We start from the raw sequence: 103,262 nt of genomic DNA on the forward strand, positions 1-103,262 counted from the left end.
TCAAGCGATCTATTGCCCGGCAACTATTCAGGAAATTACAAACGCTTATGGCTTGACTCGAAGCATAGAAGGGTCAGTAGGCGAGTGCACAGAATGTCCGAAGTCGTCTGCGCAACTCTCGCGAGCTCCAATTTACCGCGGTGAATTGTCCCGTCAATTCTGAAGAACGCTGCCCATAGATAGGGCTCAGTATTCCCCAACCCGTCCCTTGCTCGTAACCATGAAGGGCTTGAAGCGCGACCTCCAAATTCAGTATGCGATGTATTGCCATAGTCCTTCTTGCCGACGGGCAGCTTGGTGGGCCTGTAGCCGGCCTTCACGGATCAGGAGAATCGCAACTCCGTTCACTTGAGTATTCCACGCCGTTGATGGTGGCCGCCGTGCCCTACTGTGTTCGGGCCCTGGCCGTTTTTGCGGCCTTGGTTGTCGAGGTCTCTTCGGATAGGGAGCGTCTGGATGTCTCCGGAATCAGGTACGTTGCGATGAGTGCTCCTGCGGCAATGACGGTCAGGTACAGGGCGGGGGCTAGTTTGTTGCCGGTGGTGGCGATCAGGAACGTCGCTATGAACGGCGCCGTGCCGCCGAACACGGCGTAACTGACGTTGTAGGTGATCGCGGAGGCGGTGTAGCGCACTGCCGTCGGGAAGACTTCGGAGAGCAGGACGGCGGTGACGACGTTCGCTGCCACTGCACCTGTGGCTAGCAGGATCTGGCCGAGGAGGGCGTTACCCAGTCCGCCCTGACTGGCCAGCAGGTAGGCGGGCACCGCGAGGCCGCCCAGCAGGATGGACGATGCTGTCATCATGGCCTTGCGGCCCACCTTGTCGCACACCCGGCCCAGCACTGGGGACAGGACAGCAGCAAAGGCCAGTGCGGCCACATTTGTCATGAGGACTTGGTCAGCTGGCAGCAGGACCACCTCGCGCAGGAACGTGGTCATATACGTGGAAAACGTGTAGAAGGACAGGGCAGTGAGGCTGATGTAGCCGCCCAGTGTCAGCATGGGACGCCACTGCTGGCTCAGGGTGGTTCCGAGTCGGGCGTGGTTGGTCTTGGAGTCGGCCGCGATTTCGGTAAACAGCGGGCTTTCCTGGAGTCGGCGCCGGATGTAGAAGGCCACCAGGCCCATGGGTGCTGCCACCAGGAAGGGGATTCGCCAGCCCCATCCGTTCATGGCCTCGGTGGAGAGGTTTGCGGTGAGCAGGTAGCACAGCAGGGCGGCCACGGCGAAGGAGCCAAATGTTGCGGCGGGCATCCAACTGCTGTACCGGGAGCGTTGTTTGGGTGGTGCGTGTTCGATCACATAGGTGACGGCACCGGCATATTCCCCACCGGCGGAAAATCCCTGAAGGCTTCGGGCCAGCGTCAGCAGCACGGCGGCCCACACGCCAATCGTTGCATAGCCCGGGAGAATGCCCATGGCCACGGTGGCGCCGGACATGAGCAGAACCGTCAGGGCCAGCACGCGTTTACGACCGATCCGGTCACCGAGCATCCCGAAGAATGCCCCTCCCACCGGGCGCAGGGCAAAGGCGACGGCGAATACCGCGAAGGTTTGCAACAGCCCGACAATGTGGTTATCGCCAGGGAAAAACACCTTGGCGATGATGGGCGCGAGGAAACCGTAGATGGCAAAGTCAAACCATTCCACGACCGTGCCGGCCGCTGCCGCGATGGTGACCTTGCGAAGAGTGGCGGGACTGGACGGGACAGGCGATGAGGGCGTCTCAGATTGCATTGTTTCTCCCGAAGTGGGGTGCCGTGAGCGGCACGTACGTTGTGTGGCAACGGTCTCTTCCCGGGAAAATACATGTCGGCCGGGTAAGGAAGTGGGGGCTGGTGCCGGTGGTGGTGCCAGCAGCAGCATTACGTGGTGTGGGTGAGTGCAGGTTCTACGGGGTAGTGGTCTCGTCGAACTTGGGTAGGTGGTTCAGGTACTCGGTGACGTTGGAGTGTAGTTCAACGTCACCGAACTTGGAGTCGATGTCGAAGAGGTTCCAGGCGACGGTGCCCGTCTCCGACGGCCTCGCGGGGCTTGAAGTCCAGTTCGTCATTCAGCTCGACGTTGAGGTCCTGGCTCATGTCATAACTCCTTGGAAGTGCCGTGGGCCACAGGAGATGCCTGTAAGAGTGGACGCTCGACTGTGATGCAGATCTACTTGTTGTCGCTAGGAATAGAATATAGTTGCTCTTTCAGCAACAAACAAGGCATTTCGTTTAAAAGTATTTCCCACACCCCGCGACTAGTCATGATGCACCTTGTGCGACTCCGTGGGCGTCCCCGACAACGGCATTCAGTCGACCATAATGGGCTTGTCGTTCCGGGAGAAGGCTTTCGCAGTCCATGTCAGCCCGTCGGCAGGCGCTCCGGCGATGCGCTTGTCTGCACAGATGCCCCGGGCTGCCCGGCCGTAAGGATGATTGAGCGACCCGGTGCACGCCCGGGCGCCAAGCGGGTCCGTCATCAACGGCGCCGGCCAAGTGGTGACCAGCATTGGCGGCTCGCCGATCGCCATGACGCTGACTGGCGGCCGAACCTGGAACCAGTCGGCCTTCTGCTGGGGCCGCCTACCAACTTTGCTGCCGGGTTGCTGATCATGGCGGGCGGAACGTCGTCCGAAGGCTGTTCGCTCCGACCGACGCTCGCGGGGCAGGCACTACTGTTCGCGCTCGGATCGTGACCAGCAGTGGCGCTGCGGCCGCTTAGCGGCCCCTACCGGGCCGCCGGAGTGACGCACTCGTCGATGCTCGCACCCTACCGAGTAGTTGGTCCGATGGAAACTCAGATTCTGCACAGCGCTGGTGCTGGGTCGGTACGTGCGCTACAGTATCAACTACAGCAACCCAGTTGCTATGTTAGAAACACAATAGCCGAGAGAATGGAGAGAACCATGACTGAAATGACAGAGACGTTCAACGACATCGAAGCCCGTCTTGCAGCAGTGCTGGAAGAAGCGTTCGAAGCCGGAACCAGCATCTACAACGAGCGCGGTTTCAAGCGTCGGATCGGCTACGGCAACCGCCCCGCCGTCATCCACATCGACCTCGCGAATGCTTGGACTCGTCCGGGCCACCCATTCAGCTGCCCGGGCATGGATGTGATCATCCCGAACGTCCAGCGGATCAACGAGGCCGCACGTGCCAAGGGGGTCCCGGTCTTCTACACCACGAACGTGTACCGCAACCGCGACGCCACCTCCGGCACGAACGACATGGGCCTGTGGTACTCAAAGATCCCCACGGAGACCCTTCCGGCGGATTCCTACTGGGCGCAGATCGATGACCGCATCGCGCCCGCTGAGGGCGAGGTCGTGATCCAGAAGAACCGCGCCTCGGCGTTCCCTGGGACGAACCTCGAGCTCTTCCTGACCTCCAACCGCATCGACACCCTGATTGTGACCGGTGCGACCGCTGCCGGGTGCGTGCGCCACACGGTCGAGGACGCGATCGCGAAGGGCTTCCGCCCGATCATCCCGAGGGAGACCATCGGCGACCGTGTCCCGGGCGTCGTGCAGTGGAACCTCTACGACATCGACAACAAGTTCGGTGACGTGGAGTCCACGGATTCGGTCGTGGGCTACCTGAACGCCCTCCCGCAGTTCGAGGACACGGTCCCGAAGACCCTCTCGGATCCCCAGCCCGAGGTGGCGACCCCCGCGGATCCGGCCTAAGCCGCACCGCACTCTCGGAGCCCCGCGGCCCGGGATCCCCAGACCGACCCGACAACAGTCCGGCACCCCTTAGTGGTGCCGGACTGTTGCACATCTGCGAGGACATAGAACTCCCGGACATCCGTACAAGGCGCCCTGCACACGACGCCGTGGTCGCCAGAGGGTCTCGCTCGAGCGTCTTGCAAACCATCCGTAGCCCTCCGATTCCCGTAAGACCCGCCTGCAAAATTGCCCGGTGAAGGGCGGGCCCCAACTGTGACACCACTGGCGTCTCACAACTCTAGGGAAATGGACCGTCGCGTCGGCTCGATACCCGGGTAGTGAGAACCGCATGCTCTTCCCTGAAACGTGCGCATTCACTCACGGTAGGTGATTCTCGAAACTATGTCTCGCAACCTTCTCGCTGATGCGGCGCATCCACCGTTAGTAATGGGCCACCTCTGAGCAGCCCCTGGCGAAGCTGAATTGTGAAGCCGTGTTCAACACGACATCACTCCGCTCACCGGCCGTCGGTGGGTCGCCTGAGACCGGGAATGTTGCGCGTCGCCGTGGATGACGGAGGGTAGTCTCTTTGTCTGACGACGTCGCGTGGTGAGCCGGACTAACGTCAAGGGACGCCCCTGGAATGGCTAAACCCGATACGGGCCAGAGGTCAATTTAATGAGCTTTTCCGGAACATTTCCGAAACGGCGCAGCTCGAAGCCGCTCCCCCACAGCAAAACCGCAGGTCAGCGGCATCACCCTGACTCAATGTCGGAATCGAACCGACGACCGTTTGGTTCGATGCAGTCCATAACCCTGGACGCCATGCCCGCCCTGTCCAAAAAAGTCCCAACATTGCGGGCTATTGGACATTATTGACCACCAATGGGCCCCCTGGCGGATTCGAACCGACGGCCCCCGCTACACCAACAAGGGGCCATTTTGAGCTGTCTATAGGCTATTCTGACCTGTCCCTGCATGGTGCGCTTGCAACAACGAGTGATACTAAATACTCTCCACTTTGCACGGATTGGGATGAGTTCTGTATGACGTGGTGGGAACTCACACCCGACTGCTGCACGGCCTCGAGTAGAGCCACTGAGCCATCCGCCCATGGGTAATATTTTACTCTTTGCTCATTCCGGCCTGACACGTAGGGACAGCCCGATTCACAGCCCGAGCAAATTTGTCACGAAACGGGCCAGGAACAATAAGGCTTTGTGAGGCCAACAACGGGCACCTGGCAGCCCTTGGGATCCTCACAAGTCAGGCGTCAAGCAAAGCCGGGGCAGTCCCCACCTTCAGGAGGTTTGCCGTGTCCGACGAGGAACTTCAACGTTGGAAGGTTCAGTAGACCTTGTTGGCTCCACCGTCTGCCATCAGGGTTTGGCCGGTCATATAGCGTGAATCGTCAGAGAGCAGGAATGCAACGATCGGGGCGACATCCGCCTCGGGATCCCCGAACCGCCCCAGGGGCACCTTGGCGAGTGAATCCTTGTACATCTCGGGAAACGCCTCACTCCAGGCCTTTACCCCTGCGGTGAGCGCCATCGGCGAGACGACGTTGACGCGGATGTTGTCCTTGGCCCATTCGTTGGCTGTGACACGGGACAGCCCGCGGATTGCTTCCTTGGCCGAAGCATAGGCAGCCTGGGTCTGCTGTCCGACCATGGCTGAGCCCGAACCGAAGTTCACGACCGAGCCGCCGTTGACGGCCAGCAGCGGGTAGGCAGCCGCCATGAACTGGCGCGTGGCCCGGAAACCTGTGTTGAAGGACAGGTCCCACTGTTCCTCGGTCAGTTCGTTGAACATGGCCTGTCGGGATGCATGGGCGTTGTTGACCAAGCCGTCCAACCCGCCAAAGGTTGCGCCGGCCAGTTCGACGGCGGCCGCTGCAACGGCCCTCTCGCTGACATCACCCAAGACGAACCGGAAGTTCACGCCAAGATCCTGTTTTAGGGATTCCCCCGCCTCCCCGTTGACATCAACCGCCACGACCTTGGCGCCGCGGACCACCAACACCCTGGAAATCGCACCCCCAATTCCGGAGGCCCCACCGGTGACGACGACGGTCTTGTTTTCGAGCTGCATGTTGACTCCTTGGTTTTCGGTGATGGTATCGATCGATCCCTGATCGCGGACGTTGTGGCCATTTCTGGCCGAAGTCGCGGGACCTATTTGGAGATCTTGCCCATCACCCCGGCGATGGGTCGCAGGAAGAGGGGCCGGGCCAAAAAGCACGCCCCCACCATGACGGCGAGCGAGGCGGCGAAGATGCCAAATCCCAGCCAGCCGGCGTCCTGGCGTGCGGCGAACATGTGGTTCAGGTTCGCCAGCGCCCCCGTGCACAGCACCAGGGCCACGTGCATGACGACGAATCCGGTGAAGAACACCATGACGGGGAAATGGATCTTGCGGGCCACTTCCATGGGGTAGGCCTTCTCAAGCGCTGCGTTGCCCTTGGGCCAGGCCGGGCTCATGCGGAGGCCCGTGACGGCGGCCAGCGGCGCGGCGATGAACACCACGGCAAAATAGGCGAGCACCTGCAGTGCGTTGTAGTAGACCCAGCCGTTGTCCGCTGGCCAGTCCAGCGACGCATATTGCAGGCCTGCGCTCAGCGCGTTGGGGAAAATGTCCCAGCTCGTGGGCACGATGCGCATCCACGCGCCCGTGGCAAGCAACAGCACCACGAACACGGCTCCGTTGAGCAGCCACAGCACGTCCATGCACAGGTGGAACCACAGCTCCAGGCTGATCTTCGCCGGCTTGGCCCTGGTCTTTAGCAGCCCCGTGTTCTTCCGGGTCCAGTACGCCTTGGGCCGGGCCGTGGTCCGCACCTGCCAGCCCGACCGGATGATGAGCACCAGGAAGAAGGCATTGAGGAAGTGCTGCCAGCCGAGCCACGCGGGAATCCCCACGGGCGCATTTGCCGGCAGCTCGCTGTGGCCGGGGTACTGGAGCAGGAAGTCCTGGACGGGGGCCAGTTCACGGGCCCAGCGGGCAAGAAGCACGACGACGGCCAGCGCCACCACCGCGACGGCAATCCACCGGGCCGCCCCGATCCAGCGTTTCCGCCCACCCTGGGACTGTTGTTTGGGCTTGGTTTGCAGCGACAAATTCCAACCTCCCTAGACGCCCGCGGGCACGCCGCTGCGCGCTGCAATGGCCTCCCGCAGCTGGGGCAGGACGGTGAACAGGTCCCCGACGATGCCAAAGTCGGCAACGTCGAAGATCGCGGCGTCGGCGTCCTCATTGATGGCCACGATCCGCTTGGCCGTCTGCATGCCTGCCCGGTGCTGGATGGCGCCGGAGATGCCCACGGCTAGGTACAGCTCGGGCGAAACGCTGACACCCGTCTGGCCGACCTGGCAGCTCTGCGGGACGTACCCGGCGTCGACGGCCGCACGGGAAGCCCCCAACCCCGCCCCGAGCATGTCGGCCAGTTCCTCCACCAGCACAAAGTTTTCCTTTGACCCCAGGCCGCGGCCGCCCGAAACCACGATGCGGGCCGAATGGAGCTCGGGACGTCCCGAGCCTGCCGAGGCGACCTCCGCGTCCGTGATGGCTGCAACCGCGTGGGTGGCCACCTCCAGCAGGCGCAACTCCACGGTGGGCGATGCCACTGCAGGGGCCTGCTCTGAGCCGTTGGAGGAGACGGTGACCAGCGCAACGCCTGCGCCCACGCCGGATTCCGTCGTGTAGCTGCCGCCGAAGACGGAATGGCTTGCCACGATCGGGCCGCCGTCGTTGGTGACGTCCACGGCGTCGACGATCACGGAGTTGCCGGTGCGGGCGGAGAGGCGCCCGATGACTTCGCGCGCTGTCGGGCTCGTGGAGGCCAGCACGGCAACCGGCGCGTGGCTGGCCATGGCGTCGGCCAGTGCGGCCACGGATGCGGCTGCGACGTGGCTTGACGACGCCGGGCACTCACCGACCACGATCGTCGCCGCACCCAGGCTGCCGAGTTCGGCAACGAGTTCCTCCCAAGCGCCCGCGGTCGCTGCCAGGACGGCGACGGGCTCGCCCAGGCGTGCGGCCATGCCGAGCAGGTGGGCGGTGGTGGAGCGCAGCGATCCGTCTGCTGCCACTTCGATGTTGACAAGGATGTTGCTCATGATGGGCGGCCCTTTCAGATCAGGTTTTCGACGCTGAGGTAGTCAGCAAGCTGTGTGGCGGCTGTTCCGTCGTCAACGACCTTCTTGCCGGCCGTTCGGGCGGGGCGGCGGTTCGCGGACAGGACCACGTTGCCGTTTGCGTGGCTGGATGCCAGATGGCCGGCGGCCGCGGCGCTGACAACGGCCACGGGCTTGCGCTTGGCCGTCATGATGCCCTTGAACTTGGGGAAACGTGCCTCGGCGGAGCTCTCGGTGATGGAAATGACGGCCGGGAGGCTGCCGGCCAGCATCTGGATGCTTTCGGCGTCCTGGCGTTGTCCGGACACGGCGCCCCGGCTGATGGCAACGGTGTCCATTGAGCCGAGGAAGGGGTGGCCCAACAGTTCGGCAACCATGGCCGGCACTACTCCGCCGCGGCCGTCGGTGGACTCGTTTCCGGTCACGATGAGGTCGAAGCCGGCTCCCTGCACCGCACCGGCGAGTGCCTGGGCGGTCGTGAGCGCGTCGGCGCCGGCAAGGGCGTCGTCGAGCACGTGGATGGCCGAGTCGGCACCCATGGAGAGCGCCTTGCGCAGCGCTTCAATGGCCGTTCCGGGGCCCATCGTGACGGCCACGATCTCCACCGACTTGTCGGCGTCCTTTTCGCGCAGGGCAATTTCCAGTGCGCGCTCGGTGATTTCGTCGGCCACCCTGTCTCCGGCGGCCCGGTCGACGGCGCCGGAGGCAGTGAGCTTCCGGTCTTCCCCCGTGTCGGGGACCTGCTTGATGAGAACTGCAATCTTCATGGCTTTTCTTCCCTCCCGGACGGCCCTAGGCCGTTGCCGCTGCTGGTTCTTCGGTGGTTTTTGCCGTTTCGGCAGTGCGCTGGACGTAGGTGCCGCGGTCCAGGACAACTGTGTCCCCGACCCTGACCTGGAACACGGCACCGGTTTCGGTCTTCCAGATGCTGGTGGCCAGTTCATCGCCGGGCACCACGGGTGAGGCAAAGCGGACGCTGAGTGAGCCGAAAGCTTCCGGATCCGATCCGCTGACCTGATCCAGGAGTGCCCGTCCGGCAAAGCCCATGGTGCACAGCCCGTGCAGGATCGGCTTGTCGAAGCCGACCATCTTGGCCAGCTGCGGGTCTGAGTGCAGCGGGTTCGTGTCTCCGTTGAGCCGGTAGATGAGGGCCTGGTCCAGGGTGGTCGTCTCCACGACGCTCACATCGGCCGGACGGTCCGGGACCTCCCAGCTTTCGGACGGGCCCTGGGGCCCGCCAAAGCCGCCCTCGCCGCGGATGATCATGGTGGTCACGCTCGTGGCCACGGGTTTGCGGGTCTGCGCATCCAGCAGTTCCGTGCTCAGCTCGATGACGGCGTTCTTTCCCTTGTCATACACGGCGCTCATGCCGCTGACGGGAACCACGGTTCCGCTGGCGGCCAAGGCCCCGTGCAGCGTGATCTGCTGGCCACCGTGCAGGATCTGCGAGAGCTTGAAGTCACCGAGCCCATCCATGGGGCCTGAGGAGGACCCCATCACCACTGCGAACGTGGGCAGGACCTTCTGCTCGATGCCTCGCGAATTTTCGGTGGTGAAGGCCAGGTTCTTCATCTGGTCCCCGGCACCGGCACCGACGCTGAGCGCATACAAAAGTGCATCTTTCGATGTCCAGGAGAAGGGCTCACCCTCACTCGTCTTGCCAATGTTGTGCATGTGGATCGCCACTGCCCTGCTCCTTTCACGGGGATGTCCCCAACGATTCAGACAGCCACCCGACGGTGGCACGGATCACTATGAACTAAATACTATAACGAGATTCTAGTTCTTGTCCATAATGTGTTTGACGATGTTTCCACTTGCCCTTGGCGTTGGCCGGTGCGGTGCACACAATGCACGGCGCCCTGCCGGCCTCCCCGGTGGGGAACGCCGGCAGGACGCCGTGTGGTTCAGGGTGCGGGGCGGCTCAGTCGGCGGCCATCGCGGGAGCCTCGGCCGGGGTTCCGCGCCGGATGGCACGTTCCTGGGTTGTTTCCGGAATCCACGGGACCGGATGGCGCTTCAGGAGCACGGCAACGACGACGGCCAGCACTGCGAACACGAGCACAAAGACGAAGCTTGCACTGATGCCGCCCTGGGCGACGATGGTGGTCTTGGGGTCCTGGTAGCCGGCAAGGATGATGGCACCGATGGCCGTGGCCGCGGACTGGCCGATGTTGCGCACCATCGTGTTGGTGCCGGCCGTTTCCGAGGTATGGGTCTCCGGGATGGCTTCAATAAGCACATTGGGAAGGGCGCCGAAGGTCAGCGAGATGCCGATTCCGTTCAGGGCCATCGCCAGGCAGAACGCCACCACGCTGCCGTAGCTGAGAAGGATGACGGGAATGACGATTGCCATGAGGGTGAGCCCGGCAATGAAGACCGAGCGCGCCCCGAAACGGAAGGCCAGCTTGCCGCCCAGCGGCGAGAACAGGTACCCGACAACGGCCGTCAGTGCACTGAAAATACCGGCTGCCGCCGGGGTGAAGCCGAGGCCAAAGCCCAGGGTCGTGGGGTACTGCAGAACCATTTGGGTGGGGACGGACATGCCCCCGATGGGCCCGATGGCTGCGAGCATGGTGGCCGTCATGACGAGGGCGATCTGGCGGTTCTTGAACATCCTCAGGTTCACAATGGGAGATTCAATGCGCAGTTCCCACCACACCCACACGGCCGCGACGACGATGCCGGCGGCGATCAGGCCAAGGAACTCGACCGAACCAAAGCCCGTCTTGGAGACGCTGGAAAGCGCCAACAGGATGGCGCTGACCGCGATGGGCAGCAGGACCGCGCCAAGGTAGTCGGGCTTCTCCCTGCTGGGGACCAGGGTGTCGCGCGGAATCACTGCCAGGATGGCCACCGCTGCCACCAGGGCAAGCACTGCGGAGAAGATGAAGATCAGGTGCCAGGAGAAGACCTGGATCATGAAACCGGCAATAAACGCTCCGCCTGCGCCGGCGATCAAGGCCGAGGCGCCGATCATGGAGACGCCCACGGGGATGCGTTCCTTGGCCAGGTGTTCGCGTGCCAGGCCAAAGGCCAGGCCCATCAAGGCACCGGCGGTGCCCTGGATGGCACGGCCCAGGATGATCATGCCCAGGCTGCCGCCGATCAGGGAGACCAGCGAGCCCACGCAGGCGATCACCAAGACGATGACCATGACCTTCCGCCGGCCGTACATGTCGCCGAAGCGCCCGCCCATGACGCCGGCGGACGCGGAAACCAACAGGTAGGCCGTGACGACCCAGGCGACAGTGCTGGCATCAACATGGAATTCCCTGATCAGCGTGGGCAGCGTCACGTACATCATGGACAGTTCAAACGCCGAGACAACCTCGGCCAGGATCAGAACGGTCACCACGGCCGCAAATCCGGGCCGCTTGAGGTTTTGCAGGGTTCCGGTTTTCCGGAGGTTAGCGAAGGACATCTTTGTCCAGCCTTTCTTGGGTGTGCTGAAAAGAAAGTGGTTGTGCCCTCACGGAATCGGCGGGCGGGGTAACGAACATTCTTTGAATACGGCGGACGAACACGTCAGTGATGCGCCCGCCGAGTCCCGTCGGTGCCGCCTTATAAGGCGGCACCAACGGTTTTGACACGCTTCCCCGCGGGGCACCGTTGGCGGGTGCGCTGCGGGGCAAAAAGGACAAGCAGATCGGAATGGACAGTGCGGGGATTGCCGCCTAGGTGGCGCCGTAGGCGACGGACTTGGTCCAGAAGAACTCCTCAAGTCCTTCCAGGCCGCCTTCGTTGCCGTTGCCGGAGTGGCCGATGCCGCCGAAGGGGCGCTCGGCCACGGCATTCGGCGCCCCGTTGACCACCACTTCACCGGTTTCCAGCGCTTCGACGACCCTCACGGCGCGCTTGGCGTCGGAGGTCCACAGGTAGCCCGAGAGGCCGTAGTCGGTGCTGTTGGCCAGTGCCACGGCGTCGGCCTCATCACAAAAGCGCATGACGGCCAGGACCGGGCCGAAGACTTCCTGCCGGGCCAGTTCGCTCTCCCGGTCCACGTCCGCCACAACGGTCGGCGGATAGTAGAAGCCGTCGGCCAGCTCGCCGCCCAGGCGGGTGCCGCCGGTCAGGACGCGGGCGCCGTCCGTCCGCGCCTGGGCCACCATGGCCTCGATGCGGTCGATGGCACCTTGGTTGATGACAGGCCCGCAGATGGTGTCCAACTCAAGCGGGCTGCCCACCTTGAACGAGGCGGCAATCTCCGCCACCCTGGCCGCAAACTCGTCGTGGATGGAATCCTGGACGAGCAGCCGGGTGGGCAGGGCGCAGGCCTGTCCGGTCATGACGCCAAACGCCATGAAGGCGGCGTGCAGGGCGGCGGCCTCAAGGTCGGCGTCAGCAAACACCACGTTGGCCGATTTTCCGCCCAGTTCCAGCAGGACGGGCTTGAACGTCTGGGAGCACGCGGCCGTGATCTTCCGTGCCGTGTCGGGTCCCCCCGTGAAAGACACCTTTTTGACAAGTGGGTGGCCCACGAGGGCGGAGCCTGCTTCAGCGCCGCCGGTGACGACGTTGAACACGCCGTCGGGAACCCCGGCCTCGCGGATGAGGTCGGCGAAGAGCATGGCACTGAAGGGGGTCAGCTCGCTTGGATTGGCCACCACGGTGTTGCCGGCCGCCAGCGCGGCCGGAACCTTCATGGCCAGCGAAATGAGCGGTGCGTTCCACGTGATCACAACGCCGATCACCCCGTAGGGCTGGCGCAGCGTGTGCCCGAAGGAACCGCCGGCACCGGCCACCGACGTGATGCGGCCCAGGGGCAGCTTGTCTGCCCAGCCAGCGTAATAGCGGATCCACTCGACCGCGGCGCCCACCATGAGCTGCGCCGTCCCTGCCGGGGTGCCGTTGTCCGCGGTGGCCAGGGCCGCGAAGTCTGCCGTGTGGTCCTCAACGAGGCTGGCCAGCTTCAGCAAGGCGCGCGCCCGTTGGACGGCAGGCGTTGCCTTCCACACCGAAAACGCCTCATGGGCGTTTCGGACGGCCTCGTCAACATCGGCCGCGCCCGCCATGGGCACCACTGCATCGGGGAGGCCCGTGGCCGGGTTGATGTGCTCGTGTGTCCGGTCACCCGTGGTGCGCGTGGCCGAACCAATCCGCAGGGTCACTTCCGGCAGGACGAATTCGGGCTGCTTCTCCTCGGTAACGGCAACCATCTCAGGCCTCCGGCTCGTAGCGGAGCATGGTGATGCCCGCTTCGGGGTAGTCGCAGTACACGGGCTTGACCCGCATGCCGATCCGCACGTCCTCGTGGGCGACATTGACAAGTTCGGTGGAGAACTTGGGCCCCTCGTCCCACTGCACCACGGCCAGGACCATGGGCCCCGCCGCGGCGAAGTGCGGTGCCACCGGGCGCGTGGTGATCGTGTACGTGTACAGCGTTCCGGCACCGGAGATCTCGCGCCACTGGAGGTCGTCGGCCAGGGTGCGCGGCGCCAGCGGGCGGGGGTAGAAGATGTACTCGCCCAGCGACGGGGAGTACTGGATGCGGACCTTGTGCTCGGCCAGGGCGTCCCAGAAGGGCCGGGTCAGCGGGGTTGGGACCGGAAGCGGCGCGGTGAATGCCGGCGGCGTGTATGTGGTGCTCATGGTGTTTTCCTACTCCCCTTCGAAGATCAGTGCTGTTTGCTCGCTCATGATGCCGCCGTTGCCGGTGACAAAGGCGCGGTTGCAGTCCGCAACCTGTGCCTCGCCTGCGCGCCCCATGATCTGTCGGACGCCGTCGATCACGTGGTGCATGCCGCCGGCAATGCCCGCCTGGCCAAACGACAGCTGGCCGCCTGCCGTGTTCATCGGGAAGTCGCCCCGGAACGTAAGGTCGTGCTCGTTCACGAACTGCATGCCCTTGCCCTTTTCGGCAAAGCCGGCATCCTCCAGGCTCATGAGCACGGTGATGGAGTAGCAGTCGTAGATGGAGACCATGTCCACCTCGTCGCGGGTGATCCCGGCCATCGAGAACGCCTGGTCCGCCGCGTGGACCATGGGCGAGTACATGAGGTCCCTCGCGTAGGTGGGTGTCTTGTAGGGGACGCGTTCGCCAAAGCCCTTGATCCAGACGGGGCGGTTCTTGGACTTGGCCGCCAGGTCCTTGTTGCCAATCACGACGGCGGCGCCGCCCTGGCAGGGCATCACTATCTCCAGCAAGTGCAGGGGGTCCGCGACCATCGGGGAGGCCAGGACGTCCTGGGCCGTGATGGGCTTGCCATGGAAGACGGCGCCCGGCGTGGCGCAGGCGTTGGTGCGCTGGTCCACGGCAATCTTCGCCATGGCCAGCTCGTCGTAGCCGAACTCGTAGCCGTAGCGTTTGGCGATCTGGCCGTAGGGGCCGTTCTGCCCCAGGTTTGCGTACGGGATTTCAAATTCCGCCTGCGGAGAACCATACTTGTTGGAGGATGCGCCAAAGTACATGGAATCCTCCATGACAAACGGGCGGCGCTCGTCCGTGGGCACCTCGTGCGTCCCCGGGAAGGTGACGAGGACGGCGTCGCACAGACCAAGTTCAACGGCGGCCGCGGCGCGCCAGACGGCGGCTGCCGAGCCGGCCCCGCCCAGGTCGACGATCTCGGCAAAGTTCGCATCGATGCCCAGGTACTCGGTGATGGTGGAGGGAACAAACATGCTCGCCTCGCCGATCAGCGGCGTGACGATGCCGTTGATGTCTGTTGCATCCAGCCCGGCATCGTCCAGGGCCGCCTTGGACAGGCGGGCCCACTGTTCCAGGTTGAAGGTCTTTTCCCGTGCCAGCTTGCGTTCCGGCGGCAGTTCGTAAAAGCCGAGGATTGCGGCTTCCCCTCGAAGTCCCATGGTGGTCTCCTTCATTGCTTGTTGGTTGTTGTGCGGGCACGCAGTGCCGGTGCCCGAAGGGTTATTGCTCGTGGTGTGGTGGTGTCGCTACGTGCCGTGCCGGCTAAGGGCCGGCGGCCGCGGGAACGTGGCCGACGGAAGAGATGCGCAGGCCGAGCTCGGGGTGTAGGGTTCCCCCGGCAAGCAGCCCGTCAAGCTCATCCCAATGATCGCCAAGCTGCCACTGCACGTCCGCCGGGACCGCCAGGATGCCGTGGATGCCGTGGGTGCGGGATGAAGGGTTTTGCGCGTCGATGCTGCCCTGGGGTGTTTCCGTCAGCAGCAGGTCGGCGCCCTCATCCCAGTGGAAGCCGGCCGTCAACGGGCCGGCCTCGGCGTCGATTTCCCGGGCGCCGAGCACATCGCACAGGACGTGCCGCGCCTGTTGGAGGCTGTCCACCGTGCCGTGGATCAGGGGCAGGCGCAGCGGTGCGGCGTCCGACTGTTCCCACGGGCAGGAGAGTCCGTTGCCCACCGAACCCGTGAGCTCCTCGACGCTGTGGGGCGCCTGGACCATCTGGGCGAGGAAGCCCAGACCGGTGTCCTTGGGATGCAGGAATGCCTCCTGCCACTGCGGATGTTCCAGGTTGACGAGGATGGGATCGATCCCGGCTTGACATGCTCCGGCAATGGCCGCACGGATGTCGTGCACCTTGAACGTGATGTGGTGGGGTGCGGGACGTCCATCGTTGTCGGAAAGGAAGCGCTGGATGAATGAATGTTCCCCGCTGCCGGGTTCCAGCAACTCCAGTCGCATGTCCTCGGCCACGGCCAGCTGGCATGGGCTGAAGTCTTCCATGGGGAAGCCGCTGGCCCACCGGGCACCCAGCTCACGGTTCAGGACGGCACCGGCCGGGCTCCACGCGGGGACGGCGATGGCCAGGTGGTCCAGCTCGTGGGCGCTCATGCCGCCACCCGCCCGAAAGGGGGCGCCGGCGCGGTACCTAGGCCGTTCCGGCCTCGAACTGCTGCAGCCGCAAGCCGACCATCTGCACGAACCTGTCCGAGATCCGCAGTGCCTCGTCCATGGTCTTGTCCCCGGACAGCAGCCTGGCGACCAGGTCCATCAGCACGCACCAGATCATGGCCGTAATGTCCGAGGCCTCGTCCAGCGGAAGCATCGAGAGGTCCGAAAGAATGGGTTCCTCGAGCACCGTGCCGAGCTGTTGCATGAGCGCCGAGACGTCCGGATCGTTCGTGGAGCGCAGCATCAGGATGGCCTTGTAGAAATTCGGCTGCCGTTCGAACGCGGCCAACGCCATGCGCAGCCGCCGGGAGATGCACTCGATCGTGCCGAGGTTCTCCTCCCGCGACGGCTCCACCGCGTTGAACGGCACACTCCAGTCGTACACGACATTCGCGTACAGGTGTTCCTTCGAGGAGAAGTACCTGTAGAGCGTCCCCAGCGCGACGTTTGCTTCCGCTGCGACGTCGCGAATCTGGATCGATTCGTACTCGTGGTTGCGCAGCATCGATTTCGCCGCATCCAGGATCCGCTGGCGTCGCAGCTTTTGGTAGGCGGGAAGCTCGGTCCGTTCGCCAGAAAGTACTATGGCCATGGTTCGCCTCCTGCTTGGATATCCGGTGGGCTACCAACGCTACCACCGGGCCTTGGGGGACATGGGTTCTGGGCTGCGCATTACCGCTGCTTCCAACGGACCAGGGCGTCAAGGGCCTCAATCTCGTCACCGGCAACACGCAGCGGGTTGATTTCCAGCTCTTCGAGCTCGTCGCCCAGGCCCACGGCCACCTGGGAAATCCGGAAGATGATCTCGGCCAGTTTATTCAGGTCCGTCGCGACACTTCCACGGAATCCCTTCAGCAGGTCAATGCCCTTGAGGGATTCGAGCATGCGCCGGATCTCGGCCGGCCCCACGGGCAGCAGTCGCAGTGCGGAGTCCTTGAGGATCTCCACCATGACACCGCCAAATCCGACGGCGAGCACCAGTCCCCAGTGCGGGTCCCGGACGATTCCCACGAGCAGTTCGTTCCCGGCGGGGCGCATGGGCGAGACGGCCACTCCCTGGATGTGTGCACCTGGGGCGAGATCGGCCACGGAGGCCATGATGACCTCGTACGCCTCGGCGACGGCCTCGGCGTCGCGCAGCATCAGCCGCACGCCGCCAACTTCCGTCTTGTGCGCAATGTCCTCGGAGGCAACCTTGAGGACCACGGGGTAGCCCGTGTCCTCGGCTGCCTCAACGGCCGCCTCGGCGGAAGTGGCGACGGCGGCCGGAACGTACGGAACGCCGTGCTCCCGCAGGAACGCGCCGGCCTCAATTTCGGTCCAGCCCTCGGCACCGGCGGGCTTCTCGATCACCTCTGTCGGTGCCACGACGGGGTCGGTGGCGAGTTCATCCGACCGCTTGCTCCACCAGGCGCTGCGGGCCACGGCCGGGATGCCGCGGTCAAAGGAATCAGAGGCATGCGGCAGTCCGTGTTCGGTGGCAAAGTTGCGCCCAAATTCGGTGACCTCGGTGGGCAGAAAGCTCATGCCAATGACGGGTTTCGGGGATGAGGTGAGCTGGCGGTGCAGCTCATCCTGGTTCAGCCGGCCCATGTCAGCCATGGGCTTGCTCATGGGCCAGCCGCTGTTGATGACGATGAAGTCAAAGTTGTCGTCGTCAATGAAGCACTGGTTGGCCTTGGTGATGATGGTCGGGTCCACCGAGATGTAGCCGGTGGTGTCCATGGGGTTGTTGACGGTGGAGAAGGTGGGCAGGCCGGCGTCGTGCAGGGCCTGCACCGTGCTCTCGGCGGGGGCGGGCATTTCCAGCCCGGCTTCCTCGGCCTTCTCGGCGATCAGTGCGCACATGGCACCGGAGCCGGTCACCACGCCCATGCGGTTGCCGGAAATCCGGCCGTGGGATTCCATGATGCCGGCGGTCGCCACCAGGTCCTCGATGTTGTCCACGCGCACCACGCCGAACTGCCTGCACGCGGCGTCGATGATCTTGTCATCCCCCACGAGCGAGCCGGTGTGGGCGGCTGCCACGCGGGCAGAGGCTTCGCCCCGGCCTGCCTTGAACACCACGATCGGCTTGCCGGCCAGGCGGGCGCGTTTCGCCACGGACAGGAAGTGGCCCGGGTTGGAGATTTGCTCCAGGTAGGCGGCAATGACGCGGGTGTCGGGATCGTCAACGAGCATGTCCATGACGTCGATGGCGGTGATCATGGCCTCGTTGCCCACCGTGACGGCCGTCGAACAGCCCACCCCGCGGGAGGCCATGTGCGGCAGGAGGTAGATGGCCAAGGCTCCGGACTGGCTGGCCACACCAACACCGCCGGGGATCATGGGCATCTGCGTCATGTGGCTGAACGCGGCCACCTTCGCGTGGGAGTTCACGAAACCCAGGTTGTTTGGGCCCAGTATGAGCTGGTCGGCTTCGCGCGCACGCTCCACGAGCCGCGACTGAAGCGCCTGGCCCTCAGGCCCGGCCTCACCGAGGCCGGCGGCCAGCATGATCAGGTTGCGGATGCCCTTGACCCTGGCCTCTTCAAGGATGGTCTCGAGCGAGTTGGCGCCGGTGAGCACGATGGCCAGCTCGGGCACGGTGGGCAGTTCGGCAATCGAGGTGAACGACGGCTGGCCGTGGCATTCCTCCCCGCGCCGGTTGACCATGTAAAGCTCCCCCTCAAAACCGCCGGAGCGGAGGTTGGAATGGGTGAAGTGCGACCAGCTGGACTTCGTGTTGGCGCCGATGATCACAATGCTTCGGGGTTCAACAAGTTCACGCAGCCGTGCCGTGTCAAGGGTCTTCAATGTGGCGACCTCGCCTGTCATCGTTGTCATGCGAAAAGGGTTCCTTTCGGTGAAACTTAGAGTACTGAAGGATTGTTCGTCGCCGCAGCGTTCCTGCGGCCGGCGCAGGGCCTATCCCCTGGGCAGCCCAAGGATGCGTTCGGCGATGACATTGAGCTGGATTTCAACCGTTCCGCCACCAATGAGGACCTGGGGCACACCCAGCAGCCCGGTCACCGCATCCGCCGGCGCCTGGGCGAACAGTGCTGCCGGGCCGGCCAGCTGCAGAACCAGGGTGGCGGCTTCACGGGAGAGCCGGGCGTGGGCGACCTTCGCCAGGGACGAGCCAACGCCGGGCTGGAGTCCGTTGACCTGGCGCAGGGTTTCCCGCAGGTTAAGGGCGCCAATGGCGGAGCTGACGGCCACAATGCGGCCCAAAGTCGCGTAGGCCTCGTCGGCGGTTGCCGCGTAGCCGCCATCAGTGATGAGTCGGCGCAGGGACTCCTCGGTTCCGGCCGAAACGCCCGCGGAGATCTGGGTGCGCTCGTTCTGCAACGTGGTGGCGGTGATTCGCCAGCCTTGGCCCGTTTCGCCCAGCAGGTAGGTGTCCGGGATGAACACCGAGTCCAGGAACACCTCGTTGAATTCGGCGTCGCCCGTGGACTGCTTCAGCGGCCTGACGTCCACGCCCTTGGCGCGCATGTCAACGAGGAAGTAGCTCAGGCCCTTGTGCTTGGGCACGTCGGCGTCGGTGCGCGCGAGGCAGATGCCCCAGTCCGCTTCGTGGGCCCCGGAGGTCCAGACCTTCTGCCCCCTCAGTTCCCAGCCGCCGTCGACCTTCACGGCGCGGGTGGACAGGCCGGCGAGATCGGAACCGGCACCGGGTTCGGAGAAGAGCTGGCACCAGATGAGTTCGCCGCGCAGGGTGGGGAGGGCGAACTGTTCCTTAACGTCCTCGCTGCCGTAGGCGAGGATCGTGGGCATGGCCCATTCTCCAATCACCGATGAGGGCTGCAGGAGCCCGCGACGGGCGTATTCCTGGGCAATGACGACCTGTTCGGAGGGGCTTGCGCCGAGGCCGTAGGGGGCCGGCCAGTGCGGGGCTGCAAGGCCGTTCTCGGCCAGGAACGTGCGCTGCGAGCCACGGGAGTTCCACCGGCCGCCGTCGTGTTCGTTGGCCAGCACAGCCGCCTCGTCCAGGAGCGCGCCGATGCGCTGGCGGAACGCGGGCTCTTCGTCCGGCAGTTCGATGTCGATGCGGCGGTCAAGCTCCAGGGCCGCTCGGCCCAGTGCGGTGGCGCCGGCACCCGCCGGGGCCACCTGGGCCGCCGCGGCAATGGCGCGGCGCAGGTACAGGTGGGCGTCGTGCTCCCACGTGTAGCCGATGCCGCCAAAGATCGTGACGGCTTCGGTCAGTGCGTCCACCGACGGGACAATGCCCGCCTGGATCGCGGAGCCGGCCGCGAGTGCCTGCTGGTCGGCATCCTGGTCCAGGGCCACCAGCGCAGACCAGGCGGCAGCGGTGGCCAGTTCGGAGGCGATGAGCAGGTTGGCGCACTTGTGCTTGACGGCCTGGAAGGAGCCGATGGGCTTGCCGAACTGTTCGCGGATCTTGGCGTAGTCAGTGGTGGCTTCCACGGCCCAGCGCATGATGCCCGATGCTTCCGCGGCAAGCAGGCCGGCCTGCAGGGTTTCCACGTACTGCGCATCGAGGCCCGCCAGAACGTCCTGGGGGTCGATCGCCAGTCCGTCCAGCACGAGCGTTCCGGCGTCGCGGGTCAGGTCCGTGCAGTTGCCGGCAACCTTGGAAACGCCCGCGCTCTCGGCATCAACGAGCGCAAAGCGGGTGGCCGCCCCGTCGTTGAAACCGACAACGAGCCATTCGGCGGAGAGCAGCGACGCCACCGGCACCCGTCCGCTGAGCGTCCAGCCCTCGCCCTCGGCGACAGCCGTGACGGCGGGGGTTGGCATGACGAGGGCGCCCGTGGCACCTTCTGCGAAAATGTCCAGGCCGTGCGTGGATGCCTTGCAATCCGCGGCACCGGCCACGGCAGCGCTGGCCAGGACCGTGGAGACGTACGGGCCGGGAACCAGCCGACGTCCGAATTCCTCGACTACAACGCCCGTGTCAACAACGCTGCCGCCCTGCCCTCCTCGCTCTTCACTGATGTGCAGGGCATGCAGCCCGTTCTCCACGAGCTCGTCCCAGTGCGGGGGACGGCCCCCGGCACCGCAGGCCTCCAGGTTTTCGCGGGTCAGGCGGATATCGGCGAAGCGGTCGGCAAAGTCGGATACGGCGGCGGCCAGATCGGCTTGCTCTTCGGCGAGGGACAGCGGCATCTAATCACTCCAAGATCACGGACGGCGGTTCCCGACGGGGGTACGCAATGTCCAGCGGCTAATTCAATAACTGAAACTAGACTCTAGTTTAATTTTGTGATGCAAGCAATAGTTTTCTGACGTTAGGCTTCAAAATGTTGGCGATCTACCTAGTGGACCCGGCGTACCGTCCTTCCATGCCCCGAGGCGGTGTGCTCTACCAGGGGCAGCATGGCGACTTTTGGCGTGGTTCGGTGACGTCGAGGCCTGTGGTTTTCGACGCTAAATATCGCACCTCTGCGGGAGTCGCTGCCTACGGAAGGTTCGCAAGGACTTGGCTCTGCGCGGTCGTGAAATGAAGGTAGCGGCACAGGCCTCGGCGCGAACCCTCAAGTGGGTTCCGACGTCGAAAATCAGGGACAAGTCCGAGGCCACCTCCGGTTCGCGATGACCAGGGAACGATACACGGAGGTTGAGTCAGCCTTGGGGCGGATGAGAAAACTTCCCTAACAATTCGGCGAGACTCGCTTGTTCGGCTCGAAGAAAACACAATGCCACGCCCAAGCGCGACGGGGCGGACAGGTGTGGTCAACAGCCCATGGAACCACCCGCGCATCTTGCGGGTGTAGCAGACGCCGCGGATCTGCGGGGCGATTCCTGCCGTGAGGATAATGACGCCCGTTCTTGGGTGCGAGGTGACTTCGCGCCGGTATCGTGGTTAGTGATGCTGATCTGTTCACCACATCCGCCCGCGAAGGGTTGGCACTCCTGCTGCCCAGCAACTCACGCAAAGGTAAAGGCACCATGGCGATCTTTAGCCGTCCCCAACCGGGAACCCTGCCCATAACGCTCAAGCTTCTAGTGGCAATTATGGTTCCTTCCGTCATCGTCAGCGTGCTGGGAGGTGCCTCGGCCAGCATGGGCTTTGGTCTGGCCATGGGCCTGGGGATGGCGGTCACACCCGTAAGCAAGCCGCGTCAAGCCGCGCTACTGGTGACCGTGGGTGCCGCTCTCGGCGGTTTGGCGTCCTTGGCAGGCGCAACGCCTTGGGCCATCGCGGTTCTCATGTTCGTCTCTGCGATCCTCTTTGCGGCTACCAATCAGCGCTCGGCCGGACTGCTCTCGCTGACTCCGGTCATGGTGATCCTCTTTGGTCCCGGTCCCATCAACCTCCCCTGGTGGTCCGCAGTTCTGTGGATCCTTGCCGGTGGCTTGGCTGGTGCCCTGATCACCCGTTTGCTCAAGTTCCAGGCCCCGACACTTCCGGTGGAAAAACGCACCGCGTGGGAGCACGGCATCGCGGTGGGCCTATTGTGTGCGGCGATCATGTACTGGGCCTTGGCCAACAACATCCCCCATGGGTACTGGGTCGCGGTGACAGTTCTGATGGCCCTGCGGCCATTGGCCAATCAGCGGCGCGAGACCCTCAACGGACGCCTCATCGGCACCTTCCTTGGGGCCATTATCGCCTTGCTGGCCGTGTTGTTCCTACCCGTATGGGGCGCCGTCACAGTGGCTGTACTGTGCCTGTTCTTCCTGGTCTGGTATTCCATGGGCGGGGCATACCTCATGCAGGCCCTGGCCTTGACACCGATGCTGTTGATCTTCGCTTCCCTCGGGGACATCGAGCGCGGATTCGAACTGACCGTTGAACGAGTCATTTTCACGGTGATCGGAATTATCGCAGCGGTGCTGCTCGCCCTAATGCTTCGGCACTGGGAATCCCGGCGTGAGGCCGTCTCCGGCTAAAACTCCAACGCCATCCCTGTACGACAGCATGCCCCGTTACCCCCATCTGCTGATGCAGTATCACGGAGGGGTGTGGTTTCACCGCTAAATGTCGCATTCCCAAGTTCCTGAGCTCGCAGTGCCCAGCGATCCGCAAGGGAACCCTGGCCGGATAATTGTAGGACGTCGACGGCTGGCTCAGGTTCGAATGCGCGGAAATTGCAGCATGTGGGCGCACCTTTATGGCCATACATTTATCGGCGACACCCTGTCCTGCATCGTGAGTTGGGGACTTGCATCCATGGGGAGGATGAATATTACGTTGTCATTGTCGCGCGCCACTGTGTTGGGAACTCATACCCTCTCAGGGTGCACCGATGCCGCTTCCTCCCCCGCAGCAACATCAGGGAAGGCAAAAGTTTCAACTTCACCCCAGTCGATAGCTCACGATGCGATAGCGTTCGAGGTCCAGAGACCAAGGGTAGAAAATGCGGCGGCCTCAGCTCCGGTCCTGAAACAATTTAGCGGCACAGGGTCCTCAACTATTCAGATCGGCCCGCTACCTTCTGGATACAAGAAGCTGGGTACTACTGTGAACTGCGATGGACCAGGTGATTGGGAGACCAACATCGTTCAAAAGAGACTGCATGCGGCCGATCCGGTTGCACAGTGCAAGGCGGGGCCACAGTGACGTACCCAATCGATGAGCCGTTGAAGGATCAGACTGTCAAAGTCACAATCGACGCCGGCACCAAGTTCTGAATCACGTTCTTCACCACGGCTTAGCCTTGATCTCCACCGATAAAAGGTCGGGGTCGCTCGGCGTTTTAAACACGAAATGCCGGTCTCTTTAATGAGCTCGGTCCGAACAGCGCACTTCAAGGCCACTCCCCCACAGCATATCCGCAGGTCAGCGGCGCCACCCAGACCAAATGTCGGGTTCCGACCGACGACCGTTGCGTTCGAACACCAAAGCCATTTAAGCACGAAATGACGGGGCCGAAACCGTCCCCGTCACTGCGAAAAACCCTGTAAATCCGGGCTTTTCTGCCCGAGATCCCCTGTCGGGTTCGAACCGATGACCATTGCATTCTATGCGGTCATTGCCCATGAAAACTGTCCATTTCGCGGCCAAAACGCCCATCATTGCGGGCTGTTGGCAACTATCGACCACCAATGGGCCTCCTATGGGATTCGAACCCATGACCCCCGCTGTCGCCTCTATCGTCAATATCGACTTGCCAATGGTCGTTCCTGGCCTTTGTTGGTGCGAAACGCGCGCAACAATGGATGGTACTGAAAAGGCGGCAGTTGTCACTAAATTTAATGAGTTTCTAATGAGTCGGTTACATTCACCCACTCATTCAGACCAATGCATAACCATCCCAAAATATTCAATGCCGCATCAGTGACTTCTGGGCCAAGATGCCCAGAACCGGCTCGCAAACGCGAACGGGAAGCGTGCCAGCTCAGCCCACAAGGCCAGCGTCTGTGTACCCGGCCAGCACTAATCAATGTCTTGTGAACGTCGGTCACCAAGATCTGCACGATAGACCCGTCAAAGTTTCTTGCTCCAAGGACAGGAACACGACACACATTGCATGCCAATTTCAAACGGCTATTTCCGCAGCCGGCGGTCGCAGGAAGAAGAATGTCAGTGGCTCACCGTAAGCTCTCCAATAGCCGCCTCATTCGAGACGGCAGCAACTAAGGAGTCACCAAAAATGCCGTCGGTTCCTACACTCACTTGCCCTCACTGTCGCCACACTTTCGTTGGAGTCAAAGTGACTCAGCACGGACTAATTCGCTGCGGTAAGTGCGGCAAGACGATTCGCATCTAGCGCCCAGTCCACCCTGTGGTCGAAGCCTTAGGGGAGATCATCGGGCTGAGTTCCTACTGCCCGATGATCTCCCCTGCAACCCCCACCTTCAACATCTAAGGAAAATTGCATGAGTTCGAGCCAGTATCGAAGTGAGTTAGAGCGTAAGCGTAAGCAGCGGACCGATGCTGAAACTAAGGCTGGGGAGAACCGTACGAAGGAGTCCCAGAAGCGCAGCGAGAGTGCAAAGTCGCGACTTGCGGCTTCCAAGGCCAGCAGTGAATCGACGAGGCAAAGCAAGTTACGGGAGTCGGAGCGCAAAGACAAAGAAGCCGAATCCGCGGGCAAAGAAGCTGGCAAATGGCAGGCAAAAGCGGCTGGTTTGATGAAGGATGAATCGACTTTGATGACGAGGCTGACCAATGCTGAGCGCAAGGAAAGTGTAGCTGCTGAGCAGAAGCGAAAGCGTGACCAGCAGCAATCTGATCGTCGATACGCTGCTGAACGGGCCGCATTGGAAGCGCGGTTGGCTGGTGCAGAGGCGACTGCTGATAGGGCTTTTCGGACATTGCCGGCGCCCAAGCCTGAAAAATTGAGGGTTCTAATATTGGGGGCGGCCTCTGAAGGAGACCTGCGGGTCGGGCGTGAACAGAAGCGCATTCGTACCGCGGTGGAGTCAGCTCTACACCGCGATCAGATTGAACTCGACGTCAGACCTGCAGCGACGACGGTAGATCTACTTGATGGAATTACGCGATTTCGACCCCACATTGTTCACTTTTCTGGTCACAGCGACCACGATCTCATCATGTTCGAAGACGACACCGACGAACATCATGAAGGCGTCGTCGTCACCGCCCAGGCTTTCTCGAGGGCAATTCAAGCTACGGACGATCCCCCACTATTGGTGTTGCTGAATTCTTGCAATTCCGCCTCGCAGATTGACGATGTCGTTGCAAACGTAACTCCATTCGCGATTGGCATGGCCGATAGCATCGATGATGCTGACGCTATCAATTACGCCGCACAGTTCTATGCCGCGGTGGCCAATGGCCAATCCATTAGGTCAGCTCATCTTTCAGGTCGAGTCGCCTTGGAGCTTGCAGGCCTCGACGGTGCGGCCCTGCCTACTCTCGCTCATGCGCCGGATGCTGATCCTACCTCGACAATCCTTGTTGAACCAGCCAGCTGGCTTTAGTTTCTGTGGCTTGTCTTTTCGGCTCTCTTGGAGGTGGTACCCAATTCGACGGCGGCACACCTGAGACTCAAACCACCAAACGAGATCGGCGATTGAGGCGAAGACAAGCGATGGCACCAGGTATCTGTCGCCCCATTATTCGGACGCAGCCGCAAGATTTACAAACCTGGCTTCCATTCATCGCCCGCACCCTTGCGGTATAATGCGGCGGTCGTCATTGTGCCGAGGTCTTTTCCATCGGCGAAGGCCACGTGCACTTTTTCAACGCGAGAACGTAGTCGGCGCCCCTCTTCGTCAGCGAATGCAATTGGCGTGCCTACGAACTCCGCAAGTGTCTCGAACGGACTAGCACCAAGGAAAGCTCCATCGGAGGCGCCCACAGACGATGGCTCGAAGACGACCATGACAGTTGTGCCGTCAAAAGTAATCGAGATTACCGACTTTGCAAAAATCACGCCGTTTGTTGCTCTCTCATCAACGTACCCCTCGAATGCGGCAATAATCTCCCTATCGTCTGGCAGGCTATTCTCTAACGACATTTTAACGTCCCTTATCCGCCATTGCATCGGCATTCGTTGGTCGACATGGATTGCCACACCGTTCCAGGACCACGTACCGCAGCTTCTACTAAAATTGGTGTTCACCTGATCCTAGTGCCGCGACCATAGATAAATGTCGAGAACCGCCAGTCATCAACTCAAACTAAATTCCCGCCGATGCTGACGCGCCAATGGTATGGCTACTCCGCCACACAGTAGGTGGCTGCACGGACGTCGGCACCCTAAACAGGAACCAGAATTTGATCAGCAATTAGCAAGGAGCACGACGCCATGTTCACTCAGCCCTCCGGCCCCACTCTCTCCCCCGAGCTAGCGGCCCAACTGGACGACAGCTTTTTCCAGTCTCGCCCACTCGGCTATTTTTCGTCGCGAATCACTTCTATTTTGTCGACCATTAGGCAGGGCCAGCAGGTACCAACAGCGCAAGATGCCATTGACTTCGCATCCGAGCTCGGTCTTGAAGGCTCCCCTAACATTCTCAACTTCACAAATCGAGACCGAACACTGCAAATAGCTACCGATGCCTTTGCAGTGCGACATCATGCTGCCGAGACACTGGTCCGCCTTTATCATGGCCTTACTATCGGGGCTCCACAACAAGGACCAGCACGAAGCGTATGGGCCGCCGTAGCAGAGGGCCCAAATCTCACCAAGACCTTAGTCGACCAGGCCAGGGCTCATCTTGTAAGCGATGAAGGCCATGACAGGTTCTGGCAGTTAGTTCTGACCAACCAGCACGCAACCAATGGGCATGGGCAAGAAGCAGAAATAACGCAAGCGCTCAACGTCGTCGCAGATTGGCTGCACCACGCAATGGACCTACTCGTCCGCAACGATGTAAATATCAATGCTGCTCACAACAAAGTGAAACATGGGCTGTCGGTAAGGGCCCGCAATGACCGGCGTCTAACATTTACAACCAAAGCGCCTCATGCGGACGGCACCGTTCCCCTGAGCTCACTTATAGGTGACGAAGCTGTCGACATTTTTGATGGAGTAACAATGGATTACTTGGCTAGAGCTCCGAAACAAGATGGAATTAAGCAAGGTCTGGAAATTTCTACCCTCAACCTCAAGCCAACCAAGATGCTTGCCGAGACGTGGATGATGGCCGTCGCCCACGCCGCAATGTTTCATGTAGCAGCCGCTGAGCACTTCCCAAATGGCGATATTCCCATTGCAGATTTCCCTCCCTTGCCCCTGTCACCGACGCCCCAAGGGCTTCTTGGCGAGGCGGTGGTAGGCATGCGACACCCGATAACAACACCGCCAGATGGCAGTCCTCTAAGCAGAACAACTGGAGTTGCCTTTCGCACTCAATTCGTACCGTTTGAATTACGAGACACGTGGGCTCACGGCGTGGTTGTGGACGACTGAACGCCCGCCGTCAAAAATGGCGGCATGATTCCCGGGAAGCTTCAGACTACTTTGCCCACTGCCGTCCTTGCTCTGACGGGACAGTTTTGTTCGAGCTTTTTGAACCGATGTCGGCCGCAACATACGGTGTACATATGGACTTTGAAAAGGTAGTTGCACCACTTTTGACCCTCGTCCCCGGAACAGACATAGTCCGATTTGGTAGCGGATTCTTTGTACGCATAAGCGGTGAGGTTTTCTTGACCACTACAGCCCACCTTTGCGACTTCGAGCTCGCACCCAGGGCAGAGTGGGACGTGTGGGCGAACCAGATATTTCTGATTGATACTAAGAGCTCTCTTGGAGAAGGTGAGATGACGACGCTCGCGAATTTCGAATTGTTCACGCCAGACCATGACAACGAAAGGGTTCCGAGGTTCAAGTACTTGCTCCGAGCAGAGCGACCAGGAACCATCGCCGATCTCATTCTGATCCCGATTCAGACAGACAACCCCGTCCTGGACATGTACGACGCGTTCGACCTCCCAGCAGATATTGGCGCTCACATGGCTGGCGAAATGGTCACGCAGCTTGGGCGTCGCAGTGATTTTCCGGCTCTCAGCGTTGCCCAGCACCACTCGACCCAGAGTGCTGGCCCAGTCCGGATCATGTTCCCCAACGGCCAAGAAGGTGACTCTGGCGGCCCCGCTATCGATAAAGGCGGCAACCTGGTGGGCATGAATGTCGGTTCTCATGTGAACCTCTCTGACCACGCCATGCTCATGTCACCGGAGGCGATCGTTGCCCTTGCCGCCTCGGTGAACGGCGTCGTCCCGAATTGGCCGCAGTTTGCTCCCGCGTCTTAAGGTTGACGCACTGCTGGCTTCTGCTGCAAGGATTACCAGATAGCCCGCCGTTAAGCTCTTTCAAGACCACCTCGAGGGAACTGATCTGGTCACCCGGGGCGAGCTCTCTGCCCCTGAGATTGACGATCTTTACCGATCATGCACCGGATATCCGGTCTTTTTCTCCACTCGGAAGCGGGACACTTCGGGAGTGTTCGTTAACAGACGAGAGGCGCGGTTGGACGGGTTTTCCGCCGGGAAAGCGGGATCGCTACGGTTGGAGTTTTTCCCAGTTCTTCGGCTGGGGCAAAGCGTTGTCTCGCACGATCTGCCCAGAAGCGAACCAACCTACGAGCGTTGCGGCCAGCATGACATGAACACGAGCCTGTTCAATCGTCGGCGGGATTGAATTCTTGTCCACGTGCCGGTAATGCTGCCCGTGCCACAGAGTCTCCATCATGTGGTGCAGTGTTACGCCAGGATAGGCTTTGTCGTTGGATCGCAGACCCAGCACCCAGTCGCCCTGCTGTTTGACGACAATGGCAGCCTTCCCCAACGACGGAGCGAGATCGTTCGGTGACACAATCGGCGTTGCCGCTCTTTCGACCGCTTTCACGGCCTTGTCCATGGCTTCTTCAGCCTTGCCGTCGAGCCCGAAGGCGTACTCCCAAGCCTCAGCAAGCAATTTTCCCGCAGTGGCGTCTGCGGCGTTGATCGCTTCCTGCATAGTCTCTTCGAGTCCTTCGGTGACTCGATAGCCCACGCGCGACATGTTATCGCTTAAGACAACAGCATATTTCGAGCGATAAAGGTTGAGATACTTAGCGAGTTCCTCGCTAGGTGTTCGGTATCCACGAGGCATCGTGTACAACAAGTAATCCAAAACCCTCATGATCATTTTCTCGTCAGAGAGAAAAACGGTGTCCGCGAAGGCTTTGCTCGTCAAATCAGGGCCTGCCGTAAACCCAAGGTTGATGTTCAATTCAAGTTGCAGCTCAAGGGCAAATTCCTTGATCTGATAACCTGACCTAACAAAAAGGGACTCTGCCAGCCAGTTCTTCAGCGGCTCCGCCAGAATCGTTGGGATGCCCTCACGGATGATCGACATCTGCGCGATCTCTTCTTCGGTCGCATCAAAGGGTATGTAGGCCATTATTTGATTAGACCATCCGGCACTGACACGCCGCTAATTTATCTCAGCCAAATTCGCTAGCTCTGCAAGAAGCGGTGCCAAGGCGTCTTGCAGTTCGCGCTCTTGGCTAGCCGAAGCCCCGGCATCCACGCTGGCTTCTGGTTCCTCGGCTAGCCACTCCACCGTTGCCTCGTGCCGTTCAGCCCACGTCGCGTGTAGGTTTCCGACGTCGCGCAGAATCTCCTCTCGGGTTCGCTGACTTCGGCTCACTTTTCGCTCCTGAATCAGCTGTGGGCTGCGTTGCCTTGGTGATCCGGCGGCGCAGCTCGGAGTAGTCCTTCTTGTACATGTGAGCATAGACGCTGTCTGTGACAGTGACGGAGCTGTGGCCCATCAAGCGCGACAACTCAAACATCTGCACATCGAAGCTCACCATCAGCGAGGCGAACGTGTGCCGCAGCTCGTGGAACTTCAGGGACGGAATCCCCAGCACGTCCGCCGCTGGCTTGAAGGCGTAACGGTAGGACCCCTGTGGTCAAAGGCTCGGTCGTAAGTCTTTACGGGGTTGTCGGAAGCCAATCGGCGGAGACGTGTGAAGACTGCATCGAAAATACAACCGCCACGCCAACAGCCCCAGAACCTGACAGTCATCCCCGTGTGGCAAATACGATTGGTTGGTAAAGACAGTCCAGATAGTTGATCCGCAAGGCACCCCACGTCTACGTACAACAACAGTCTCGAGACCCCTGCCAAAGACGCTTTCGATGTCAGCTTCACGTTGTCGGGACAGGACCGAATTTAATGAGTTTTTAATGAGCCCGGTCGCGACGGCGCATCTCGCTGCAGCACCCCCCCAGCTAAAACCGCAGGTCAGCGGGTTACACGTCACCCTGAGTAGCTATTCAAACCGACGACCGTTGCGTTCGAAGGGATAACCGCCTGGGCGCCGCACGAAAGGACACCGAGGGGCATGCGGCACCGGGCCAACACGCCCAGAATCCCCGTCATTCCGGGTTTTTCGTGCGCCCTTCGACCGCTTGAGGAATCCAGGCCCCTATGGGATTCGGACCGACGACGGTTGCATTCTAAGGCGTCCATCGCGTTGAACTACGCCCCGCCACCACCAAAAAACCCCGCAATTCCGGGACTTTTGAGCAGTGCTGACGACTATCGACCACCAATGGGCCTCCTATGGGATTCGAACCCATGACCCCCGCTGTCGTCTCGATCGCCTATTTCGACTAGTCAAAAGCCATTCCTGACCTTTGTCAGTGCGAAGAGTGCATGACAATGGATGGTAGTGAATAGGCGGCAGTTGTCGTCCAATTTAATGCGTTTCTAATGAGTCGGTTACATTCATCGGCCGTTTGAGCCCAAAACCCGTCTGAAGGTCACGGCTTGTATGCTGACAAAGACTTTTTGTTCTAATCCCGTGTTTTCGAACTCTCAGAAACAGACATACGGATCATCGTGCGATCTGATTTGGCGCAACTGATTCGCGACTGCAATACGGTCCCAAAGTGGAATACTGGCTCACGGCTGACACCAAGAGTCAGCTGAACATTCCGCAATGCGCCGTGGGTGCAACTCGTGCGGCGCGCCCGCACGAGTCCACTTTTTCTCTGAGGAAATTCGCGGATCGTCTACAACCAATGGGTGCTGGCGCCATGACGGTGCATCAACGCATGGCGAGCTCGAATGCGAGTGGGTCTAAACGTACGAACGCGAGTCCTTGGTGTATCGCACCTAGCCCGACGGCCTCACTGGCGAGCGGGGACGCAATGAGCGTCGGCGCTGGACCGTGACTCAAATCCTTCAGGTGCAGGGCGGCGTCGTCGAGTATGCCAGCGGCAGCAGGGGCAACAGCACCTCCGACAATGATGCGTTCTGCGTCCAATATCCCGCCGACTACCACGCAGACACGGGCCAGCAAGAACGCCAAGCGCGCTGTGATGGCAAGAGCTTCGGCGTCACCGGCCCGCGCTGCGGCGAAGACGTCTTCAGCTTCGAATGCCTTCTCGAGAGCTGTGCTCGCCAACGCCCCGGATGCACGAGCCTCTTCAGCCCAGGTTCGGGCGAGCCGCGCGAGCCCGTCGGCGGAGCCTACACCGTCGACGTAGTCCAGCAAATGTAATTCACCCGCACCACCGTGTGCGCCTCGAACCAGCGCCCCATCTGCGATGATACCTGCACCAAACCGCTCACCGGCCAGTAGGCACACAAATGACGACGCCCCAACACCAGCACCCACGGCACCCTCGGCGATCGCAGCGAGGTTCGCATCGTTCTCAACGACGACCTTCCAGCCGCGCCGCGCGAACTTCTCGGCGAATCCTGGGTTCATCCGCGCCCAGAAACCGTCAGCACCCTGGGGCGAGGCTCCGATAACGTCAGTCGGCGCTGGTACTCCGAGCACAATGATTAGTACTGCATCCACCCTCACACCTGCGGTCACGAGGGCCGCATCGACGGTCGTTTCAGTCAGTGCCAACCGATTGGCTGCAGTATCTAGCACTGCACCGATTTCGCGACTCTCGCGGGCGAGTTCGGTGCCGCGCAGATCAGTAACACGGGCCGTAACTCTGTGTTCACCGGAGTCAACACCAACGAGCGCGCCTGCACCGGGACGGAAGGCATAGCGCCGCGCTGGCCGACCCAGACTGTACTGGCCAGCCGTGCGGGCATCCGCGAGCTCCTGCAACCAACCACGCTCAACGAGATCGGCACACACTCTCAGCACGGTTGAGCGAGTGAGCCCAGTTTCTTCTATAGCGTCACTAGCGGTGAAAGCGTCAGCTTCCCAAGCGTATTGAAGCAGTCGACCGGCATTGAGAGTACGTACGAGGTGAGGGGACACTGCCGGAGAAATCTGCTGCATGCTCTTGACCATATCGAGGATAAGGGGATATTGTCGAGAACACTAAATCTAGTACCTAAATTTAGTATTGTAGTTACCACTCCACGCCCTCAACCTTGCTCGCATCGGCATCCGCGCGCACCACAACACACAGGAGACAACGACGTGTTCTTGCAATCCCCTCTGCCGCGCGAGCTGACGCGCAGATCCCTGCTCCTTGGAGCGGGGTCGATCGGCCTCGGGCTCGGCCTCGGCGCGTGCTCGAGCCCCCGCTCGGGCGGCACCACTGAGATCACTTTCTTCCAATCCAAGCCCGAGGTAATCGCCTACTTCGATGATCTGATCGAGCAGTTCCATGCCTCGCAGGACCGGGTTCGTGTGGTGCATGACTTTTCATCGAACCTGTCGGCAGGCTTCGTGCGCAACAATCCGCCAGACGTCGGCTGCATCAACTACAACTTCGAGATCGCCCGGTTCGTGGACCGCGGCGCTCTGAGCGACCTCTCAGACCTGCCGGCCGCGAAGCGAATCAATCCAGCCCTACAACCGATTATCGATCAGACCGCGAGCTACCCCGATCGGACGAGTGTTCTGCCGTACTCACTCATGGTCGCCGCTGTGCTCTACAACCGCAAGATTTTCGCCGATCTTGGCCTCAGTGTACCCACCACTTGGACGGAGTTCCTCGCGGTTTGCGATAGCCTCACGGCCGCCGGGATCACTCCGATCTACAGCACATTCAAAGACCCCTGGACCATCGCACAGGGCCTGTTTGATTACTCCGTAGGGGGTTCGGTAGACCTCGAGGAGTTCTTCACCCAGTTGAAGAAGCAGGGTACCGATGTCGGACTGAACTCCGCCGCCTCGTTCGAAAAGGACTTCTCCAAGCCCTTGGAACAGATGCTTGCCATCGCAAAGTATTCGCAGCCAAACGCCGCAAGCCGTGGCTATGGCGACGGGAACCTCGACTTTTCAAAAGGCAACGCTGCAATGTATTTCCAAGGCCCTTGGGCCCTGAGCGAGATAGCGAAAACCGCGCCAGACTTGGACGTAGGCGCCTTCCCACTGCCGATGACCGAGGACCCCGACGAGCGCCGGGTGCGGGTCAACGTAGACCTCGCCCTCTGGATCCCGGAGGCCTCACGCAAGAAGGAAGCAGCACGAGAGTTCGTGTCGTTCCTCATGCAGCCAGAAATCATCGATGCCTACAACGCCGACAACAACGCCTTCGGTGTAACGACGGACGCACCAGCTGTTAGTCAGCCCACTCTTGTTGAGCTGCAGAAATTCTACGACAAGGCCTCGTTCTCGCTCGGTGCATCGCAGCTACTGCCGCAGAATATACCGCTTCAAAATTATGTACAGGGCATCGTGCTGGGCTCCGATCCTGATAACACGCTGCGCACCATCGACGCCGACTGGGCACGTCTGGCCTTTCGGTCCTGACCGAGCACCCCAAGAACTTCTCCCTCTCAGTCTGATAAACCCACTGTTCACGAAAGGTCACTCATGGCCATCTCGACCCCCACCCTCCCGGAGGCACGCGGAGTTGCGTCGTCGACGGCGCAAGTGTCGGGTACGACGAAGCGCAAACGCCGCGTCGATCCAATGTTTCATCTTTTCCTGCTGCCGACACTCATCCTCTTCACGCTCGCAATCACACTTCCGGCCGGCATGGGTATCTTCTACAGCTTCACTGACTCCATCGGTTTCGGCGAGTGGTCGTTCGTTGGCCTCACTAACTACGCCGCGATGCTGACCGACCCGGCAATTCTGACCTCGTACTGGTTTACCATCGGATTCGCGTTGGTCACCGTTATTACTGTCAATGTCATCGCTTTCCTGCTCGCTATCACCCTTACCTCAAGGATCAGAGGCAAGATCGCGCTGCGAGCCGTGTTCGTGCTCCCGATGGTCGTGTCAGGCATCATCATCGCGTTCGTGTTCAACTTTTTGTTCTCTAACTCGCTTCCTGCCTTCGCCGAATCAATCGGATTTACACCACTGGCAAGCAGCGTGTTGTCCAACCCCGATCTTGCCTGGATTGCGATTGTGGTGGTCACAGCTTGGCAAGCCGTACCATCGGCGCTGCTCATCTACATCGCGGGAGTATTGTCAGTGCCTGGTGACGTCTATGAAGCCGCCTCGCTCGACGGTGCCTCCCCGTGGAAGCAGCTGCGCTTGATCACGTTGCCGCTCGTGGCGGGCTACGTCTTGATCAACCTCGTGATCGGTTTCAAGAATTTCCTCAATACCTACGACATCATCGTTGGTTTGACTGACGGCGGTCCTGGCACTTCCACCCGCAGCGTTGCCATGACCATCTTCTCCGGCTTCTCCAGTGGTGACTACGCCTACCAGATGGCCAACGCCACGGTCTTCTTCCTCATCGCGCTCGTGATCGCACTCATTCAACTGCGTATCACGCGCGGAAAGGCGACATTCTGATGACCAACCAAGTACCCAACTCACCCGCCCTACAGGGCACCCCCGGCGCCGAACATGAGAACACGATTCCTGGCATTGGCAACTCTCGCAACACCGAACTCGGATCCACCACTACCCGGCGGCGGATAGGGCGCCGCCGACCCGGCCTACTTTTGACCATCGTGCTGATCGTGTGCTCGCTTACCGTCATCGCTCCGCTGTTCGTGAGCGTCACTATGGCGTTCAAAACGGGTGCACAGTCAGTCGACGGCAATGCATTCTCCTTGCCGGCTCCTTTCAGCTTGGAGGGTTTCACCACAGCATGGACCCTCACCAACTTCCCACGCGGCTTCACCATATCGTTGGTAGTAACCGCGATCACCGTGGTTGGCACAATCATATTGAGCGCCCTCGCGGCGTTCGCTATCGCCCGCAATTGGGACCGCAAATTTTTCCGCTGGTCTTTTTTCTATCTTCTCGCCGCAATGTTTTTGCCATTCCCGGTACTCGCGCTTTCACAGGTGAAGCTCACCGGAATAGTCGGCCTTGATAATCCAATCGGTGTAGCTATCCTGCACGTCATGTTCCAGCTATCGTTCAGCGTCATGCTGTTCACCGCGTTCCTTCGCTCTTTGCCACAAGAACTCGAAGAAAGCGCACGGATTGATGGCGCGTCGACGTGGCAGGTGTTCTGGCAATTGGTATTTCCGCTGCTGGCGCCCATGAGTGCAACGGTCGGCATTTTCGCTTTCCTCGTCTCATGGAACGACTTCATGATGCCCTCGCTCATCACCTCCGATGCCGCCATGCAGACACTGCCAGTCCTGCAAAAGATCTTCCAAACCCAGTTCAGCAATAACTACAACGTCGCCTTCGCGTCATACCTTATGGCGATGGCACCCGCAATCCTGGTCTACCTGTTCACGCAACGTTGGGTGATGTCTGGCGTTACCCAAGGCGCAATCAAGTAGACGCATTTACCCACGTGCACCTTTCCCTCAGCTACCACCTGAACACCATCAACAATAAAAGGACACCATGACCGAGATACTCCATGCCCTACCCGCCACCTCACAGCCCCTGGATGAAGCCACTTGGTGGCGTCAGGCCGCTGTTTACCAGATCTACCCACGCAGCTTCTACGATGCGAACGCTGACGGACTCGGCGACATCAAAGGCATCACCACCAAGGTTCCCTATCTGACGGAACTGGGTGTGGACGCCGTCTGGCTCAGCCCCTTCTACCCCTCCGAACTAGCCGACGGCGGCTACGACGTGGCCGACTACCGCAACGTTGATCCCAGGCTGGGTACCCTGGCTGACTTCGACCAGATGACAGCAGCCTTGCACGCCGCTGGCATCAAGCTCATCGTGGATATCGTCCCGAACCACTCCTCCGACCAGCACGCATGGTTCCAAGAAGCACTTGCAGCTGACAAGGGCTCCACCGCCCGGGCACGCTACATCTTCCGTGACGGCCAAGGGGTCAACGGCGAGCTCCCACCCTCCGATTGGGTCTCCGTCTTCGGCGGACCCGCCTGGACCCAGGTTGATGACGGTCAGTGGTACCTGCATCTATTCGCCTCCGAGCAACCCGACTTCAACTGGGACAACCGGGAGATCCGCGACGATTTCCTCAAGACACTGCGCTTCTGGTCAGATAGAGGTGTTGATGGCTTCCGCATCGACGTGGCACACGCGTTGATGAAGGACCTGAGTGAACCACTGCCGTCCCAGGCCCAAATTCTCGAACTCGAGAAGCTGAACAACGGCACAAATCCATTGTGGGACCGCGACGACGTCCACGAAATTTATGCCGAATGGCGGGCCCTGTTCAACGAATACAACCCCCCACGCACCGCAGTCGCTGAAGCATGGGTGGACCAGTCCCGCCGAGCCCGTTACGCCTCCACCGAAGGCTTGGGCCAGGCGTTCAACTTTGACCTGCTCATGGCAGATTTTGACGCAGAATCCTTCGCCTCGATCGTAACGAAAAATCTGGCTGAATCCGCAGCCACCGGAGCATCCTCCACTTGGGTATTCTCCAACCACGACGTGGTCCGCCACGCCACCCGTTACGGGCTACCGAACCTGCCAGATCCAGAAAAGACCCAAGACGGCAAGGACTGGATCCTGGCAGGCGGAGCTGAGATGGAACTCAACCGCGAGCTCGGCCTGCGTCGCGCCCGCGCAGCAACCCTCTTCATGCTGGCCCTGCCCGGTTCTGCTTACCTGTATCAGGGAGAGGAACTGGGCCTGCATGAAGTGGCTGATATCCCCGACGCAGATCGCCAGGACCCCGCGTTCTTCCGCAACACGGGTATTGAAAAGGGCAGAGACGGCTGCCGCGTACCATTGCCCTGGACCAGCTCAGAGACATCGTTTGGCTTCAGCAACTCCCAGCCACACCTGCCACAGCCCTCATGGTTTGCCCAACACGCCGTGTCCGTCCAAGACTCACATGAGGGTTCCACCCTGAACTTGTACCGCGATGCTTTAGCCCTACGGCGGTCGTTGCAAACTTCCGAGGAACTTAGCTGGATCTCCAATACCAATCCTGACGTACTGCACTTCCATCGCCCCAACGGCTGGAGGGTCCTCACTAACTTCGGCACCACCGCCGTCGAACTTCCCGAAGGGACAGTAGCTCTAAGCAGCGTACCGTTGGAAGACCGAATGCTGCCGGCAGACGCCACGGCCTGGCTCGTCTAAAACCGCCAACTCATCAGCTACGCACTGCCGCTCACCCAAAATCTGCGTGAGCGGCAGTGCACGTTACCCATCCAATGAAGAACTGCGTCAAGGAACGGAACACCCATGGAGAAAACTATCCACAACACTCTCCGGATCGGTATTGATATTGGCGGCACGGCCATCAAATATGGTGTTGTAGATACGTCTACAGGGATCCTCGTCAGCCCGATTGCACAGCAGCCTACACCCCAGCCAGCCACCCCCACTGCCATTGCCAATACCCTGCGCGCTGTGATGACGGATATTCAATCCTGGGAAACCGCTCCATCACCACTGACTGCCGCTGGAGTCGCTTTCCCTGCCATCATTCGCCAGGGAACAGCATGCTCAGCGGCCAACATCAGCGATGAATGGATTGGCCTCAACGTGGAGCGTCTCCTAAGCACGGCACTCCAACGACCAGCCAAAGTCCTCAACGACGCTGATGCCGCAGGCTTAGCAGAATCGAGTCATGGCGCAGGAAAGGGACAGCGCGGGATAGTCCTAGTCCTCACCCTAGGCACAGGCATTGGTTCGGCACTGGTGGTCGACGGGAACCTTGTTCCCAACCTTGAGCTGGGACACCTGCAGTTGAATGGGCTCAAGGCCGAAACCACAACCTCAGCCCTCGCTCGCGAAAAAGAAGGACTGAGCTGGAACGAATACTCCTCACGCCTCCAGCAATATCTATCGCATGCAGAGTTTTTGTTCTCCCCCGATCTGATCATCATAGGCGGCGGAATCTCAGTCCGGCATGGAGAATTTCTACCGCAGATACGTCTAACCACGCCCATCGTCCCAGCACACTTGCACAATTCTGCTGGTGTCATTGGTGCGGCACAGATTGTTGGCTGAAATTGCCGAGATCCGACGTCTAGAAAGTGACGACCTTTCATACCTGATCGCCCCACACCTGCTAACTAAAGCCCCGTACAAGCGAATGCAACCCGCGAAGACGAATTTCGCGCTGCCGCTGGCCACGTCAGAGCCTTTGCTTCATCCAACCTGATGATCGCTGGCCCGGCCCTAACCAGCCCCACCGTACGAATGAACGATCTAGGCCAAGCTGACTCCTTTCGGCGCCAACTGAGCAACGCGCCCCAAAACCAGGGCGGCATTCAGTGGGCTGAGAACCCTGGACATTCAGGACGGCTCCTAGAGCTTAGATCATCCTTGAGCGTGGGCTTCCCAGGGTGAAGGCAGGCCTGGTTTAACGAGCCGCCGGGGGCGCCACTGAACCGCGGATGACCACGGGGCACTCCATCATGATGGGTTCACCATGCTCGGTACTGATCCCCCGGTCAAGATCCTGGCACAAGAGCTCGATGGCTTTCTCACCCATTTCGCTGTGGGGCAGCGCCACCGTTGTAAGACCGGGCACTGCTGTTCTGGCGAGTGGCTCGTCGTCGTCATAGCCCACGATACTCACGTCTTGAGGGATCCGGAGCCCCAGCTGGCCACAGGCAAGCAAGACCCCCATCGCGACGCGGTCATTGGCGCACACAATGCCCGTTGGTTGGAACACGCCTCTCGTGGGCTTAGCACCGGTGTTGAACAAGCGCATGGCGGCGTGGAATCCATCATTGATCTCCCAGCCTGTCACGGTCGTTGCGGCAGGTGGTAGGCCCGCGGCGGACAGGGCCTCAGTAACACCCTGCGTGCGGCGTTCGGTTGCTATCAGTTCACCGCTGCCGGAGAGGTAAGCGATCTGGCGGTGCCCGGCGTTGAGCAGTGTTTGGACTGCAGTCCGACCGCCGGAGACCTCATCGGGAATGATGGATCGAAAGGTGCCGGCAGGATCAAAACAGTTCGCAAGCACAGATGGCACGCTGCCCATGGCTGAATGTGGAGAATGCGCCCGCAGACTCATGGTGGCAAAGACCATGGCGTCGACTTGGCGGTTAAGAAGGGTGAGGAACGCTTTGTCTTCGCGGATCTCGTCACCTTGCGTGTCAATAACGAGCAGCAGATAGCCAGCAGCAAAGGCTGCATTGTTGGCGCCTTGGAGCAACTTGCCGGCAAAAGCACCTCCGGCAATTGAGTCCGTGACTACGCCTATCGTGTGGGTGCGCTGGCTCTGCAGGGAACGTGCCACGGCATTTGGTGTGTAGTTGAGTTCCTTGGCCGCCGCCAGAATCCTTTTCTGCTTGTCCTTGGCGATGTTCCCGTCGGCCCGACCGTTGAGAACAAAGCTGACAGCGCTGCGGGACACTTGTGCGCGGTCCGCAACATCTTGAGACGTGGCCTTTCTTGCCATGGCAATTCCTAACTCGTGTGAGGTCATCGTAACCCATTGAAGGATACTCAGCAGCGCTTCCCGTGTCTGCAACCAGGGGTCACAGTCTTGCCCAAGTCTGTGCTGCAAAATATGATCGTACACAGTCTGGCCGATTGGCCGGCCAGATCGATGATCTCCAATCAATGGTTTGCAAAATTCACTGCGGCGTTTGCATGGAGTTTGTGAAGGATAACCTTATCCCTACCGGTGAAGATTCGTCTCTGGCATACCTCATATACCCTCCGAAATAGGAGTGTTCGCGGATTCCGTACAAGGAATCACTGGGAATGTCACGGCTGAGGGACCACCCTCAGCAAAACGGATCATCAATAGCGATCTCAGGAAAGCCTTCTCCGCTGACCAAGCGCCAGAAATCCCCCAACGAGCCCTCTGTCGCGGCACCTACAGCAACTCTCGCCCGTGAGTAGGGCATCAACTGCGCCACTGTCACCAGTATTTTCGCCCAAGGCTCCTGGGAGTCTTCTTCGGAGGTGTCCGTCCCCTCAATCCGCAGTCCCGTTCGGCTCAGCCCTAGACCGCTATTTCATGACTGTGTGAGCACGTGCAATCTTTGCTGCGCGACTTGGACGGCCACAGCCAAAGCGAGCGTGGCCGAGCGTAGTAAAGCACCGTTATTGTGGCCCGACGGTCCAGGACGGTGATGCGTCCGCCTACCACGGTGAACACCTTGGACGGGCTCTTCATCGACCCGAAAGCGGTGTTCTGTTCCAAGACAGGTAAGCGCTCGAGCATCTTCTGCTCGATGACAAGAACGCCAGCTGTCAAGATAATCGGGTCGGGTTTGGTTCCTGCTTGGCCCCTGTCGTTATGAGAATGACCTCGGCATCGCTTACCAGTCCAACTTCACCGCCGCCTGCGAAGAGCCAATCTTGGACGAACGGCGTGCCGTTGGCCAAGGTCGATTATTGGGTCTCGACCTTGACCGTAGCGATCTCGTGCAACCCCACGTTGCGCTCCAAACGGCGGACGGTGCGGCCTGACAAAGTGAGCTGTCGACGCCGGCGATATTGGGTTTGGTGTAGCGGACGCGAGTCGTTTCTTTAGCAAACCCGATCTATTTCTGCCTCATGGTTTACTTCTCGTTGTATTGCTGCCCTCTGGCGGTTTTGTTGCGATGCGCGCTGGGGCTGCTACAAGCTTAGGCGGTGGACCGCGACCCGGGTGGACTCAGCGGCGTGGATCTCGAACCGGGACGTTGCCGTGGGATAGACCCGCTCCGTGGCGGGGGCTGCGTCTGTGCCAAATATCTCGATGAGGGAGCCATCCACTAAAATCTGTCCGGCATCCACGGAGGCCACAACAGTCTGCGTCTCGCCGTCGACAATGACGAGCTCCGCAGTGCCGGCAGTGACTACTTCAAACGCACGTTCGTCGACGGGCACGTCTGCGCCGCCCTCGCCGTCGAACAAGACGCCCGCACGCAGGCTGGCCACCTCTGCCACGGGCTCGGAGATAAGTACGCCGTTGCGAAAGGAGAGCTGACGGGCGTAGGTAAGCACGCCGGCCCACCCTGCCGCATGGACGTCGGCCTCGGGCCGGGACTTTTCCCAGCTCCAGCCCCACATCAGTGTGCGCGGCTCCGCCGTCGTGCCGGCCACGACCTGTGGGGCGTAGAAGGCGGCACCCGAGTCCACGAAGCCACCAGCGGTGGGGAGGAACTTGAGCCCGGCACCGGCCTCGCTAAGCTCGCCGGAGAGGTAGATCACTCGGTCTAGTGCGTGGTCGTCGCGGTTCCATAGTGAGAGCATCAGGATCCACTGCTCATCGACTTCGAAAAGTTGGGGGCATTCCCATATTTCGGCAGGGGCCCAGTCTTGGGCAATGCCGGCACCGCCCGTGACCAGCGGCCCCAAGTATTCCCACTTGGTCATGCTGTGGCAGCGGTAGAGCAGGATCGCTGGGGTCCCGTCCTCATAGCCGGCACCCTGAATGGCGTATTGACTGCCGTTGAACGTGAATAGGAAAGGGTCGCGCACATCTCCGATGCCTGGCTCATCCGGCATACCTAGAATCCCCTGGGATTCCTGCTTCCACTTCTGGAGCGTCCTGTCAGACGTGGCTGTCATGACCTGTGAATCGTGCTCACTTTCGGCAATACCCGTGTAGAAGGCCGTAGGCACCCCTCCATCCAAGGCCACGACGCCGGACCATGCACCTGCCGCGTCGGCCGCACCCTCGCGGGGGTACAGCGCGATGGGTTGCTGGTTCCATCTGACCAAATCGGTCGAGGTGGCATGGCCCCAGTGAACGTTTCCGTGAATAGGAGCGTCCGGGTTGAATTGGAAGAACAAATGGTGGACGCCGTCCACCTTGATGCAGCCGTTGGGGTCGTTGATCCAGCCCTGGTCCGGGCGGCCGTGCAATGCCGGGAAGGCGGGGTCGATGTTACTCACAGGTATATCTCCTTGATGGTGGGGTGGTATTTTGTGACAGAAGGATGTCACTTGTTAATTCCTGCTGTCAGACCTTCACGCAGGTAGCGTTGGCCAAAGAGGAAGACGACCAAAGCCGGAATCATGGACAGCACCACGCCGGCAAGAACTGTGGCGACAGATCCTGTTCCCATGTTGCCCTGCAATGAGACAAGCCCCAGCGGCATGGTGAAGTTCTCTTCACTGATGGTCATGATGAGGGGTCGGAAGAATTCATTCCAGTGGAAGTTGAAGGCGAGGATGCCCACAATGGCCAGCCCCGGCCAGGCCAGCGGCAGGTAAACGGAACGGAACGTGCGGAAGGGGGATGCGCCGTCGATCGCTGCAGCCTCAGCCAGCTCACCGGGCAGGCCCATGAAGAACTGGCGCATGAGGAAGGTACCAAATGCGGTCGGTATGGCTGGCAGAATCAGCGCCAGCAGGGTGTCTGAAAGACCCATTCCACGGATCAGCATGAATACGGGAACAATCGTGACCTGCACGGGGACCATCATGGTTGCCAGCACCAGACTGAACAGTAAACCGCGGCCTTTGAAGTCGATACGGGCAAACACATAGCCGGCCAGTGCCGCAGTGAACATCTGTCCCGCTGCGATGATTCCGGTGACAAGTGCGGAGTTCCAGATCAGCAGCCACATGTTGACCTGTTGGAACACATCCGTGTAGGAGCTGAAGTCTAAGCCGCCGGAGAAGATGGAGCCACCGGCGCCCAATGATTCGGTGGGTGGACGCATGGAGGTCAATACAGTCCATACGACGGGGCCAAGTGTCACGAACGTGGCGACAACGAGGATGGCGGCGCGTCCAGCGGTGCGTCCGGAGACACGGCCCTTCCTGCTCGGAGCCGGTGTTGTTCCACGGCCGCGGGCAGCGGTACTTTCGTTCTCGGTAAGAGTAGTCATGGCACTGTCCTAGTTGTAGTGCACGAAGCGTCGTGAGAGGCGGAATTGGACGGCTGTCACCAGCATGATGAGCAGCGTCAGCACGATGCCGATGGCAAAGGCACGGCCGAAGTCCAGCTGCTTGAAAGCCGTTTCATAAATGACCATGACGGCGGTGCGGGTGGAGTCCCCGGGACCCCCTCGGGTGATGACATACGGTTGGTCAAAGATTTGCAATGCCGAGATGATGGCCATGACGCTCGCAACCAGCAGGGTTGGGCTCAGCAGCGGAAGTGTTATGTTCTTGAACTGCTTCCAGCCGGTGGCACCGTCAATGGAGGACGCTTCATACATCTCGACGGGGATGGAGCTCAGGCCGCCAATGATGAGCAGAAAGGTGAAACCGAAGTTCTGCCACACGTACACCAGGATGATCACCACCATGGCCCCTGCCTGGGATGTCAGCCAGGGCACTGCGGGGATGCCTACCAACCCAATGATCTGGTTGACCAGACCAAAGTTCTGATTGAACAGGTAAGACATGATGATGGACACGCTGGCGGCTGAGAGAACGAGCGGGAAGAAGAACGCTGAACGAAAGAAAGTACGCAGCCAGCTCGGCATCTTTGACTGGATCAGAACTGCCAGCCCGATGGATACCGTCAGCTGTAAGCTCACGGCCACCGCTACGAAGCCGATCGTGTTCAGGAATGCTCTGCGGATGGTGGGGTCTGCACCGATGGAAACGAAGTTGTCCACACCAACGAATTCCGGTGTGCTGATGATGTCCCAGCGGAAGAACGCCAGCGTCAGTGAGGCGACGATGGGGACCAACGTGAAGATCGTAATGCCAATGATGGTCGGTGCCAAAAAGAGCGCGGCGAGACGTCTGCCACCCTTTTCCTTTCCACGGCCTTTTGCATTGGGCACTTGCTGCAACGCAATAGCCGGGGATGATTTGACTGTGGTTGACATTAGTTTCTCCTCAGCGCCAGCTCGAGGTCACGCTGCAGCGTGGACATGGCGGGTTTAATATTGGCTGCGGATCCGGTCACGGCACCCAGGACATTCTTGATCAGTGCACTTTCAACCGCGGCTTGCTGAGGCGGGGCCGGAATGGGCCCGGAACTGGGAAACTCGTCCAATGTGTCGTAGAAGACCTTCCAGTGGGCTGGCCCCTTACCCGCATACAGGGCCTCGTTCACCATGGACCGTCGGGTCGGGGTCGTGGTGGGCAATGGCATGGCCAATTCCATGGCTTCTTTGGTGGCGCAGAACTTGATCCATTCCCAGGCCTCGTCCTTGCGGGTGGAGGTCTTCATGATGGCATAGCCGGCCGCACCGAATTGGTGCCGCTGGGTGCGCCACTTGGGGAAGAACTGCACGTCGAAGGCATCTTCTGCCATACCAGCCTCATGCAGCCCCTCGACCCAATAGCCGCCTGCAGGAGTTGTGCCAATGAGTCCGGAAGCGAACTGCGCCACCAGCTCGTTGCCGCCGCCTTGGGCCGGGCTGGTACCCAGGCCTTCAGCCACCAAGGTACGCAAGAATTCGAAGCTCTCCGCAACACGCGGGTCCTCGGCGTTGGGTTCCAGCCATTGATAGCCTCCGGAGCGCATGCCGCGAGTGGGATCGTTCGCGTAGAACTTGTCCCAAAACCAACTGCCGCCGGTACTGCGGGTTTCCTTCAGGAAGCTCGTGTCATTGACGTACAGCCACGGCACCACTCCTCCGAAGAGCCTGTTGGTCCAGTAATACGGAACAAACTGCTTACCACCGGTTTTCTTCATGGCCGTTAGTGAATTGTAGAAGTCGTCGTGCGTCCAGTGGTCCCCCGGACGCGCCAAGCCTGCCTTTTCAAACGCTCCCGTGTTCATGTACATGTTGGCGCTGTTGAAATCCATCGGGAGTTGGAACAAGCTGCCCTGATACATGAACGCTTCAATCAACGAAGGATGCACATCATCGAAGTAGTCCTGTATTTCTTGCTGGTCCCGCTGTACGAACGCGTCCAGCGGTTCGGCCAGCCGCTCCGCAAACAGCTGTGCACCTTCGGTCGCCACCAACACCACATCCGGGGAGGTCCCTGCCGCAACCATGGTGAGGATCTTCGCAAAGAAGTCCCCCCAGTCAGCACCTTGGATAGCCTGGATCCTGACTTTGATGTTTGGGTTGGCTGCCGAAAACGCCTTCACCAAATTGACTCGACTCGCAGCATCTTGGGCATTGCCAAGGATGGCAACATTGAGGGATTCCGATCCTCTTCCGGGGATGTCAGCCCCAGTCAGTCGGGGCCAGCTTGCCCCGACGGCACCGACCGCTCCAACACCTAGCAAACTCAATGCCAGTCGTCTTGATACGTCACTCATGTTGCCTCCCTGCAACTACCTAACTCGTGTTAGGAAGCATGACAGGGGAACCTAACACGTGTCAAGAGTGAGTCACATCTCAATTTTTTGGTTACCGCCAATCAGCCGGCCATTCCAACCGATATTGCTTCGTCGGATAAGCGGTCTAAATTCTCCGACCCAATACATCCAGGAAACTATCGCCGCAGGTCAGCGACATATTCGATGCCGGACAGTCATCAAGAGTTTTCAACGTTTGTCACCCCGATGTCGACGTTATCGACCAATTCGAGTTGTCAAAACCCCTTCCTGGCTTTCGTTGTCGCGACACGTGCATGACAATGGATGGTACTGAAGAGTCGACAATTGTCACTCAATTTAATGCGTTTCTAATGAGTCGGTCGGATTCCATTCTTGTGAGGAATCCGTTGCCTCCCGCCTCTGAATAATCTATCTGTCCAGCCAGTTATGAATGGTTGGCCATCGCCGATTGTTAGCGGGCTTGAGTTCCGTGGCAACTTCAACAACGAGAATATGATTTACATTCTTATTCTGCCCCCAAGCTATGTTCCATTCAAGGTTTAGTCTGCAGAGAACGACTGACCTTCTCATTTGCCCGGACCCAGGCAGCAACTTCAACCGAACGCAGTTCAATGAGATCCAGAATCTGCTCCAGTTCGGCGCTGAGGTTTCTGGCGAAAATCGGTTCGTGATGAGCCATGCGATTCCGCAGCTTTCTGATGACTTCCAGATCCGAGTAGATTCGAGCTCGGAGGTCCGAGTCAGCTGTCGCTGTCGAGTTAGGGAACAGCGAGAGTATATGGCCATCCCAAAGACGTGCATCGAACCTTTGCGTGAACATCTTTTGCCAAAACACGAACTTCAGTTCGGCAACGACTTTGCCAGTCGTGGTTTCTCTGGAGCGGACTGACACTAGTTCACTGCGTGGATTGAACCCACGTTGTGGAGACGGGAGACTGAATTCAAAGCTGTGATTCCATGGCCATCTGGTCCCATATACCGATTCCAGTGCATCAGCTACCACGTTCCTAGTCGAGACCTCGGCAAAGTGCATTGGTAACATGAGCGACGACGCTGCGGCCGCATTCCACAGATAGAGCTGCACCGCAGTGTCGGAATCACCACTGCACGCTGCGAGGTAGGTTGAAAGCCTTGGAACGGACAGGACAGCCTGCATCTCAGTCAGGGTGGGTGATGATCCTGAAGTTGCGGAAGGCATAACTCAACCGTACTATGGTTGTACGAGCTGTTGGACTAGTGGGCTTCGGCCTCCCCCATCAGACAATTGAATTCTGGAAGGACCCGTCACTTGGCGGGTCCTTCTTTTGTCGCCGTCACCCCGCATTGGGAGTTCAGGCCTTTACGGTTGACTGTCCGGAATCAACTCTCGGGCAGCTCATCGTCCGCCGTGGCGGCGAGGTCACCTGTGTTGCGGCTAGTCGGTTCGGAAGCCGCGGACAGCCTTTTGTCGTGCCTTGACGAGGGCTTCTTTGAGCAACGGCTCATAGATCTCTACGCCACGTCGGCCCAAACGGGCGATGTCGTCGTCTTTGAAAGTAGCGAGGTCGCGAAGGTTGTCGAGGGTAGCTGCATACCGTTCGTGCTCCTCGCCTGAGAAGGAGCCGGCTTCAAGGGTGCCGAGGAGGTCGTCGGTCTCTGGGCTGAGGGGCCGAAGCATCGTCGAGAGGGTTTCCAGCGGATAGCGGTAACCGAATTGAAACTGGAGAGCGCCGAGGAGGTCATGGATGGAGATGTTGAATGTGGATTCGCTGACCGTTTTGCGGATCCAGTCGGCGTCTTTTCCTGCGATGACCCAAAAGAGTTCGCCTGCTATTTCGGTGTCTGTGACTTGCTGCCAGAGCTCGCTCCGTTCAGCGGGTGTGAGGAGCCGGACCGGCTCTTTCCATTGCCCGAGGTCCCGGTGGCTACTGCGCGTCGGGGCCGTGGCGTGCATGGTAAAGACTTCGATGAAGATCTTTGGTGACGCCTTTGCGAGCGTATTTAACGCTTGGGTGTGGATGTGTTCATGTCTGCTGTTCTCAGGCACGGTGTAGGACTTCATGGCGTTGAGCCAGTCGGGGTCATCCGGCATGGGGTCGTTGTCGTAGAACCATTCGGCAGCCCAGAGCGCTGCCGCGGTCCCGCGAACTCGATCGTTTGGGTGCGTGAAGAGCGCATGTCTAGTCGGTTCGGGGGCTTCTTTGAGTACGAATGCTGACTCGAGTTGCTGGACGTCGCGGGGAGCTAGTTGGTCAACGACCTTTTGAACAAGGGCCGGGTTCGTCGAATCTTCGATGACTGCGCTGATGATTCCGTGTCGGCTGTTCGGGTCCGCGAGTAGTTGGTCGGCGATCTCGGGGGTGAGTTGGTTGGTGCGGACGCATACGTCGATGAGCGGTGTTGTTGATCCTGCAAGGCCATGGTCGATGGCCGCGGTGAGCCACTTGGTTGGTTCCGGGTTCGGCTGGTAAGCGAGACGTCTGAATACTTGCCAGATCCCGGTGGTTGCGTGGCTGGCGGTTGCTAGCTCCGGCTCGTGGGCGGTCAACCACCCCATAAGCACTTCAGGAGCCTGTTGTTTATACCAGGCGAGAGCCGTGTCCAGTGCAGCTTCTTTGCGGCGTCTGTTTTCCTCGTAGCCGGTCACACGCTCGTGTTCATTTGTAAGGGCTGCGAACAGTTTGTCAGGTTCATCGAGTCGGATATTGAGCGTTTTTGCCGTCTTGTTGAATCGGGCACGGGCGCCAGGTGTGACGACGAATGGAGCAAGGGTGTTCGCAATGCTTGCCGCAATGCGTTTGCCGGCGCGCACTTGGGTGCTATTGGCTTTGCCACCGAACGGGAGGGCCCAACCGTTCGCGATCCGCACCCATTGGTCGAGCAGATCGATTAGCTCGAGTTGAATCACAGGACTTAAATCGGGGAGACGCGGTGCGAATGTGGGCTGGATGGCGCCGTACAACTTTTCCATATGGGGAGCGGCCCAAGTGAACGACTGGAACACAACCTGGTTCACGACCTCAGGGCTCATGTAGTTGCCGTCAAACGTCGGTGTGAGCACTTCGCAGGTGAATGCTGCCCAGATACTGTCGGTCAGTTCGGCGTCGGGAACAGACTGGAGAGCTTCGACGAGTTCCATGAGATCAGCGAGCTGGGGTTGGTCGCCGTTGCGCGCGTCTCGGACTTCTTGGACGAGTTTCCTAACCACCGGCTTGATGTCATGTCCTGTAGATTCAAGCGCCGAGAGCGTTTTGACGAAGATATCAACGACACCGGAGACTTGGCGTTTCACGGCATCAGCGACGCGTGCGGCTAGCAGCTTGGCTTCATTCTCGAGGGTTGCGGAATACCCGTTATTGAGTGCTGTAGTGACGCAGGCTCGATGGATTTCTACGACGGCTTTCGCTTGTTCAGGGCCGAGCTGACCGAAGCTTCGTAAGAGTTCGACGTCCTTCTTGGTATTGGGCAGCACGGCGATAAGTTCGCTCGTGGTCGGCACTCTTGGGCGAGTTGCGCCAAGGAGTTTCGTGTAGATCTGGGTCTGCATGATGTCGGCAGCTAGTTCAGGGAATGTATCTTGGACATCACGCAGTCGCACAGGTGAGGCTGCCCCGGAGAAATAAACCTCGGAGGCAACGCTGGCGGCGATGAGTCGCGGTTGGACCCGGTAGGTCTGGGTGCGCTCGATTTGTTCGGACTCATAGTTGTAGAGCTTGTGGTCCTGAACATCGATGAGACCGGCGATCGCGACAGAACTTATAAGGCGCATCAGGTCAGGCTGCCGGATCTCGAGGAGGCCGGCCAGGCGGCGCAGCTGGTCATCGCTGACCTGGCCAAGCAGTGCCAAAGTGCCAAGCACATAGACTGCATCTGCCGATGCGTTGGACCTGCGCAGGAAGGCGAAAATGTGGCCTCGCAGTGCGTTACCCGTCATTACGGAATCCCAGTCACCGTCGCGTACGAGCAAGTCGGCAAGGTTCAACGCCCAAGCTGGGCACCCGTCTGCTTGTGTAAGGAGATGCACGATCACCGAAAGTCTGGTGATGCCGTGTTCGCGGAGCAACGCTCCAAGTTCCTCGCGGGTGAGGAGGTCGACCTCCAGCTGGATTGAATTTGGGAGATGGTCCGAGACCTGGTCTCTTTCGTGCGGCCAGCACGTTGCGACGATGCGGTAGTTCAGTTTCTCCGCGTCGCGCAGTTGTATGAGCAGGTCAACGTCTTGGGGTCGTGTACCTGAGTCGTCGACCACGACCAGTGCAGGCCTAGCTTCGATGAGGTCGTCAAGAAGTCGTTCCGGCGTAGGATGCTGTTCGAGGAACAGGGCGCCGTCCAGTTTGCTGGCTACGTGGCTCTTTCCGACGCCTGGAACTCCGAATAAGATCACGTCGGAGTCAGACTCGTCAATGTCGGTGATGAGGGCGTCACGTCCGATGGACGACAGTTGTTGTTCGTCAGGGCGAGCTCCACGGGGTTGGCGCGAAAAGCTGAACGGTCCCCCTTCAATGTTGAGGATTTTGCGTCGCCAGTCGGGGTTCTCTCGGAACTGGTTCGCGAACCATGCTCGATCGTAGACCTGCACGAGTTCGCCGTCGAACTCTTTAGCAATACCTCTGAGCTTCTCGCGCTTCGACCTGTTCGCTTCGGCGAGGTTGACCACGACGACGCGCTGGACGGGGACTTGGTTCTTCCGCATCGACCGTAGGCTGTCTCGCAGGCTCCTTTGCGCGCCGCTCCAACTCCGCGAGGACGTGATGATGAGACCGGTTGTCCGCGAGCCTTCAGTGATCTCAGCGTCAAGCCCGAAGTCCGTACCTCCCGTGATCGGTACAAGCCCGGGGTGTATAGGACTGAGTAAGGAGGTCGCACAGTCTTCAAAATCGTGAGGATTGATCCGTGCACGCATATCGGATAGGCGTTGGTCGATACGGTCGAGCAAGTTCACCTCAACCAACTCCGCGCTGACCCGCATTTGAAGTTGTCCTCACGTCGGGCCCGGCCACCAGTTCCTCTCCCAGCCAAGGGAATAGAGCGTCAGTAAGGGCAGCCGATGTCGGCGGGCGCAGGTGGTGCAGGAACATGCGGGGTCTCCATACATCTCATAGGAGTGATGTGCTGTGGTCGTGCCAATGTACGACACACGTCCAGCCTATGTGGCCCCCAGCATGGTTTGTGTACCTCAGCCATTTACGTCCATGCACCAAGCACCAAGCACAATGCTGCAGATGATGACGGCAGGTTCAGGCCCGATATGAGTCCTTGCCAATTGTTCGCTTGCATATGGCAGAATTCAACGAATGAGCCAAATGGACGATATGGAGGCAATGTACGCGCGTGGATACAGAGAAGCCGAAGGTGGCATCTGCTTAATCCATATCTTGGAACCATTCATCGTGGCTGATCTAGAGTCCCAATCCGTCGACGGCAAGTGCCAGATCTGCTCAGAAGTATCTTCAGCGGCAAACCCAATCGTGGAATTTCAGGCCGTCCAGTCCATCGTCATGGAGCTCATAACAAGCCACTACCAGCCCGAAACTGACTCCGGGGCCATTTGGGATGGTCAACGCTACGGACCAGAGGTTTACGACCCCCCAGACATCACATATGACTTCTGTACCGATGTTTTCCAAAGCGAAGTTGAAGACGAAATTATTGAGCTTCTAGTGGAGGCGTTCGTTGTCGATGAATGGACGACGTCAGATTCCGAGTCCTTGGAGACAGCTCAATTCGGATGGGAACAGTTCGTTTCGGATGTCCGGTTCGAGTCCCGATTCGTCTTTCTACGTGAGTTCTCGCTCGACTCCGTTGGCGCTCCGCACAGATCGGCGGATTTCCTGTGGTCACTTCTTCCCTATGTCGACGATCCAAGTCTTTCGCTAGTTACTGAGATTCCGGCGGAAACGGCGTTTTACCGAGGTCGGCTGGTCAAGGACAGATGGTCGACACTTGCGGGGGCCAAAGCGCTGGGCCCTGCTCCTGCTGAGAAAGCTTCGCCCAACCGGATGAGCCCCGAAGGCGTCCCCATGTTCTACGGATCGGCTACACCTGAGACCGCCATCCGAGAAATCGCGGCGCATGGAACTCTCGAATTTGCGCGGATTGGCGCATTTCGAAACCGCCGGGCTCTCACCGTTCTAGACCTCACAAAGCTGCCAGTGTTGCCAAGTCTCTTCGACAAGAGTCAGCGAAGAACCCACGGCGTAGCGCGGTTCTTCAAACAATTCACGGAAAATGTTACCGAACCAGTTCGACCCGATGGACGCGCACACCTCCACTACGTTCCTACACAGGTAGTGACAGAATTCTTCCGATGGGTTCCCAAGACGAAGATTGACGGCATCAAGCTACCTAGCGCCCAAGATCAATCTGAAACGTTCGTACTTTTTCTGACGGCCGACCATGTCTCAGATTTCGAAAATGTTGAGCTCGATGGCGCCCCAAAGATCGGCGTAAATCCGGGAATCGACAAGTCGCGGAAGCCCTTTATCAATCTCACGGAATTGCCCGTAGTAACTCCGCTACTGACTCTGAAAAGCGAAGAAGTTCACACCTACAAGGTCCTCCGCCACATCGAGGTCGAGCGCGTTGAACCTGGGACAACGCCATTCAACTAAGGCATTCTTTCGGCACGACCGATTCCGGCTGACGCCTCAGACAAACTTGCGCGGCGAATTACCCGGCTATTGTGTATCCGGTTAGCTCAGGTTCGCCGGGTGGTGCCGGGCCCTTGTGCCATTACGGAATCAAACACCTCTCGAATCGAGAATTTTGAGGTGTATTACTGATGTGAGACAGTCTTTGAAAGGATTGTTCCCATGTCTTCTCGACCAACCTATTCCGATGAGTTCAAAGCTGATGCTGTTGCCTTGGCTGAATCCTCTGGCCGCCCTTTAGCTCTTGTAGCTGCTGAACTCGGCATCTCCCTGACCGCACTCAAACGCTGGATCAAGCTCTCCCATGAGGGCCACGAAGGCGGCGGCCGGAAACCTGATTTACCCGTGGATACCGCTAAATACAAGGCCATGGAAGTGCGGCTACGTGAGCTTGAACGGGAGAATGAATTCCTAAAAAAAGTTTCAGCGTTCTTCGCCAAAGAACAACGGTAGATGACCTCTATCGTCTTGTTCAGCAGCAGGAGAACGCTGGAGAAAAAGTAGCCTGGATGTGCCGAGAACTACGCGTCCCACGGTCGTCGTATTATCGCTGGAAAGAAGCAACAGATACGCCCACAACCATTCGCCACCGGGAGCTGACCGATCAGGTGGAGACTGTCTTTAAATCCTCCGACGGGATCTTTGGCCACCGCATGGTCCACGCAAAACTCAACACAGCCGGTGTTGATATCTCCGTGGGAACGGTGGCCTCGATCATGGCAGAGAATGGCTGGGCAGCCAGACGAATGCGGGCTTTCAAACGCACCACCATCCCCTCAGACCCGGAGAAAGTCTTCAAAGACTTGATCGGCCGAGACTTCACCGCTGCAACCCCAGGCACCCGCCTAGTCGGCGACATCACCTACTTGCGCACCGGTGAGGGGTGGCTGTACCTGGCCACCGTCATCGACCTATGCACCCGCATGATCGTTGGCTGGGCCATGGCAGATCACATGCGTGCCTCCCTGTGTGTCAGCGCGCTGACGATGGCCAGAGACCGCGGCCATCTACAACGTGGTGGAATTTTTCACAGCGATCATGGCGTGCAATACACCTCCCGTGAACTTGGATCCTGGTGCACTGGCAACAGCATCCGCCAGTCCATGGGAGCCAAGGGCGTATGTTGGGATAATGCCGTGGCTGAGTCAGTCTTCTCGTCCCTGAAGAACGAGTTCTACCACCACTACAGCTTTGACACCCGCCAAGAAGCCAGGCGGGCCACCATGCGCTACATCGAGGTTTTCTACAACCGGTGGAGACCACACACCCACAATGACGGCCTACCGCCGGCAACGGCCATGGCCAACTTCACCACCCAAAACCAGAAACAACACCTCGCTGCCTAACCCAGAAAAAACTAACCAACTGTCCCAGATCCTTGACACACCTCATTTGCAACGGCTGCTCCTGGAGGTCTCCACCGTGGACTTCCAGCACAGCTGGATGCTAATAACCTGCCTATCTGTGTAATGCCAGAAACCATGCCATTGAACAAGCCGATGAACTCCAGTGGCCAGGCTGGCCCTGGACGCTTCCACTGCACCAAGTCAGGCACTTGTCATAGGGTCTGGATATGACAAACGAGAATGCACCCGAAAATATCTACCCCTGGGTGACTGATGAGCTGCTGCCCGTAGCTATGCGGTTGGCGCGCGTCGATCAACTTGCCTACGAAGCGGGGGCGTTAGCCACACACTGGTCAAGGCGCGCACCGCTGACGATCAAGCAGGTACGGCGCGACGGAATGAACCACCTCATCGCCGAAGCGGTGAGTCCGATACCGCCACTTGCAGCGCTTCTTTTCAGCGAGACCATCAACCATCTGCGTGCAGCCATCGACAATGCGCTGCTGATCAAGCTGGAGAGCATCTGTGCGGAGCCGTTGACCGAAGCCCAAATCAAGAGCGTGGCTTTTCCTATCCACACAGACTCTGACAAGCTCGCAGAGTGGACCAAGGCTTCACGCAAAAAGGGCCCCAAAGAGCTGACCGAAGGATCATTGGCGGACACCATCCTGAAGCTCCAGCCGCTCAATGACAAGGAGTCATCAGCGCCGATCTACTCGCAACTCATGGCACTAGGATTCGACTCCGCAACACGGGGCGAGCATCCATTGTTGCTGCTCCAGGCCTATTCCAACGCGGACAAACATCGCCAGCTTCGGCTGGCGGCTGCGGGCGCTTTCGTGATGGACGCCAATGGGGACTTTGCGATGAGCTTGGACACTGCACTGGAAGCAGGACAGACGCTACATTCGCTCCCTGTCGGAGCCCGCGCAATCATCGACACGTACCCCTATGTCGCCATCCAGAGAGCGACATCCGGAGAATGGGCCGGAATAGGAAAAGAACTGAATGCCCTCCAGCGTTACGTCGCTGACACTGCCATTCCCATGATCATGACTGGGCTCGCCCACCCAAAGGGGCTACCACCACAAATAGACCTCGACGACAATGTCCAGGACCTGCGCCAGCGACTGAACGAGGGGCAATGGACATACGCCCACGAACGCATTGGGGAGCTCGCACTGTCGCTGCGAACTGAGGAAGATTTCGTGTAGCCGTCCTGCGGCTCAAAAGCCAACCGTTGCCACGAACCGACGAAACGAGCTCCAGCTCAAACCGCCAAGGTTTTCACCCACCCCCCGGACGCTTCCGACCTGCAATAACGAAACAGGCAACGTAGAATATTCAGTGGCGTCTTGTAACACATGCATTTTGCGACACTTCGGTTTTGCGACACCTTGACTGCTTCGGGAGCGACAAACGGGTGTCTTTTTTGTCGTTAGGGAATGCACGTAGACCGATCCCTCAACGCGCGATCACGCATCGTTGGGGAACGGAAGACCGATCTCATAATTAAGCTGCGGCAGCCCTGCATTGCTTCGCCGCAGATTCTCCTGAATGTGCGCCATGCGCTCGGGCCAGTCTTTCCCGTCCGTCGCCCCGCCTGTCAGATGAAGATTTAGTTGGCGAACGAGATCGTTCGCCGCGTCTAGGTCGGGCTGAACTACCCGGTAGAACTCAATGTTGAACCAGTCGAAGAGTGCCACCATGCCCGCCTCGTAAGGATCGACAATGCTGATCAGACGAACTGAATTTCGACTCTTCAGATAAGCCCGTGAACCGGCGTTCCACCCCTTCCACTCGACTAGTCCATCACTATCCAATCCGACCTCAGTCGTTTGAGTGTCAGGGGTAATCCGGCCGCTGAAATGCCAAGGGGCGGACCGGTAATGAAGCATGTAGTTCCGCAAGTCCCGAAGCACAGTCACCCCCTCGATTGCTCGAACGAGCATTGACTGCTTGTTGTAGCTCTCTTCGAACGGGTTTCCAAGCGTTTTGGCAACGCGACGCGCCACGTCGATGACTGTTCCCATGGCCGCCAAGTACGCGCTTAGCGTACTGTCCAGGGCGCCCACATACTGCTCACGAGCGTCCAGCGGGGGGATGTTTCGCATCAACTCGTTTTGCATGTTCTCGTCAGTTTCGCCGTGATGAAGCAGTGCTCGAAGCTCGACCGACCGCTGGTACCAGGGTCTAAAGGTCCGTTGAACATCGGCCATCAATTGGTCGGCCTTCTTGCCCGGATGGTTCTTCAGCGACAACTGTAGGCGCTCGTACTCTGCCCTGTGGGCCTCTTGCTCGTCGGTCGAAGTCATGCCCCAATTATGCCGCAGCATACGAAATGGCTTGTGGGAACACAATCTGCGGTAGTGATTTCATGAGAGCAAGGTCTCGCCTCTCGAGAACACCTCGACCCAGTCGATCAGCTCAGGCTTTGAAGCGCATCTCGGTGGCGGTCGACCGAGTAGTCAATCGCAACACTTGGCGACTCCTTGAATCGGGATCAGGTGCCCAATTGCCGGTCGACCAGCGTGCGACCTCGCCGCGGTCGGGGTGCCGCATCAGCACAGTTGTTGGAATGACCGCTTACCCCGCACAGGTGCCCCATACTGGCGTCCTGCGGTTTCTCGTAACCCTAGGGAAATAGGCCGTCTCGACGGCTCGATATCCGGGCAGCGAGAACAGCAAGATTTTCCCTGACGCGCATACGATAATTCACCGTGAGCGATTCTCGTAACTATGTCTCGCAACCTTTTCGCAGAAGCTGTGCACTCACTGTTAGTTATGAGACACCTCTGCGCAGCCCTGGCAAAGCTGAACCGTGACGCCGCACACACACTCGCGGCGGCACTCCGCGAAACGGCCCCAGGCGGGGCTCCTGACTGCCGGGATTGTTGCGCGCCGCAGTGGATACCAGCGGGTAGTTCCTTTGCCTGACGACGGGGCCTGGTCAGACGGGACAACGTCAAAGGACGCCCCCGCAAGGGCCAAGCCCGATACGGTCCGGGAATCAATTTAATGAGTTTTTAATGAGCTCTGCCAGAATGTCGCAGCTCGAGGCCACTCCCCCACAGCAAAGCCGCAGGTCAGCGGCATGTACCCCACGCTAATGACCATTTCCAACCGACGACCGTTGTATTCGAAGGGGACAACCGTCTGGGCGCCGTCCGGAAGGACACCGCTGGCATTGAGCAGCGACCTGCACCGCCCAATTCCCTGTTATTCCGCGCATCTTGGATGCCCGCCGGCCGTTTGCGAAGGCCGTGCAACTCAGGGATTCGGACCGACGAGGGTTCCGTTCTAAGACACCCACCGCGTTGAAACACACCCTAAAACGGCCAAAAATCCCCGCAATTCCAGGATCTTTGAGCAGTTCCGACAACTACCGACCACCAATGGGCCTCCTATGGGATTCGAACCCATGACCCCCGCTGTCGACGCGATTCGCAATCTTGACATACCAAAGTCTTCTCTTGGCCTTCATTGTTGCGGCAAGCGCATGACAATGCATGATACTGAAGAGTCGGCACTTGTCGCTCAATTTAATGCGTTTCTAATGAGTCGGTTGTATCCATGGCGTTATCCATGGCCCGTCATCACACCGTCGGTCGTTTTGGTATGAAATACCATCCCAGGGGCTGGCCAGCGAAGACTTCCACAACCACATCCACGGCATCGGTCTGGCAATACTGAACCTCGAACTGAAACTGTATCCGACAGCGTGCTTTCTTTCGTAGTTTTGGTGGGATCTACTATGCGAACAAATACGGTGAATACCGCCCTTGGAGCCGCGTGCGCCCAATAATTTGGGATGCCTTTCGTAAATCCTTGGATAGATGCCAGGTTTCGGTAGACATTTACGAAAGCACCCATCTCGGCCGGGCGCGGGTGCCTTCGTTGCGGATCGTTCCCGCATCGCGCATCTTCCCCAGTAAGTTTCCTACCTTGTTACGCTTTTGCCCGTCATCCAAGGCCGCGCTCAGCTGGGACGCTAACAGACCGTCGATTTCTGCACGGCTCGCCGCTCCGAACTTCTCCAAATAGTCTCGGACCTGCTTAATGTAAAACGTGTCATCTTGGCCACGGGTGCGGATGTACTCCGCGCGGGTCCCAGCAGCGTCTGCAACTGCTGCGGCTACTCGCAAGTGGGGCTTACGGCCTTCAATGAGCTTCGCCTTTCGCAAACGAGCTGTAGCCTCAGCACTGATTGGAAGGTGCTTTTGTACGCGGTCAAGCGCGAGCACATCTTCCAGTGGCAGATCTTCACGGGCCATGAGGAGTTTGGAATACGCCTCGTCAATAGCCGCGCCGTAGACCGTCAGCTTGACCTCGCCAGGCACCCCCAGCTCATAGTCGGGTAGCGGGAGGAAACGCTTGCGCTGCTGGTCGACGATTCGATGAATACCGTTGCCCATATGGTCAATAAGGTTCAGCTCTGTCATTGCGGCCACGAGGAATGGGTTTCGGTAGCGGCGCGGCACCCTTTCGCGGAGCATGTAGGCTTCCGGGGATTGGTCGTAGAATTCACCGACACTGATAAATTCGACCCGGTCTACGTATTCAGTGACAATCACCCGGGAATACTGTCGGTAGTCTTGGTGCGCAATGCAGTTATACAGCGCCTCGTGCAGGCCGGACTCGTTGTATTTCTCGATCTCGCGGTAAATCAACTCATTCGGCGGGTTGAAGCGGATCTGTAAGTTGCGGATACGCTGTAGCAGCAGTGTCCCGGTCAGCAAGAACGGCGTTGCGAAGTGCTCGTACGCCGATTCTTCACCAGTAAGTTTCCAGGTCATTTCCGCCATGTGGGGGCTGAGTAGGTGTGCCGCATCATGGCGTCCGAGGAGCAGCAACGTGGCTCGCGTGATATGCCCGTCGAGGGTGAGCCGGGCCTTGGCTAGGAAGGTGGCATCGTCCCAGCTGATGATCTGATCTGCCAGCCTCGGGTTCCGTTCCGCGAACCCCTGTCGGGCCCGGGCCAGGGCCGCAGGATCCAAATGATCCCGAGTGGCCCCGGAGATAATCTCGGCGGTCCAGTCGGTGGCCATCGTCTGGTTGCGAATCTCGTCCTGCTTGGCCAGCCCTAGAGGGGTCAGGCTCTCCCCCGCCCGGGCCCGATAGTCGCCCTTCCACGCAATGGGGAAGCCACGTGGGGCCGGCGGAATTTCGAAGAGGACCACTCGCCCGGCGACGTGACTGAGCACGTGGATCTGACGAAACGAGACTCGCGGGTCCGTGTTCTGGTTGATCTGAAGCTTCAGACTGTCAAGGCGTGCGGGGTCCTCTCGGTAGTCGGTGCCGACGACCTTGCGGGTCCTGTCGTCAACACCAAACACCAACCAGGCTGCGTCGACACTGCGTAGATTAGCTTCGTTCGCGAGGGCCGAGAAGTACTCGCCTATCTTGTCAGTATCATAATTGCCGCCCGCGCGCTTGAACTCCACTACCTCACTCTCGCCAGCGGCAAGGAGAGAGTCGAGCAGTTCCTTCAGATCTGCGTCATTCATCAGATTGTTCATAGCTCCGTGTCAGTGGATGAAAATTCGTTCAAATCTGTTCCGCGATGGACCACACGACGTCGGGATCCGGCGAAAGATGCGACCAATGCGCCATCATCCCCATTGAACATCCCACGGCAATCAATCTTCTCACGCTCAATCGGCCAGGTCAGTCCGGGGCCTCATGATCGAAGGCCATGTGTGATCGCAAGTGTAGGTTGTTGAGACAACAAAACTTCCATTCGGTTGTCTGGCCACATCTCGATCTGCGGCTGCTTGCCCAGGTCGTTGTGCTGGTCAACAATACGGACGGCATCAGCAGTAAAGCGGCTGCTCGTCGCAATGATCAGGAACCGAATGACAGGAGGTTCCCACATACTAAGTCTTGATAAAGAGTCCTGCACGTCGCCCGGCCCAACGGATTTGGATGTGTAGTGTTTCGCCTGCACAATAACGCGCTCGGTCCTCGTTGCACCCGCTGCATCTTGGACAACTCTCTCCAATGAGATATCGCGTCCGCGGTCAGCTGCGTTGGTCTTCATAAGCCAGTCAACGTTCTGGTAGCCGTCTAGGCTCCGAAGTATGTCGAAAAGCAAACGTTCAAACTGATCAGGGTCCAAAGCAGACCAGTTCAAGGCCGTAGTTGCTCCACCTGCTGGACGTGCACGGCCAGCCACCCCAAGGTCGACCTCGGGGACCGGGATCGGGTCTGTTTCTCCGAAATGGGCCGCTTCAATATCCACACTAACTGACGGCCAGTCAGACTCATTGATATCGTGCCAATCATTGACCTCGCCGAAGCGTAGGTGGCGGTGCAGATCGCCCCAACGCCCCTTGCGTTCGACTGTGTCGCCCAGAAGTCGTTCAATTTCACCGAGCACGTCCTCCACCCTTTGGGTTTCTAAGGTGTCGAGCTTGTTCCGTTTCCCCTGTTGCTCGAAGAATTCATCCTTCGTCGGAAGCACAGCCGTGATCCCTCTGAGAAGGCCCGTGATTTGTTCCGTCAGTTCCTGGAGACGCGCCGCGATGGCACGCCGCCGTGCCTGATCCAAACGAAAACGATACTCACCAAGGTCGTCCCCTGGCTTGTCACGAATGGCATAAGCCCCATGAGCAGGCTCCTGTATTTCCGCGTAGTCGAGGAACATCTGTCCGAGAGCGTCCATGTCAGGCAATTCTTCGGTGATCGTCCAGCCGTCGATCTGAGCAAGCCCTGGAAGCAGGGCATCCCATGTCCGTACAAGATTCTGATACTCGGGGGTCGACCCCCGTGCTGGCCCCTCAGGTAGGAGTGGACTCGCCCGATCCCAGACCTGCTCCAGCTTCTTCAGGTTTACGGCTACCTTGTCGAAGATAGTTAACAGCTCGTCCAGTTCCATGGCACAAGCTTGCCACAGAACCCGAAATTTGCTCAGGCGAGATTTGGCCGGCACTACTATCCAATTCGCAAGCCACTTTTTCCTCGAGTGTGGCTCATGTATGGCTGTTTGCTGACTCGATAAGCAAAATGACTTTCTGCACTTGTTTCTTCAGGTCGAGTGGCCAATCGTTTCCCCAATTCTCAATCGCGACTTTTGAGATCGCGACCTTACTTGGTTGTTGAATTTCGAGCCGGTCGGCGGCCAAGGGGTTAGACCACCGTTCCTGGGCAGTCAAGGTGCGCTTTTTGGTAGAAGGATGGGCAGCGGATATGGCCCTGGTGAGCACTTGTTCCGGGACATAGTTCTCAATCGTGTAACCGGCGGTTACCCATGCCAGTCCCGTCGACGGATCTTTCCTAAGGTCGTCAATTACCCGCTGCTTGCTGCCATTGAGCCCGGCACGGCTGGTTTTCCTGTCAGAGTCAATTAAGACCATCATGTATCGGTTAAGGCTACGAAGCGAGATAAACTCATCAACCTCATGTACGTCAAGCGGCGATAGTGCGCTGAGCAAAGACCCGCCGTAGAACATCACCGAGTAGTGAGTCCCCTCTACAAATCTGCCAGGCGCAAGCTTCTCGATCCAATGTTTGAGGTAGATACGATCAGATGGTCCCTCGACCCATAGGATGGCATTCGTCTGCACGAGATCGGACGGACGATATCCCATGTCAGCACAGACTGCAGCTCTTTCACTCGCAGCCCCGGCAAACCGAACGTTTGAAACACCATCCTCACGGGTTACGTGAAAAATGCTCCCGATCTCCGAGTCGAGCATGTGAGCAGAGTGGGTAGCGATAAAGTACTGATTTGTTGTCTCCGATTCAAGGTACCGGACTAGTTTGCGCTGCAGGATTGGGTGCAGATGCACTTCAGGTTCCTCGACACACAAAATTGAGTTCTGTGTGACGGTCGCTGCTGCAGCGATGATCACGACTTCGTGAACGCCCGTCCCCATATTCTCAATGGGCAGGGTATGTCCACCCTGTGTGACGTGGATCGTGGACAGATCATGGGGTACATCTATTGTGATGGTGTGGTCGTCCATGACCGCTCGGACGAAGTCTTGCACTTTCAGAAAGACATCTTTGTCTTCGAGACGATCGGTCGACGGGTTCTGCAACTCCAGGAGGGGTCTGCCCGGGTTTTAGTTGACAGTTTGGGTTGATATTTCGGGGACCGGTTGAGTGGTCTTGTTTATTGTCTCAAACTCGATGGGTGTTAGTTTGCCGAGTCGTCGTTGGCGGCGTCGGCGGTGGTAGGTTTTCTCGATCCAGACGACGATGGCCAGGCGTAGTTCTTCGCGGGTTTCCCACCGTTTTTGGTTCAGCACGTTCTTTTGCAGCAGCGAGAAGAAACTTTCCATCGCGGCATTATCTGCACATGCACCGACCCGTCCCATGGAGCCCCGCAGGCCAGCTGAGCTGATCAGACGGACGTACTTCTTGGACCGGAATTGAGATCCCCGATCGCTGTGTATCAGGGTTCCTTGCGGGGCGCGTTGAGTGATCGCGGCCTGCAAGGCGTTAACGGCCAGGGAGGCTTTCATCCGAGAATCGATGGAGTAGCCGACAATCCTGTTGGAGTACACATCCTTGACCGCGCATAAGTAGAGCTTGCCAGTACCGGTGTGGTGCTCGGTGATATCGGTCAGCCACAACCGATTCGGTGCTGTGGCCGTGAAGTCCCGCTTAACATGATCGTCATGAACGGGAGGGCCAGCCTTCTTCCCAGTACCTCGCCGGCGGTGGATGACAGAAAGGATCCTGTTCTCGCTGCACAACCGCCCCACACGGGTCTCAGAGGCCACGAGGCCTTGTTCGTGGACGAGTTCGTCATGGATCAGCCGGTACCCGAACGTCGGCTCTTCTGCATGGACATCTAGGGCGGCGTTGACTAGGTGCGCTTCTTCCCAGTCCCGGTCACTGACAGGGTTCGCACACCATTGGTAGAAGGCTTGGCGGGAGAATCCCAGCACCCGGCAGGTCACCGCGACAGGAACCCGTACAGGGGCCTGGGGAGCGGCTAGTTCAAGGACCAGCGGGTACATCATTTTGGGTTGACGTCACGGGAAAGGTAGGCGACCGCCCGGCGCATCACCTCCGCTTCCTGCTCGAGCAAACGGATGCGTTTCTTCGCCTCGCGCAGCTCAGCAGATTCTTCCTTCGTCACCCCGGGAACCACCCCGTCTTGGACGTCGGCGATCTTCAACCACCGATGCAAAGCGGCCGGAGAAATACCGAAGTCCTTCGCGATCTGGACAATGGTCGATTCGCCCTTGCGGGCCACCGCGACCACGTCACGGCGGAACTCTTCAGGAAAAGCTTTAGGCATGTTAAACATCCTTTCACTTGCAAGCCAAAACTCACAAGTCAGATGTCAACTAAACCTTGATCAGACCCTAACCCAGAAAAAACTAACCAACTGTCCCAGATCCTTGACACACCTCACATCTAGGCGCGTCTCGAATGATCGACTTTTGATACGCGGAACATCCCGAGACGCAGAACCGTACGGTCAGCCTTGCCAGACGCAGCGTCGTCTTGTTGGAGAAACTTGTCTGCTTTTGCAAGAACCCGCTGCATAAGCGCGTTCTCATCTGCGACTGAGGCCTGGGCGATCGTTGCTTGGACTATCGCGTTTCGTGCGTCCTTGAGGGCGAGAAGGTTGATGCGGTGCCACAATCGGGCACGGTTGCCTCTTGTTGCGCAGTAGAACAAGGTCGCGACCGCGCCAACTATGGCGAACCGGCCCACCACTATCCATGGCCTCCACGAAGTGGCGAAATTGAGCCCAGCAGGACCAATCCCGTACCACACGCTTCCTGCCACAAGTAGAGCGAAACCAAGGAAGGGCCATCCGAATCTGAAGGGGAATCGGAGGAATGCGGCGTAGTAGACCCGCAGGGCGCAGAAAGCGGATATCCAAAACCTATGTGCTTGTGCCGCTTGAGCGAGGCTCTCATCCAGTCGGCTGGAAGTGCCCTTCACGGAGAGGTTCATGGAGTGGCCAGAAGTGCCTGCTTCCCATGCGTCGAGTTGTTGTGTCAGGATCTGGGGATCAAGTCCCCCACGCCGAGGTGCTGCGGCACTCTCATCAGCAGCTGCACGAATGGAGAACGGGTCGCGTGCCAACTCCACAGGATCGCCTACACCCTTGATAACGGACCACAGAGTTGCCACCGCGAGGATAGTCCCAACTGAGAATGAGACGAGCCCGGCCCACTGATGCCAGGAATCTTGTTGTCCAGTGAAGCTTCCATAGAAGAAGGACGCTGCAAGACTGACAAACAGACCTGAAATGAGCGCCCCAACGTGGGCAGCACAACCGTCTGATACTGCGCCGCAGCCAGTCGAATGTATGTAAAGGTCTGTCGTTTCGGTGGGCGAATGGCGCCGAGTGTAGCCAGCTCAATAACTCCGAGCAAAAAGCTCATCAATATCCCAAGACCGCCCACCGTCATCAGCCATGCCGCGGTTGTTTCCATCAGTTCCCCCCAAAAAGATCATGCGTTGTTGCTGCCGTGTATGTCATTCAAGAGCTTCGCATTGATATCTTCCACGACAGGAGCTTGTAGAGCCACTCCTGGTAACGCCGACTTGGCGGCAGAAGCACTCGTTGCCTGATCCTCAAGTCGCAACGGAATGCCTCCCCAGACAAAGTGACGTTGGCGCATACACATACCTTTCACCCAGAGGGTTGGCCTTACGGGCATAGGAGAGATCGGCAGGCGACTTCGGAAATCACTGGGGCAACCTGCAGGTCTCCGCTCAGCCCTGGGACAGAAGGTGGCGGAATGGAACCCCAACGTGCGACACCGAACAATCACAGGAAGCCGCCACCGAGCGCCAAAGTTAACAGTCTGGGGATAAATTTAATGAGTTTCTAATGACTTAAGTTGGTTTGGCGCCTCTTAGGGCGACTCCCAACAGCAAAGCCGCAGGTCAGCGTCACCACCACCGACCGTATTTCCCATTCGAACCGATGACCTTTGTATTCGAAGGGGACCACCGTCTGGGCGCCGTCCGGAAGGACACCGCTGGCATTGAGCAGCGACCTGCACCACCCGATTCCCTGTTAATCCGCGCATCTTGGATGCCCGCCGGCCGCTTGCTAAGGCCGCGCAACTCAGGGATTCGGACCGACGAGGGTTGCGTTACAAGACACCCACCGCGTTGAAACACACCCTAAAACGGCCAAAAATCCCCGCAATTCCAAGATCTTTGATCAGTGCCGACAACTACCGACCACCAATGGGCCTCCTATGGGATTCGAACCCATGACCCCCGCTGTCGCCTCTAACGTCCTATTCAACTTGTCAAAAGCCGTTCTTGGCATTTGGTAGTGCGGCGAACGCATAACAATGGATGGTACTGACGAGGCGGCAGTTGTCACCCAATTTAATGAGTAAATAATGAGTCGGTCGGATCCCACCCAGTTGGTAGCGGACTATTTCCACCGTCCGAAAATCAGAACTCACAGCTAGCTAATGCCAGCGAGCGGCCAGCATTGTCGGCAAACATCGACATTCACATGACCCGGTGTATGGGTAGTCAAGCTCAGCCCCGTCGAGCTGCCTATGCACCAATTTGAAATAAAGTGATGTGATGGACCGTAGTTTGGCGAGTAATGCGATGGATTGCCAGCCAGAAAAGCTCGCGCTGTCACAGGATCCAGAGGATACGAGAGGTCTCACCGGCCAAAGGGGCTCTGCGGCGCCAGTGCTCTAGTTGTCGCGGAGTCGTGCGAGTTGGTGCGAGTTGGTCCGCGACCACAGATTCTCGTAACGTTGTTTTGACATTTGGTGCTCCTTGGCGACATTCAGTAACCGTCAGACAGCGCATCGAGCTGAGAATCCTCGTCGCCGCTAACGCCACCTTTGCATTCGTTGCATCCCTATAAAGTACGACTCACGGCCGGCGGGTCTGCGGGCTGGTTGTCGGCGGATACTCTCGCTTTGCCGGAGAGCACGGCGGAGAACACCATGACGAGCAAGCCCGCGACGGGAACCACAAGCAGGCCAAAACGGAGGGAGGACGCATCGGCTAAAGCGCCGACGATCAGGGGTGAGAGAAGAAAACCGACCCGCAACAGCCAGCTGACGATGGTGAGTCCCGTGCCGGGTCGGAATCCTGGCAGTTCGTCGGCAGCGTGCATTGCCGCCGGGATGAGGGTCGCAACACCGAGACCGGCGAGACCGAAACCAACCACCGTGCCAAGGATTGTAGGGATGGCCAGAGCAACACCCATCCCGATGAAGACGACCAACCCACCTGCGCGTGCCACAACACGTTGGCCAAAACGGTCAACGAGCCTGTCGCCACAGATTCGCCCGACGAACTGCATCCCCTGGAGGGCAATGAAGCCTACCCCGGCAACGAACGCCGAAGCCTCTAAAGAACCCGACAGGTAGATCGCCGACCAGGAGCTTCCCGCGTCCTCCACAATGGAAGCCGACGCGGCAATCACCACGAGAGCAGCAAGAACCCCGTACCTGACGAGCAATACCGGCGTACGTCTCGAGGTGGATGACGCGACACCAGAAACCAAGGCGGGCTCGACGGTGGCGGGCTCTGCGCCGTGTAACAAGAACCGGTTGGCGGTAACCGCCATGAGACTAAAGAGTGCAGCTGAACCGCCCAGCTGCACCGCCACGGGCACGGCGAATTGCGCGGCCACCGCGCCGAGAACTCCGCCCAAGACAGCCCCGATACTCCATACCGCGTGGAAGGAATTCAGGATCGAGCGTTGATAGAGTTTTTGCACGCGTAGCCCATGCGAGTTTTGAGCGACGTCGGTGATCGAATCCATCGCTCCGGCCAGGAAGAGGCCTCCGGCAAGCACTATCCAGACCGGCGCCACCCCGGCAAACAGGATTCCGAGCGCAGTCAACACGGTTGCAACGATCGCCACCCTGGCCGAGCGGAACCTGCGCACCAGCATCCCTGCCATCAAACCGGCAAGAAGCGCACCGAGCGGGAACGCGGCTACAGCGACGCCGAACGCAGCGTTGCTGAGGTGAAGCTCGGCCTTGATCTCAGGGTACCGCGGCAGAAGATTGGCGAAGATAGCGCCGTTGGTGAAGAATAGCATCGCCACACCCGCGCGGGCGCGCACCGCCTCGCGGGTTGGTCGCTGGAGGGAAGGCGTCATAGAAATCATCAGACAGAGGGATCTTTCTTGAAAAGTAGATATCGCCAGCTATGCATGGTTCGCAAGAAGCAGTCATGTGTACGAGAACGCCCTAAAGCGCACGTACGGATTTGAGCGAGCAGTGCGCTTGCTTGAACGTTCACCGCGACGCTACCAGTACTGTGATTTCATGGCTGTTCAGTGTCAGAGATTACACCATTCCGAGGGAAGTAATTCTGGCGAAAGCGCGGGCTATTGACGGGCTTGGCACCCCCACACATCGCGCTACAGGGACCGGATAGTCCACCGAGCACTGTGGCTTTCCCCGGCAGGCAAAACGATGAGGTCTTGGTGGGAGTTGAACGCATCCGGAGGGCAGGTCATGGGTTCCACAGCCAGCCCGATGCGGTGGTTTTGCGCCTCGGGACGATCTGCTGTGTGAATTTGGACCCAGGGGCAGCTAGTACCCCAGCTCATGACTGTGCCACAGCCGTCGGGGCCCTCAAGCCGGACTTGGGCTACGCCGTCGTCCGTTCGAAGCAGATCCGTGAAAGCGTGATCGATCGCCACGTCTCCGATCTTGCGGGATTGACGAAAATCGAACTGCGGATGCGCGTCCACCGAAGTGGTGTGCGTGGGGACCAGCGTGTCGGGAGTGACTTCGAGTACGGTAGCGGCCGGCAGCAGCAACTGCCAGTCATCGAGCATTCCAACACCGGCGGTGAGATAAGGATGTGGTGCGCAACCGTACGGGGCCGGTTGCGCGCCAAGATTACTTGCCGTCAACGTGGAGTGCAGGCCTTCGGCGTCTAGGACAAGCACCAGAACCAGAGCTACGTGGAACGGATAACCCTCTTGAGGCACGACGGCGGTGGACAAGGTGGTGGTCGACTCGCGCTGAGATTCAACGTTCCAGTTGTGCCATCCGACCAGCCCATGAAGGGCATGGCCACGGGCCGTCTCGTTGATAGGCAGCTGATGCTCTGTGCCTGCGAAGGAATACCTGCCGTGAACAATACGATTGGGCCAAGGCGCCAATGTTGCGCCCCGGTACAGGGGGCGCAACTGGTCTGCGTCGAAAGGGACCACCAGGTTACGGCCATTGCACGTCAATGACCGCAAAGAGGCACCGACACTGGCAATGACTGCCGAGTAACTGCCGTGACGAAGGTTGATTTGTTGACCCGAGATGCTGAAGTGTTCGTTCACGTTTTATTGTCCGCCCATGCCTGAGGTGGCAAAACCCTTGACGATCTGACGCTGGAACAAAGCGAATACGACCATGAGTGGCAGTGCCGCCAGAATTGCGCTGGCCATTGACTGGGCATACTGGACGCCGTAGGCATTCTTGACCGTGGCCAGACCCACGGGCAGGGTCAGCAGATCAGGGTTGTTGGTGACGATGAACGGCCACAGGAAGTTGTTCCACGCACCAATGAATACAAAGATTGACACGGCCATCAGGATGGGCCGGGACAACGGCACGATGATGGTTATAAAGATCCGCATACGGCCGGCCCCGTCAATGCGGGCGGCCTCCTCAAGCTCCTGGGGGATCGTTTCAAAGAAATTCTTCATGATGAATACCATCATTGGCGCAACAATTTGAGGCAGGATGATCCCGGCAAAGGTATCAGTCAATCGCATGGAGTTCATCTGCTGAAACAAGGGCACAATGAGGATCTGGCCCGGCACCATGATGGAAGCGATGGTCAAGGCAAACAGCCACTTGCGGCCTCGGAACTCCGTGCGGGAGAACCCGTAGGCGGCTAGGGCTGAAATTGCCACCGTCAGTATAGTGACGGAAACTGCCACGAAGAAGCTGTTGAACATCCAGCGTGGAATTTCACCTTGGGTCAGTACCTGGACGTACGCATCCAGGGTCCAGCCCTGCGACGGCACCGACAGGGCTGGCCCGGCAGCATCCTTCTCGGTTTTCAATGAGGTTGCCACACCCCACAAAATGGGGATAACCCACATCAGCGCCAAAACGATGAGGGCGGTAATGGCTCCACCCGTCCATGCTTTGCTCGTCCCGATTGTCAGGGCGCTGGTTCGCTGATTTTGGGCGCGCATCGTTTTGGGGGCGCGGCTTGTACGATTTTTTGTTTGTGTGCTCATGGCTAGTGTTCTTTCCGGTTCATGATGCGCAGCTGGACCACGGCCACAACAACGATCAGGGCGAAGAAGAGGTAGGAGATGGCCGAGGCGTAGCCCAAGCGGTACCCGCTGAATCCGACGTCGTAAATGTATTCCAGGACCGAACGGGTGCTGCCGCGTGGACCGCCGGCGGTCAGCAAGTAGATCTGCTCGAAGACCTTCAACGAGGCTAGGATCTGCAACATGACGATCATGATGGTGGTCTTATTGACCATGGGAACAATGATGGACACCAGACGGCGCCAGGGTCCGGCGCCATCAAGCTGGGCCGCTTCAAAGACGTGGTCGGGAATGTTTTGCAGGGCTGAGAGGTAGAGCAGGAAATTGAAACCCACGGTCCACCAAATGGTTACCAGGACAATGGAGAACATGGCAACGCCCTGCTGGTCGAGGAAGCCAATTTCGGCAAAACCCAACTGTGTCAGGATGCTGTTGATGAGCCCAAAGCCGGGCTGGAACATCCACTGCCACAATGCGGTGACGACGGATACAGGCAGAAGGTAGGGAGTGAAAAAGCTCATGCGCCACAGCCATTGTCCCGGCAGACCCACGTAAACCAGGTACGCCATGACAAAGGATAAAACGACCAGCGGTGCGGCTGTGGCAATAGTGAAGACTGCTGTGTTCCACAATGACTGCCAGACTGCTGGATCGGCCAGTGCCTCGGCATAGTTGGACAGGCCGGTGAAGCCAGCCCCGGAACCTGTCAGGCTCTGATTGGTCAGGCTCATCCATAGCCCTGACACGATCGGCCACAGCAAAAACATGGCGAAAGCGACCAGGAACGGTACAACGAACCAGAAACCCGATCCTTTGCGAACCTTGGCCGGTGTTTTTTGTGTAATGGGGGGCGCAACGGAGGGCGCCAAGTCGGTTAGCACGGTGTTCACCTCTGGGTTCAGGACGGGTTCGGGGCAGAGAGCATCTTGTTGATGATCTCCAGCATGGAGGCAACAGCTGCTGGGGGATCCAGTGTGCCTTGGAAACAAGCTGAGATGGTTTGTGAGAGCTGGTTCTGGAAGTCGGTACCAGCGCCGCTGAACCATACAGGAGGGTCAAATACCGGGGTGGTGCCGGCGGCAGCATAGTCAACCTGGGGGTGCAGGTTTTGATAATCGGGGGTTTCCTGAACCGGAAGGTATGCCGGGATGTGCCCAGCTTCAGCCCACTTCTGGCCTTGTTTGATGATGCCGGCAACGAATTGGTGCGCTGTTCGTCGGCGTTGCGGATCATCGCTGACCTGGCGGGGTAAGACGTAGGAATGGGAATCGGAATAGTTCGCCGGCGTGCCGAACATGGTGGGCATCGGCATCGCGCCCAAGTTGGGGATGGCGTCCTTTAGGGCAGGCATCTCCCAAGCACCGGACAGGATCAGACCGGTGGTTCCGGAGGTGAAGTCGGCAATTGCGCCAGCATAGGTCTGGTTCTTGAGTGCAATCTTTCCGTCCATCATTTGTGTCAGGAACGTCAAGACCTCTGCTGCCTTCGCGGTGTCAAGGACGGCGGGGGATCCCACCTCCATGGTGTAGCCTCCGCCCGTTTGGGCGTACAAACCCCAAAAAAGTCGCCACGACTGTGCACTGTCCAGCACATGACCGAAGGAAACTCCTTGTTTGCCCGTAACCTTGGCAAGCTTCTGGCCAACCTCAATCATGTCTTCAGCGGAGGTGATGGAACTGATAGCGCCGCTGCCATCGAGCACACCTGCTTTCTCGGCAATGTCCTTATTGTAGAAAACCACGAAAGGGTGAGTGTCCAGGGGGATCGCGAACAGCTGACCCTCATAGTGGCAGTTCTTCCAGACCGCCGGAGCGAAGTCGTCCTCACGCACGCCAAACTCTGCCAACAACTCCAGATCGTACGGTTCCAACAGCCCGCCTGGAGCAAACCCTGCCAAGCGTGAGAGGTGCATGATAGCGGTGTCGGGTGCTTTGCCGCTCGATGCAGCCATGGCCAGCTTGGTGTAATACGGCGAACCCCACGCCAGCGTGACGGGCCGGACAGTGACAGCGCTTTCATTACTGAAATTGGCGATCATGCTACGCATGCTGATGCCGTCGGATCCGGAGAACAGATCCCAGGTTTGCAGGGGTCCCTCAGCGGCATGCCCGCTTCCGCCGCATGCGCTGAGCCCACCGCCGAGGGCGAAGAAACCAGCCGTGACGGCAAACGATCGAAAGACCGACCTGCGACTGAAGGTGGCGTCGGAAATACTGCCGAGAAGGCTGCCAAGGGGCCGCTTCGTTGCCTGCTCCGACGAATATCTAGCCCTGGGGAGTTCGTGTTTCATGGATCATTCCTGCCCGGCGTAGGGACCGCTTCGCACGCCCAACGCCATTGGTGAACTTCTAACGTTAGAAAGAATCCACTGTGGCGATAGTATTTGTCAAGGGCATTCTATAAATGGAGCGTTTATTCCATACAAGCAGAGGGTGGAAGATCATGGAGCCAGTGGAAGCGGGTCAAAAGCCGCTAGTTTTAGAGGAATCGGCCGATCATGACGTCCGGATGGATGGCATAGCCACTTCTATCCGGCCCAAGCGCGTCGGGATCAAGGAAGTCGCCAGCCTCGCAGGGGTGTCATGGAAAACGGTCTCCAACGTTGTCAATGACAGGCCCCATGTACGCCCTGCAATGCGCGAAAAGGTATTGGCAGCAATTGCCGAACTTGGGTATCGGCCTAACCTTGCCGGGCGTCAACTGCGTCAGGGATCTTCGATGACGATCGTGTTGGCGATCCCGGAAATTACCTCGCCTTACTTTGGGAAACTTGCTGAACACGTCATCACCAGCGCCGAATCACGAGGCTATACGGTGTTGATCGAAGCCTACGGAGAGGATCCCACCAGGGAAGGGCGAGTGTTAGAGGGCTATCAGAACCGGCTGATCGACGGCATCATTTATAGCGCGCAAAACGTTTCGCCGGAAGCCGTGAAGGCACGTCAAGACCCAACGCCCATGGTGCTTCTGGGTGAGCGCATCCTTGACTCCGGACTGCCACACGTTGCCATTAACAACAACCGTTCGGCACGGGAGTTAGTGAGTCATCTAGCTTCGCGTGGTCGGACGCGGCTGGCGTTTCTGGGTGACCGTCCAGATGTCGGGGAGAGCGTTGCAGGTCTGCGATTGGAGGGTTTTCAGGAGGGACTGCTTGAAAATGAGCTCACCTTCGATCAACACCTGGTTATGGGTGTTCAGCGGTATTCCCGCGACGAAGGTGAGATGGCGGCGCTGCGTCTGCTCAATTCCGGAGTGCCGTTTGACTCCGTTGTCTGTGCCAGCGACATTCTCTCGGTAGGGGTGCTGCGGGCATTTCGGCGCCGTGGCATCCGGGTCCCCCAAGATGTTTCAATCGTTGGCTGGGACGATATTCCTGAGGCCGAGTTTGGGGCCCCGTCGCTCACGAGCATCTCCCCGGACATTGCGGCCTTGGCGGAGGCTTCCCTTGAGCAGCTACTGACCGTCATGGACGGCCGCAAGCTGGAGAACGTCGAGATGGAAATCGGCTACACCTTGAAAGTTCGCGAATCTAGTTTCTAGGGGTGCGCAATGCGGATTCCTGACTGCAGCCGGTGTTGCACCATCTCGCTGCGCTCTGGCCTTTGGTCCCAGACTTGTTTCTAACGTTGCAAATTGATTCATGATGCGGTTCACTGGACTAATCATTTCGTTTCAACCTTGAAGGACTAGACCGTGACAGACCAAAACACATTGGCCACAGCACTGCCCAAGCCCGAGCATCCCCGCCCGCAACTAGTCCGTGAGAACTGGGTTAACTTGAATGGTATGTGGGAATTTGAGATCGACGCCGGGGACTCGGGATTGGAGCGAGGGCTGCGCAACCGTGAGCTCAGTTCAGAGATCTTGGTGCCCTTTGCCCCGGAAACGAAACTTTCCGGCGTCGAGCATGTGGACTTCATGGAGGCTGTTTGGTATCGGCGCACGGTAACCATCCCGGAGAAGTGGATTGGGCAGCGCGCCATTTTGCATTTTGGCGCCGTTGACCATGACACCACCGTGTGGGTCAACGACGTCGAAGTGGCGCGTCACCGTGGTGGTTTCACACCCTTTAGTGCCGATCTGCACGGCGTGGCCGAGGCTGGCAGTGAGGCAACCATTGTGGTCCGGGCCCGGGATTCTCGCCATGAGATGCAGGCTCGCGGCAAGCAGGCCACCTGGTACAACAACACTCACTGCCAGTACACACGTACCACGGGAATTTGGCAGACGGTGTGGATGGAAGCAGTACCCGAAGTTCATGTTCGGCGTCTGCGCATGAGCCCTAACTTGGCCACTTCAAGCCTCACAGTAGAAGTTCCGCTGAGCCAAAACCGGGCTGGTCATGTAGTGCAGGTGGTGCTCGGTGGCGAGGACGGCTTTGAACTCACGGCGCTCTCGGCGGCGGACCTTGACCTGGCACCGTCGGTTCATCTGGCCATTCCGGCGGATAGTTTGCGCCCTTGGTCGGTTGAAGATCCGTATCTTTATGATCTTGACGTGAACATCCTGGACCGGGACGGGGCCGTGGTGGACCATGTCCAAAGCTATGCCGCCGTTCGATCGGTGGCACTGGATGGAAAAACCGTCCGTATCAACGGTAGGGCTGTTTTCCAGAGGCTGATTCTGGACCAGGGCTACTGGCCTGATTCGCTGATGACATCACCGGATGACGCAGCTTTGGTTAAGGACATTGAGCTGTCCATGTCCGCCGGATTCAATGGCGCACGCCTGCATGAGAAGGTATTCGAGGAGCGATTCCTCTACCATGCAGACCGCATGGGGTATTTGGTCTGGGGCGAATTTGGCGACTGGGGTGTCTCTGGCGCTGGAACGGTAGGCCACAATCAGGCCCCGAGCTCCAGTTTTGTGGCGCAATGGTTGGAGGCTTTGCAACGGGATTTCAACCACCCGTCCATCATTGGCTGGTGCCCGTTGAACGAGACCCACCAGGCGCTCCATGACCGCATCACTGTCTTGGATGACGTCACGCACGCCATGTATCTGGCCACGAAACTGGCTGATCCGACTCGCCCGGTCATTGATGCTTCAGGTTACGCGCACAGGGTTCGCCAATCGGACATCTACGATTCCCACTCTTACGAACAGAATCCGGAAAAGTTCCGGCTGGAGCAGGCGGGGTTAGCTGATGACAGGCCGTACTTGAACCTCAGCTTCCAGAAGGAAACCATCTCCATTCCCTACGCCGGGCAGCCCTTCTTTGTCTCCGAGTTTGGCGGCATTTGGTGGAATGAGGAGGAAGCCGCGCAAGCAGCGCAGAATGAGGCGGCAGCAATTTCATACGGTGATCGGGAAGATGACCTGCATTCTGGAGTGTATGAGGCTGGCGCAGACTTGGCGGAATCGTGGGGATACGGCGAACGCGTAGCCACTGTTGACCAATTCCATACCAGGTTCAAGGGACTCTGCGATGTCTTGTTGGATGATCCGAACATGTTTGGCTACTGCTACACACAGCTAACGGACGTTTTTCAGGAGAAGAACGGTCTGTTCAACTTCGACAGGAGCACCAAGCTCGACGTCGAACGGTTGCGTTCGGTGCAGGCGCGGCCGGCCGCTATTGAGTTGCTGGATGCCAGCCGGATCAAATAGCCCCCAAAGACTACCTACCGAGGTTGATGTGTGCCGAAGGAACACATTCGCCCACGACCAACAAAAACTGGGTCGTGGGCGACGCGTTCGCCAACGCCTGCACGACCCCACTACTCTCCGGCCTGGCAGCCGTGCCCGGCATCAGGAACCGGGCCGGTGATGGCCAAGCCGGTCCACATCAATCGGCTCATGAACACAGGCCGTGTTTTAGACTGGGCTACCTGCGGCGTCGGACTGCTCCCAAGCGACCGGCGCATGCGGGACGCTATGTCAGCCGAAGACTGTTCCTGGCATAAAGTGGTGAGATGTCAATCGCCTTCTGGGTTTGTGCCGTTGTGACCGTGATCAGTTCACTCGTGAGCGGAGGATATGCGGTAGCGGGTTTTCGGTCAGCAACCGAACAGTCACGCGTTCCGTCGATGTATGCTCTGGCGAGAAGTCTGGCTCTCGTCCTCGTGGCCATTGTCGGGCTGTTGAGTTCTTCGATCCCGTTCGTGGCCGCCGCCGCTTTGGCCATGATTCTTGTTCAGGGCCTCGATGCTGTCATCGGAGCTCGTATCTCCGATCGCCTGAAGACTGTAGGGCCCGCACTTACGGCTATGGTCAACGCAGCAGCCCTTGTCTGGATGCTTACCACTTAAGCAACCCGAGATCGGACTTCTGATTCGGATCTCCCGGTGGGTATCGGCAGCCCTGGGCTTGCTGGTGGCTAGAGGGTCGCTGTTGCCATCGCTGATGTGGTTTCGGTGTCGAGGGAGTTCTCGATGTGGACGACTTCTTGGTTCCTGAAGTGTCCTATGAGGGTGAATATCACCCCGGCGAGAGTCCACCCTGTCAGGACCAGCCATGGCAAAAGGGTATTAGTGTCCGGGAAGTAGGACAGGTCTCGCAACAAGGTTGTGGAGGCACCGGGTACGAAGAATTGGCCTATGACGCCGAAGGGCCCGGGCAGAAATTGAATGGGTGCGGTGGCGGAAGAGATTGGGTTGGCGATCAACATGGTTAGCACGGCGCCGATCGGAATCCCAGCCATCCCGATCAAGGCGTTCAGGCCCACAATGAACGAGCTGGTCCCCAGCAATGACAGGGCCACTGCCGCAATGTTGAGCGCAATGTTGCCCTGAAAAACGCCATAGAGTCCTTGCATCACTAGGACAATGATTCCGCCAGAGAGGATGGAGTAGAGCGCCAATGCCCCGATTCGACGCCGGTTCCCAACCACCACTAGTGATATCAGGATGCCGCCGATCATTCCACCAAACGCCAGCGGGAAAGCGGCCAAGGTCATCCCGGTGCCTTTGGCATCAGTATCCGCCAGGGGTACGACGTCGGTTACGATCACTTTGGGTGCCGCCGTCACCGGTTGACCAGCAGCGACTGTGTTCTGGCTGATCTGGAGTTGGAGTTGCTGAGCGACTCCGGTCAAGATCTGGCTCACGGCTGTGCCGTTGGCGGAGGCTGTGAGGACTTCGGCTGGGGCGCCAAGTATCACTGCACCATAAACGTCCCGAGTGCGGATTAGTGCCGTTGCCTGGTCCTTATCGGCCACTTCGGTGATCGTGAAGGTCCCGGAAGAGTTCTCCTCCAGTGCTTTTTCCAGTGCCTGGACCTGTGCAATAGGACCGGTGACAGCTAAGGGGATGTTCTTGGCCGTGGACCCTACACCGGCCCAGGTGAAGGCGAGGAGGACCACCGCGACGATGGCTGCGGCTGCGATGGCGATAATGGCCACACGTGACCACTTGGTGTGCGGCTTAGCCGCAGTAACGATAGACATAGATCAGTCCCAACTAGTAAAAAGAATGTTTGTTCTTTATGATGAACTTAGTAGAAGATCTTGTCAAGAACGATCATTCTTTTTAGGGGGATGTGTGCCGAGGGTAACAGAGAGCTACCGTGAAGAGCGTCGTGGGGAAATCGCGGCGGCAGCGTTGAGGTGCTTTGGACGCAAAGGATTCCAAGGGACTTCAATGGCGGACATCATTGCTGAGTCCGGGCTCTCCGCCGGGGCGATCTACGGGAACTTCAAGAACAAAGACGACCTCATCGACGTTTCCGTTCATGGCGTCTTAAACCGTCTCCTACTCAGGATCGACGCTCTAAGCTCGAGCAATCCGATACCAGAACCTCATGAGTTCCTCACCGCGTTCCTCCGGAACATCCGTCAGGACATAGTCACTGACGGGCTGCTCCTGCAAGTCTGGGCCGAAGCAGTGACTGATCCGGACTTGCGCCCCATCGTCGCCGAAACACTGACCGAGATCAAAACACTCTTCGCCAACTACCTCACCCGCTGGTACACGCAGACACGCGGACTTCCACCCACTGAAGCCTCCGAGCGCGCGGGGAAGCACTCCGCAGTATTGCTGGGCACCTGCCAGGGCTTCTTAGTCCAATCCGCAATCGTCACCGATTTCAATGCGGAGGAATACCTCTCCGGCCTCAGCATGATCGCACCCTGAAGACCCACACTCAGGTTAGAAATTGAGACGCATCAATTTGCCGCGCGGCAAGCCGACAGCTGCGGCTCAGTAGATCGTTGCCCAACTCTCGCGGCGCTATTTTCATGGCGCGGGCAGTACGAAGGTTGGGCCTAGGATGGCCCAAAACACAGGCTGCTTCTTGAGCCCAGAAAACTGACGACCCACCCTTTGGCGGCACTATATCCCGCGCGATTGCGAAATATTGCAGAAAACGTAGAGGGCGCCACACGTATGTTCCTCTTGCGCTAGCCTGATTCCCTTACATCCACTACGGGACTAACCCACTCACCTCAGGACTTCTTGGGCCAAATGGACTCCGAATGACTTGTCAGCTCAATAGTTGGCCAAATCCTTGCGACCTCGGCAGCACCTCACCTAAAAGTGACACTCACAAAAAGGGTAGGCAAAAGCCTCTGATTATGCGTGATTGTTGGGGTACATTCGTTCCGATTAGGAGGCCTCACCAGCATTCCACTACATCCACTTTTTGGTTTTGAAGACAATGTACAACCCGACCGCCAGTGCGATCATCGCACCCACAGCCAAGGGATATCCGAGGGTCCAGTGCAGCTCAGGCATGACATCGAAGTTCATGCCGTATATGGCACCGATCAGAGTGGGCGCGAAGAGGATCGCTGCCCAGCCGGAGATTTTTTTCATGTCCTCGTTCTGCCGCTGGGCAACCAGCGTTGAGTTCACGCTAAGGATCTGTGAGAGGGCGTCACGGAGTTCGGATACACGCGTACTGGCGTGGGTAAGATGGTCCGCGACGTCTTGAAGATACGCCTGCAGGGGCTCTGGTACTTCGTAGCGGTCAAATCCCTGGCGAAGTCCGACCAAAACGTCTGCCATCGAGGTGGTTGTGTGTTGCAGGTCAATGACTTCCTGACTCAGCCGGTAGATGCGTTCGGCGACGGCAGCGTCACCGCTGAAGACCTGGCGCTCAATTTGTTCCTTGTCGATGGCCAAGCCACGGAGTACCGGTGCGTATCCGTCAACGATCGCGTCCAGAAGCCGGTAGGCGACTGCTTCGGGGCCCAGGTTCAGAAGATATTCGTCGTCCAGGAGAGTGTGGCCATTGCGGACAGCTAGATCGGACGCATTGCCTGACATGGACGCCTCACTGGTCCCGTCGATCCACCTTTTGTCTTGGCAAAGGACCACTATCGCGTGGGGCCGTACCAAGACATGAAACTCGGAAAAATCGACGTCCTCGGCAGCGTTGTCGTATAGTGCGGAACGCACGACCATGAAGAGCACGTCGCCATAACGTTCCAGCTTCGGACGCTGGCCTGCGTGCTGTAAGTCTTCCACGAGCAACGGATGTAGTTCCCAAGCTGCGGCGAGCTCATCAACGTCTTGTGGGGTTGGCGCGGGGAAGAGACTCAAGGCCATCCGCCCTGGCTCAGCTTCGGCGAAGTGGAGCGCCTCGACCACGGAGACGTTCTCGGGTGTGGGCCGGAGATGCCCGTCGATGATGTAGCGGGTACGGCACGAAGAAGCCCCGATGTGCGGCTGCCCTGGACTTGAGCGTCGCTGGAATAGTGCGCCTCGGCGCCGTGTGGACTCGTCACTGTAACGCTGCGGCACGGGTCTTCCTTTGTTCAGGCATTCAATGGTGGCGAATCGCCCCGGTGCGGGAAGCAGGTCCGCACTTCCTGCTGCGTGGCGCGCGAACCAGCTTCCCATGTCATGCAAATAGCCTAGCCCGGTACTTCAGTTGTCTTTGATGGGTAGCTGCAGATAAGACGCGTGGTCTCCACCGGTGTGGATTACGTGCACCCCACTGTTCGCGGGTGCATATTCCCGCGCCCCGGGCATCATCGGTCCCAGCAGGCTGCGACTGCTGACGACAAAGCGGAGTTGCTCCCCCGGGTAGAAGACTAGCCCAATCGGAAGCAGATCGATCTCGACATCCACGATCTGCTCCGGCCTAAGCTTCTCGACGCGATCGAAACTATGCGCCGGGATATCTGGCGTCGACAGTTCTTCATCCAGGTGCCTCAGAGAGACGCGAATCCGGCCGTCCGAACCTTTATAGCGCAGGATAGAACCGCCGCGCTCAGTCACGTCGTGAATCATGGCACTTTGGTTGAGAGCGGTGAACTGCTGCAACGGCGTACCAAACTTATCCAACTTTTGAACAAGGACGAACAGGTCCATGTCGTCAGCGCCCCGAGCTTCGACCCACAGATGTGCTTTCGGGTAGCCCACGAGTACGGCTCCTCGGTCGAATCGGGTCACGAAAGATGCTAGGTCCGGATTGGCCTCAACAGCATAGGTCGCCGCTGTCTCCTGTTCGGGTCGGGTTGGGTTCATGGCCCGGGTGCGGCCGTCGAGGAAGTACTTGGTTGAGGTGACATTCGAGGGAGGGAACGTCTCGGCGGCCACAGCGACCTGGTCACCACCGGAGAGGTCGAGCAACGAGTACCGCACCGGCGGTGTCTGCTCCCACCCATTGTCGGCACCCTTGAGGAAGTGGTCAAAGAAGCGGCGCAGGTCCTCAACGTTTTCCGGGTCGTAGTAGTCGGGCCATTCCTGGCTGTTGTGGATGCGGAGCCATTTTTGCTCCGACGCCATCCGGCGCCAGGCACGGAACGTGCCGGCGGTATGGAGGGTGTTTGAGTAGCTGGCCACGACATAGGCGGGGACCGTGATCCGGTCGAAGTCCGGAATTTTGTTCTTCCACAGCTCGGTCATTAATGGGAAGGCTTCTGCTTCCGCAAGGATGTCCTCCTTTTGGTTCTTACCCCAGAAGCTCCCGTTCTGCAGCGTCGCGGCAAAGCCGGTGTCCGGCATGCCGCCCCGCAACACCAAATCACGATAGACATCGCTGACACCCTCCCAAGGATTGATCGCTGCAAGGTGGGGAGGCTGCTCCGCCGCAGTAAACCACTGCGACACCGCCAGGTACGAGGTCCCGCTCATGCCAACCCTGCCGGAGCACCACTCCTGCTCAGACAGCCACTCAATCAAATCATAGCAATCGCGCCCCTCCTGCCGGTCCCACAGCACGCTGTCACCCTCGGAATCCACCACTCCCCTAATGTCCGGATTGGCGATGGCGTAACCCTGAGCGCACCAGTAGCCCGGATCCGGGGCCTCAAACTTCTCCAAACCGGACACCACATCATTGTCTAGCCCAACAAGCCCAAAGACGCCCATGACACTAGCCGAGGTGCCCTGCCCCTTGCCGTAAGGGCTCCAAGCAACAATGACTGGAACTTTCTCCTCACCGACGGGCCGGAACACGTCAACATGAATCGTCACGCCGTCCCGCAACGTCACCGGCAGATCCTTCTCAAACACAATATCCACCGGCAGGGGGCGGAACTGCGGAGCAACCTGGTACCCAGCAGCCAGAGTGCGGGTACCGGGATCATAGGCTGTCAGCAAACCTGTGCGCTCGGGAGGAAGTGGCTGGGACGGGACGAACATTTTCTGGTCAGCGCTCATGGTGAGCTCCTCAAATCACTAGTTCGGGACACGAATCTTTGTGCCGACCCCAGCGTAAGACGAACACGCGATTAAATCAACAAGTGTTTATATAGTTTTTTTCTTGAGATAGATTGGTGTCATGACTAAGCAGGAACCGACTTCCCCCGGACGACGGCGGGGACGCCCCCCGGGTAGCGGGAGCACCCGGAACGCCGTCCTTGAAGTGGCCCGAAGACGATTTGCCACCGAAGGATTCACGGAGACAACTATTCGAAGCATCGCCTCAGATGCCGCCGTGGACCCATCCCAAGTCATGCAATTTTTCGGTTCAAAGGAAGCGCTTTTCGCCGCCGTCATGTCTATTCCCCCGACGGTCATTGCCCTCTTTGACACAGCCTTCGAGGGCCCCGACGAACGCCTCGGAGAACGTGTAGTCCGCGCCTACCTTCAGGCATGGGAGGGATCCGCCGAAGAGTCAGAGCCATTGATGGCCATGCTGCGCGGAGCCATCGTCAACAACGCCGCAAGCACACAGCTCGCGGACTTCATCCAGTCCAGACTGGTCTGCGGAACAAAAGACCGTATCGGGGATGACGCCGAAAGTGCCCTACGGGCTGGCCTCGCCTCGGCGATGCTCGTAGGTCTCGTTACCAGCCGCCGCATCATCGGCGTTCCCCTCCTGGCCGAAGCCGACGCCGAGACGCTCATCCGCGTCGTTGGCCCGGCAATCCAAAAAATCCTCGCCCAAGGGCAGACCACCGGCACCCCGCACGCCGATCCTGGACGTGCTGCATCCCTAATCCGGACGGTTCCGGACACGAACGACGCAGCCGCAATTTAAACAGTGGCATCATTCCTTGGATGCTTCCGCCGCTATCGGCTGCCCATGCCCAAGTTCAAAATAAAGTAATGCGATGGACGTAGCCTTGTCGCGTCCCTCGATGGGTTGCTAGCCAGAAAATCTCGCCCTGTCACAGTATCCAGGGGATACAAGAGATGCCACCGGCCAGGCAGTCGTCACGGCGGGATTAATCCAATTAGCGCGCAATAGTGAGAGTTAGCCCACGGCCGGCGGGTCTGCGGGCTGGTTGTCGGCGGATACTCTCGCTTTGCCGGAGAGCACGGCGGAGAACACCATGACGAGCAAGCCCGCGACGGGAACCACAAGCAGGCCAAAACGGAGGGAGGACGCATCGGCTAAAGCGCCGACGATCAGGGGTGAGAGAAGAAAACCGACCCGCAACAGCCAGCTGACGATGGTGAGTCCCGTGCCGGGTCGGAATCCTGGCAGTTCGTCGGCAGCGTGCATTGCCGCCGGGATGAGGGTCGCAACACCGAGACCGGCGAGACCGAAACCAACCACCGTGCCAAGGATTGTAGGGATGGCCAGAGCAACACCCATCCCGATGAAGACGACCAACCCACCTGCGCGTGCCACAACACGTTGGCCAAAACGGTCAACGAGCCTGTCGCCACAGATTCGCCCGACGAACTGCATCCCCTGGAGGGCAATGAAGCCTACCCCGGCAACGAACGCCGAAGCCTCTAAAGAACCCGACAGGTAGATCGCCGACCAGGAGCTTCCCGCGTCCTCCACAATGGAAGCCGACGCGGCAATCACCACGAGAGCAGCAAGAACCCCGTACCTGACGAGCAATACCGGCGTACGTCTCGAGGTGGATGACGCGACACCAGAAACCAAGGCGGGCTCGACGGTGGCGGGCTCTGCGCCGTGTAACAAGAACCGGTTGGCGGTAACCGCCATGAGACTAAAGAGTGCAGCTGAACCGCCCAGCTGCACCGCCACGGGCACGGCGAATTGCGCGGCCACCGCGCCGAGAACTCCGCCCAAGACAGCCCCGATACTCCATACCGCGTGGAAGGAATTCAGGATCGAGCGTTGATAGAGTTTTTGCACGCGTAGCCCATGCGAGTTTTGAGCGACGTCGGTGATCGAATCCATCGCTCCGGCCAGGAAGAGGCCTCCGGCAAGCACTATCCAGACCGGCGCCACCCCGGCAAACAGGATTCCGAGCGCAGTCAACACGGTTGCAACGATCGCCACCCTGGCCGAGCGGAACCTGCGCACCAGCATCCCTGCCATCAAACCGGCAAGAAGCGCACCGAGCGGGAACGCGGCTACAGCGACGCCGAACGCAGCGTTGCTGAGGTGAAGCTCGGCCTTGATCTCAGGGTACCGCGGCAGAAGATTGGCGAAGATAGCGCCGTTGGTGAAGAATAGCATCGCCACACCCGCGCGGGCGCGCACCGCCTCGCGGGTTGGTCGCTGGGCGTAAGTCGTCAAAGAGGTCATGAAACAGATGGTTCTTTCTTGAAAAGTAAACGTCGCCAACTTGAGGACAGGACAGCGTGCGGAAATCGTGTTTCCGGACGCTGTTGTGCGCTGTTTGGCCGTGCTTGGGGCACCGTTCTATGCGGTGGCCAGCAACAATTCTGAGAGGGCGCCCAGAAGTGTGGGCTCCAGTTCCATGGCTTGCAAGTGACTCATAAGAACGCTAACACTAGCGGTGGTGCTGAGCTTTTTGAAAATGACTTCTTTGACCCCAAAGTCGATCTGCGCATCGGCAAGAAGTTCAAAGCACCGCTTGATGACGTCGTTGCGGGCCAGCTTCATCTGAGCTTCAGCAGTGATCTTCAATTCAGCCAGCACGGATACGTTCTCAAACTCAAGCGTTGCGGTGTTGGCCGCGGCATCGTATCTGCTGGTAAATTCGGCCGGCTGGCCACCTATGGTGGCTTTCAACTGCATGTCCACCGCAAAACCAACGAAGACGATGTCAAAGCTCCTTCGAGCAGGTAGATGGTACAGCTCCCCTAGCGCTGCTGCAATAGTGAACGTGCCCTCGTCCCAATTCAGCAGGAGGGAAGTCCGGGCAACTCCGGCACCGGTGCCTCGATCGTCGTCGTCCTCAGCAAGTTCAAACATCCCTGACGCCCCGGCAAAGACCCTCAGTTCCAGATGGCCGGGGTTCGCTGTCCTATTGGTCAGATCATCGGCATGCACCATCGGAATGATGGCGCCTGCCTTGGCGAGAACGGGGATTTGGTGCAGGGGCCGGTAGAGATTCATGGTGCGATCACCTTGATAAACCAGGCCGGTAAAGAAGTCAATCCAGGTCCCCTCAGGAAGCCACGTCTTTACTTGGCCTAGCCGCGTTTTTGTCTCGACAGGAGTCGTAATGGGCGCAACCATCAGCTCGGTTCCAAAGCTGTATTGGTTGGGCACAGTATAGGCAGCTGGCTCTTCCGGATGCCCATAGTACATCGGTTCCACCAATGGCAGTCCCTCTTTACTGGCCCGATGGTTCATGGTGTGAAGATAGGGAACCAGCCGGTGCCGGAGCCGCAGGAGGTCCCCCATCACGCCCTCCTCAACCGAAGGATAGTTCCACGGTTCCTTACCGGTAAATGGGCTGGACCCGCTGTGCAGGCGCATGATGGGTGAGAAGACACCAAACTGTAGCCACCGAACCGCTAGTTCGTTATCCCGGTATCCGTCCATGTGTCCACCAATGTCGTGGCTCCACCAGCCATAGCCGATGTTCGACGCCGTTGCAGTGAAGTAGGGCTGGAAGTTCAATGACGCCCACGTGACGATGGTGTCCCCAGAGAAGCCAACGGGGTATCGGTGGCTTCCGGGTCCTGCATAGCGCGAGAACGTCAGGGGGAGCTTCCCGTCCCTGCCGCTGTCAAGGAAGTGGAGGTGGTTAATCACCCAGAGCGGGTCCATCCCAGCGATCTTGGAATGACTTCCGGATTGCCAATCCAACCACCAAAAGTCGACCCCGCTCGCCTCCAGAGGGTGGTTCACATGTTCAAAATAGGCAGCCAGAAACGCGGGATTGGTGACATCGAAGGCGATGGGGTCTTCAGAACTCGGGTCCATCCCAAGTTTCTTGGCCATCTCTTCATAGACGTCTTCATGGGCGCGCACACCTTCAGCCGGGTGAACATTGAGCGTCAGCCGTAGACCCCTATCGTGGAGCCAAGCAGCAAATTCCTTGGGGTCGGGAAAGAGGTCCGTGTCCCAGGTGTAGCCCGTCCAGCCGCTGCCATATTTCGGATCGATGTCGACAAGGTGCCAGTCCATGTCCACGACCGCTACGGAAAACGGGATCTTCTCCGTGGCGAACCGCTCCATCAAGGCTTTGTAACCATCGGCGGTGTAGCGGTGGTAGCGGCTCCACCAGTTGCCGAGCGCGAACCTCGGAAGAAGAGGGGTGTTGCCCGTAAGACGGTAAAAGTCCTGCAGGCACTCTCGATAGCCTCGCCCGTAGCCAAAGAAATACAGGTCCGTACCATCAGCGATCCGTGAGGCGAACCAGCCATCTTCGATCAGCAGTGACGTGCTGTCATCCACCGTGGAATATCCGTTGCGTGACATGAGCCCTGGTTCCAGCTCAATGGCTCCGTCCACTTCGTCAAGGGTTCGCGCGGTACCACCTAAATTCTCACCGGTCTCCGAGAAGCGCCAAAGACTGTGGTAAGCGCTGAGGTTTCCTTTCACTTGGATGGTGAGCCCCTGTGGCGAAAATGGCTGCTTGTCGTAGTTCAGGTGGAGGTGCTCGGTGATGATTTGCAGTTGCTCGGGGGTGTCGATGACACGAAATTCCGGCGTGTCGAAGTTGCGATTAAGTGCGAGCTGGGAAGGCCGGTCTTCGAAGATGCCAACGGAGCTGTATTCCATCCGGATCATTCGCGATGTGAGAATCGTGAACCGGTACTCATTACCGGTGACGGTTTGGGCTGCAGCCGGAAGCGGATTGGTGGGAAGACATAAGTGGGCCGGCAAAGTGGTGGAGTCTAAGTGGAGCTGCTCAGCGGTCAGTGGCATGGTAAATCCTTGGTTCGTGGAGATCATTGAATGTCGTTGGCTATTTCACTGCCGCGCTGGCCACTCCAGCGATGAAACGGCGCTGGAAGATGATGTAGACAACGATGACGGGCAGGATGGAAATGGTGGTGGCGGCAAAGAGTCCGCCGTAGTCAGTGCCGTACTGTCCGGCGAAGGTGGTGAGTCCAACGGCCAAAACTTGGTTGGCGTTGTCGTTGATCATGAGATAAGGCCAGAGGTAGTCATCCCAGACCCAGAGGAACTGGAAAATGGCCAATGCGGCGATGGCGTTAGTGGACATCGGCAGGACAATGCGGTGAAAAATGCGGATTTCGGAGGCGCCATCGATTCTGGCCGCTTCCAGTACTTCGTCGGGCACTGCGTGCATGTTCTGTCGCATCATGAAGATGCCGAATCCGCTGATCGCTGCTGGGACGATGATGGACAAGTAGTTGTCTTGGAGGCCGGCGTCAACAAACATGGTGTATCGCGGAATGATCGTCACTGCCCAGGGAATCATCATGGTGCCCACGGTGAAACCAAACAGCAGGCCTCGGCCCCTGAACTCGTACTTGGCGATGACAAATCCAGCCAAGGCCGAAGTGTAGAGGACGATGGCTGTGATGGTGACGGACAGGAAGACTGAGTTTCCAAAGAGCCGCAGAAAATCGAAGTTTTCCTGGATCGATAGAAAGTTCTCAAATGTCCACGATTGGGGCAGGAAATTTTGCTCGGCAGCGTTGATTTCCGAGTTCGGCTTGAATGCCGATAAAACCATCCATAGAAAAGGGAAGACAGTGACGATTCCGATCATCGCCAAGAGGGATGTCAGAACGCCTGATGCTATACGGGTACGCACTTTTATCCTTCCAATGAATTCTTCCGGCCGGCCGAAAGCCGGAAGGAAATGAGGGTCAGGAGGGCAGTGAAAATCAGGAGGACGAAGGCAGCAGCCGAGGCATACCCGAAGTCATACTTAACGAACGCTTGTTCATAGATGAGATATGAAATCAGCTGTGTTGACGTTCCAGGACCGCCCTGAGTGAGTACCAAAACCTGCACGAAGGCCTGCAGGTAGGAGATGATCGAGGTGATCACCACGAAAACCGTCATAGGAGCCAACAAGGGCAGCGTGATGCTCCAAAACCGTTGCCAAGCATTTGCTCCGTCCACGGAGGCAGCTTCCAGCGCGTCTTCCGGAATCGAATGGAGGCCCGCCAGAAAGAGAATGACGGCGTACCCGAAGTCTTTCCAAATGGTCATTCCGATAATGGATGGAAGAGCGAAATTCGGATCATACAGCCAGTTGATATCTAATCCGAAGAAGGTATTGATCGCTCCCGTCTGCGGGTTGTACATCATCTGCCAGATGTAGGCCACTGCCACCAATGGCGTGACCGTGGGCATGTAGAAGATGGTTCGAAAGATTGCCTTGCCACGGGTCAGGTTCGAGAAGATGGCCACGGCAATCGCAAGACCCAGAGCGACCCGAAAGAAGATCACCACAACGGAGAACACTCCAGTGCGGAGCAGCGAACTCCAGAATTCCCCCGATGAGAGTAGATCGGTGTAATTTTCCAAGCCGATGAAGTCGAAGGCGCCGCTCAATGGGTTCCAATAATGGAAGGAGCCAACAAAGGCTAGCCCAATGGGATAGGCCGTCAGTAGGAGCAGAGAAGCCCCGATCACGATGATGACTGTATTCCGCAAGGTGCGTTCACCGGCATTGCCTCGCTTCCTACTGCGTGGCTTTCGCGGGATTACATTGTTTTTTTCCGGTGGTCTCTTGTCGGCCTTGGGCCGTGTTGTAAGCGTCATGGATACTCAGGGGCCCCCACATCCGTGGGGACCCCCTCTCCCTTCAATCCGTGGTTAGGGCTACCGGGGGCTCGGCGCGTAATGGGCGTAGCCGGGTTCAGCCGAGGTGAATCCGGACTTTGCCAGGTCTGAGGCAATGGTCTTCTGAGCACCGGCGATGGCACTCTTGGGATCAACCCCGTTGTAGACCACGTCTTCCCACGCTTTGGTGATTGACGTCTCGAACGTTGCAGGCATCGGGCCAGGCCAGATGTAGCGATCCAACGACCCAAGCGCTTGCACAACAGGATTAGCGGCGATATCGGGGTCATCGGCGAGGACCTTGTAGGACGGTGCCAGGGAGTAGTTCAACACCAAATTCTTCATGTCTTCTTTGTCGGTCAGGAAAAAGTTCATGAAATCCTGCGCTATTGCCTTTTGGGCTTCATCCGCGCCAGCATTGATACCGGGAGTAGATTCGCCGTTGTAGCGGTCAAAGGCGTACGGGGTCTCGTTGGCATCGGGAACCGGCGTTTGGAAAGTTCCGTAGTCAATGCTCGGGTAGTTCTTGTCCAAAGTTCCGTGCAGGTGACCCCATTCGTAGATCATGGCGCTTTGCCCCTTGCCGAAGCTCTCTATGGCCTTGGGGCCGAAGTCCTTCGAACCGACCTTGTCTACGTTGTAGAGGTCAAGAAAGTACTGCATATTTTGCAATGTTCCGGGGTTATCCAGAGCCGGCGTCACTGCGTCTTCAGCCATCAGGTTGTAGCCATTCTGATACTGCAGGAAGCCAAGTGAGTTGTAGGCGGCATTGAAGTTGAACCCGGCCTGCTTGATGGTGTCGCCGTCCCGCTTGGTCAGTTTCTGGGCGATGCCTCGGAAATCTTCCCAGTTCTTCGGATAGTCTTTCTCCGTGAGACCGGCCTCGGCCCACATCGCCTTGTTGTACCAAATAAGACCAGTCATGATTCCGTAGTCAATGTACTTGACCTTCTCATCCACAACGTGGGCAGCAGCTCCGTTGTAATCCTTCTCCAAAGCAGCCAAGTCGACGTCGTAGGACTCCAAGTAGGGGCTCAACGTAGCGTCATAAGAGTTATGAATATTGAACAGGGCGGGCCCCTTGCCTGACTGGAGCTGCAAAGGAAGTTTGGTCCAGTACGCCTCCCACGGCTGGTTTACCGTCTTGATGGTCACATTCGGGTGCAGCTCTTGGTAGGAATCTGCGAATGCCTGGAACTGCTTATCGCCGTCCCACATCCACCACTCCAGTTCGATGGGCTTGCCGTCGTTGACAAGTTTGTTCGGGTCATAGGTCAGATTCGTACCCTGTATAGGCTGTCCTGACGGTGCCTTCTCCACAGTGGTTCCAGCCCCTCCCCCTCCGCAGCCGGTTAAGAGCACGGCAGCCGCTCCTAGCGATGCAATTGCACGCATAATTTTCATGCTGAACCTCCTTGTTCGTGATGTCTCAAACGAATGGTCTAGTTGAGCGCTAAACCTAGCCTGAGTATAACGATAAACTCAAGGGCGTTGTCAAGAGTTTTGTGTGGAATCTTTTCGGCACTTCTCCCCGACCCCGGCACACGAGCGAAGACTGCGGTCCACCTCGAGTCGGGTGCCCATATGCTCGAAGAGACGATTACGAAAGGGCTCTAAGATGGAGGCAACTCAGATGACGTATGTAAGGAGGTGTGGTTCGTGGCAACTCTCAAAGACATAGCCAAAGAAGCCGAGGTCACCGTCATGACGGTCTCGAACGTGATCAACGGCAAATTTGACAAAGTTTCCCCAGCGACCGTGGCTCGCGTGACCGAAATAGCACGAAGACTCGACTACGTGCCCAGCGCAACCGCCCGCAGCCTCGTAGCCAAATCATCCAGGCTAGTAGGCGTGCTACTCCCAGCCTCTGAGAGCGAAGGCATTTTTCTCAGCAGCCACAATGTTGTCGTGATTGGAGTCATCGAGCGGTTGTTACGAGAAAAAGGATATTACCTGCTATTGCGCGGCATCTCCGCCGCCGATGGAGTCGCTGGCACGCTCAAGTCCTGGAACTTGGACGGGGCAATCCTGATCGGATTTCTGGACAGCGAAATTCAAAATTTGCGGGCTACTTTTGACACGCCTTTAGTGGTGCTGGAGAGCTATGCAACGCACGTAGACTTCATGACGGTGCGCCTCAATGACCGTGATGGTGGCTATCAAGCAACGAAATATCTGATTGGAAACGGTCATCGAAAGATCGCTTTCGTGGGCACCCCTATGGCCGAACGCGGCGTGGACCGCGAACGCTACGAAGGATACCTGGCAGCCCTGCAGGAAGCTGGAATCACCGAAGAACCCACGGTCATACCGTGTCCAGCCGTCAGTCACGCCATGGGAGTGGAAGCCGGCATGCGGCTAGGCCAAAAATTCCCGGAAATAACCGCAGCGTTCGCCACCGCAGACCAATTGGCAGTGGGCCTCATTGAGGGCCTATATTCCGTCGGGCGCCAAGTCCCTGACGATGTATCGATAGTCGGCTTTGACGACTTGGAAATCGCCGCGACCGCCAGACCTCCCCTGACGACGATCACTCAGAACTTGAAGCAGAAGGCGGCCACCGCTGTCGATTTACTCCTCCACACCATTCAATCCAGCCTCGATCAACCACAGGAAACCGTTCTCGACGTAAAACTCATCGAGCGAAAATCGGTGCGCAACCTAAATCCAGTTGTTCCGTAACAAGGTGGATTATCTGGGCGAGAATCGAATTGTGTAGAACCGACCCCTCTCCCATGAGGCACTCACCTCCGCCCAAAGAATCTCCGCTATCTGGAAATCACCCACCGTCACTCGAACCACACTGTCAAGCCGAAGGTATCCGAAAGGACTGGGCGGTGGCCGCAGGAGCATTCACCTTTAGGGACCATTGACCGGTCTCATTAGGCTGAGGTATAACGTTAAAGTACATTGGCCACTTTCACTTCCCGGCCGATATTTTGCTGATTCGTGTGGTCCGCCGGATCCAGTCAGCTCATGACGAGGAGAAACTACGATGACGTGGAGTATACGTAAGGCGGTGCCGGCAGCATTGCTTACAGCCCTCTTGGCAGCCGGAACAGCCCAAGCCGGGGTGCAACCCGCTCAAGCCCAGGGAACCGGGCAAATTAGCCATGCAGGCAATCAGGGGGTCGGCGCCAACGTACCTTTCTTGGAGTACGAGGCTGAGGCGGCAAAGACGAACGGAACGATCATTGGCCCGGATCGTGCCTACGGCACCATCGCGGCAGAATCTGTTGGCCGAAGTGCCGTCAGGATTGAAGGCAGCGGACAGTTCGTGGAATTTACTCTCAAGAAGGCAGCCAATGCGTTAAACCTGCGGTACAGCATTCCAGACTCCGATGACGGCCAAGGATTGGATGCCACTCTGGGCATCCTCATCGACGGCAAGCCAACAGCCTCGATGCCTCTCACCTCACGATATTCGTGGTTCTACGGCCAATTCCCGTGGACAAACAACCCTGAGGACGGTGGCCGCCGACATATGTATGACGACAGCCGCATCATGTTCGGATCGACCCTTGCAGCAGGGACGAAAGTCAGACTCCAGATCGGAGAAGCCGACACCGCACCCTGGTACGTCATCGACGTCGCAGATTTCGAGAACGTACCGGCTCCCGCGACAGCCCCGAAAAAAGCACTTTCCGTCCTTGACTACGGTGCCGACCCGACCGGAACGCTGGATTCCTCTGACGCCATCCAGGCCGCGATTGACGCGGCTTCGAGGACCAAACGGACACTGTGGATACCTGAGGGAAGCTTCACAGTCACCCGTCATCTTATTGTTGACAAAGTTACAGTCAAAGGGGCGGGGCCTTGGTACAGCGTGCTCCATGGCGACGGCGTCGGCGTCTATGGGAAGCCCACTCCAACGCCCAGCACCGACGTCCACATTTCCGACTTTGCTATTTTCGGTCAAGTTAAGAACCGCGACGATAATGCCCAGCTCAATGCCATAGGCGGCGCTTTGGCCAACTCCACGGTCGATAATATCTGGATGCAGCACACAAAAGTCGGCGTCTGGGTCACGGGTCCATTTTCCAACCTGCAGATGTCCCGGCTTCGTATCTTGGACCAGACCGCTGATGGCATGAATTTCCATCAAGGAGTCACCAACTCGTCCGTCACAAATTCCTACGTCAGAAACACCGGAGACGATGGACTGGCTATGTGGTCGCAAAATCATGCTGATGTCAACAACACATTCAAGCACAACACCGTCAAAGTACCTGTGCTGGCCAACAACATCGCTATCTACGGCGGTAGTAACATCAGGGTCACCAAGAATCTCGTAACGGATACCCTCACCCAAGGCGGCGGTATCCAAATCGCCAATAGATTCGGTGCGGTACCCCTCGCTGGCACCACCACCGTAGAAGGTAATGAACTACTCCGGACCGGATCCCTGGACCTGTTTTCACACATCGGCAACGGCGCATTATGGTTCTGGGCTGGCGACGGACCCATGTCCGGAACCGTCAACGTCAGGAACAACACCATTAGCGACAGCTCCTACGAAGCCATCCACTTCTCCGGCAATCCCATCACTGGCGTCACCTTCGAGAAGAACACCATCAACATGACCGGAACTTTCGGCTTCCAACTGAATACTTCCGGGTCTGCGACGGTTCGAAAAACAACCGCGACAGGGCTCGGAGCAACAGGGATCTATGACTGTAATTCAGGATTCAGCCTCAAAAGCGAGAAGAAAAATGCAGGCTGGTCCGGAACCAGCTGCGGCTATCCTGTCCCTGGGCCGCTGAAGCTGAGCGCGGAGAACTTGGAATTCGGTCGCCAGATATTGGGCACCAGCAGTGAGCCGCAGATCGTCACCATCACCAACGACAGCACGACTGCACAGCCCATCGAATCAATCACCACCACCGGCAACTTCGACCTCACCGACACTTGCGGCACTGAACTGGCATCCGGAGACTCTTGCACTGCCTCGGTTTCCTTCACACCCACCAAAAGTGGTGAGAAAAGCGGAGCTCTGACCATTTCCGACGGTTCCCCTGCAGGTCGATACCAGACCTATCTCAAGGGCCTCCCGCAAGGTACTGATGGGAATCTTGCCGCCTACCGACCAGCCACTGCAACCAGTGAAAACAGCTGTTGCACGGCTGCCGGCACAACCGATTCGAATCCCGACACATATTGGGAAAGCGCCACCAATGTGTTCCCCCAGTCGCTGTCCGTAGACCTCGAAGAAGCAATACCGGTCTCGAAGGTAGTCCTGAAGACCAACATTACCTGGGGCGCCCGGATGCAATCCTTCGAACTTCTTGCAAGTAACGACGGGGTTAACTACACAACGATCAAACCTGTTGCTGATTATGTCTTTGACCCGACGCTGAACAACAATGCCGTCAGCATCGACTTGCCGACGAACGCACAGTATCGATTCTTCCAGGTGAAAGTCACTGGCAATACCGGCTGGCCCGCTGCCCAAATCGCAGAGTTCGAAGCTTACTAAGAGAAAGCGTCAGCCTGCTTCAGAAACCCGGGGCATCCCAGCTGTTCAACTCGACAGATGGGATGCCCCATTCTCTCAAGCTCCCTCCCGGCGTCCCCTCCGGGATCGATTAATGGCTGTGCATCCACAGCCGCCCACTATGAACGGATACGCGTTGGCTAAGAAGGACGAAAATTCACACACCCATGTCTCGCTGATTGGCATCGACATCGGTGGAACCGGAATTAAGGGCGGCATTGTCGGACTGCGCAAGGGCCTCCTCATGGGCGAAAGGTTGCGCGTCGCCACCCCGCGCCCTGCCACGCCGGAAGCTGTTGCAGAGGCTGTGGCCGTTCTCGTTTCCGAGCTCTCTGACCGCCCTGAGGCACCGGCAGCCGACTCACTCGTGGGCGTCACATATCCGGGCATCATCCAGCACGGAGTAGTCCGCTCCGCCGCCAACCTGGACAAAGGCTGGCTAAACACAGACATCGAGGCTCTTCTGACTCTTTACCTGAACCGGCCGGTGAATGTCATCAACGACGCCGACGCCGCAGGTCTCGCTGAAGTCCGCTACGGTGCAGGTGTCGGCGTTCAGGGCACTGTTCTAGTCATCACACTCGGCACCGGAATTGGTTCCGCTCTCATTTTCGACGGTGAGCTCGTTCCCAACGCTGAACTGGGCCACCTCGCGATCGACAGCCAACGCGCTGAGAGCAAAGCCTCCGCTGTCGCCCGCGAACGGGATGGCCTCTCTTGGCACGAATACAGCGACCTATTGCAGCGGTACTTTTCCCACGTAGAATTCCTATTCTCTCCGGAACTATTTATCGTGGGCGGCGGCATCTCCCAACGAGCAGACGAATACTTGCCCAACCTTAACCTCCGGACGGCAATCGTGCCGGCAGTGCTCGGAAACGATGCCGGCATCGTCGGTGCCGCCACTGCTAGTGCCATGACGCTCTCACGCGCGGTGCAGTCCTTGATGCATGGCCACTCCCGCCCGGTTTCGAGTCGTAGTCGTGGATATCTTTGTTCCAGCAGCAGATCACCCTGGTGAATCAGGTCACAGAAAGCTGGGCTGTTGTGTGAATTACGTCCTCAAAGTGTCCTCCCCTTCAACCGACAACATGTATCCGCTCGTGATGGATCGAACCGGCATTACTATGCCGCCGTGATGGCTTGCGAGATCACCACCGAAGCCGTGTTTGACCTCTACAACACATTTGCCGTCACGGCACACTCAATTCGATCCAGTGATACTAATTGTCAACAGTCTCAAAGAGACGCGGCCTGATCGAAAACCGTCGTGAACAGCTTGCGTTCACGACGGGCACTCGGGCCTTTCCCTGGGTCTGGGATACCAGGAACTATGGCACGCTGGAGCCCCGACCTTTCACAGGGTTTGCCGGATAGGTGGCGGAATTCATGGTGTGGCTATCAAGAAACTGATCTGCGCTTCAACCAGCACTCCACCGCCAACAGAGTAGTGACAATGTCAGTGCACGCTAATGGAAAGGCCCCAATCGAGAGGGATGGGATCAATCTAATGAGTTTTTAATGAGTTCGGGCGGAACCGTACACTGCAAGGCCACTCCCCCATTGTAAAACCGCAGGTCAACGGCACATACCCCACCCTACCGACTGATTCAAACCGACGACCGTTGTGTTCGAACACCAAAGCCATTTAAACGCGAAATAACGGGGCGGAACCCGTCCCCCTCACTGCGAAAAACCCCGTAAATCCGGGCTTCTCGGCCCGAGATCCCCTGTGTAGTTCGAACCGATGACCACTGCAATCTATGCGGTCAGTATCCCTGAAAACGGTCCATTTAGCGGCCAAAACGCCCATCATTGCGGGCTGTTGGCAACTATCCACCACCAATGGGCCTCCTATGGGATTCGAACCCATGACCCCCGCTTTACAAGAGCGGTGCTCTGGCCAGCTGAGCTAAGGAGGCAAACGCAGTCAAGCGCTAGACAAGGCTACCGTAGGTCCACCGCGAAAATGAAAACCGGCCCCCGACCGGCCCCCGGCAACGCCGGGGGCCGGCCAGAAACCAAAGCCTACTTCTTGGCGGCCAGTACGGTGTCCAGGAAAGTGCTGAACTGGTTCACCTTGTCCGGCATCCACTGCTGTCCGTCAACAAACACGGTGGGCGTGGCGTTGACGCCTGCGGAGGCGCCAAGCGCGCCGGTGAAGGCAACAAACGGGCGGTAGGTCTTGGCATCAACACAGCTGGTGATGCTGGCCGCACCGGCTTCGGTGGCCAGCTTCCCCAGCGCTGCGTTATCCAGGCCCGAGCTGTTTTCCTTCGGCTGGTTGGCGTAGAGCGAATCCAGGAAAGCCTTGTACTTCTCCGGGGACTGGTCCACCACGCAGGCTGCCGCGGCTGCCGCCCGTGAGGAGTAGTTGGTGCCGGAGGAGAAACGGTCAAGGAAGGGCAGCGCACGGTATTCGACCGTGATCTTGCCTTCATCGCGCAGGGTGTTCAGGCCGGGCCCGTAGGTTGACTCAAACTGGTTGCAGGCCGGGCACATGAAGTCCAGGTAGACCACCACTTGTGCGGGCTTGCCGGACGCTGACGCCTTGATGCCGATCTTGCCGGGATCCGCCACCGAAGTGGCTGCCGCGGAGGGCGCGGCCGGAACCGAGTTCACGTCAACGGTCTTTTCCGTGGTGGTCGGTGCAACAATGGCACCGTTCTTGCCCACCGTGACGCCACCATACGAGTTGGCGTTGGCCGGCACCTGGCCGGAGGAAGCAATGGGTTCATTGCCCCTCTGGGTCTGGATCACAATCACGGCAATGATGACCACAATGGCCACCGCCGCGGCCACTACGCCGCCACGGATCAGCCAACTCCTGCGCTTCTCCTTCTTTAGCTGCGCCTCGCGAATAAGCTTTGCCTTCGCGCGCGCCTGTGCCGTGCGTTCAGCCTTGGTCATCCGTGGTTCGTTTGTGGGGCTCATGGTTCCTCAGGTATGTGGGCGCAGCAAAGGGGCCGCGGGACGGCAAGTCAAAAGTAATACTAGGCGGTAAACCTTGGAGAAGGCTTGGCGCGGAAGCCCGGAACCCTCGCCCCTTGTGGCGCAACGGCTAAGCTGGCAATAATCAGCCATCGAACCATTGGAGTCCCCTTGCCGGAGAAGTTGCAGCCAAAGAACCAGGCGACCCGCTCCCCGAAGCCGGTCCATGGCACGTCGGACTTCGTCGTCGTTTCCAACCGCCTGCCCGTTGACCGCGTAGCGGATGAGCAGTCCGACGCCGGGTGGCGACGTTCCCCGGGCGGCCTCGTCACCGCCCTGGCCCCCGTCATGGCCGCGCGCGACGGCGCATGGGTCGGCTGGCACGGCGCTCCGGATGAAACCCTGGAACCGTTCCACCACGAGAACATGGACCTGATCCCGGTTCCACTCTCCGGCGACGAAGTTGAGCTTTATTACGAAGGCTTTTCCAACTCCACGCTCTGGCCGTTGTACCACGACGTCATTGCCCCACCGGAGTTCCACCGCACCTGGTGGGACGCCTACCGAAGGGTGAACAGGCGCTTCGCCGAAGCCGCCGCCGGCGCCTCGGCAAGAAACGCCACCGTCTGGGTGCAGGACTACCAGCTTCAGTTGGTACCCCGCTACCTGCGGCAGCTGCGCCCGGACCTGCGCATCGGCTTCTTCAACCACATCCCGTTCCCGCCCCCGGAAATCTTCGCCCAGCTGCCGTGGCGCCAGTCCATCATCGACGGGCTGCTCGGCGCGGACCTGATCGGCTTCCAGCGTCCCAACGACACCGCCAATTTCCTGCGCTCGGCCCGCCGCTTCCTCGGTGCCAGCGTCAAGGCCCAGCAGGTCCATGTCAAGGAACCGGACGGCACCATCAGCCACATTGCCCGGGCCGAGCCGTTCCCCATCTCCATTGACGTGGGACAAATCCAGAAACTGGCCGCCGACCCGGAAATCATTGCCCGCTCGAAGCAGATCCGGGAGGACCTGGGCAACCCGAAAACCATCCTGCTCGGCGTGGACCGGCTGGACTACACGAAGGGCATCACGCACCGGCTCAAGGCCTATGGCGAACTGCTCAAGGATGGCGCCATCACGGTCGAGGATGCGGCGCTGATCCAGATCGCCAGCCCCAGCCGCGAGCGGGTGGAATCGTACCGGCTGCTCCGGGAGGACGTGGAAGGCATGGTGGGCCGGCTCAACGGCCAGTTCGACACCATTCAAAACACCGCCATCCGCTACCTGCACCACAGCTATCCGGTGGAGGAAATGGTGGCCATGTACCTAGCCGCGGATGTCATGCTGGTGACCGCATTGCGGGACGGCATGAACCTGGTCGCCAAGGAATACGTCGCCGCCCGCAACGACAATACCGGCGCCCTGGTCCTGAGCGAATTCACCGGCGCCGCCGACCAGCTCAAGCAGGCCCTGCTGATCAACCCGCACGACATCGACGGGCTGAAGGCAACCATCGTGCGCGCCATCAACCTGCCCAAGGCCGAATCCAGCCGCCGAATGCGGTCCATGCGCAAGCAAATCCTTGCCCATGACGTCCAGCGCTGGAGCGAGGACTTCCTGACCACGCTGCAGGTCGAGGCCGTCCGTGACGACGGGTGAGCTGCCGGCGGACGTAAGGGACGCCGTCGTCCGCGTTGCCCAAACGGAACGGCTGCTGGTGGCCATGGACTTTGACGGCACCATGGCACCCCTCGTCTCCCGTGCCGAGGACGCCCGCCCTCTCCCCGCGGCTGCCGCGGCCTTTGCCGCCCTGGCCGTTTTGGAAGGCACGACGGCGGCCCTCGTCTCCGGGCGGGCGCTGGCCAGTTTACGTGCGGTCGCCTCTCCCCCGGAACAGGCCCTGCTGGTGGGCAGCCACGGCGCAGAGGTGTGGCTGGGGCCCGATTCCCCGGCCCTGGCCCTGTCCCCAGACCAGCAAGCTGCCCTGCACCGGGCGCAGGACTCGGTGCAGGCGGCGGTCGCCGCCAATCACGGCACGGCCGCCGAGCACAAGCCCGCCGGCGTCGTCCTGCATTACCGCCAGGCCGCCCCTGAGGCCGCGGCCGCCGCCGTCGAACGGGTTCTGGATGAACTAGCGAAGGATCCGGAAATGTTCATCACGGAAGGCAAAATGGTGCTGGAAGTCTCCGTGGTCAACGCGAACAAGGGCGAAAGCCTGGCCATGCTGCGGGACGCCACCGGCGCCACGGCCCTGGTGTTTGTGGGTGACGACGTCACCGATGAACACGGATTTGCCGCCCTGCAGGCCCGCGATCTCGGCATCAAGGTGGGGCCGGGAGACACGACCGCGCAGTTCCGCATTGACGCCCCCGCACAGGTACCGGCCGTCTTGGAGCTCCTGTTGGCCACCCGGCGCTGACCCCGTGCCCGTGCATCGTGACACATCCGGCCCGAAACACCGCCAAAATGTGTCATACTTCATAAATCAGAGCTGATTCCGCCTTAGGTGGAGTGCGGCCTGACAACTGAATAAAAAAAACCATTCACAACGGATCGTTCGGCACGTACCTGCCGATGAAGGGATTTACTACTGTGGCTACAGTAACTTTTGACAACGCTACGCGTTTGTACCCGGGCACCACGACGCCCGCAGTTGACAAGCTCAACATTGACATCGCCGATGGCGAGTTCCTCGTTCTCGTCGGCCCCTCCGGTTGCGGAAAGTCCACCTCCCTGCGCATGCTCGCAGGCCTGGAAGACGTCAACTCCGGCCGGATCCTCATTGGTGACCGCGACGTCACCGATGTTCCGCCGAAGGACCGCGACATCGCCATGGTCTTCCAGAACTACGCGCTGTACCCGCACATGTCCGTTGCGGACAACATGGGCTTCGCGCTGAAGATCGCCGGCATCCCGAAGGAAGAGCGCGCCACCCGCGTCAAGGAGGCCGCCAAGCTCCTGGACCTCGAGGCCTACCTCGACCGCAAGCCGAAGGCACTCTCCGGCGGCCAGCGTCAGCGCGTCGCCATGGGCCGCGCCATCGTGCGTAACCCGCAGGTGTTCCTCATGGATGAGCCGCTCTCCAACCTGGATGCCAAGCTGCGCGTGCAGACCCGCACCCAGATCGCGTCGCTGACCCGCCGCCTGGGGGTCACCACCGTTTACGTGACCCACGATCAGGTTGAGGCCATGACCATGGGAGACCGCGTCGCCGTACTGAAGGACGGCCTGCTGCAGCAGGTGGACACCCCGCGCAACCTGTACGACACGCCCCTGAACGTGTTCGTTGCCGGCTTCATCGGCTCCCCCGCCATGAACCTGCTGGAACTGCCCGTAGTTGACGGCGGCGTGAAGTTCGGCGGGGCCGTCTACCCGGTCCAGTCCGCCGTCCTCGGCGCGGCCGCGGGCAACACGGTTACCGTTGGTGTCCGTCCCGAGGATCTCGAGATCGTCGGCGCAGGCGAAGGCCTGGCTGTTGAGGCCGACGTCGTTGAAGAGCTGGGTGCCGACGCTTACGTTTACGGCCACACCACCATCGACGGCGCCGAGCGCGACATGGTGGTCCGTGTGGACGGCCGCCGCCCACCTCTGAAGGGCGACACCATCCACGTCCGCCCGCAGGTTGGCCACGTCCACCTGTTCGACGCCACGTCCGGGCTGCGCCTGGGCAACGAGAGCGTCGTCAACAGCTGATCCCCACGCCCTCCCGTGTGAATCCGCTGGCGCGTCTTCACACGGGTCCCTCGGGCGCGTGGGCCCAACACTTGCGGTCCTGGCAAGCGCGGGCCCATCAGCGACAATATTAAGACGCGGTTGTCTGCCGGATATTCGGGCAGACAGCCGCGTCTGACCTTTTAAGAGAGAATTGGCCCATGACTGATGCACCCGGCGCCCAGTGGAACCACGAACCCACCGACTTTGACCAGATCGGCAAGCTGCCGCGCCAGGCCGCCCCGCCCGCAAGGGTCATGGGTTCGCTGAACATCACGGCGGCCACCGCGGACCCCGGCCTGCTTGACCTGCCCTGGCACATCAAACTGGAGGAGTGGCCCTCCGCCAACCTGGCAGCCCTGCCGCGCGGCATCTCCCGGCACGTGGTCCGCTTTGCCCACTTGGACGGCTCCGTCATTGCCATCAAGGAAACCTCGGAGCACGTAGCGCGGCACGAATACCACATGCTGCGCAAGCTGGCCCGGTTGGACGTCCCCGGTGTGGAGCCGGTCGCGGTCATCACTGGCAGGACCACGCCCACCGGCGCACCGCTGGACCCGGTGCTCGTCACCCGTCACCTGAAGTTCTCCCTGCCGTACCGCGCCCTCTTCTCCCAGAAGTTGCGCCGCGACACCCTCACGCGCCTGATCGATGCCCAGGCGCTGCTGCTGGTCCGCCTGCACCTGGTCGGTTTCTATTGGGGCGACGTCTCCTTGTCCAACACGTTGTTCCGGCGCGACGCCGGCGCCTTTGCCGCCTACCTGGTCGACGCAGAAACCGGCGAACTGTACCCGGATTTGTCCACCGGCCAGCGCGAATACGACCTTGAAATTGCCCGGGTCAACATTGCCGGCGAACTCATGGACCTGCTCGAGGGCGGGCTTATCGAGGAAAAGGTCGATCCCGTGGCCACCAGCGAGCTCATCATGGAAAGCTACCGCCGCCTGTGGGCCGAGCTGACCGAAAAGGAGTCCTTTGAGCTCGAGGACCGCTGGCGCGTGGGCGCCCGCATCCGCCGCTTGAACGAGCTCGGCTTTGACGTGGAGGAATACGCCATCAAGACCACCCCCGACGGCTCCACCATCCAGCTCCAGCCCAAGGTGGTCGACGCCGGGCACCACCAGCGCCGCCTGTTGCGGCTCACAGGCATCGACGCACAGGAGAACCAGGCACGGCGCCTGCTCAACGACATGGACTCGTTCCGCAACGACGTCACGCCGGCCAAGGACGAAGAGATCAGCGCCCACGAATGGGTCAGCTCCATTTTTGAACCCATTGTCCGGTCCATCCCGCACGAGCTGGGAGGCAAGTTGGAGCCGGCCGAAGTGGTCCATGAGGTGCTTGAACACCGCTGGTACAAGTCGCAGCAGGAGGAACGCAACGTCCCCCTGGCCGAGGCCGTGCAGTCCTATGTGGACACCATCCTGCGCTACCGCAGGGATGAGGATGCGATCATGCTCAGCACTGACACCGCCACCATTGCACTGCTTGAAGGCGGAGTGCTGCCCGACAGCGCCTACGACGACGAGTAGCGTCCGGTCAGCGCGGCAGCCCCACTTCGCGAAGGGCCCACGCACCGCCCGCCTGCAGAAGTGGTCGAAAAAATCGCGGAATGCCGGACTTTTCGACCACCGCTGCGGACTGGTTGGTTTGGCGGCGTCAGCCTTGCCGCTGGCCGCGCAGGTGCGTCATGGCGTACAGGCCCACCGCGACGCCGGCTGCCAAAGTCAGGCCAAGGAGCACCAGGAGCCAGGTCATCAGGCCTGGTCCCGTGGATGATTGATTGGTCAGCGACAGCTCGGCGTCGACTGCTGCCGCCGATTTGCTGGCGGCTTCGGTCCCACCGGGCGCGCCGGCAGATTCCAGGTCTTGGGCAGTTTCCGTATTGACAAAGGTGGGCCAGGGCGATTCCGGGGCCGGGGGCTCCGCCATCTTGGTCTCGGATACAGCAGGCGCCGCAGTGGGTTCCAAGGCGGTGGGCTCCAAGGAATGTGCCGCCGGCGGGGACGGCTGGACGGGAGCCCTTGTGGCTGCCGGCTTCGCAGGCGCATGGGCGGGACTCGCGGGCTGTGCCCGTTTTGTCGCCGGCGGGCGGACGGTGGTTGGGGGCTTCGCGGGTGACGTCGTCTCCTTCACCACCGGCCTAGGCGGCACCGGCTTGCCGCTGTCCTGCGCCTTGCCGTTCTCGTGGCCCTTGCCGCTGTCCTTGTCGTTGTCCTTCAGGCTGTCTTTCAAGGGCGCCAGAGTCCCGGACAGAGCCTTGGCCGGCAGCGCCGAAGCGGCCAGTCCTGGCGCCTGTTGCGTTGTCGTCATCCCGGAGGCGGCCTGGGCAGACCCGGCCAGCCCCAGTGAGCCGGCCAGCCCCAGGGCGCCTACAGCCGCCACGGCCAGTGTTTTGCGGCACATGGCAGACCAGGGCACACGGGAAATGAGCGTCATGAAGTACTTCCGAATTTGTTAGCCGCGTCCGCGCCGCGGACCTTTACCCCCGCAGAGTACGATGCCCGATCATGCACTGCTTAGTCAAGTGTCATCGGCCGGTGATGGCTTTCCCCGGGTTCAAAATTCCCAAGGGATCGAAGAGCTCCTTGAGGCGAAGCTGGAGCCCACGCACCTCCACGGACTGTTCCAGTGGCAGCCAACGCAACTTGTACTGCCCCACCCCGTGTTCACCCGTGATGGTGCCGCCCAACTCCAGGGCCTTGTGGATGGATTCGTCGAGGGCGGAATTCAGGGCCGCGATACGGGCTTGGCCAGCCTCCTGCACCCAAAAGGTGGGGTGCAGGTTTCCGTCGCCGGCATGGGCAATGATGCGCACGCCCACGCCGTGGCGTACTGCCATCTCCTCCAGGGCTACAACATAGTGGACCAGTTGCGACCGCGGCACGGCCACGTCCTCGCCAACGGTGATTTCAGAGTCGACATCCATGCCCCTGCTGTGCCGCCGCAGGTCCACCAGCGCCGCAGCTTCATCCGGATCCTCCCGGTTCACGCTTCCACCCAAGGCCACCAGCGCCGTCGAGGCTATCTCTGCTTCCTGGGCTGCAGCCAGGCCGTCGAACTGGGCCAACAGCAGCGCAGTCCCCCGCCTTGCAAGGTCGCTGCCGTTGCGCAAGTCCAGTTCCTTCAGCGAAGCCCCGTCCATGAGTTCAAGGATGCACGGCTGCACGCGCGCGGCGCCCAGTGCCAGCACACCTGACGTGGCCGAGGCCATGTCCGGGAAGAACACGGCCAGGGTGCGGATCTCGGTGGGAAGGTATTTCAGCCGCACAGTAACCCCCACCACGATGCCCAGCGTTCCTTCCGAGCCGACAAAGAGGCTGGTGAGGTCGTAGCCGGCCACGCCCTTGAACGTCCGGTGGCCAGTGTGGATGAGTGTGCCGTCCGCGAGCACCACGTCAAGGGCAAGCACGGCGTCGCGCGTCACCCCGTACTTGGCGCAGCGCAGTCCGCCGGCGTTGGTGGCCACGTTGCCGCCGATCGTGGAGATCTTGTAGCTGGCCGGGTCCGGCGCATACATGAGGCCGTGTGCGGCGGCTGCGGTGTTGAGGTCTGCGTTGACCACTCCGGGCTCCACTCGGGCAATTTCGTCTTCAGGGTTCAGCTCCAGGATCTTGTCCATCCGGTCCAGGCACAGGACCATGCTCCCGGCGGTTGCATGGGCGCCACCGGACACCCCCGTCCCTGCACCCCGCGCAACCACCGGCACGCCGTGCCTGCCGGCCAGGCGCACCACGGCCTGGACGTCCGTCACGGACTCCGCCCACAGCACTGCCACCGGCTCCCGGTAGTCGGTCACGGGACCCTGGTCCACGGCGAACTTCTTCAGGTCGCCGGCGGACGTGCTGATCTGGTCTGGCCGCAGTACTGCCCGCAGCTCGCGGTCCAAGTCCCGGCCCATGGGTCCGCCTGTCGCATTCATGTACACGTGCACCTCTCCATAACCGCCTACCGCGGGCACTTTCCAGTCTATGAGCAACATGGCGTATGAACGGGCACCGATCTCTGACGCGGTGGTTCCGGTATTTTTTGTAGTCCGGCGTAAGGGCGTGCCAAGGCCGCCCGCGGCCGTCGGACGGGAAAGCCCCAAAGCGCCTCAGTGGTCGTAATCCCCAGCAGCTCTCACGGCTCGCAAGCTCGCAGCGGGTTCTTCGCGCACGTGGGCCCGGGAAGAAAAAGTACCGGGCAGCCACATCGATCCCGATCACCGCAATCGACTTCGGCACCACATCGACCTGTGTGTGGGGGGTTTTAAATGTGGGGAGGCCCCAACACGGTGTGTGTTGGGGCCTCTACCCTTTTTTGGTGTTGTCCGGCGGTGTCCTACTCTCCCACATCCTGTCGAATGCAGTACCATCGGCGCTGTGGGTCTTAGC

73 protein-coding genes and 1 tRNA gene are annotated in these 103,262 nt (G+C 59.2%); 26 read left to right on the plus strand and 48 right to left on the minus strand.

Going from position 1 to position 103,262, the window contains the following annotated elements:
* Positions 1-385 precede the first annotated feature (385 nt).
* Both CVV68_RS16000 and CVV68_RS23950 read right to left on the minus strand, forming a co-directional pair.
* Entirely contained in the window at positions 386-1,738 is a 1,353-nt protein-coding gene (locus tag CVV68_RS16000; RefSeq protein WP_110502010.1) for an MFS transporter, read from the minus strand.
* Between the two features lie 154 nt (positions 1,739-1,892).
* Complete coding sequence (locus CVV68_RS23950) at positions 1,893-2,054, minus strand: hypothetical protein (protein ID WP_211320873.1); 162 nt, start codon at positions 2,052-2,054, stop codon at positions 1,893-1,895.
* A gap of 837 nt (positions 2,055-2,891) precedes the next feature.
* Here CVV68_RS23950 and CVV68_RS16015 point away from each other — a divergent pair.
* Positions 2,892-3,671, plus strand: a complete 780-nt coding sequence (locus tag CVV68_RS16015) for an N-carbamoylsarcosine amidohydrolase (RefSeq protein WP_110502012.1) — start codon at positions 2,892-2,894, stop codon at positions 3,669-3,671.
* Positions 3,672-5,000: 1,329 nt separating this feature from the next.
* Here the strand turns inward: CVV68_RS16015 and CVV68_RS16020 are convergent.
* The 13 genes from CVV68_RS16020 to CVV68_RS16080 form a co-directional block, all read right to left on the minus strand.
* Positions 5,001-5,744: an SDR family NAD(P)-dependent oxidoreductase gene (locus CVV68_RS16020; RefSeq protein ID WP_110502013.1), complete on the minus strand. Its 744-nt coding sequence runs from the start codon at positions 5,742-5,744 to the stop codon at positions 5,001-5,003.
* Positions 5,745-5,827: 83 nt separating this feature from the next.
* Positions 5,828-6,715, minus strand: coding sequence for a cytochrome b/b6 domain-containing protein (locus tag CVV68_RS16025; protein ID WP_110502074.1), 888 nt, complete (start codon positions 6,713-6,715; stop codon positions 5,828-5,830).
* Positions 6,716-6,781: 66 nt separating this feature from the next.
* Positions 6,782-7,768 carry an electron transfer flavoprotein subunit alpha/FixB family protein gene (locus CVV68_RS16030; RefSeq protein ID WP_110502014.1) on the minus strand — a complete coding sequence of 329 codons (987 nt, stop codon included), beginning with the start codon at positions 7,766-7,768 and terminating at the stop codon, positions 6,782-6,784.
* Between the two features lie 14 nt (positions 7,769-7,782).
* Positions 7,783-8,553, minus strand: a complete 771-nt coding sequence (locus CVV68_RS16035; protein ID WP_110502015.1) for an electron transfer flavoprotein subunit beta/FixA family protein — start codon at positions 8,551-8,553, stop codon at positions 7,783-7,785.
* A 25-nt stretch (positions 8,554-8,578) separates the two neighbouring features.
* Entirely contained in the window at positions 8,579-9,472 is an 894-nt protein-coding gene (locus CVV68_RS16040; protein ID WP_110502016.1) for a MaoC family dehydratase, read from the minus strand.
* A gap of 238 nt (positions 9,473-9,710) precedes the next feature.
* Positions 9,711-11,210: an MFS transporter gene (locus tag CVV68_RS16045; RefSeq protein WP_110502017.1), complete on the minus strand. Its 1,500-nt coding sequence runs from the start codon at positions 11,208-11,210 to the stop codon at positions 9,711-9,713.
* A gap of 253 nt (positions 11,211-11,463) precedes the next feature.
* Complete coding sequence (locus tag CVV68_RS16050; protein ID WP_110502018.1) at positions 11,464-12,945, minus strand: aldehyde dehydrogenase family protein; 1,482 nt, start codon at positions 12,943-12,945, stop codon at positions 11,464-11,466.
* A gap of 1 nt (position 12,946) precedes the next feature.
* Complete coding sequence (locus CVV68_RS16055) at positions 12,947-13,378, minus strand: Zn-ribbon domain-containing OB-fold protein (protein WP_110502019.1); 432 nt, start codon at positions 13,376-13,378, stop codon at positions 12,947-12,949.
* A 9-nt stretch (positions 13,379-13,387) separates the two neighbouring features.
* A complete protein-coding gene (locus CVV68_RS16060; protein ID WP_110502020.1) occupies positions 13,388-14,593 on the minus strand; it encodes a thiolase family protein in 1,206 nt (401 codons plus the stop codon).
* 103 nt (positions 14,594-14,696) lie between these two features.
* Positions 14,697-15,539 carry a VOC family protein gene (locus tag CVV68_RS16065; protein ID WP_110502021.1) on the minus strand — a complete coding sequence of 281 codons (843 nt, stop codon included), beginning with the start codon at positions 15,537-15,539 and terminating at the stop codon, positions 14,697-14,699.
* 37 nt (positions 15,540-15,576) lie between these two features.
* Positions 15,577-16,191, minus strand: coding sequence for a TetR/AcrR family transcriptional regulator (locus CVV68_RS16070; protein ID WP_110502022.1), 615 nt, complete (start codon positions 16,189-16,191; stop codon positions 15,577-15,579).
* An 80-nt stretch (positions 16,192-16,271) separates the two neighbouring features.
* Positions 16,272-18,425, minus strand: a complete 2,154-nt coding sequence (locus tag CVV68_RS16075; protein ID WP_110502023.1) for an acetate--CoA ligase family protein — start codon at positions 18,423-18,425, stop codon at positions 16,272-16,274.
* Between the two features lie 81 nt (positions 18,426-18,506).
* Positions 18,507-20,714 (minus strand): acyl-CoA dehydrogenase family protein, encoded by a 2,208-nt coding sequence (locus tag CVV68_RS16080; RefSeq protein ID WP_110502024.1) that lies wholly within the window; start codon positions 20,712-20,714, stop codon positions 18,507-18,509.
* A 783-nt stretch (positions 20,715-21,497) separates the two neighbouring features.
* Here CVV68_RS16080 and CVV68_RS16085 point away from each other — a divergent pair.
* Both CVV68_RS16085 and CVV68_RS16090 read left to right on the plus strand, forming a co-directional pair.
* Positions 21,498-22,442 (plus strand): FUSC family protein, encoded by a 945-nt coding sequence (locus CVV68_RS16085; protein WP_110502025.1) that lies wholly within the window; start codon positions 21,498-21,500, stop codon positions 22,440-22,442.
* Positions 22,443-24,371: 1,929 nt separating this feature from the next.
* Positions 24,372-25,439: a CHAT domain-containing protein gene (locus CVV68_RS16090; protein WP_110502026.1), complete on the plus strand. Its 1,068-nt coding sequence runs from the start codon at positions 24,372-24,374 to the stop codon at positions 25,437-25,439.
* Between the two features lie 158 nt (positions 25,440-25,597).
* On the opposite strand, the gene CVV68_RS16095 is transcribed toward CVV68_RS16090, so the two are convergent.
* Positions 25,598-26,083 (minus strand): hypothetical protein, encoded by a 486-nt coding sequence (locus CVV68_RS16095; protein ID WP_146238926.1) that lies wholly within the window; start codon positions 26,081-26,083, stop codon positions 25,598-25,600.
* A 186-nt stretch (positions 26,084-26,269) separates the two neighbouring features.
* On the opposite strand from CVV68_RS16095, the gene CVV68_RS23235 reads away from it, so the two are divergent.
* Both CVV68_RS23235 and CVV68_RS16100 read left to right on the plus strand, forming a co-directional pair.
* Positions 26,270-27,376, plus strand: coding sequence for a hypothetical protein (locus CVV68_RS23235; protein WP_146238927.1), 1,107 nt, complete (start codon positions 26,270-26,272; stop codon positions 27,374-27,376).
* Positions 27,377-27,510: 134 nt separating this feature from the next.
* The gene (locus CVV68_RS16100; RefSeq protein ID WP_110502028.1) at positions 27,511-28,221 is read left to right on the plus strand and encodes a hypothetical protein; all 711 of its coding nucleotides are present in this window, start codon (positions 27,511-27,513) and stop codon (positions 28,219-28,221) included.
* Positions 28,222-28,471: 250 nt separating this feature from the next.
* On the opposite strand, the gene CVV68_RS16105 is transcribed toward CVV68_RS16100, so the two are convergent.
* From CVV68_RS16105 to CVV68_RS16115, 3 genes are all read right to left on the minus strand, one after another.
* Positions 28,472-29,353: a hypothetical protein gene (locus tag CVV68_RS16105; RefSeq protein ID WP_110502029.1), complete on the minus strand. Its 882-nt coding sequence runs from the start codon at positions 29,351-29,353 to the stop codon at positions 28,472-28,474.
* Between the two features lie 178 nt (positions 29,354-29,531).
* Positions 29,532-29,825, minus strand: a complete 294-nt coding sequence (locus CVV68_RS24955; protein WP_110502030.1) for a tyrosine-type recombinase/integrase — start codon at positions 29,823-29,825, stop codon at positions 29,532-29,534.
* Between the two features lie 1,185 nt (positions 29,826-31,010).
* Positions 31,011-32,222 carry an ROK family protein gene (locus CVV68_RS16115; protein WP_110502031.1) on the minus strand — a complete coding sequence of 404 codons (1,212 nt, stop codon included), beginning with the start codon at positions 32,220-32,222 and terminating at the stop codon, positions 31,011-31,013.
* Positions 32,223-32,354: 132 nt separating this feature from the next.
* On the opposite strand from CVV68_RS16115, the gene CVV68_RS16120 reads away from it, so the two are divergent.
* From CVV68_RS16120 to ppgK (CVV68_RS16140), 5 genes are all read left to right on the plus strand, one after another.
* Positions 32,355-33,635 (plus strand): ABC transporter substrate-binding protein, encoded by a 1,281-nt coding sequence (locus tag CVV68_RS16120; protein WP_245933587.1) that lies wholly within the window; start codon positions 32,355-32,357, stop codon positions 33,633-33,635.
* 63 nt (positions 33,636-33,698) lie between these two features.
* Positions 33,699-34,637, plus strand: a complete 939-nt coding sequence (locus CVV68_RS16125) for a carbohydrate ABC transporter permease (protein ID WP_110502032.1) — start codon at positions 33,699-33,701, stop codon at positions 34,635-34,637.
* On the plus strand, positions 34,637-35,587 hold the full coding sequence (locus CVV68_RS16130; RefSeq protein WP_110502033.1) for a carbohydrate ABC transporter permease: 951 nt from the start codon (positions 34,637-34,639) through the stop codon (positions 35,585-35,587). The genes CVV68_RS16125 and CVV68_RS16130 overlap by 1 nt, the downstream gene beginning before the upstream one ends.
* Positions 35,588-35,654: 67 nt before the next feature.
* On the plus strand, positions 35,655-37,328 hold the full coding sequence (locus CVV68_RS16135) for a glycoside hydrolase family 13 protein (RefSeq protein WP_110502034.1): 1,674 nt from the start codon (positions 35,655-35,657) through the stop codon (positions 37,326-37,328).
* A 105-nt stretch (positions 37,329-37,433) separates the two neighbouring features.
* Complete coding sequence (ppgK, locus tag CVV68_RS16140; RefSeq protein ID WP_110502035.1) at positions 37,434-38,204, plus strand: polyphosphate--glucose phosphotransferase; 771 nt, start codon at positions 37,434-37,436, stop codon at positions 38,202-38,204.
* A gap of 355 nt (positions 38,205-38,559) precedes the next feature.
* Here ppgK (CVV68_RS16140) and CVV68_RS16145 read toward each other — a convergent pair whose 3' ends face one another.
* The 7 genes from CVV68_RS16145 to CVV68_RS16180 all read right to left on the minus strand — a co-directional run bounded on the left by CVV68_RS16145 (position 38,560) and on the right by CVV68_RS16180 (position 50,023).
* The gene (locus CVV68_RS16145) at positions 38,560-39,606 is read right to left on the minus strand and encodes a LacI family DNA-binding transcriptional regulator (protein ID WP_170133202.1); all 1,047 of its coding nucleotides are present in this window, start codon (positions 39,604-39,606) and stop codon (positions 38,560-38,562) included.
* A gap of 1,172 nt (positions 39,607-40,778) precedes the next feature.
* A complete protein-coding gene (locus tag CVV68_RS16155; protein ID WP_170133203.1) occupies positions 40,779-42,041 on the minus strand; it encodes a glycoside hydrolase family 32 protein in 1,263 nt (420 codons plus the stop codon).
* Between the two features lie 47 nt (positions 42,042-42,088).
* Positions 42,089-42,982 carry a carbohydrate ABC transporter permease gene (locus tag CVV68_RS16160; protein WP_110502039.1) on the minus strand — a complete coding sequence of 298 codons (894 nt, stop codon included), beginning with the start codon at positions 42,980-42,982 and terminating at the stop codon, positions 42,089-42,091.
* A 9-nt stretch (positions 42,983-42,991) separates the two neighbouring features.
* The gene (locus CVV68_RS16165; RefSeq protein ID WP_110502040.1) at positions 42,992-43,936 is read right to left on the minus strand and encodes a carbohydrate ABC transporter permease; all 945 of its coding nucleotides are present in this window, start codon (positions 43,934-43,936) and stop codon (positions 42,992-42,994) included.
* Positions 43,936-45,330, minus strand: coding sequence for an extracellular solute-binding protein (locus CVV68_RS16170; protein ID WP_110502041.1), 1,395 nt, complete (start codon positions 45,328-45,330; stop codon positions 43,936-43,938). Before CVV68_RS16170 ends, CVV68_RS16165 begins: the two co-directional genes overlap by 1 nt.
* Positions 45,331-45,883: 553 nt before the next feature.
* Entirely contained in the window at positions 45,884-46,549 is a 666-nt protein-coding gene (locus CVV68_RS16175) for a hypothetical protein (protein WP_211320874.1), read from the minus strand.
* Positions 46,550-46,765: 216 nt separating this feature from the next.
* Complete coding sequence (locus CVV68_RS16180) at positions 46,766-50,023, minus strand: P-loop NTPase family protein (RefSeq protein WP_146238930.1); 3,258 nt, start codon at positions 50,021-50,023, stop codon at positions 46,766-46,768.
* 601 nt (positions 50,024-50,624) lie between these two features.
* Between CVV68_RS16180 and CVV68_RS16185 the strand changes: the two genes are divergently transcribed.
* From CVV68_RS16185 to CVV68_RS16200, 4 genes are all read left to right on the plus strand, one after another.
* Entirely contained in the window at positions 50,625-51,941 is a 1,317-nt protein-coding gene (locus tag CVV68_RS16185; RefSeq protein ID WP_110502044.1) for an RES domain-containing protein, read from the plus strand.
* Positions 51,942-52,142: 201 nt separating this feature from the next.
* Positions 52,143-52,433 carry a transposase gene (locus CVV68_RS16190; protein WP_110502045.1) on the plus strand — a complete coding sequence of 97 codons (291 nt, stop codon included), beginning with the start codon at positions 52,143-52,145 and terminating at the stop codon, positions 52,431-52,433.
* Complete coding sequence (locus CVV68_RS16195; RefSeq protein WP_110502046.1) at positions 52,388-53,326, plus strand: IS3 family transposase; 939 nt, start codon at positions 52,388-52,390, stop codon at positions 53,324-53,326. Before CVV68_RS16190 ends, CVV68_RS16195 begins: the two co-directional genes overlap by 46 nt.
* 227 nt (positions 53,327-53,553) lie before the next feature.
* Positions 53,554-54,540, plus strand: a complete 987-nt coding sequence (locus tag CVV68_RS16200; RefSeq protein ID WP_110502047.1) for a hypothetical protein — start codon at positions 53,554-53,556, stop codon at positions 54,538-54,540.
* A 261-nt stretch (positions 54,541-54,801) separates the two neighbouring features.
* Here the strand turns inward: CVV68_RS16200 and CVV68_RS16205 are convergent, their stop codons facing one another.
* The 10 genes from CVV68_RS16205 to CVV68_RS16255 all read right to left on the minus strand — a co-directional run bounded on the left by CVV68_RS16205 (position 54,802) and on the right by CVV68_RS16255 (position 70,827).
* Positions 54,802-55,641 (minus strand): hypothetical protein, encoded by an 840-nt coding sequence (locus tag CVV68_RS16205; protein WP_110502048.1) that lies wholly within the window; start codon positions 55,639-55,641, stop codon positions 54,802-54,804.
* Between the two features lie 1,542 nt (positions 55,642-57,183).
* Positions 57,184-58,845 carry an RNA-binding domain-containing protein gene (locus tag CVV68_RS16210; RefSeq protein WP_211320875.1) on the minus strand — a complete coding sequence of 554 codons (1,662 nt, stop codon included), beginning with the start codon at positions 58,843-58,845 and terminating at the stop codon, positions 57,184-57,186.
* 161 nt (positions 58,846-59,006) lie between these two features.
* A complete protein-coding gene (locus tag CVV68_RS16215; RefSeq protein WP_110502050.1) occupies positions 59,007-60,203 on the minus strand; it encodes a restriction endonuclease in 1,197 nt (398 codons plus the stop codon).
* Positions 60,204-60,297: 94 nt separating this feature from the next.
* On the minus strand, positions 60,298-61,368 hold the full coding sequence (locus CVV68_RS16220; protein WP_110502051.1) for an ATP-dependent nuclease: 1,071 nt from the start codon (positions 61,366-61,368) through the stop codon (positions 60,298-60,300).
* A gap of 24 nt (positions 61,369-61,392) precedes the next feature.
* Positions 61,393-62,579 (minus strand): IS3 family transposase gene (locus CVV68_RS16225; RefSeq protein WP_110502052.1). Its coding sequence is split into 2 segments (ribosomal slippage): positions 61,393-62,300 and positions 62,300-62,579, totalling 1,188 coding nucleotides; the frame shifts between segments, so codons are not numbered across the junction.
* A 2,562-nt stretch (positions 62,580-65,141) separates the two neighbouring features.
* Complete coding sequence (locus tag CVV68_RS16235) at positions 65,142-66,398, minus strand: MFS transporter (RefSeq protein WP_110502054.1); 1,257 nt, start codon at positions 66,396-66,398, stop codon at positions 65,142-65,144.
* 264 nt (positions 66,399-66,662) lie between these two features.
* The gene (locus CVV68_RS16240; RefSeq protein ID WP_110502055.1) at positions 66,663-67,586 is read right to left on the minus strand and encodes an aldose 1-epimerase family protein; all 924 of its coding nucleotides are present in this window, start codon (positions 67,584-67,586) and stop codon (positions 66,663-66,665) included.
* Between the two features lie 3 nt (positions 67,587-67,589).
* Positions 67,590-68,498 carry a carbohydrate ABC transporter permease gene (locus tag CVV68_RS16245; protein ID WP_211320876.1) on the minus strand — a complete coding sequence of 303 codons (909 nt, stop codon included), beginning with the start codon at positions 68,496-68,498 and terminating at the stop codon, positions 67,590-67,592.
* A 2-nt stretch (positions 68,499-68,500) separates the two neighbouring features.
* Positions 68,501-69,268, minus strand: a complete 768-nt coding sequence (locus CVV68_RS16250) for a carbohydrate ABC transporter permease (RefSeq protein WP_245933588.1) — start codon at positions 69,266-69,268, stop codon at positions 68,501-68,503.
* A 167-nt stretch (positions 69,269-69,435) separates the two neighbouring features.
* Positions 69,436-70,827 (minus strand): extracellular solute-binding protein, encoded by a 1,392-nt coding sequence (locus tag CVV68_RS16255; RefSeq protein ID WP_211320877.1) that lies wholly within the window; start codon positions 70,825-70,827, stop codon positions 69,436-69,438.
* 152 nt (positions 70,828-70,979) lie between these two features.
* Here CVV68_RS16255 and CVV68_RS16260 point away from each other — a divergent pair, with 152 nt between their 5' ends.
* From CVV68_RS16260 to CVV68_RS23955, 3 genes are all read left to right on the plus strand, one after another.
* Positions 70,980-72,077: a LacI family DNA-binding transcriptional regulator gene (locus CVV68_RS16260; protein WP_170133207.1), complete on the plus strand. Its 1,098-nt coding sequence runs from the start codon at positions 70,980-70,982 to the stop codon at positions 72,075-72,077.
* 171 nt (positions 72,078-72,248) lie between these two features.
* Positions 72,249-74,147, plus strand: a complete 1,899-nt coding sequence (locus CVV68_RS16265; protein WP_110502079.1) for a glycoside hydrolase family 2 protein — start codon at positions 72,249-72,251, stop codon at positions 74,145-74,147.
* A 305-nt stretch (positions 74,148-74,452) separates the two neighbouring features.
* Positions 74,453-74,788, plus strand: coding sequence for a hypothetical protein (locus tag CVV68_RS23955; protein WP_245933589.1), 336 nt, complete (start codon positions 74,453-74,455; stop codon positions 74,786-74,788).
* 68 nt (positions 74,789-74,856) lie between these two features.
* Here the strand turns inward: CVV68_RS23955 and CVV68_RS16275 are convergent, their stop codons facing one another.
* Positions 74,857-75,924 (minus strand): ABC transporter permease, encoded by a 1,068-nt coding sequence (locus CVV68_RS16275; RefSeq protein ID WP_170133208.1) that lies wholly within the window; start codon positions 75,922-75,924, stop codon positions 74,857-74,859.
* A gap of 25 nt (positions 75,925-75,949) precedes the next feature.
* On the opposite strand from CVV68_RS16275, the gene CVV68_RS16280 reads away from it, so the two are divergent.
* A complete protein-coding gene (locus CVV68_RS16280) occupies positions 75,950-76,609 on the plus strand; it encodes a TetR/AcrR family transcriptional regulator (protein ID WP_170133209.1) in 660 nt (219 codons plus the stop codon).
* Positions 76,610-77,104: 495 nt separating this feature from the next.
* Here the strand turns inward: CVV68_RS16280 and CVV68_RS16285 are convergent, their stop codons facing one another.
* Positions 77,105-78,067, minus strand: coding sequence for a magnesium and cobalt transport protein CorA (locus CVV68_RS16285; RefSeq protein ID WP_245933591.1), 963 nt, complete (start codon positions 78,065-78,067; stop codon positions 77,105-77,107).
* 279 nt (positions 78,068-78,346) lie between these two features.
* A complete protein-coding gene (locus CVV68_RS16290; protein WP_110502060.1) occupies positions 78,347-80,086 on the minus strand; it encodes a CocE/NonD family hydrolase in 1,740 nt (579 codons plus the stop codon).
* A gap of 121 nt (positions 80,087-80,207) precedes the next feature.
* On the opposite strand from CVV68_RS16290, the gene CVV68_RS16295 reads away from it, so the two are divergent.
* Positions 80,208-80,909 carry a TetR/AcrR family transcriptional regulator gene (locus CVV68_RS16295; RefSeq protein WP_110502061.1) on the plus strand — a complete coding sequence of 234 codons (702 nt, stop codon included), beginning with the start codon at positions 80,208-80,210 and terminating at the stop codon, positions 80,907-80,909.
* A 216-nt stretch (positions 80,910-81,125) separates the two neighbouring features.
* On the opposite strand, the gene CVV68_RS16300 is transcribed toward CVV68_RS16295, so the two are convergent.
* From CVV68_RS16300 to CVV68_RS16320, 5 genes are all read right to left on the minus strand, one after another.
* Positions 81,126-82,382 (minus strand): MFS transporter, encoded by a 1,257-nt coding sequence (locus CVV68_RS16300; RefSeq protein WP_110502062.1) that lies wholly within the window; start codon positions 82,380-82,382, stop codon positions 81,126-81,128.
* 117 nt (positions 82,383-82,499) lie between these two features.
* Positions 82,500-84,923, minus strand: a complete 2,424-nt coding sequence (locus CVV68_RS16305) for a glycoside hydrolase family 31 protein (protein ID WP_110502063.1) — start codon at positions 84,921-84,923, stop codon at positions 82,500-82,502.
* 40 nt (positions 84,924-84,963) lie between these two features.
* Positions 84,964-85,701 carry a carbohydrate ABC transporter permease gene (locus CVV68_RS16310; RefSeq protein WP_245933592.1) on the minus strand — a complete coding sequence of 246 codons (738 nt, stop codon included), beginning with the start codon at positions 85,699-85,701 and terminating at the stop codon, positions 84,964-84,966.
* A gap of 83 nt (positions 85,702-85,784) precedes the next feature.
* Positions 85,785-86,741 (minus strand): carbohydrate ABC transporter permease, encoded by a 957-nt coding sequence (locus CVV68_RS16315; RefSeq protein WP_110502065.1) that lies wholly within the window; start codon positions 86,739-86,741, stop codon positions 85,785-85,787.
* Between the two features lie 60 nt (positions 86,742-86,801).
* Positions 86,802-88,166, minus strand: a complete 1,365-nt coding sequence (locus tag CVV68_RS16320; protein WP_110502066.1) for an extracellular solute-binding protein — start codon at positions 88,164-88,166, stop codon at positions 86,802-86,804.
* 255 nt (positions 88,167-88,421) lie between these two features.
* Between CVV68_RS16320 and CVV68_RS16325 the strand changes: the two genes are divergently transcribed.
* From CVV68_RS16325 to ppgK (CVV68_RS16335), 3 genes are all read left to right on the plus strand, one after another.
* Positions 88,422-89,444: a LacI family DNA-binding transcriptional regulator gene (locus CVV68_RS16325; protein WP_146238933.1), complete on the plus strand. Its 1,023-nt coding sequence runs from the start codon at positions 88,422-88,424 to the stop codon at positions 89,442-89,444.
* 313 nt (positions 89,445-89,757) lie between these two features.
* Positions 89,758-92,238, plus strand: a complete 2,481-nt coding sequence (locus CVV68_RS16330; protein ID WP_110502068.1) for a discoidin domain-containing protein — start codon at positions 89,758-89,760, stop codon at positions 92,236-92,238.
* Between the two features lie 154 nt (positions 92,239-92,392).
* Positions 92,393-93,277, plus strand: a complete 885-nt coding sequence (gene ppgK / locus CVV68_RS16335; RefSeq protein WP_110502069.1) for a polyphosphate--glucose phosphotransferase — start codon at positions 92,393-92,395, stop codon at positions 93,275-93,277.
* Positions 93,278-94,104: 827 nt separating this feature from the next.
* On the opposite strand, the gene CVV68_RS16340 is transcribed toward ppgK (CVV68_RS16335), so the two are convergent.
* Together CVV68_RS16340 and CVV68_RS16345 are read right to left on the minus strand one after the other, a co-directional pair.
* Positions 94,105-94,178: transfer RNA gene (locus CVV68_RS16340), tRNA-Thr, on the minus strand.
* A 106-nt stretch (positions 94,179-94,284) separates the two neighbouring features.
* Entirely contained in the window at positions 94,285-95,190 is a 906-nt protein-coding gene (locus CVV68_RS16345; protein WP_110502070.1) for a DsbA family protein, read from the minus strand.
* A 180-nt stretch (positions 95,191-95,370) separates the two neighbouring features.
* Here CVV68_RS16345 and CVV68_RS16350 point away from each other — a divergent pair, with 180 nt between their 5' ends.
* The 4 genes from CVV68_RS16350 (at position 95,371) to CVV68_RS16365 (ending at position 100,418) form a co-directional block, all read left to right on the plus strand.
* Positions 95,371-96,834 carry an alpha,alpha-trehalose-phosphate synthase (UDP-forming) gene (locus CVV68_RS16350; RefSeq protein WP_211320881.1) on the plus strand — a complete coding sequence of 488 codons (1,464 nt, stop codon included), beginning with the start codon at positions 95,371-95,373 and terminating at the stop codon, positions 96,832-96,834.
* A complete protein-coding gene (gene otsB, locus CVV68_RS16355; RefSeq protein ID WP_245933593.1) occupies positions 96,821-97,594 on the plus strand; it encodes a trehalose-phosphatase in 774 nt (257 codons plus the stop codon). Before CVV68_RS16350 ends, otsB begins: the two co-directional genes overlap by 14 nt.
* Positions 97,595-97,767: 173 nt before the next feature.
* Positions 97,768-98,868, plus strand: coding sequence for an ABC transporter ATP-binding protein (locus CVV68_RS16360; RefSeq protein ID WP_110502071.1), 1,101 nt, complete (start codon positions 97,768-97,770; stop codon positions 98,866-98,868).
* 179 nt (positions 98,869-99,047) lie between these two features.
* Positions 99,048-100,418: a DUF4032 domain-containing protein gene (locus tag CVV68_RS16365; RefSeq protein ID WP_110502072.1), complete on the plus strand. Its 1,371-nt coding sequence runs from the start codon at positions 99,048-99,050 to the stop codon at positions 100,416-100,418.
* A 127-nt stretch (positions 100,419-100,545) separates the two neighbouring features.
* Here CVV68_RS16365 and CVV68_RS16370 read toward each other — a convergent pair whose 3' ends face one another.
* Both CVV68_RS16370 and CVV68_RS16375 read right to left on the minus strand, forming a co-directional pair.
* The gene (locus tag CVV68_RS16370; protein WP_110502073.1) at positions 100,546-101,325 is read right to left on the minus strand and encodes a hypothetical protein; all 780 of its coding nucleotides are present in this window, start codon (positions 101,323-101,325) and stop codon (positions 100,546-100,548) included.
* 91 nt (positions 101,326-101,416) lie between these two features.
* A complete protein-coding gene (locus CVV68_RS16375; RefSeq protein ID WP_110502083.1) occupies positions 101,417-102,787 on the minus strand; it encodes an FAD-binding oxidoreductase in 1,371 nt (456 codons plus the stop codon).
* Positions 102,788-103,262: the final 475 nt, after the last annotated feature.

Source organism: Arthrobacter livingstonensis (assembly GCF_003219815.1).
Classification (GTDB): domain Bacteria; phylum Actinomycetota; class Actinomycetes; order Actinomycetales; family Micrococcaceae; genus Specibacter; species Specibacter livingstonensis.

Bases quoted from the DNA above. Each gene is read 5' to 3' on its own strand.
- CVV68_RS16180 (WP_146238930.1), bottom strand. From the start codon at position 50,023: ATGCGGAAGAACCAAGTCCCCGTCCAGCGCGTCGTCGTGGTCAACCTC.
- CVV68_RS16090 (WP_110502026.1), top strand. From the start codon at position 24,372: ATGAGTTCGAGCCAGTATCGAAGTGAGTTAGAGCGTAAGCGTAAGCAG.
- CVV68_RS16255 (WP_211320877.1), bottom strand. From the start codon at position 70,827: ATGAAACACGAACTCCCCAGGGCTAGATATTCGTCGGAGCAGGCAACG.
- CVV68_RS16320 (WP_110502066.1), bottom strand. From the start codon at position 88,166: ATGAAAATTATGCGTGCAATTGCATCGCTAGGAGCGGCTGCCGTGCTC.
- CVV68_RS16115 (WP_110502031.1), bottom strand. From the start codon at position 32,222: ATGGTCAAGAGCATGCAGCAGATTTCTCCGGCAGTGTCCCCTCACCTC.
- CVV68_RS16275 (WP_170133208.1), bottom strand. From the start codon at position 75,924: ATGTCTATCGTTACTGCGGCTAAGCCGCACACCAAGTGGTCACGTGTG.
- CVV68_RS16280 (WP_170133209.1), top strand. From the start codon at position 75,950: ATGTTTGTTCTTTATGATGAACTTAGTAGAAGATCTTGTCAAGAACGA.
- CVV68_RS16205 (WP_110502048.1), bottom strand. From the start codon at position 55,641: ATGACTTCGACCGACGAGCAAGAGGCCCACAGGGCAGAGTACGAGCGC.
- CVV68_RS16015 (WP_110502012.1), top strand. From the start codon at position 2,892: ATGACTGAAATGACAGAGACGTTCAACGACATCGAAGCCCGTCTTGCA.
- CVV68_RS16305 (WP_110502063.1), bottom strand. From the start codon at position 84,923: ATGCCACTGACCGCTGAGCAGCTCCACTTAGACTCCACCACTTTGCCG.
- CVV68_RS16125 (WP_110502032.1), top strand. From the start codon at position 33,699: ATGGCCATCTCGACCCCCACCCTCCCGGAGGCACGCGGAGTTGCGTCG.
- CVV68_RS16370 (WP_110502073.1), bottom strand. From the start codon at position 101,325: ATGACGCTCATTTCCCGTGTGCCCTGGTCTGCCATGTGCCGCAAAACA.
- CVV68_RS16175 (WP_211320874.1), bottom strand. From the start codon at position 46,549: ATGCCTTCCGCAACTTCAGGATCATCACCCACCCTGACTGAGATGCAG.
- CVV68_RS16045 (WP_110502017.1), bottom strand. From the start codon at position 11,210: ATGTCCTTCGCTAACCTCCGGAAAACCGGAACCCTGCAAAACCTCAAG.
- CVV68_RS16035 (WP_110502015.1), bottom strand. From the start codon at position 8,553: ATGAAGATTGCAGTTCTCATCAAGCAGGTCCCCGACACGGGGGAAGAC.
- CVV68_RS16190 (WP_110502045.1), top strand. From the start codon at position 52,143: ATGTCTTCTCGACCAACCTATTCCGATGAGTTCAAAGCTGATGCTGTT.
- CVV68_RS16200 (WP_110502047.1), top strand. From the start codon at position 53,554: ATGACAAACGAGAATGCACCCGAAAATATCTACCCCTGGGTGACTGAT.
- CVV68_RS16065 (WP_110502021.1), bottom strand. From the start codon at position 15,539: ATGAGCGCCCACGAGCTGGACCACCTGGCCATCGCCGTCCCCGCGTGG.
- CVV68_RS16365 (WP_110502072.1), top strand. From the start codon at position 99,048: ATGACTGATGCACCCGGCGCCCAGTGGAACCACGAACCCACCGACTTT.
- CVV68_RS16345 (WP_110502070.1), bottom strand. From the start codon at position 95,190: ATGAGCCCCACAAACGAACCACGGATGACCAAGGCTGAACGCACGGCA.
- CVV68_RS16160 (WP_110502039.1), bottom strand. From the start codon at position 42,982: ATGACTACTCTTACCGAGAACGAAAGTACCGCTGCCCGCGGCCGTGGA.
- CVV68_RS16145 (WP_170133202.1), bottom strand. From the start codon at position 39,606: ATGGCAAGAAAGGCCACGTCTCAAGATGTTGCGGACCGCGCACAAGTG.
- CVV68_RS16100 (WP_110502028.1), top strand. From the start codon at position 27,511: ATGGACTTTGAAAAGGTAGTTGCACCACTTTTGACCCTCGTCCCCGGA.
- CVV68_RS16375 (WP_110502083.1), bottom strand. From the start codon at position 102,787: ATGGGCCGGGACTTGGACCGCGAGCTGCGGGCAGTACTGCGGCCAGAC.
- CVV68_RS16080 (WP_110502024.1), bottom strand. From the start codon at position 20,714: ATGCCGCTGTCCCTCGCCGAAGAGCAAGCCGATCTGGCCGCCGCCGTA.
- ppgK (WP_110502035.1), top strand. From the start codon at position 37,434: ATGGAGAAAACTATCCACAACACTCTCCGGATCGGTATTGATATTGGC.
- CVV68_RS16185 (WP_110502044.1), top strand. From the start codon at position 50,625: ATGAGCCAAATGGACGATATGGAGGCAATGTACGCGCGTGGATACAGA.
- CVV68_RS16235 (WP_110502054.1), bottom strand. From the start codon at position 66,398: ATGACGCCTTCCCTCCAGCGACCAACCCGCGAGGCGGTGCGCGCCCGC.
- CVV68_RS16085 (WP_110502025.1), top strand. From the start codon at position 21,498: ATGGCGATCTTTAGCCGTCCCCAACCGGGAACCCTGCCCATAACGCTC.
- CVV68_RS23235 (WP_146238927.1), top strand. From the start codon at position 26,270: ATGTTCACTCAGCCCTCCGGCCCCACTCTCTCCCCCGAGCTAGCGGCC.
- CVV68_RS16050 (WP_110502018.1), bottom strand. From the start codon at position 12,945: ATGGTTGCCGTTACCGAGGAGAAGCAGCCCGAATTCGTCCTGCCGGAA.
- CVV68_RS16215 (WP_110502050.1), bottom strand. From the start codon at position 60,203: ATGGAACTGGACGAGCTGTTAACTATCTTCGACAAGGTAGCCGTAAAC.
- CVV68_RS16105 (WP_110502029.1), bottom strand. From the start codon at position 29,353: ATGGCCTACATACCCTTTGATGCGACCGAAGAAGAGATCGCGCAGATG.
- CVV68_RS23950 (WP_211320873.1), bottom strand. From the start codon at position 2,054: ATGACGAACTGGACTTCAAGCCCCGCGAGGCCGTCGGAGACGGGCACC.
- CVV68_RS16000 (WP_110502010.1), bottom strand. From the start codon at position 1,738: ATGCAATCTGAGACGCCCTCATCGCCTGTCCCGTCCAGTCCCGCCACT.
- CVV68_RS23955 (WP_245933589.1), top strand. From the start codon at position 74,453: ATGTCAATCGCCTTCTGGGTTTGTGCCGTTGTGACCGTGATCAGTTCA.
- CVV68_RS16245 (WP_211320876.1), bottom strand. From the start codon at position 68,498: ATGAGCACACAAACAAAAAATCGTACAAGCCGCGCCCCCAAAACGATG.
- CVV68_RS16070 (WP_110502022.1), bottom strand. From the start codon at position 16,191: ATGGCCATAGTACTTTCTGGCGAACGGACCGAGCTTCCCGCCTACCAA.
- CVV68_RS16210 (WP_211320875.1), bottom strand. From the start codon at position 58,845: ATGAACAATCTGATGAATGACGCAGATCTGAAGGAACTGCTCGACTCT.
- CVV68_RS16075 (WP_110502023.1), bottom strand. From the start codon at position 18,425: ATGACAACGATGACAGGCGAGGTCGCCACATTGAAGACCCTTGACACG.
- CVV68_RS16170 (WP_110502041.1), bottom strand. From the start codon at position 45,330: ATGAGTGACGTATCAAGACGACTGGCATTGAGTTTGCTAGGTGTTGGA.
- CVV68_RS16295 (WP_110502061.1), top strand. From the start codon at position 80,208: ATGACTAAGCAGGAACCGACTTCCCCCGGACGACGGCGGGGACGCCCC.
- CVV68_RS16020 (WP_110502013.1), bottom strand. From the start codon at position 5,744: ATGCAGCTCGAAAACAAGACCGTCGTCGTCACCGGTGGGGCCTCCGGA.
- CVV68_RS16055 (WP_110502019.1), bottom strand. From the start codon at position 13,378: ATGAGCACCACATACACGCCGCCGGCATTCACCGCGCCGCTTCCGGTC.
- CVV68_RS16130 (WP_110502033.1), top strand. From the start codon at position 34,637: ATGACCAACCAAGTACCCAACTCACCCGCCCTACAGGGCACCCCCGGC.
- CVV68_RS16250 (WP_245933588.1), bottom strand. From the start codon at position 69,268: ATGAGCCTGACCAATCAGAGCCTGACAGGTTCCGGGGCTGGCTTCACC.
- CVV68_RS16290 (WP_110502060.1), bottom strand. From the start codon at position 80,086: ATGAGCGCTGACCAGAAAATGTTCGTCCCGTCCCAGCCACTTCCTCCC.
- CVV68_RS16030 (WP_110502014.1), bottom strand. From the start codon at position 7,768: ATGAGCAACATCCTTGTCAACATCGAAGTGGCAGCAGACGGATCGCTG.
- CVV68_RS16135 (WP_110502034.1), top strand. From the start codon at position 35,655: ATGACCGAGATACTCCATGCCCTACCCGCCACCTCACAGCCCCTGGAT.
- CVV68_RS16315 (WP_110502065.1), bottom strand. From the start codon at position 86,741: ATGACGCTTACAACACGGCCCAAGGCCGACAAGAGACCACCGGAAAAA.
- CVV68_RS16165 (WP_110502040.1), bottom strand. From the start codon at position 43,936: ATGTCAACCACAGTCAAATCATCCCCGGCTATTGCGTTGCAGCAAGTG.
- CVV68_RS16260 (WP_170133207.1), top strand. From the start codon at position 70,980: ATGGAGCCAGTGGAAGCGGGTCAAAAGCCGCTAGTTTTAGAGGAATCG.
- CVV68_RS16300 (WP_110502062.1), bottom strand. From the start codon at position 82,382: ATGACCTCTTTGACGACTTACGCCCAGCGACCAACCCGCGAGGCGGTG.
- CVV68_RS16060 (WP_110502020.1), bottom strand. From the start codon at position 14,593: ATGGGACTTCGAGGGGAAGCCGCAATCCTCGGCTTTTACGAACTGCCG.
- CVV68_RS16330 (WP_110502068.1), top strand. From the start codon at position 89,758: ATGACGTGGAGTATACGTAAGGCGGTGCCGGCAGCATTGCTTACAGCC.
- CVV68_RS16310 (WP_245933592.1), bottom strand. From the start codon at position 85,701: ATGGTTTTATCGGCATTCAAGCCGAACTCGGAAATCAACGCTGCCGAG.